This window comes from Collimonas antrihumi, assembly GCF_018304965.1.
In the GTDB taxonomy this organism is placed as follows: domain Bacteria; phylum Pseudomonadota; class Gammaproteobacteria; order Burkholderiales; family Burkholderiaceae_D; genus Collimonas; species Collimonas antrihumi.
The window spans coordinates 1-87,307 of sequence record NZ_JAGQED010000020.1 but is presented as its reverse complement, the minus strand read 5'-3'; the positions used below and the strand labels follow the sequence as shown (position 1 = coordinate 87,307).

The 87,307-nt window shown below is 56.5% G+C and carries 77 protein-coding genes and 1 pseudogene; 34 read left to right on the top strand and 44 right to left on the bottom strand.

Features of this window, described 5'->3' with window-relative positions; translation table 11 throughout:
* Nucleotides 1-65 precede the first annotated feature (65 nt).
* The 8 genes from KHU29_RS16140 to hemC all read right to left on the bottom strand — a co-directional run bounded on the left by KHU29_RS16140 (nucleotide 66) and on the right by hemC (nucleotide 7,703).
* Nucleotides 66-662 (bottom strand): hypothetical protein, encoded by a 597-nt coding sequence (locus tag KHU29_RS16140; RefSeq protein ID WP_211453784.1) that lies wholly within the window; start codon nucleotides 660-662, stop codon nucleotides 66-68.
* A gap of 74 nt (nucleotides 663-736) precedes the next feature.
* Nucleotides 737-1,093 carry an energy transducer TonB gene (locus KHU29_RS16135; protein ID WP_211453783.1) on the bottom strand — a complete coding sequence of 119 codons (357 nt, stop codon included), beginning with the start codon at nucleotides 1,091-1,093 and terminating at the stop codon, nucleotides 737-739.
* A 149-nt stretch (nucleotides 1,094-1,242) separates the two neighbouring features.
* Nucleotides 1,243-1,596, bottom strand: coding sequence for a hypothetical protein (locus KHU29_RS16130; RefSeq protein WP_211453782.1), 354 nt, complete (start codon nucleotides 1,594-1,596; stop codon nucleotides 1,243-1,245).
* A 272-nt stretch (nucleotides 1,597-1,868) separates the two neighbouring features.
* On the bottom strand, nucleotides 1,869-3,191 hold the full coding sequence (locus KHU29_RS16125; protein WP_211453781.1) for a hemolysin family protein: 1,323 nt from the start codon (nucleotides 3,189-3,191) through the stop codon (nucleotides 1,869-1,871).
* A gap of 270 nt (nucleotides 3,192-3,461) precedes the next feature.
* Nucleotides 3,462-4,658: a heme biosynthesis protein HemY gene (locus KHU29_RS16120; RefSeq protein WP_211453780.1), complete on the bottom strand. Its 1,197-nt coding sequence runs from the start codon at nucleotides 4,656-4,658 to the stop codon at nucleotides 3,462-3,464.
* 4 nt (nucleotides 4,659-4,662) lie between these two features.
* Nucleotides 4,663-5,871 (bottom strand): uroporphyrinogen-III C-methyltransferase, encoded by a 1,209-nt coding sequence (locus KHU29_RS16115; protein ID WP_211453779.1) that lies wholly within the window; start codon nucleotides 5,869-5,871, stop codon nucleotides 4,663-4,665.
* On the bottom strand, nucleotides 5,868-6,659 hold the full coding sequence (locus KHU29_RS16110) for a uroporphyrinogen-III synthase (RefSeq protein ID WP_211453778.1): 792 nt from the start codon (nucleotides 6,657-6,659) through the stop codon (nucleotides 5,868-5,870). Before KHU29_RS16110 ends, KHU29_RS16115 begins: the two co-directional genes overlap by 4 nt.
* Nucleotides 6,660-6,761: 102 nt before the next feature.
* The gene (gene hemC, locus KHU29_RS16105) at nucleotides 6,762-7,703 is read right to left on the bottom strand and encodes a hydroxymethylbilane synthase (protein ID WP_211453777.1); all 942 of its coding nucleotides are present in this window, start codon (nucleotides 7,701-7,703) and stop codon (nucleotides 6,762-6,764) included.
* A gap of 252 nt (nucleotides 7,704-7,955) precedes the next feature.
* On the opposite strand from hemC, the gene ppc reads away from it, so the two are divergent.
* Nucleotides 7,956-10,826, top strand: a complete 2,871-nt coding sequence (gene ppc / locus KHU29_RS16100; RefSeq protein WP_211453790.1) for a phosphoenolpyruvate carboxylase — start codon at nucleotides 7,956-7,958, stop codon at nucleotides 10,824-10,826.
* Between the two features lie 277 nt (nucleotides 10,827-11,103).
* On the opposite strand, the gene KHU29_RS16095 is transcribed toward ppc, so the two are convergent.
* A complete protein-coding gene (locus KHU29_RS16095) occupies nucleotides 11,104-11,583 on the bottom strand; it encodes a GNAT family N-acetyltransferase (protein WP_211453776.1) in 480 nt (159 codons plus the stop codon).
* Between the two features lie 243 nt (nucleotides 11,584-11,826).
* Between KHU29_RS16095 and KHU29_RS16090 the strand changes: the two genes are divergently transcribed.
* From KHU29_RS16090 to KHU29_RS16060, 7 genes are all read left to right on the top strand, one after another.
* Nucleotides 11,827-12,558 (top strand): GntR family transcriptional regulator, encoded by a 732-nt coding sequence (locus KHU29_RS16090; RefSeq protein WP_211453775.1) that lies wholly within the window; start codon nucleotides 11,827-11,829, stop codon nucleotides 12,556-12,558.
* A 1-nt stretch (nucleotide 12,559) separates the two neighbouring features.
* The gene (locus KHU29_RS16085; RefSeq protein WP_211453774.1) at nucleotides 12,560-13,339 is read left to right on the top strand and encodes a transporter substrate-binding domain-containing protein; all 780 of its coding nucleotides are present in this window, start codon (nucleotides 12,560-12,562) and stop codon (nucleotides 13,337-13,339) included.
* A 33-nt stretch (nucleotides 13,340-13,372) separates the two neighbouring features.
* A complete protein-coding gene (locus KHU29_RS16080; protein WP_211453773.1) occupies nucleotides 13,373-14,053 on the top strand; it encodes an amino acid ABC transporter permease in 681 nt (226 codons plus the stop codon).
* The gene (locus tag KHU29_RS16075) at nucleotides 14,050-14,706 is read left to right on the top strand and encodes an amino acid ABC transporter permease (protein WP_211453772.1); all 657 of its coding nucleotides are present in this window, start codon (nucleotides 14,050-14,052) and stop codon (nucleotides 14,704-14,706) included. Before KHU29_RS16080 ends, KHU29_RS16075 begins: the two co-directional genes overlap by 4 nt.
* Nucleotides 14,687-15,415: an amino acid ABC transporter ATP-binding protein gene (locus tag KHU29_RS16070; protein WP_211453771.1), complete on the top strand. Its 729-nt coding sequence runs from the start codon at nucleotides 14,687-14,689 to the stop codon at nucleotides 15,413-15,415. Before KHU29_RS16075 ends, KHU29_RS16070 begins: the two co-directional genes overlap by 20 nt.
* Before the next feature lie 125 nt (nucleotides 15,416-15,540).
* Nucleotides 15,541-16,596 (top strand): adenosine deaminase, encoded by a 1,056-nt coding sequence (locus KHU29_RS16065; protein WP_211453770.1) that lies wholly within the window; start codon nucleotides 15,541-15,543, stop codon nucleotides 16,594-16,596.
* Nucleotides 16,597-16,891: 295 nt separating this feature from the next.
* Nucleotides 16,892-17,221 carry a DUF1488 family protein gene (locus tag KHU29_RS16060; protein WP_211453769.1) on the top strand — a complete coding sequence of 110 codons (330 nt, stop codon included), beginning with the start codon at nucleotides 16,892-16,894 and terminating at the stop codon, nucleotides 17,219-17,221.
* A gap of 60 nt (nucleotides 17,222-17,281) precedes the next feature.
* On the opposite strand, the gene KHU29_RS16055 is transcribed toward KHU29_RS16060, so the two are convergent.
* Nucleotides 17,282-17,722 carry a multidrug/biocide efflux PACE transporter gene (locus tag KHU29_RS16055; RefSeq protein WP_211453768.1) on the bottom strand — a complete coding sequence of 147 codons (441 nt, stop codon included), beginning with the start codon at nucleotides 17,720-17,722 and terminating at the stop codon, nucleotides 17,282-17,284.
* Between the two features lie 148 nt (nucleotides 17,723-17,870).
* On the opposite strand from KHU29_RS16055, the gene KHU29_RS16050 reads away from it, so the two are divergent.
* Together KHU29_RS16050 and KHU29_RS16045 are read left to right on the top strand one after the other, a co-directional pair.
* Nucleotides 17,871-18,731: a LysR family transcriptional regulator gene (locus tag KHU29_RS16050; RefSeq protein ID WP_211453767.1), complete on the top strand. Its 861-nt coding sequence runs from the start codon at nucleotides 17,871-17,873 to the stop codon at nucleotides 18,729-18,731.
* A 9-nt stretch (nucleotides 18,732-18,740) separates the two neighbouring features.
* Nucleotides 18,741-19,001 carry a hypothetical protein gene (locus KHU29_RS16045; RefSeq protein ID WP_211453766.1) on the top strand — a complete coding sequence of 87 codons (261 nt, stop codon included), beginning with the start codon at nucleotides 18,741-18,743 and terminating at the stop codon, nucleotides 18,999-19,001.
* 888 nt (nucleotides 19,002-19,889) lie between these two features.
* Here KHU29_RS16045 and KHU29_RS16040 read toward each other — a convergent pair.
* Both KHU29_RS16040 and KHU29_RS16035 read right to left on the bottom strand, forming a co-directional pair.
* Nucleotides 19,890-20,930: an oxidoreductase gene (locus KHU29_RS16040; protein WP_211453765.1), complete on the bottom strand. Its 1,041-nt coding sequence runs from the start codon at nucleotides 20,928-20,930 to the stop codon at nucleotides 19,890-19,892.
* A 228-nt stretch (nucleotides 20,931-21,158) separates the two neighbouring features.
* Nucleotides 21,159-21,521: a hypothetical protein gene (locus KHU29_RS16035; protein ID WP_211453764.1), complete on the bottom strand. Its 363-nt coding sequence runs from the start codon at nucleotides 21,519-21,521 to the stop codon at nucleotides 21,159-21,161.
* A gap of 212 nt (nucleotides 21,522-21,733) precedes the next feature.
* Between KHU29_RS16035 and KHU29_RS16030 the strand changes: the two genes are divergently transcribed.
* A complete protein-coding gene (locus KHU29_RS16030; RefSeq protein ID WP_211453763.1) occupies nucleotides 21,734-21,955 on the top strand; it encodes a hypothetical protein in 222 nt (73 codons plus the stop codon).
* A 111-nt stretch (nucleotides 21,956-22,066) separates the two neighbouring features.
* Here the strand turns inward: KHU29_RS16030 and KHU29_RS16025 are convergent, their stop codons facing one another.
* A complete protein-coding gene (locus KHU29_RS16025; protein WP_211453762.1) occupies nucleotides 22,067-22,315 on the bottom strand; it encodes a hypothetical protein in 249 nt (82 codons plus the stop codon).
* Between the two features lie 54 nt (nucleotides 22,316-22,369).
* On the bottom strand, nucleotides 22,370-23,071 hold the full coding sequence (locus KHU29_RS16020) for a 4'-phosphopantetheinyl transferase family protein (protein WP_211453761.1): 702 nt from the start codon (nucleotides 23,069-23,071) through the stop codon (nucleotides 22,370-22,372).
* Nucleotides 23,072-23,197: 126 nt separating this feature from the next.
* On the opposite strand from KHU29_RS16020, the gene KHU29_RS16015 reads away from it, so the two are divergent.
* Nucleotides 23,198-23,359, top strand: a complete 162-nt coding sequence (locus tag KHU29_RS16015; protein ID WP_211453760.1) for a hypothetical protein — start codon at nucleotides 23,198-23,200, stop codon at nucleotides 23,357-23,359.
* A gap of 285 nt (nucleotides 23,360-23,644) precedes the next feature.
* Here the strand turns inward: KHU29_RS16015 and KHU29_RS16010 are convergent, their stop codons facing one another.
* A complete protein-coding gene (locus KHU29_RS16010) occupies nucleotides 23,645-24,391 on the bottom strand; it encodes an aldolase (protein WP_211453759.1) in 747 nt (248 codons plus the stop codon).
* 151 nt (nucleotides 24,392-24,542) lie between these two features.
* On the opposite strand from KHU29_RS16010, the gene KHU29_RS16005 reads away from it, so the two are divergent.
* From KHU29_RS16005 to KHU29_RS15965, 9 genes are all read left to right on the top strand, one after another.
* On the top strand, nucleotides 24,543-24,779 hold the full coding sequence (locus KHU29_RS16005) for a type II toxin-antitoxin system Phd/YefM family antitoxin (RefSeq protein ID WP_211453758.1): 237 nt from the start codon (nucleotides 24,543-24,545) through the stop codon (nucleotides 24,777-24,779).
* Nucleotides 24,776-25,171: a type II toxin-antitoxin system VapC family toxin gene (locus KHU29_RS16000; protein ID WP_211453757.1), complete on the top strand. Its 396-nt coding sequence runs from the start codon at nucleotides 24,776-24,778 to the stop codon at nucleotides 25,169-25,171. Before KHU29_RS16005 ends, KHU29_RS16000 begins: the two co-directional genes overlap by 4 nt.
* A gap of 134 nt (nucleotides 25,172-25,305) precedes the next feature.
* The gene (locus tag KHU29_RS15995; protein WP_211453756.1) at nucleotides 25,306-26,991 is read left to right on the top strand and encodes an MFS transporter; all 1,686 of its coding nucleotides are present in this window, start codon (nucleotides 25,306-25,308) and stop codon (nucleotides 26,989-26,991) included.
* A gap of 297 nt (nucleotides 26,992-27,288) precedes the next feature.
* The gene (gene purT / locus KHU29_RS15990) at nucleotides 27,289-28,500 is read left to right on the top strand and encodes a formate-dependent phosphoribosylglycinamide formyltransferase (protein ID WP_211453755.1); all 1,212 of its coding nucleotides are present in this window, start codon (nucleotides 27,289-27,291) and stop codon (nucleotides 28,498-28,500) included.
* A gap of 125 nt (nucleotides 28,501-28,625) precedes the next feature.
* Nucleotides 28,626-30,239, top strand: coding sequence for an L-aspartate oxidase (gene nadB, locus KHU29_RS15985; protein ID WP_211453754.1), 1,614 nt, complete (start codon nucleotides 28,626-28,628; stop codon nucleotides 30,237-30,239).
* 103 nt (nucleotides 30,240-30,342) lie between these two features.
* The gene (locus tag KHU29_RS15980) at nucleotides 30,343-31,575 is read left to right on the top strand and encodes an MFS transporter (RefSeq protein ID WP_211453753.1); all 1,233 of its coding nucleotides are present in this window, start codon (nucleotides 30,343-30,345) and stop codon (nucleotides 31,573-31,575) included.
* A 92-nt stretch (nucleotides 31,576-31,667) separates the two neighbouring features.
* Nucleotides 31,668-32,981 carry an MFS transporter gene (locus tag KHU29_RS15975; RefSeq protein ID WP_211453752.1) on the top strand — a complete coding sequence of 438 codons (1,314 nt, stop codon included), beginning with the start codon at nucleotides 31,668-31,670 and terminating at the stop codon, nucleotides 32,979-32,981.
* A gap of 53 nt (nucleotides 32,982-33,034) precedes the next feature.
* The gene (locus KHU29_RS15970; protein WP_211453751.1) at nucleotides 33,035-34,333 is read left to right on the top strand and encodes a M20/M25/M40 family metallo-hydrolase; all 1,299 of its coding nucleotides are present in this window, start codon (nucleotides 33,035-33,037) and stop codon (nucleotides 34,331-34,333) included.
* 206 nt (nucleotides 34,334-34,539) lie between these two features.
* Nucleotides 34,540-34,737 (top strand): hypothetical protein, encoded by a 198-nt coding sequence (locus KHU29_RS15965; RefSeq protein ID WP_211453750.1) that lies wholly within the window; start codon nucleotides 34,540-34,542, stop codon nucleotides 34,735-34,737.
* Nucleotides 34,738-34,801: 64 nt separating this feature from the next.
* On the opposite strand, the gene nadC is transcribed toward KHU29_RS15965, so the two are convergent.
* Both nadC and nadA read right to left on the bottom strand, forming a co-directional pair.
* Complete coding sequence (nadC, locus tag KHU29_RS15960) at nucleotides 34,802-35,680, bottom strand: carboxylating nicotinate-nucleotide diphosphorylase (RefSeq protein ID WP_092433096.1); 879 nt, start codon at nucleotides 35,678-35,680, stop codon at nucleotides 34,802-34,804.
* A complete protein-coding gene (gene nadA, locus KHU29_RS15955) occupies nucleotides 35,677-36,840 on the bottom strand; it encodes a quinolinate synthase NadA (RefSeq protein ID WP_211453749.1) in 1,164 nt (387 codons plus the stop codon). Before nadA ends, nadC begins: the two co-directional genes overlap by 4 nt.
* 289 nt (nucleotides 36,841-37,129) lie before the next feature.
* On the opposite strand from nadA, the gene KHU29_RS15950 reads away from it, so the two are divergent.
* Nucleotides 37,130-37,714 carry a hypothetical protein gene (locus KHU29_RS15950; protein ID WP_211453748.1) on the top strand — a complete coding sequence of 195 codons (585 nt, stop codon included), beginning with the start codon at nucleotides 37,130-37,132 and terminating at the stop codon, nucleotides 37,712-37,714.
* A gap of 124 nt (nucleotides 37,715-37,838) precedes the next feature.
* On the opposite strand, the gene KHU29_RS15945 is transcribed toward KHU29_RS15950, so the two are convergent.
* The 7 genes from KHU29_RS15945 to KHU29_RS15915 form a co-directional block, all read right to left on the bottom strand.
* Nucleotides 37,839-39,440, bottom strand: a complete 1,602-nt coding sequence (locus KHU29_RS15945; RefSeq protein WP_211453747.1) for an ABC-F family ATPase — start codon at nucleotides 39,438-39,440, stop codon at nucleotides 37,839-37,841.
* 318 nt (nucleotides 39,441-39,758) lie between these two features.
* On the bottom strand, nucleotides 39,759-40,790 hold the full coding sequence (dmpG, locus tag KHU29_RS15940; protein WP_211453746.1) for a 4-hydroxy-2-oxovalerate aldolase: 1,032 nt from the start codon (nucleotides 40,788-40,790) through the stop codon (nucleotides 39,759-39,761).
* A 45-nt stretch (nucleotides 40,791-40,835) separates the two neighbouring features.
* Nucleotides 40,836-41,711, bottom strand: coding sequence for an acetaldehyde dehydrogenase (acetylating) (locus KHU29_RS15935; RefSeq protein WP_211453745.1), 876 nt, complete (start codon nucleotides 41,709-41,711; stop codon nucleotides 40,836-40,838).
* A gap of 60 nt (nucleotides 41,712-41,771) precedes the next feature.
* Nucleotides 41,772-42,554, bottom strand: coding sequence for a 2-oxopent-4-enoate hydratase (dmpE, locus tag KHU29_RS15930; protein ID WP_211453744.1), 783 nt, complete (start codon nucleotides 42,552-42,554; stop codon nucleotides 41,772-41,774).
* A 128-nt stretch (nucleotides 42,555-42,682) separates the two neighbouring features.
* The gene (locus tag KHU29_RS15925; protein WP_211453743.1) at nucleotides 42,683-44,062 is read right to left on the bottom strand and encodes a DUF1329 domain-containing protein; all 1,380 of its coding nucleotides are present in this window, start codon (nucleotides 44,060-44,062) and stop codon (nucleotides 42,683-42,685) included.
* Between the two features lie 62 nt (nucleotides 44,063-44,124).
* The gene (locus tag KHU29_RS15920; RefSeq protein ID WP_246542131.1) at nucleotides 44,125-45,843 is read right to left on the bottom strand and encodes a DUF1302 domain-containing protein; all 1,719 of its coding nucleotides are present in this window, start codon (nucleotides 45,841-45,843) and stop codon (nucleotides 44,125-44,127) included.
* 210 nt (nucleotides 45,844-46,053) lie between these two features.
* Nucleotides 46,054-46,833 carry an SDR family oxidoreductase gene (locus tag KHU29_RS15915; protein ID WP_211453741.1) on the bottom strand — a complete coding sequence of 260 codons (780 nt, stop codon included), beginning with the start codon at nucleotides 46,831-46,833 and terminating at the stop codon, nucleotides 46,054-46,056.
* A 132-nt stretch (nucleotides 46,834-46,965) separates the two neighbouring features.
* On the opposite strand from KHU29_RS15915, the gene KHU29_RS15910 reads away from it, so the two are divergent.
* The 3 genes from KHU29_RS15910 (at nucleotide 46,966) to KHU29_RS15900 (ending at nucleotide 49,485) form a co-directional block, all read left to right on the top strand.
* The gene (locus tag KHU29_RS15910; protein ID WP_211453740.1) at nucleotides 46,966-47,823 is read left to right on the top strand and encodes an alpha/beta fold hydrolase; all 858 of its coding nucleotides are present in this window, start codon (nucleotides 46,966-46,968) and stop codon (nucleotides 47,821-47,823) included.
* A 66-nt stretch (nucleotides 47,824-47,889) separates the two neighbouring features.
* The gene (locus tag KHU29_RS15905) at nucleotides 47,890-49,029 is read left to right on the top strand and encodes an LLM class flavin-dependent oxidoreductase (RefSeq protein WP_211453739.1); all 1,140 of its coding nucleotides are present in this window, start codon (nucleotides 47,890-47,892) and stop codon (nucleotides 49,027-49,029) included.
* Nucleotides 49,030-49,065: 36 nt separating this feature from the next.
* Complete coding sequence (locus KHU29_RS15900) at nucleotides 49,066-49,485, top strand: nuclear transport factor 2 family protein (RefSeq protein ID WP_211453738.1); 420 nt, start codon at nucleotides 49,066-49,068, stop codon at nucleotides 49,483-49,485.
* A 92-nt stretch (nucleotides 49,486-49,577) separates the two neighbouring features.
* Here the strand turns inward: KHU29_RS15900 and KHU29_RS15895 are convergent, their stop codons facing one another.
* A complete protein-coding gene (locus tag KHU29_RS15895; RefSeq protein WP_246542129.1) occupies nucleotides 49,578-50,639 on the bottom strand; it encodes a helix-turn-helix transcriptional regulator in 1,062 nt (353 codons plus the stop codon).
* Between the two features lie 572 nt (nucleotides 50,640-51,211).
* On the opposite strand from KHU29_RS15895, the gene KHU29_RS15890 reads away from it, so the two are divergent.
* The 3 genes from KHU29_RS15890 (at nucleotide 51,212) to KHU29_RS15880 (ending at nucleotide 53,495) form a co-directional block, all read left to right on the top strand.
* Complete coding sequence (locus KHU29_RS15890; protein ID WP_211453737.1) at nucleotides 51,212-52,009, top strand: SDR family NAD(P)-dependent oxidoreductase; 798 nt, start codon at nucleotides 51,212-51,214, stop codon at nucleotides 52,007-52,009.
* A 55-nt stretch (nucleotides 52,010-52,064) separates the two neighbouring features.
* Nucleotides 52,065-53,006, top strand: a complete 942-nt coding sequence (locus KHU29_RS15885) for an alpha/beta hydrolase (RefSeq protein WP_211453736.1) — start codon at nucleotides 52,065-52,067, stop codon at nucleotides 53,004-53,006.
* Nucleotides 53,007-53,231: 225 nt separating this feature from the next.
* Nucleotides 53,232-53,495, top strand: a complete 264-nt coding sequence (locus KHU29_RS15880; protein WP_211453735.1) for a hypothetical protein — start codon at nucleotides 53,232-53,234, stop codon at nucleotides 53,493-53,495.
* Nucleotides 53,496-53,566: 71 nt separating this feature from the next.
* On the opposite strand, the gene KHU29_RS15875 is transcribed toward KHU29_RS15880, so the two are convergent.
* Nucleotides 53,567-54,433: an SDR family NAD(P)-dependent oxidoreductase gene (locus KHU29_RS15875; protein WP_211453734.1), complete on the bottom strand. Its 867-nt coding sequence runs from the start codon at nucleotides 54,431-54,433 to the stop codon at nucleotides 53,567-53,569.
* A 233-nt stretch (nucleotides 54,434-54,666) separates the two neighbouring features.
* Between KHU29_RS15875 and KHU29_RS15870 the strand changes: the two genes are divergently transcribed.
* Nucleotides 54,667-55,173 carry a nuclear transport factor 2 family protein gene (locus tag KHU29_RS15870; RefSeq protein ID WP_211453733.1) on the top strand — a complete coding sequence of 169 codons (507 nt, stop codon included), beginning with the start codon at nucleotides 54,667-54,669 and terminating at the stop codon, nucleotides 55,171-55,173.
* A 90-nt stretch (nucleotides 55,174-55,263) separates the two neighbouring features.
* On the opposite strand, the gene KHU29_RS15865 is transcribed toward KHU29_RS15870, so the two are convergent.
* The 11 genes and pseudogenes from KHU29_RS15865 to KHU29_RS15815 form a co-directional block, all read right to left on the bottom strand.
* Nucleotides 55,264-55,914 carry an SCO family protein gene (locus KHU29_RS15865; protein ID WP_211453732.1) on the bottom strand — a complete coding sequence of 217 codons (651 nt, stop codon included), beginning with the start codon at nucleotides 55,912-55,914 and terminating at the stop codon, nucleotides 55,264-55,266.
* Nucleotides 55,915-55,978: 64 nt separating this feature from the next.
* Nucleotides 55,979-57,784 carry a c-type cytochrome gene (locus KHU29_RS15860; protein ID WP_246542128.1) on the bottom strand — a complete coding sequence of 602 codons (1,806 nt, stop codon included), beginning with the start codon at nucleotides 57,782-57,784 and terminating at the stop codon, nucleotides 55,979-55,981.
* 2 nt (nucleotides 57,785-57,786) lie between these two features.
* Nucleotides 57,787-58,656: a LolA-like protein gene (locus KHU29_RS15855; RefSeq protein WP_246542127.1), complete on the bottom strand. Its 870-nt coding sequence runs from the start codon at nucleotides 58,654-58,656 to the stop codon at nucleotides 57,787-57,789.
* A 13-nt stretch (nucleotides 58,657-58,669) separates the two neighbouring features.
* Nucleotides 58,670-59,503, bottom strand: a complete 834-nt coding sequence (locus KHU29_RS15850; RefSeq protein ID WP_246542126.1) for a LolA-like protein — start codon at nucleotides 59,501-59,503, stop codon at nucleotides 58,670-58,672.
* 60 nt (nucleotides 59,504-59,563) lie between these two features.
* Nucleotides 59,564-60,070 carry a hypothetical protein gene (locus KHU29_RS15845; RefSeq protein ID WP_211453731.1) on the bottom strand — a complete coding sequence of 169 codons (507 nt, stop codon included), beginning with the start codon at nucleotides 60,068-60,070 and terminating at the stop codon, nucleotides 59,564-59,566.
* Between the two features lie 56 nt (nucleotides 60,071-60,126).
* Nucleotides 60,127-60,450, bottom strand: a complete 324-nt coding sequence (locus KHU29_RS15840) for a hypothetical protein (RefSeq protein WP_211453730.1) — start codon at nucleotides 60,448-60,450, stop codon at nucleotides 60,127-60,129.
* 129 nt (nucleotides 60,451-60,579) lie between these two features.
* A complete protein-coding gene (locus tag KHU29_RS15835; protein WP_211453729.1) occupies nucleotides 60,580-69,390 on the bottom strand; it encodes a choice-of-anchor D domain-containing protein in 8,811 nt (2,936 codons plus the stop codon).
* A 16-nt stretch (nucleotides 69,391-69,406) separates the two neighbouring features.
* Nucleotides 69,407-71,044: pseudogene (locus KHU29_RS15830) on the bottom strand (multicopper oxidase domain-containing protein).
* 10 nt (nucleotides 71,045-71,054) lie between these two features.
* Nucleotides 71,055-72,536 carry a multicopper oxidase domain-containing protein gene (locus KHU29_RS15825; protein WP_211453728.1) on the bottom strand — a complete coding sequence of 494 codons (1,482 nt, stop codon included), beginning with the start codon at nucleotides 72,534-72,536 and terminating at the stop codon, nucleotides 71,055-71,057.
* 111 nt (nucleotides 72,537-72,647) lie between these two features.
* Nucleotides 72,648-73,799: a sensor histidine kinase gene (locus KHU29_RS15820; RefSeq protein WP_211453727.1), complete on the bottom strand. Its 1,152-nt coding sequence runs from the start codon at nucleotides 73,797-73,799 to the stop codon at nucleotides 72,648-72,650.
* Between the two features lie 573 nt (nucleotides 73,800-74,372).
* On the bottom strand, nucleotides 74,373-74,999 hold the full coding sequence (locus tag KHU29_RS15815) for a lytic transglycosylase domain-containing protein (RefSeq protein WP_211453726.1): 627 nt from the start codon (nucleotides 74,997-74,999) through the stop codon (nucleotides 74,373-74,375).
* A 714-nt stretch (nucleotides 75,000-75,713) separates the two neighbouring features.
* Between KHU29_RS15815 and KHU29_RS15810 the strand changes: the two genes are divergently transcribed.
* Together KHU29_RS15810 and KHU29_RS15805 are read left to right on the top strand one after the other, a co-directional pair.
* A complete protein-coding gene (locus tag KHU29_RS15810; protein ID WP_211453725.1) occupies nucleotides 75,714-76,328 on the top strand; it encodes a hypothetical protein in 615 nt (204 codons plus the stop codon).
* Between the two features lie 652 nt (nucleotides 76,329-76,980).
* Nucleotides 76,981-77,676 carry a hypothetical protein gene (locus KHU29_RS15805; protein ID WP_211453724.1) on the top strand — a complete coding sequence of 232 codons (696 nt, stop codon included), beginning with the start codon at nucleotides 76,981-76,983 and terminating at the stop codon, nucleotides 77,674-77,676.
* Nucleotides 77,677-77,678: 2 nt separating this feature from the next.
* Here KHU29_RS15805 and KHU29_RS15800 read toward each other — a convergent pair whose 3' ends face one another.
* The gene (locus tag KHU29_RS15800) at nucleotides 77,679-78,116 is read right to left on the bottom strand and encodes a hypothetical protein (protein ID WP_211453723.1); all 438 of its coding nucleotides are present in this window, start codon (nucleotides 78,114-78,116) and stop codon (nucleotides 77,679-77,681) included.
* Between the two features lie 250 nt (nucleotides 78,117-78,366).
* Between KHU29_RS15800 and KHU29_RS15795 the strand changes: the two genes are divergently transcribed.
* From KHU29_RS15795 to KHU29_RS15785, 3 genes are all read left to right on the top strand, one after another.
* A complete protein-coding gene (locus KHU29_RS15795; RefSeq protein WP_211453722.1) occupies nucleotides 78,367-78,588 on the top strand; it encodes a hypothetical protein in 222 nt (73 codons plus the stop codon).
* Nucleotides 78,589-78,597: 9 nt separating this feature from the next.
* Complete coding sequence (locus tag KHU29_RS15790) at nucleotides 78,598-78,792, top strand: hypothetical protein (protein ID WP_211453721.1); 195 nt, start codon at nucleotides 78,598-78,600, stop codon at nucleotides 78,790-78,792.
* 196 nt (nucleotides 78,793-78,988) lie between these two features.
* Nucleotides 78,989-79,165, top strand: a complete 177-nt coding sequence (locus KHU29_RS15785; protein WP_211453720.1) for a hypothetical protein — start codon at nucleotides 78,989-78,991, stop codon at nucleotides 79,163-79,165.
* Nucleotides 79,166-79,304: 139 nt separating this feature from the next.
* Here the strand turns inward: KHU29_RS15785 and KHU29_RS15780 are convergent, their stop codons facing one another.
* From KHU29_RS15780 to KHU29_RS15755, 6 genes are all read right to left on the bottom strand, one after another.
* Entirely contained in the window at nucleotides 79,305-80,093 is a 789-nt protein-coding gene (locus KHU29_RS15780) for an IclR family transcriptional regulator (protein ID WP_211453719.1), read from the bottom strand.
* A 185-nt stretch (nucleotides 80,094-80,278) separates the two neighbouring features.
* Nucleotides 80,279-81,436, bottom strand: a complete 1,158-nt coding sequence (locus KHU29_RS15775; RefSeq protein ID WP_211453785.1) for a porin — start codon at nucleotides 81,434-81,436, stop codon at nucleotides 80,279-80,281.
* 67 nt (nucleotides 81,437-81,503) lie between these two features.
* A complete protein-coding gene (locus KHU29_RS15770; protein ID WP_211453718.1) occupies nucleotides 81,504-82,457 on the bottom strand; it encodes a DUF1177 domain-containing protein in 954 nt (317 codons plus the stop codon).
* 70 nt (nucleotides 82,458-82,527) lie between these two features.
* Entirely contained in the window at nucleotides 82,528-83,232 is a 705-nt protein-coding gene (pepE, locus tag KHU29_RS15765) for a dipeptidase PepE (protein ID WP_211453717.1), read from the bottom strand.
* 72 nt (nucleotides 83,233-83,304) lie between these two features.
* Nucleotides 83,305-84,486, bottom strand: a complete 1,182-nt coding sequence (locus tag KHU29_RS15760; protein WP_211453716.1) for an aminotransferase class V-fold PLP-dependent enzyme — start codon at nucleotides 84,484-84,486, stop codon at nucleotides 83,305-83,307.
* A gap of 72 nt (nucleotides 84,487-84,558) precedes the next feature.
* Nucleotides 84,559-86,145: an OPT/YSL family transporter gene (locus KHU29_RS15755; protein WP_211453715.1), complete on the bottom strand. Its 1,587-nt coding sequence runs from the start codon at nucleotides 86,143-86,145 to the stop codon at nucleotides 84,559-84,561.
* Between the last annotated feature and the right edge of the window lie 1,162 nt (nucleotides 86,146-87,307).

The following is an 87,307-nucleotide window of genomic DNA, read 5'->3' as shown; positions in this document are numbered from 1 at the left end:
GAAGATGCCACAGCGAACATGGAAGCTGGCAGCCAACCAATTCGCCATCATGTTCGGCGAACGCTTTACCAACGCAATTGACTAACTATGAAATTCTGATCCCGCACACAGAATTCCTGACAGGTCCGTACAAAGTCGTAATCTTTCTTAGCCAACAGAGCGGAGAGCGATACAACGCTACCCACTGGTAACACTACTGTTGCCATATCATCGAACTCAGCGTTAGGCAGGAAAATATAACTAAGCGAATCTGATGGCATCAAGTCGATCTTGGCAATCAGCTCGCCCTTATCGATATCCAGTGCTTTACCGGACTTCACATCTGGTAACTTGCGCACCGTCAAATCATAGCTGTCATGCTCGGACTGAATAAACTCAATAGTTGAATTCCGAGGATTCTTACTGTTGACATGTACCACCAACAGCCGTAAGTCATCTTTATACGGTAGCACCTTGGTGGTCATACTCAGGTTTACCATCCAGCCGTTATTGCCGCCTAGATTGAATTGATACCAACCCCAACAGCCAGCAGCGCCGATGGCAGCTATCGACGCAAGCTTAAGAACCAATTCAACAATTGGCGTTACACGGGTAACCAAACCTGCCTTGAGTGCATCTTGTTTTGACTCGACTGGCAAGCGTGGCTTACGTTGTGGATTCAATGATTACTCCTCCTACCTCGTGCCTTCAGAAAGGCTACGTCAAATCAGAGTGGCAGTGAAGCCAGCGAATACCGTTACTCGGTCTGCCAGATATATTTCACCTTAGTCCACGAATCCACAGCTACATCATTCTTTTTTGCTGCTGTAAATTCGCACTGACTGAATCCGTTGACGGTTGCTAAATCTAATACGGAATGACCGCTAGATACCTCGATTTTTGTGTCCATAATTTGCCCTTCTTTTGATACGTGTAAACTCACGACTACAGTTCCAGTTTCATTTAACGCCAGAGAGCTTTTCGGGTACTCGATTTTTCCGCATGTAGATGGAAGCAAAATAGCTTTCGTCGTTATAACGTTACTCGATGGTGCGCTATGGGCCGACGTGAACAAGCATCCAATGATCGGGATCGCAATTATTTTCAGGCGCATGAAATTTTCAGGCAAGAGTGAAAAATATCGAATAGGTTTCGCTTCGGCAACGATCTTATACTATCAGCAATATCGCACTTCCAAGCGTCGTCTCCCAATTTTTTCAATAATTGGCTCCGCACATTTGACTGCATTTACCGCGAGATGGCTCAATTAGACAGCATCTGCTCCCCGGACTTCATGTGCAAAGCGTTGAGGATATCAATATGACTCCCCGCCCGCTCGGACAACACTCCAGCAGCAGCTATCACCATCCGCGTCAAACACTCGGTATCGCCCACGTTGAGCATGGGCGGACAAGCATCATCGTCCTCCTCGCGCGCCAGATGGCTCGCATGAATCAGCGACAAGCAGGTTTTGATGCCTTGGCTCAGATCCAATGTAAGCGCCATGAATTGTGCCGATGCATCGAATCGCAGCCCATCGGCCAGCAATGAAAAAGATTGATGCTCTGATCGAGCGGCAGTTTGGGAAAATTGGTGGGACGTGTTGATGCAGGTCATGACGATCTCCAGAGTTGCGTGAAGCCGCATCCAGCTTTCAAACTGGGAGGGCGACAGATGGCAAGGTTGACAGACCGGTACAAAACGCAAAACCGGCAGCCCGAAGGCTCCTTACCACCGCCGCCCGTGGAGAACGTGATGGTACGCATAAAAAAACCGCATGTCGCGGTTTTTGCGCGTTTTGTGTAGCAGGCTGTCAAACCCGATCCCTTCTTTTTCAGGGATTGATCGACTATAAACAGTCATCGACGTGATCGCAATCAGCAATCCACCTATTCAGCATCAGCCGCACGCTGCGCCGGATACACCTTCACCAGCACAATCCGCGGCCCATTCATTTTCTTGACCACGATATCGAACCCGTCGAATTCGATTTTCTGCCCTTCATGCGGCAAATCGCCCAACTTGGCCATGATCAGGCCGCCAACCGAGTCGACATCTTCATCGCCGTCAATCACGACGTCGATGCCAAGTATCCGTTCCAGGCTGAAGATCGGCAAGCTGCCCTTGCCCAGCAAGGTACCGTCATCCAGGCGGCTCCATTCATTATCGTTACGCCGGAATTCATCGCGGATCTCACCCACCATCGCGCCCAGCAAATTATCGAGGGTGATAAAACCTTCCGGCTTAGTACCCTTTTTGCCGATGATGGCAAAATGCGGCGCGCCGGTGCGGAAGCGGCGGAACAACTCCAATGCCGCCATGCGCGGCGAGACATATTCCACCGGCCGCAGATAGGCACTCAGGCTGTCGATCGACTTGCCTTCCTGTTGCGCAATAAACAAATCCTTGAGATGGATCACGCCCAGTACATTGATGCCGCCCTGGTCAAAGTAGGGATAACGGCTAAAGCGGTGGCGGTAGATGGTTTGCAGGTTTTCCTGCAGGCTGCGCGCCTGGTGCAAGGCGGTGATCTCATTGATCGGGCGCATCAGGTCGGACACTTCGAGCTCGCTGAAATCGAGTGACTGCGCCAGCACTTTCCATTCTTCACGGTTGAATTTTTCACCGGCGTGGCTGCCGCGCAAAATCAACTTCAGCTCGTCTGCCGAATACTGCGCATCATGGCCGTGAACGCCGCCCAGCCCCGCCATACGCAAGATCCAGTTGGCACTGGCGTTGAGCACCCAGATAGCCGGATACATGGCCCAGTAGAAACCATACAAGGGCAAGGCGCACCACAGCCCGATCACTTCGGGATTGCGTATCGCGACGGTCTTGGGCGCGAGTTCGCCGATCACGATGTGCAGGAATGAAATAAGGAAGAAGGCGAAGAAGAACGAAATGCCGTGTATCAGTTCCGGTGAAGTGATGCCGATCCAGCCGAATACCGGCTGCAACAGGCTGGCAAATGCCGGTTCACCGATCCAGCCCAGCCCCAGCGAGGCGAGCGTAATACCGAGTTGGCACGCGGACAGATAAGCGTCCAGCTGGTGATGCACTGTCGCCAGAATGCGGCCGCGCAAGCCTTGCGTCTTGGCGATGGCGCGAATGCGGGTCTGGCGTAATTTGACTAAACCGAATTCGGCAGCAACAAAAAAACCGTTGAGTGCTACCAGAAATAATGCTGCGATAACCAATAACAGGTTGTTCAATGAATCTCTTTCATGGGTAATGACGGATGACAAGTATAGGCGACGATTGCGTTTTCAACAAAATCACGACGAATCCGCTTTCTTCCAGGGTTGCTAAAAACAACACTAGGCAAAAAAAGGTCTTCACGGATTATCGATAAACAACGGTAAAAACAGAAAGAAGGCAGGCAAAAAAAGGGGCAGAGTTTTACGCCATGAAATTGCGTAAATAACTCTGCCCCGCTTCAGGATAGTTTCAGGATTGCGTGCCGCCAGCGCGGATATAGTCGCCTACAGCATGGTCGCCAGCGCACATTGCCGATAATGTTCCGCTGCCAGTGCCTGCTGGTCGATCGCCTCATGCAATTGTCCCAGTTTCAGATGCGCTTCACGCACCGTGGCTGGCACTACCGAGTCCGACAATGCCTGTTCCAGGTGACGCTGGGCCTTGCCCCATAATTTTTGCTTGAAGCAGAAGGTGCCCAAGGTCAATGCCAGCTCGGCATCGTTCGGCGTCTTGATTGCCCAATGTTCGCAATGCTCGATTTGCGACAACAACGCAGGCGTAGCTTCTGCAGCTGCAGCATCGCGATAGACCGGCAGCAAACGCTGGTCCCACTCCATTGCCAGGGATTTTTCTACAATGGCGCGGGCTTCGGCATGCAAACCGCACTTGTTGAACGCGTTGGCGGCGCGCATGGCGATGAACGGCTTGACCCGGTCTTCGCTCGGCACCGTGGCCCACAAGCGGGTAATCGATTCGCCATCGTGGGCGTCGTCCGACAACAAACCGTCGTATGCCAGTTCGCGCAAGCGCGTCGACAAGGCTGGATGCAAGGCGTCGTGCTTGTCCAGGTTGCGTACCAGACGCAACACTTCCGGCCAGTTCTTGGCTTGCTGGTTGGCTTTCAGGGCCAACCGCAAGGCGTGGATATGGCGCGTGCCGCGGGCGTTCAGTTCATCGACGGTTTGCAGCGCCGCCTGCGACTTATGTTCATCTACCAGCAGATCCAGCGTGGTAATCAGGCGCGCCGTTTTCAGCGGTTCGTCCTCTTCGATGCTGGCCAGCCAGATATCGCGTCGCTCGGGTTGTCCCATGCGATGTGCGGCACGGGCGCCTAGCAAGGCCGCTACACCCAGGTTGTCGGGCAGCTCGGCGGCGCGCGTGGCGGCTTTTTCAGCCTGGCCGAAACGCCCTTCGAACAAAGCTTTGAGGGCATCGCGCAAAGCGTTATTGGCCGTGGTTTCACGCTTGTGGCGGCGATAGCCGATCACGCGTGCAGGCAACTTCTGGGTAACCCGGATCGCCCGGATCACCACGTACAGGATGATGAATAGAATCGCCAGCGCTACAACGAAAAAATTCAGTGACAGGTCAATCCGGTATGGCGGGAAAAACAGCACCACATTACCGGGGTTGTAACGCGCCACCACAGCCAGGCCGATGGCGACCGCAAACAGAGCAACAAGCCGGAGAAAGAATCGCATAGGACTATGGCTTGCCTTTGTAAGTACGGATCGCCGCTGGACTATCCAGCGCCGGCATGGTGATCGAGAGATTGCTGCTCTGGACTTGTTTCAGCAAAGTCTGCACAGTCTGGGTCTGCTTGGCGCGCGTGTCGAAATACTTGGTGATGGTTTCCTGGGCGGCAATCAGGTCGCTGCGGAATGCCGATTCGTTACGCGACAGCAGGCCGAGACGGGCGTTAAGCAAACGCAGCTTCAGATTCTCCCTGGCGTAGTAAGCCTGGGTTGGCGATAACAGCAAGGCCTCAGGCGTATCGACAGTACGGACCCGGATCAGCTGGCTGATTTCGGTCCATATCTCGCTGCTCCAGCTTTGCCATTTATCCTTCAAGCTGTTCTTCCAGTCAGTCACCACGGCATCGGCCGCAGCTTGCGATTTGGCGACATTGCCGGTATTGCCAGTACTGCTAACATCGGCGGCTTTTGGCTTGCTGCTGACGACAGCCTGGTTATTCGGTTTGCTGACGCCGACGATCGGCTTTTCATCGGACAACAGCGGCATGCTGTCGATCTGGCCGATGATGCTGTCAAGCCGCACGGCGATGCCGGTGACGTCCAGCGTCGGCAAAGCTTTCAGTTTTTCGATATCGCTGGCGATGGCGCGGCGCACGATGATGAATTGCGGCTTGTCGGAGCGCGACAAGTTCTTGTCGGCGTTCTGCAGCGCGATCAGCGCGCCCTGGACGTTGCCCGCCAGTTGCAATTGCTGGCTGGCGGTCGACAGCACGTCTTCCACCTGGGCCAGGGTCCAGTCGTCGCTATTGCGGGACAAATCCTTGTATAACTGCTCGAGCGCCAGTTGCTGGCTTTGCGCTTCGACCTGCTTGCTTTCCAGCACACTGACCTTGCCCTGCAATTCCTTGGACTCATCCTGCACCGACTTGACCAGTACCTTGGTCTCGGTATTGGTGCTGTCGCCGACTTGCAGGCGGCGCGCTATTTCCTGACGCAGCTTGTTGTTCTCGGTGTGCATCACCCACCATTGCGCTGCCAGCAGCACGGCCAGCAACAGCAATATGCCGTAGACCAGGCCAAGCCCCCGCTTTGAGCTCTTGCCCTTGTCGATAACATAAGGTTGCAGCACAGGTTGCGCGGCTGACGATGGCGATGTCGTCGCACTGACGGCAGGACCAGCAGGCTGGTTCGATTCTGGAGTGGGTATCGATTCGTTCATAGCGGGAATTGTAACGCGTCGAGTAGCCGTTCGTCGCCTGAGCCGGTGAGAGTCACATCGGTAAATCCAAGCGCATGTGCTGTTTCGGCAATGCGGGCATGTGGGACAAGGAGTTTCTGCTGTTGGATTTTTGCAACACCGGCGCTGTTTTCAAGCGCATGGACAAGGTCCATCAGGTGCCTGAGCGCTTCGGAACTGGTCAGTATCCAGTCGTTTTCGGTATCCAGCAGTTGTTGCAAGCGGACTTTCAAGGCGTCATCAAGGACAGGCGCCTGACGCCGGTAAGCCGCTACGGCCTGCACCTTGATACCGGCCGCGAGCAAACTGTCGGCAAAAAATTCGCGGCCGCTTTCGCCGCGCACCAGTAACACCTGGCGGCCGCGCAAGGCATTCAAGTCGAGCGCCAGCAACAATCCTTCGGAATCGGTCTTGGCCGGATCCGGCGGGCTGAAGATGGTGGCGTTGTGCGCCGTCAGGCCATGCCGCGCCAGCGCCGCGCGGCTGCCCTCGCCGACAATCCCGATGGGAACCTGCCGCGGCCAGCTGGCGATATGCCGGAACGCGGCGTCGATCGCGTTCGGGCTGACAAACACCACCAATGCGTAGGTATCGAGCTGGCTCAGGACGGCTTGCAAAAGCGCACTGTCGCTCAATGGCAGGATTTCCAGCAAAGGGAAAATCACCGGCTGCCGGCCGCGTGCCGCGATCTGCTGCGCCAGCGCCCCGGCTTGCGCCGCCGGCCTGGTGATGACAATCGGATGCGAGACTGAGAGTGGGCTAGGTTGCATGGCTGCCGTCTACCTGCCGGCATAAGGCAAAATCGGCAAAATCGCTTCGCTGTAGCCGCTTCAACCGCTGTAATCGCTGTAACAGTAACACTAGCGCTAGCACTAGGCGTCCTTGCAGAGCGCGAGAATGGCCGCTGCGTCTTGCGCTTCCAGCGCTGCCGCGATCTGCTCCCCTAGCACCTCAGGCGCATCGGCCGCGCCGCTGGCATCGGCAATCGCCACCCGCAGGCCGTCCGGTGTAGCGATCATCGCTCGCAAACGCATCTGGTCGCCGCTGATGGTGGCAAACGCCGCCAGCGGAATCTGGCAACTGCCGCCGAAGGCGCGCGACAAGGTGCGCTCTGCGGTCACCGCCAGCTCTGTCGGCAAATGATTCAAGGGTGCGAGTATTTCGTGCAGGTCGGCGCGGTCGGCGCGGATCTCGATCGCCATCGCGCCCTGCCCCGGCGCCGGCAAACTCTGCTCCGGCTCGATCAGGGCTTTGATGCGCGCGGCCAGGCCGAGCCGTTTTAGACCGGCCGCGGCCAGGATGATGGCAGCATATTCGCCGCGATCCAGCTTGCCCAGACGCGTATCGAGATTGCCGCGTAAAGGTTTGATCTGCAACAAAGGAAAGCGCGCCGCGATCAGGGCCTGGCGCCGCAGGCTGCTGGTGCCGACGATAGCGCCGGCAGGCAATTGCTCCAGGCTGGCGTAGTCGTTTGAAACGAAAGCGTCGCGCGGGTCTTCACGCTCCAGCACCGCGCTCAGCGCAAAACCGGGCGGCAGTTCCATCGGCATATCCTTGAGCGAATGGACCGCCAGATCTGCACGGCCTTCCTCCATTGCTACTTCCAATTCCTTGACGAACAAGCCCTTGCCGCCGACCTTGGATAAGGTCCGATCAAGAATTTGATCGCCGCGGGTGGTCATTCCGAGGATTTCTATATTACATTCTGGATATAATGCAGATAACCGCGCGCGCACGTGTTCCGCTTGCCACATGGCCAGCCGGCTTTCACGTGATGCAATCACCAACTTGCTAGGGGAGGATATTTTAGCCACAGGTTCTTTCAAATTTTAGCTTTGCAACGCAGATGCAGCAAACGCAGTCAGGATAGAGTTATCTAGTCGCTAACGAATTTTGTCAAAAACGCGTAATAAAACACGTATTTTTTGCGCCGGATTTTAGCATGCGCTCCCGACTGTCCCAGTTGTACTCTCTATATCAAATTATATATATTGCATAGAGAGCGCGTTTAACCAGTTACAAGCCCTTCGTTCCCACCCCAGAAAAGCTGATTGCACTCGTCCATTATGGCAAAACAATTGAATTCTGCTGTCCAGGCAAAAAAAACCGTTCCCAACAAAGATGCTCCACTCAAAGAAGATATTCGTCTGCTGGGCCGCTTGCTGGGCGATGTGCTGCGCGAACAAGAGGGCGATTCGGTATTTGAAGTAGTAGAAACCATCCGCCAGACCGCGGTGCGCTTCCGCCGCGAATCGGATCCGCAAGCCGGCGCCGATCTCGACAAGCTGTTGAAAAAACTCACGCGCGACCAGACCAATTCGGTGGTGCGCGCGTTTTCCTATTTTTCGCACCTGGCCAATATCGCCGAAGACCAGCATCACAATCGCCGTCGCCGCGCCCATCTGCTGGCCGGATCAGCCGCCCAGGCTGGCAGCGTTGCGCATGCGCTGAGCAAGTTGGATGACGCTGGCGTATCGGGCGCTACCGTGCGCAGTTTCTTGAAAGACGCCTTGATTTCGCCGGTCCTGACTGCCCATCCGACCGAAGTCCAACGCAAAAGTATCCTGGATGCAGAGCGTGAGATTGCCCGCCTGCTGGCCGAGCGCGATCGCCCGCTGACTGCCAAGGAATTGCGCGACAACACTGAGCTGCTGCGCGGCCGTATCGCCACTTTGTGGCAAACCCGCATGCTGCGGTATACCAAACTGACCGTCGCCGATGAAATCGAAAACGCGCTGTCTTACTATCGCATCACCTTCCTGCGCGAGCTGCCGGCGCTGTACGATGATATCGAAGGTGAAATCGCCACCCAGTTCCCGACCCGCGCCCGCCAGGGCAGCGCCGGCGCCAGCACCGAATTGGCGCCATTCGTACAGATGGGCAGCTGGATCGGCGGCGACCGCGACGGCAATCCCAACGTCAACGCCAGCACCATGCAGCGAGCGCTGACACGGCAATCGACCACGATTTTCGATTTTTACCTGGAAGAAGTCCACGCCTTGGGTGCGGAGTTGTCGGTGTCGACCTTGATGGTCAGCGTCAACCAGGAATTGCTGGCGCTGGCGGAAAGTTCGCCTGACACCTCGGACCATCGCTCTGACGAACCCTATCGCCGCGCCTTGATCGGGATTTACGCGCGGCTGGCATCGACCGCGCGCGAACTGGGCGCCACCAACATCCTGCGCCAGGAAGTCGGCGCCGCCGCCCACTATGCTACGCCGCAGGAATTTACCGGGGAACTGCAGATCGTCGAAGATTCATTGCGCGCCCATCACGGCGGCGCATTGATCAAACCACGCCTGGCGACGCTCAAGCGCGCCTCCGAGATTTTCGGTTTCCATCTGGCCTCGCTCGACATGCGCCAGAGTTCCGATGTCCATGAGCGGGTCTTGACCGAGCTGTTTGCCCAAGCCCAGGTCGAAGGCGCTTACGACAAGCTCAGCGAAGAACAGAAGATCGAGCTGCTGCTGGCCGAACTGGCTAAACCGCGCCTGTTGTACTCGCCGTATATCGACTACTCCGACGAAACAGTTTCGGAGTTGTCTATCCTGCGCGCCGCCGGCGAAATGCGCCAACGCTACGGTACGCGCTCGATCCGCAACTACATCATTTCACACACCGAGACCGTATCCGACCTGTTGGAAGTCTTGTTGCTGCAACAGGAAACCGGCCTGCTGCGCCCTGATACCGGCAAAGGCAAACCGACTGTATCCGGCGCACTGGATGTGATGGTGATCCCGCTGTTCGAAACCATTCCCGACCTGCGCCGTGCCGCCGCGATCATGGAGCAATTCATGGCGTTGCCGCCGGTAGCGCGCCTGATCGTCAGACAAGGCCAGTTGCAGGAAGTCATGCTGGGCTATTCCGATTCCAACAAAGATGGCGGTTTCCTGACTTCCAACTGGGAACTGTACAAGGCCGAGATCCAGCTGGTGCGCGTGTTCGATCGCGCCAGCGTCAAGCTGCGCCTGTTCCATGGCCGCGGCGGCACTGTCGGCCGTGGCGGCGGCCCGAGCTACCAGGCGATCCTGGCGCAACCGCCGGGCACCGTCAACGGCCAGATCCGCCTGACCGAGCAAGGCGAGATCATCGCCTCCAAGTTTTCCAATCCGGAGATCGGCCGCCGCAACCTGGAGCTGCTGGTAGCGGCAACGCTGGAAGCCAGCCTGATGCCGAATAATGCCGACAGCAAGCAGACCAAAAAACTAGGCGAATTCGAGCAATTGATGGATGGCTTGTCTGAGCGCGCTTACCAGTCGTATCGCAACCTGGTCTATGAAACCCCAGGCTTTACCGATTACTTCTTTGCAGCGACGCCGATTGCCGAAATCGCCGAACTGAACATCGGTTCGCGCCCTGCTTCACGCAAGGCGACCCGCCGCATCGAAGATTTACGCGCGATTCCATGGGGCTTTTCCTGGGGCCAGTGCCGCCTGCTGTTACCGGGCTGGTATGGTTTCGGCAGCGCGATCGAAAGCTGGCTGGAAGAAGGCAAGGACAGCAAGCTCAAAACCCAGAAACTGGCGACACTGCGCGCCATGTACAAGGAATGGCCGTTCTTCGCTACCCTGCTGTCGAACATGGACATGGTGCTGTCGAAGACCGACTTGGCGGTGGCTTCGCGCTACGCCGGGCTGGTCACCGACCGCAAGCTGCGCAACAGCATCTTCAAGCGCATCGTCGATGAACATGAGCGTACCAGCAGCATCTTGTCGGCAATCACCGGTTCCAAGGATCGCTTGTCCGGCAATCCTCTGCTGGCGCGTTCGATCAAGAACCGCTTCGCCTATCTCGATCCGCTGAATCACTTGCAGGTCGAACTGATCAAGCGCCACCGCAGCGTTACCGCGGCGGGCCGGACTACCGAGGAAAGGGTGAAGCGTGGCATCCATTTGAGCATCAATGGCATTGCTGCGGGCTTGCGTAATACTGGCTGATCTCGCACTTCAGTTGCGAACCGACGACGTAGTGATCTGGGGTCAGAGTCTAATGCCGTTAAGTTAAGCCCCGAACGGTATTCTTTAGATGGACCAATGCGGTCACTCCGTCATCCCCGCGAACGCGGGGATCCATGTTGCACAGTATGGTGATTAAAATGGATTCCCGCGTTCGCGGGAATGACGTGCCAAGCGCTATAACCGGTAACCTTAACTTAACGGCATTACACTCCGACCCCGGTTAGTTCGTGCTGCTCGTCGCGTAGGCCGTAATGCTTTACAGCTTCTTCTGCAACAACATCGCCTTGCCCATTGCCGGATTCAGTTCATAGCCGGCAAATCCGGTTGACTTATACAGCGCCTTGGCGCGCTGATTACCTTCCAGCACCTCCAGCGTAATCTTGCAGCAGCCCAGTCCGAGCGCTACCTGCTCAACCTGTGCGATCAATTTCTTCGAGATACCCTGCCCGCGAAATTTCTCTGCAACCGCCAGATCATGGATATTCAGCAGCGGCTGGCAGGCGAACGTCGAAAATCCTTCAATGCAAATCGCCACGCCTGCCGGCGCCTCGCCCACAAAAGCCAGCACCACGTGGATATCGTTTCTTTTGCTTAGCGCCGCGATCAAATTGCTTTTGACGAAATCGGCAAGCTGCTGCCCGCCGCCCATGGCATCCATCGCATAGCCATTCAAGAGCTCCACAATCGCACTGGCATGCCGCGCGTTGGACAAGTCGGCGTTCACTATCTGAGTCATGTTTCCGATCCTGGCTTAATATTGGTTGAAGCATCTCGGGCATCGATTTTATATCAGCCTCCCGTAAAGTTTCCCAAGTGTCAAAAAACCGCAGCCGCTCCCCTTTTTAGTGACTTTAGTGACAATTATCGGCAGCACTCGCCAATTTAGTGAACTGATAGACCAATCTTGTATATCAGATTGGTGCATCAGCCCTAAATATCACCTGATATCACCTGGCATACGACTTGCTGTTACCAGCGCATGACTGCCACCGCCAAATCGTCAACCCAGATCGCCGAACGGATTACCGAGGCAATGCTGGCGCGTAAACTCGCGCCCGGAACCCGCTTGGGCGAGCAGCAGCTGGCAGAATTGTTTGGCGTCAGCCGGACCCAGATCCGCGAGGCGCTAACCCGCCTGGTGACACGCGGCATTGTCACCGTCAGCGCCCGCCGCGGCTGGTATGTGATTGAACCGACGCCGGAGGATGCACGCGACGCCTTCGAGGCGCGCCGGGTGCTGGAACTGGGACTGCTGCGGCATGCGCGGCCGATCGGCGCTGATGCCATCCGCAAACTGCGCCAGCACGTCGAGCGTGAACAGGCCTCGCTGGAAGGCGAAGACGTCGCCACCCGCAGCTTCTTGCTGGGCGATTTCCATGTCTGCCTGTGTGAATCGTTCGGCAATACTTTGCTGGCCGACACCTTGCGCGATCTCACCACCCGCACCACCCTGACCGCCATGCAGTATCAATCGTCACACCATGCCCGGCAATCCTGCGCCGAACACGTCGGCATCGTCGCAGCGCTGGAAAGCGGCGATCTGGCGCAGGCGGAACAACTGATGCACACCCATTTATGCAATGTCGAAGCGGGCCTGGACCAATCGCTGCGCAGCGATCCGCTGTCACCGCTACGGCAAGCACTAGCACCACTCGCAGAGAATTTCGACAAGCAGTCATTCGCAATATCACCTCAGCTAAAGGAGTTTTAACATGAAATTTCCAAAGATTTTGCTCACCATGATGGCCGCCGCTGCCCTGTTCAACAGCGCCGCCCGGGCCGATGCGCTCGACGATATCGTCAAGAGCGGCGTACTGAAAGTCGCGGTGCCGCAAGATTTCCCGCCGTTCGGCTCGGTCACCAGCGATCTCAAACCACAAGGATTGGACATCGACGTCGCTACGTTGATTGCCAAGAAAATGGGCGTCAAGATCGAACTGGTCCCGGTCACCAGCGCCAATCGCGTACCTTACCTGCAAACCAAGAAAGTCGACCTGATCATCTCCAGCCTCGGCAAGAATCCGGAGCGCGAAAAAGTCATCGCCTTCAGCGACGCCTACGCACCTTTCTATAACGGCGTATTCGGCGGCGCCGATCAAAAGGTCAGCGGTGCAGCCGACCTGGCCGGCAAAACCGTGGGCGTGACCCGTGGCGCAGTGGAAGACCTGGAACTGTCCAAGATCGCTCCTGCCAGCGCCACCATCAAGCGCTACGAAGACAATAACGGCACCATCAGCGCGTTCTTGTCAGGCCAGGTGCAACTGGTTGCAACCGGCAACGTAGTGGCCGCCGCGATTATCGCCAAGAATCCGCCGAAGAAACCGGAAACAAAATTCCTGATCAAGAATTCGCCTTGCTCGATCGGCCTCAACAAGGACGAACCGAAATTGCTGGCCAAGGTCAATGAGATCCTGGCGCAAACCAAGAAGGATGGCGAATTGAATGCGGTGAGCGTGAAGTGGCTGGGCCTGCCTTTGCCGGCCAATCTGTAAGCGCAACTTGCCACCACTAGCCTTGGGCAAGACATGAGTTATCACTTCGATTTTCTGGCGCCGTTCGACTATCCAGCCATCCTCATCAAGGGCGTGCTGGTGACGATCGAACTGATCGCGATCGGCGGCGTGCTCGGGATAGCGGTCGGCATCTTTGGCGCCTGGGCCCGTACTCAGGGACCGCGCTGGTTGCGGCTCCTGGTCAGCGCCTACGTGGAATTGATCCGCAACACGCCGTTCCTGATCCAGCTGTTTTTCATTTTCTTCGGCTTGCCGGGGATTGGTTTGCAAATCAGCGAGATGGAGGCGGCAATACTGGCCATGGTGATCAACCTGGGCGCCTACAGCTGCGAAATCATCCGCGCCGGCGTCAGTGCCGTCGCCCGCGGACAGATCGAAGCCGGATTGAGCCTGGCGATGACCAGGATGCAGATATTCCGTCACATCATCCTGCCGCCGGCCTTGCAAAAAATCTGGCCGGCCCTGTCCAGCCAGGTAGTGATCGTGATGCTGGGTTCGGCCGTGTGCTCGCAAATTGCGGTGGAAGAGCTGGCGTATGCGGCCAACTTCATCCAGGGCCGCAACTTCCGTTCGTTTGAATCGTATCTGCTGTCGACCGCAGTCTATCTGCTGCTGGCGATCGGCTTGCGGCAATTGCTGCGATTGATTGGCGACCGGCTGTTTGGCCGGCCCGTAGGCAGGGAGGCTGCATGATTTCCTTTTCGACCTGGGACATCGTCCGCAACCTGTTGCTGGCAATGCGCTGGACCGTTTTGCTGTCGCTGGCCTCGTTTGCCTTGGGCGGGCTGCTGGGATTGATCATCTTGTTCTTGCGAAGCGCGAAGCAAGCCTGGTTGCGCCGTCTCACCAAAATGTATATCGAACTATTCCAAGGCACGCCCTTGCTGATGCAATTGTTCCTGGCTTTTTTCGGCCTGGCTTTGTTTGGCCTGGAAGTGCCGGCCTGGCTTGCCGCCGGCCTGGCGCTGACTTGCTGGAGCAGCGCCTACCTGGCCGAAATCTGGCGTGGTTGCGTTGACGCCATTCCGCGTGGCCAATGGGAGGCATCGTCGTGCCTGGCCATGAGCTACATGCAGCAAATGCGCCATGTGATTCTGCCGCAGGCCCTGCGTATCGCGATTCCGCCTACGGTTGGTTTTAGCGTGCAAATCGTCAAAGGTACAGCGGTGACCTCCATCATCGGCTTCGTTGAACTGTCGAAGGCCGGCACCATGATCACCAACGCTACGTTTCAGCCGTTCACCGTGTACGCATTGGTGGCGCTGATGTATTTTGCGTTGTGCTGGCCGCTGTCTAAATACAGTCAGTCTCTGGAAAGGAAACTCAATGCCGCTCATCGCCATTGATAATGTAAAGAAAAGCTTCGGCGACAACCAGGTGCTGAAAGGCATCCGGCTCGACGTCGAACCCGGTGAAGTGATTGCCATCATCGGCAAAAGCGGCTCCGGCAAGAGTACCCTGCTGCGCTGTATCAACGGCCTGGAAAGCATCGATGAAGGCAATATCAGCGTCGCCGGATCGCATCTGGGCAAGAGCGAGCTGGAATTGCGGGCGCTGCGCCTGAAGGTCGGCATGATCTTCCAGCAATTCAATCTGTTTCCGCACCTGACCGTGGGCCGCAACGTGATGCTGTCGCCGATGATCGTCAAAGGAACGTCGGAGAGCGAAGCGCGCAAATCTGCACAGGAAAATCTGGCGCGCGTCGGCCTGGCTGAAAAATTCGATGCTTATCCGGATCAGTTGTCTGGCGGCCAGCAACAGCGGGTGGCGATTGCACGTGCGCTGACGATGCAGCCGCAAGCCTTGCTGTGCGATGAGATTACCTCTGCACTTGATCCTGAACTGGTGAACGAAGTATTGGCGGTGGTGCGCGGGCTGGCGGAGGAAGGCATGACGCTGTTGATGGTCACGCACGAAATGCGCTTTGCGCGTGAAGTCTGCGATCGCGTCGTGTTCATGCATCAGGGAAAGGTGCATGAAATCGGCGCGCCGGAAGATATTTTCGCCAATCCGAAAACAGTCGAGCTGCAGCAGTTTCTGGGCGCCTCGAACTGAGTATCGAACTGAACATCGACTACACTTCATCGACAGCGAAATTGACAAACCGGGTAAGCTAATCCGCAATTCTGTAAAATTGCGGATTAGTTCCTGATTTGCACCTGTCAACCGTGGAAGTACACATGAATTCACTCAGCACTACCCCGCCACTCGCTGCCGATCTGATCTCCTTCATCGAAGGCTTGCCGAAAGCGGAACTGCACCTGCATATCGAAGGCACGCTGGAACCTGAACTGCTGTTCTCGCTGGCACAACGCAACAATGTCAAACTGCCATACGCCTCGGTGGAAGCGCTGCGCGCCGCATACGCCTTCACCGATCTGCAATCGTTTCTCGACCTGTACTATGCCGGCGCTGCTGTATTGCAGACCGAACAGGATTTCTACGACATGACGATGGCATACATCGTCCGCTCGCGCGCCGACAACGTGCGCCACTCGGAAATTTTCTTCGATCCGCAAACCCACACCGAACGCGGCATCAGCATCGAGGTGGTATTCGCAGGCATCGCCCGCGCCTTGCGTGAAGCGCGCGACAAGCACGGCTTCAGCAGCGCCATGATCATGTCGTTCCTGCGTCATTTATCGGAAGAAGACGCCTTCGCCACCCTGGAGGAAGCGCTGCCCTTGCGCGCGCAATATCGCGACCTGTGGATCGGCATCGGCCTGGATTCCGCTGAACGCGGCAACCCGCCGGAAAAATTCGCACGGGTCTTCGCGCGTTGCCGCGAACTCGGTTTCCACCTGGTTGCCCACGCCGGCGAAGAAGGGCCGCCGCAATACGTCGAGACGGCACTCGATGTGCTGCACGTGGAACGCATCGATCACGGCGTGCGCAGCGAAGAAGATCCGGCTCTGATGAAACGGCTGGCGCAGCAACGCATTCCGCTGACGGTATGTCCGTTGTCGAACCTCAAGTTATGCGTAGTCGATGACATGCGCAACCACAACCTGGCGCGCATGCTGCATGCCGGCCTGGCAGTTACCGTGAATTCTGACGACCCGGCCTATTTCGGCGGTTACATGAATGCCAATTTCCTGGCAGTGGCAGCAGCGCTGCGCTTGAGCCGCACCGAATTGGTGATGTTGGCGCGGAATGCTTTTGAGGCGACATTTTTACCGGCAGCGGCAAAGCAGCAACTGTTGCTGGAGCTGGATGGCTATTGCATGGCGCATTAGCCTGACGGCCTCATTTCAGCACTGCCAGCAAACCGCTGCACCACTCAGGTCCGGCGGCTTTTTTACATCCTAAAAAAAACAGGAAAAAAAAGCCCGCTAGACCTTTCGGTGCGGGCTTGAATCCAAACCTGGGAGGTGTTGGAGGAGACAGGTGTAACTATAGCGATGCGACGCCTGTTTGTATGCTTTAGAGTTCGCATACCTGATATTCGGCAGGCATATAACGAATCTGCGAAACTGGCCAAACTCCTTAAAAGCTGTATTGTCCTTGCCAGCCGGACAGTTTCCGTGCAACATGGATAAGCAGCCAGATAGCCTGCCTTATCGATCCCGTCTGACTCTGCGCAACCGTATTATCGTGGAGACCATGATGGACAACGTACTTGCTGCACCTCGCCTGACCAACGCCGGCATCCTGTTTTCGGTGACGGTCGAATTTCAACAGTATCAGTGCCTGGTGCCAGCAACCACACTCTCAGATCTGTCGCATTCGAAAGACCCTAAACTTGACTTGCTCGTCACTTATCGGGCATTCCAGACAAAAATCGAAGGCGTCGCACGGCGTTTGATCGGCGCCGGCATTATCGGCAAACCGCTGGTTATCGGCAGCGGTTATTTCCAATAATTTCCAGACCGGCCTGATTACATTATTCCATCGCATGCGGCCTGCGCATGCGATGGATTATCACGTGTTGGCAAACGCACGCTTCTTCAGCAGGGCTGCGCGCAGCTTGTCGTATGCCAAGTTGAAGACGAAGGTGTAAGGCAGGAAGAAAAGCAGCAAGCCGATGTCGAGAATCAATGCATCGAGCAAGCTCATGTTCAGCCACCATGCCACCAGAGGCACGACGATTGCGACCAGTCCGGCTTCAAATGCGGTGGCATGCACGACCCGCATGCCCATGGTCCTGACCAGGCGCCAATGGCGCTCGATGCGGTCGAACAGGCTGTTGAAAATCATGTTCCAGATCATCGCCACCAGCGAAATCATCAGCGTCAGCAAGCCCGCGTGCGCCATCGGCACCTTCAATACCCAGGCTAATACCGGTGCTGTCATTGAGACTGCCAGCACTTCAAAAATCAGTGCGTGAGTAGCACGCTCGGTCCAGGTTTTGTTCGTATTCATATTGCCTCCAGTTACTTCAAAATTGGTTGATGAAGTTGATGAGGCTATTTTCTTCGATTTTCCTGATACTATAAAAGTAATAACCATCGGACAAACCGATGGTTAAACAAATGCAGGCACAAACATAAATACATAGGAACCGGTACCCATGCGCCACTCCCTGGAAACGCTGTTCATGTTTGTCGAGGCAGCCACGCAAGGCTCGTTTTCTGCCGCCGCCCGAAAACTCGGCAAACAGCAATCCACCGTCAGCGAAGCGATTGCCAATCTGGAAATCGACCTCGGACTGACGCTGTTCGATCGCAGCACCCGCCGCCCGACGCTGACCGAACAAGGCCGGGCGATGCTGGTACAAGCGCAGCAAGTGATGGAGGCCGCTGACCGGCTCGAACGATCGGCGCACCGGCTGGCTGGCGGCCTGGAGCCGCAATTGACCCTGGTGCTGTCCGACACTTACCAGTCGGACCGTTTCGAGCATATCCTCACCAGTTTCGAACAGCGCTATCCCGAACTGGAGCTGGAATGCATGATTGCGGAGCACAACGACGTGGTCTCCCTGGTGCAGGAAGGCCGCGCCAATCTCGGGCTGGTGGCGGCGCAGCCGGACTACGCGCCGGATATCGGCTTTGAATCGGTCCCGGATCGTTCGGCAATCGGTCTGTACGTCGGCAAGCAGCATCCGCTGGCGCAGGCAAAACACATCTCCACCGAGATGCTGCATGGCGCGCGCGAGCTGCGCCTGAGTACCTATGCCGACGATTCGGTGCAACGCCGGCGTGGCAAATGCTGGACTGCATCCAGTTATCTGCTACTACTGGAAATGACAGAATTGGGCTTCGGCTGGGCTGAGTTGCCATACTGGATGGCGAAGCGTTTTGCCGCCAACAGCTTGCTCGAGTTGCAGGTGCGCGGCTGGCCGAAAAGCATACAGGTCGATGCGGTCTGGTCGCGACAGCGAGGATTGGGGCCGGCCGGCAGCTGGCTGCTGGATACCCTGATGGCGCGATGAGCAGGTGATTTGCGGTATACCGGCAGTGCACCGGTTGCACATCGGCTGCAACCGCGATATCTGGCGCGAATTTTGCTGTTGTCCGATATCACTCAAAAAAACAGACAAAAAATGTTAATCGTCCTCGCCTCCGTCACCTTTGCCGCTTTGCTTGCTTTTTTCCTGTTGCGTAAAGAGTTTAAAACCCGCGGTTTTCTGTCGACTTATAACCGCAATGCCCGCTCCGATGCCCGGTTGCAGCGCGGCCGAACGATCAAACCGCACCAGTAAAGCCACTACGGCAGATTACCGGCACAACTCGTAGGGTACGCACGCTTTAGTGCCCACGCGTTACCGTAATATCCGGAGTACTACCTGTCGTGGCACAGAAATAGGTCTGTGCATGGTGTGAGTTCACACGTGGGCACAACAGCGTGCCCACACCCTGCGCCCGGATTTACGCAGGCAAAAAAAAGCCCGCTGTACCTTGCGGCGCGGGCTGAATCCAAACCGTAGAGGTTGGAGGAGACGAATCAACTATAAGACGAAATATGCGGCACTGCAATATAGTAAAAATACGGTATCAAATGCAAAAAACCTGCGGCCGTGAGGCAAGCAGGTTTTTTTAATTCTTCAATACAGGAGAAGATTCCCGAAACCCAGTCCTATCTGGAAAGTGGCCCCGACGTGTAACGAATCTACTCTTGTATTGGCCCGAATCAAGCAAAATTCACGTTTTAAGACGTTGTGCGTGACAGGCGATTTTCGAATTATACACAGATTTTGTTGTTAATGCAAGAAAAGTGACAAAGACTGTAATGCCGTTAAGTTAAGCCACGAACGGTATTCTTTAGATGGACCAATGCGGTCACTCCGTCATCCCCGCGAACGCGGGGATCCATGTTGCACAGTATGGTGATTAAAATGGATTCCCGCGTTCGCGGGAATGACGTGCCAAGCGCTATAACCGGTAACCTTAACTTAACGGCATTAGACAAAGACTGCCTATTTTCCACAAACCAGGCAGGTAAAAAAAAGCCCGCTAGACCTTTCGGTGCGGGCTTGAATCCAAACCTTGTGAGGTGTTGGAGGAGACAGGTGCAACTATATAGACCCGCTCCCGGCACCGCCAATTTATTTAGCGCATATCAGTTATTCATAGTGATGATAGCGTTACCATTATGTTGCGGCATAGGGTAGCCGCCGGCCCTCTTCAGCGCTGCGGCGCGCCAGTTCGAGAATTTCCGCGACGCGGACGGCAGCATCGGCCGCAACCGGAAATGGCGCGCCATCCTGAATCGAGGCTGCCAGCGCACGATAAAACTCCTCGTAAGCACCATCCAGCGTAGCCAATTCACCGCGCAGGTCAAGCTCGTCTGCGACTTCCCTGATCAGGCCGGGCGGATTCTTGGCCCAGCCCGGCTGTCCGGGACGCACACCAGCCTTGAGCTGATCTTCCTGGCTGTCGAGCCCGGATTTCAGATAACTGCCGCGGCGGCCATGCACCACAAAGCGCGGCGCCTCCAATGCGCTCAGGGCGCTGGCATGCAATACCACCTGTTTATCCGGATAGCCCAGCTGCAAGTGGACATAGTCGTCGGCTTGAGCATGCTCGCGATAGGTGCCGATGGTCGCATTGACGCTTTGTGGAGCGCCGAATAATGTCAATGCCTGATCGATCAAGTGCGGCCCAAGGTCATACAGCAAACCGCCGCCGGTTAACGCATTCTCGCGCCAGCGCTGCCGCACCTGGGGCCGAAAACGGTCGAAATGCGATTCAAAATGCGTGATTTGGCCAAGACGGCCACTGGCGACCAGCGCTTGCAGGGTACGGAAATCGCCATCCCATCGACGATTATGAAACGGCGCCAGCAACAGCTTGCTATCCGCCGCCATACGCGCCAAGGTGCGCGCCCCGCCTGCGTTCAGCGTGACCGGCTTATCGACCACCACATGCTTGCCGGCGGCCAACACCCGACGGGCGAATTCAAAATGCGTGTCATTGGGTGTTGCGATCACGATGCATTCGATCGCCGAATCCGCCAGCAAGCCATCGATATCGGCAACGATGCGCGCCTGTGGCCACGCTTTGGCGGCAGCCTCGGCTTGACTGCTGGCAATTGCGCTTACCTCGGTACGCCCCGAGTATCCGATAAGCGGCGCATGAAAAGTGGCGCCGGCAAAACCGTAGCCTAACAGGCCTACTTTCAAGGTGGACATGGTTCTCCTTCTGCATTAATGAGATAGATGCGGGTAGATTCGGGTGGATTCAGGCAAAGCAAATGATGATTGAAAGTTACCCACAGAAATTGTGGACAGTCCTGTGGATAACCATCACTAATTTCAATCAAGTATTTGATTTATATAGTTTTTTACCGAACGCACAAGGTTAGTACTTCGGGTCGCACTTGCAGGCAGGGTAAATGCCAGCGTCAGCTCCAGCGCTACTCAGGCCGCCGAAGAGTCAATATCCGCCAGGGATTCACGCCCTTTTTCGGTAATGTCGTAACCGTCGCCGGCAGGCCTGGCGATGACATGTCCCTTTTTCCCCAGGAACATCGCAACGTCGGCCGCGAGCTTGGCGCCAGGATCGTTCGCCACGGCGCGCAAACCATCTATACAATTCCTGATGAACAAGGTCTGCTGACCTTTTTCGGTCAAGGACAGGCCACCGTTTTTTTCATACGCAATGTACTTCAGTCCGGCCAGGCGCTTGGTATTCCTTGCCACGCAAGCAGTCACCCTGCCGTGCGCACCCTTGCCGATCTGGCCCAGCGCGTCGTATTCATCTCTAGTCAAACTGTCGTTCATTACTGCTTCCTCTGTAAGTATTTGCCGTGCTGCGACCCTCATGGTACGCGCCGCAATGGATAGCAGCAAGGCACCGGACTTGCACCGCGATGTCCGCGCGTCGACTATCACCATCGATCATGGCCATTGATTACCGCCATTTACTACAACTACGAAATAAAATCTGGTATCGTAACCGCAGGTATTCCAACCTCATGCACAAGGAGACATTTATGGATTTAATAGAAAAATTCGACGCCAAAGGCAAAGAAACCGGGGACGCCTATCATGTTGAATGCTATGAAAACACGATTGAAAGAGCCACTGCAAATGGCGTAGTCAGTAGTCTGCCAGTATCGAAAACCTATCAGTTGGCGGATGGCCGTGCGCTGACTCCGTATTCGGAAGGGAAGTTTGTGATTGTTCAGACTGGCGAGAAAATCTACCGGATTTAATCAACGTTTCGACCACCGACATGCAAGCCTGCGACCCGTAAGGACGCAGGTTTTTTTATTCGAGGGAAGAGGATTTTATTGTTGCAGGATTGTATTGCTGCAGAACCGGCTCTACGCCCGGCCACCTTCGCGCAAGGTTCTGATCAACAGATCAGCCATGATGGTCCCGTCGAATTCCCTGAAACCACGCTGATAAACCAACGCCCCCACCGCAATCAGCCGATATAGCTCTTCGTCAGTGAGCTTGTATGACAATTTTGCAATTTCGTTGGCAAACATTTGCACGATATCGTCGTCGCTGGTGTGCGGTATCTGACGACTAGCCCTGCTCCACATCTCGATGATCTTCGCAGCCTTCATATAAGCCTCCAGGAGACTTTTTATTATAGATGCCGTGCCGCAAATTTCCAGTCATCAAAGCAGGCATAGCGTCGCGACATTATTGGAGAAACAACTATATCGGACGCAATACAGGCTGCCTTTCACGCATGATGGCGACAATGTTGTCACCAGCCTCAGCGTGATGCAGGATTGCTGTTTTTGCAGCTCGCACACCTCGGCATCGAGGAAATCGAAATAGCGTCCAACCAAAGGATAAAGCGCCTTGAACAAGCTTTCCTTGGCCGAGAAAACCAGGCTTAGCCAATGTGCAAGGGACAGGCCGGCAGCATTGCCGATGGCCAGCTCCGCCGCCGTCATCAAGTGTTCAACCAGCGGTTCTGCCGCTTCAATGGTGAGGATTCGTTCAATATCGATTCCCACTCCGCGCCATGCCTTGGTGGTGGTCACAACGGCAATCGCCAAACCGTCGCCATGGCTGATCGAACCCAGATACCCCGCCGGCCACAGCGGTACCCGATCCTGGCCGATGGCGAGCGTCGCCCGGCTTTCGCAGCCCAGCTGTTGCAGCGCTTCGCGGGCGCAAAACCTGCCTGCTGCGAACTCCACTTGCCGTTTTAACATCGCATTTGCCAGGCTCTCGGGTAACACGATGCCGCCGGCTTCCAGGCCAGCCAGTTGTGCGGCGTCGACCGAATAAAGCAAGCGGGCCTGGCGGAGAGACCCCGGTATTTCCGGCAAAATAATCCCGGTCATGTCATCTGCTGGAATTGGCATGTGCTTTCGGCTGAACAGTTTTGAATTTTGCTTTGCATGGATGGATGGATGGATGGATGGATGGATGGATGGATGGATGGATGGATGGATGGATGGATGGATGGCAAAACATTATAACGATCAGCGATGACACTGAAGTGGCCGGAACGGGAAATAAAAAACCCGCGCACCTACGGCAGCGGGTTGATTGGAGTACAACAGAATACAACGAAACTGGTGCCGGTGATCGAGGCTACCGGCCAACCTGCTGATGGCAAAACACCCTTCGAAAAGCCCCTGCCCGATTGAGTTGGTCTTTATGAGTGAGCACTAGATCAACATGTCGAATCTTACCGGGTTAACATGACAGCGGTATGACTTACGCATGAGAATCGTCGTGCCTGTCGTCATTCTTGTCGCCGGTTTTTGTCTATGGCGAACAGGCAAAAAAAGCCCGTGATACCTTGCGGTCACGGGCAGGGTCCAAACTCGGGGAGAGTTGTAGAAGACGGCTTATTGTAGCTTCCCCATGAGATCGGCACAGCTGTCAGTAATGACAGGGGGTAAAGTGTCGGCAGCTCTCATGGTGCGCATTCAATCCGGGTTCAATATCCGGCGCAAGGCTTCGAAAAAAAGCACCGACTGCAAGCGTTCACCCTGCAATTGTTGCGCAACGCGTTCTGCCAATTCCGCCCGCACCGGCCGTAAGGCACGGCCAGTAGAGCTAGCCAGGACTTGCGCGGTGCAAGCTCGCTCCAGATAATACAAATCGTCGTAAGCGTAGTCGATCCGCTCGCCGCAGACCACCACGCCATGATTGCCAAGAAAAACGATGTCGGCGCCTGACATTGCATTGGCGATACGCTCGCCTTCGGTGCCATCCAGCGCCAGTCCATTGTACTGGTCATCGACGGCGATCCTGCCGTGATAACGCATTGCATTCTGCGACAACGTCGTGTCCAGGCCGCGAGCCTCTGTCAGCGTCAGAGCCGTCGCATAAGGCATATGGGTGTGAAGCACGCAGTTTTTGCGGGCGATGCGATGAATCGCTGCATGAATGAACATTGCAGTGGGTTCAACTTCGTGCCGGCCAGCTAGTTTGCGGCCGGCCGCGTCAATCATCACGATATCGCCGGCTTGTATCTCGCTCCACATCAGGCCGCGAGGATTGAGGAGGAACAGATCGCTGCGATCCGGCAATGCCACGCTGAAATGATTGCAAACTCCCTCCCCTAGTCCGTGATGCGCTGCAGCACGCAGAGCCAACGCCAGATCGGCTCGCAATGCCGCCACAACAGGTGAATTGAAATATGCGTCGATGTCAGAGGAAATCGCGTTCATGAGAGCCTTTATTTAAAAAGATTTTTGACGATAGTATCGAGAAACACAAAACTTCGGTTCGCAGATTTCCCCTAAAAGGCTAAAAATGACTTGAATCTCTAGTCATATTGCACCATTATTCTGACTATAGACACATGACTATGGACATATCATGAATACCAATCAAGTATCAAAATCCGAATTCAAATCGCGGGCACTTGAATTTTTTCGCCAAATTGAGGCGTCAGGTGAAAGTCTCATCGTGACAGATCACGGTAAGCCTGCGCTGGAAGTGCGCCCTTACCGGAACACTACCCGCGAGCCGCTCGATGTATTACGCGGCTCTGTCGTGCGCTACGACAACCCGACTGATCCTATTGGAGAAAATGATTGGGAGGCAGCTCAGTGATCGTTCTGGACACACATACGTTGGTATGGTGGGTAACCGGCGATCCGACCCTCAGCAAAAGGGCAAAGGCCGTAATTGAGCAAGAACAAGCCGATGGCGAGATCATCTTATCCTCCATATCAGCCTGGGAAATCGCAATGTTGGTCCAGCGTGAGAAATTGCTTCTATCAATGGACGTGGACAGTTGGCTTGCAACAGTCGCACAGATCGATGCCGTGCGCTTTGTGCCGGTGGACGTGGAAGTAGCTACCAAATCGGTTGAACTTCCCGGCGAATTTCATAAAGATCCCGCAGACCGCATGATTGTAGCGACCGCACGAAAACTGGCGGCTCCATTGGTGACAAAGGACGAAAAAATTAGAGCCTATGCTCATGTTAAGACAATTTGGTAGGAAGGGAATAACTGCTGGCGTTATCGCCGGTATCTCATGTAAGTTTCTGGTAAGTTTCAAGCAAGTCCCGCGTAAGGTTTAGCCCGCACACTCCAAATCAGCTGCACCAAATATAAATAATCAAGGAGACCGGCATGGCCACATTACAACCTACCGCAGGTGGGCTTAAACCTGCTTCACGGGGCATTACACCGGAGGAGCGCAAAGTCATTTTTGCCTCATCCCTGGGCACCGTATTCGAATGGTACGACTTCTACCTGTACGGCTCGCTGGCGGCAATCATCGCCAAGCAGTTCTTCTCCGGCACAGATCCTAATACCGGCTTCATTTTCGCGTTGCTGGCATTTGCCGCGGGCTTCATTGTGCGTCCTTTCGGCGCGCTGGTGTTTGGCCGCCTGGGCGACATGATCGGCCGTAAATTCACCTTCCTGGTGACGATCCTGATCATGGGTGCATCGACCTTCATCGTCGGCATCTTGCCGAATTACGCCACTATCGGCATTGCCGCTCCTATCATCCTGATTACCTTGCGCATCCTGCAAGGCCTGGCACTAGGCGGCGAGTATGGCGGTGCGGCTACCTATGTCGCCGAACATGCGCCGGACGACAAACGCGGCGCGTTCACATCCTGGATTCAAACTACCGCAACGCTGGGCCTGTTCCTGTCGCTGCTGGTAATCCTGGGCGTACGTAGCGCCGTCGGCGAAGAAGCGTTTTCGGCCTGGGGCTGGCGCATTCCTTTCCTGGTCTCGGTTATCTTGCTGGCGGTCTCGGTCTGGATTCGCTTGTCGATGAATGAGTCGCCGGCTTTCGCCAAGATGAAGGCAGAAGGCAAGACTTCCAAAGCACCATTGACAGAGGCTTTCGGCAAATGGAAAAACCTGAAACTGGTGATCCTGGCGCTGATCGGCCTGACCGCCGGCCAAGCCGTGGTCTGGTACACAGGTCAGTTCTACGCCCTGTTCTTCCTGACCCAGTCGCTGAAAGTGGACCTGTCGACCGCCAACATCCTGATTGCGCTCTCTCTGTTGCTGGGCACGCCATTCTTCGTGATCTTCGGCACACTGTCCGACAAGATCGGCCGCAAGCCGATCATCATGGCTGGCTGCCTGATTGCAGCGCTGACCTACTTCCCGATCTTTGCGGGCCTGACCCACTACGCCAATCCGGCTCTGGAAGCAGCGCTGAAGAGTGCACCTGTGATCGTCACCGCCGATCCAGCCACTTGCCAGTTCCAGTTCAACCCTACCGGCACCAAGAAGTTCACATCGTCTTGCGATATCGCCAAAGCCAAGCTGTCGGCTGCTTCGGTGAACTACGAGAACGTTGCCGGCGCTCCTGGTTCGGTTGCCACCATCAAGATCGGCGAAAAGATCCTGACTTCGTATGACGCCAAAGGCTTGTCGAAAGAAGATGCTGCCGCCAAGGACAAGGCATTCTCGGCAGAACTGGCCGGCGACATCAAAGGCGCAGGCTATCCAAGCAAAGCCGACCCTGATCAGATGAACAAGCCGATGGTGCTGTTGCTGCTGTTCATCCTGGTGATCTACGTGACCATGGTTTACGGGCCGATCGCAGCGATGCTGGTGGAAATGTTCCCTACCCGCATCCGCTATACCTCGATGTCCATGCCTTACCATATCGGTAACGGCTGGTTCGGCGGTTTGCTGCCAACCACCGCCTTCGCACTGGTGGCGTTCAAGGGCGATATCTACTATGGCCTGTGGTATCCGATCATTATCGCGGCGGCCACTTTTGTCATCGGCATGCTGTTTGTCAAGGAAACCAAAGACTACGATATTTACCAAGCCGAGCGCTAATCAACGATATGGCATATCCTTACGGCTATGCCTGAGCAGCGTTAAAAGAGCCGCCAGATAATTCTGGCGGCTCTTTTCATTCTGCCAACTGTCCATGCGTCCCGATATTTGTTATTGTCGAACGTTGGCCAACGTTGATCAACAACGCCTGGCGTTACCTTATTTAGCCGGCCGAATTCAGAAAATGCACGCTCTCTTATTTACGAACCGCCATCCGAACTAACGTCACTTACTTCACCCATCAACGATTATTCAACGATTATTACGGCGCGTCATGCGTCGCAGCTCCTTTCCAATATGAAGACACCAATCAGAATCGGTACCCCGCTCTCCCCTTCCGCCACCAAAGTCATGTTGCTGGGCTCCGGCGAACTCGGCAAGGAAGTCATCATCTCGCTGCAACGCCTGGGCGTCGAAGTGATCGCCGTCGACCGCTACCCGAACGCCCCCGGCCATCAGGTCGCGCATCGCTCGCATGTCATCAACATGGCCGATGGCGCGGCGCTGGAAGCGCTGATTGCGCAAGAGAAGCCTGATCTGGTAGTGCCGGAAATCGAAGCGATTGCCACTGAAACGCTGGTTGCACTGGAGGCTGCAGGCAAGGTCACCGTGATCCCGACGGCACGCGCCGCCTGGCTGACCATGAACCGCGAAGGCATCCGCCGCCTGGCCGGCGAGACGCTGGGATTGGCAACCTCGCCGTACCGCTTCGCCAATAACCTGGATGAATTGAAAGCCGCTTGCTCGGCAATCGGTTTTCCGTGTGTGATCAAGCCGGTCATGTCGTCTTCTGGCAAAGGCCAGTCGAAACTCGACAGCGCCAGCGAAATAGAAGCTGCCTGGGCCTACGCCGCAGCCGGCGGCCGGGTCGATTCCGGACGCGTCATCGTTGAAGGTTTTATCGATTTCGATTATGAAATCACGCTGTTGACAGTCAGAGCGCTGCAACCGGATGGCAGCGTCGCCACCCATTTCTGTGAGCCGATCGGCCACCTGCAGGTGCATGGCGATTACGTCGAATCCTGGCAGCCGCATCCAATGCATCCGGAAGCGTTGCTCAAGGCGCGCGATATCGCCAGGAAAGTCACCGACAACCTCGGCGGCCTCGGCTTGTTCGGCGTCGAACTGTTCGTCAAGAACGAAATGGTCTGGTTCTCCGAAGTCAGCCCGCGCCCGCACGACACCGGCATGGTCACCATGGCCAGCCAGCAGCAAAATGAATTCGAGCTGCATGCCAAGGCCATCCTCGGCTTGCCGGTCAACGTCGCCCTGCGCAGCCCGGCTGCTTCGGCGGTCATCTACGGCCAGCACGACGCCAAGGGCATTGCCTTTGAAGGCGTGGCGGATGCGTTGCGGGTTCCAGGCGTGGATATTCGCCTGTTCGGTAAACCGGAGTCGTTCCAGCGTCGCCGCATGGGCGTCGCGCTGGCTACGGCCGACGACGTCGAGACCGCGCGCATACGCGCCAAGCAGGCTGCGGCAAAGGTCAAGCCGGTGATTGTCGGGTAATTCGCTAGCAACATCGCCGCACTTAGCAAAAGGCAGCAAAAGGTAGCAGACGGTAGCAGAGACGTCGCCCCGAATTTCGGTTTGGGGCGATCCAGATTAAAAGAACAAATAACCAAACATTCACCATGAAATTCGATGTCGCCATTATCGGTAGCGGGCTGGCAGGCCTGTCGGTCGCGTTGCACCTCGCAGAGACCAACAAAGTTGCAGTCATCTCCAAACGCGCGCTGCTCGACGGCGCTAGCAACTGGGCCCAGGGCGGCATCGCCGCTGTGCTGGATTCCGGCGACAGCCACGAGCAGCACATCAATGACACCCTGGTCGCAGGCGCCGGCTTATGCGACGAGAGCGCGACCCGCTTCATTGTCGAAAACGGCCGCGCCGCGATTGAATGGCTGATCGAACAAGGCGTGCCCTTCACGCCCGACTCCAGCGCGGAACTGGGCTTTCACCTGACCCGCGAAGGCGGCCACAGCCAGCGCCGCATCATCCATGCCGCCGACGCCACCGGCCATGCGGTGCAGGTCACGCTGGAACAAAAGGTGCGCGCCCATCCCAACATCACGCTGCTGGAAGATCACTACGCCATCGACCTGATTACGTCGAAGAAGGTAGCCACCGGCGACGCTGACAAAACCGCGCCGCGCTGCCTCGGCCTGTACGCCAAGAACGTCAAGACCGGCAAGGTGCTGACCCTGGCGGCCAACCACACGGTGCTGGCAACCGGCGGCGCCGGCAAGGTCTACCTGTACACCACCAATCCCGACAGTGCCACCGGCGACGGCATCGCCATGGCCTGGCGCGCCGGTTGCCGGGTAGCGAACATGGAATTCATCCAGTTCCATCCGACCTGCCTGTACCATCCTTATGCCAAGTCGTTCCTGATCACCGAAGCGATACGCGGTGAAGGCGGCGTACTCAAACTGCCGGATACCGAAGGCGCCGACGCCGGCCTGCGCTTCATGCCGGCGCACGACGAACGGGCCGAACTGGCGCCGCGCGACGTGGTGGCGCGGGCAATCGACTTCGAGATGAAAAAACGCGGCCTCGATCACGTCGACCTCGACATTACGCACAAGTCGCCAGAATTCCTGAAAGAGCATTTCCCGACCATCTACGCCCGTTGCATGGAACTCGGCATCGACATCACCAAGCAAGCGATTCCGGTGGTGCCTGCGGTCCATTTCACTTGCGGCGGCATCGTTACCGACCTCAACGGCCGCACCGACTTGCCTGGCTTGTACGCTGTCGGCGAAACCGCTTATACCGGCTTGCATGGCGCCAACCGCCTGGCCAGCAATTCACTGCTGGAATGCGTGGTGGTCGGCCGCGCCACCGCTAAATACATCGCACAGCAAGACAAGCCGAAAGTCATCCCGCTGCCGGCCTGGGACGAAAGCCGCGTGACCGACGCCGACGAGGAAGTCGTGATTTCTCACAACTGGGATGAATTGCGGCGCTTCATGTGGAATTACGTTGGCATCGTGCGCACCAATAAACGCTTGGAACGAGCGCAGCACCGGATCCGCTTGCTGAAGGAAGAGATCGACGAGTACTACGCCCACTTCCGCATCAGCCGCGATTTGCTGGAGTTGCGCAACCTGGTGCAGGTGGCGTCGCTGATCGTCGAAAGCGCACTGTCGCGCCATGAAAGCCGTGGCCTGCACTACAGCCAGGATTATCCAGAGACGCTGGCCAAGGCTTTGCCGAGCGTACTGACACCACCACAAAGACGTTAGATGCACTCATCCGGCGCGCACGCGAATTGCGCGCCAAGAAACGGAGTGTCTGCCGCCGGCACCGGCGCTACACTCCGTTTTTCAAAAAAACTGTAGAAATTTCATGATTTCAAAACTTTCCCCTGCCCTTCCCCGCTCCCTGGTAGCGCTCACATGGTCTAACCTGGCTGCACAATCGGCTGAGCAATTGAGCCTGGCGGCCGCACCGATCATGGCCGTACTGATGCTAGGCGCGGGGCCGGGCGAGATCGGCATGCTGGCGGCAGTGCAATCGTTGCCGTTTCTGCTGCTGTCGATCCCTTTCGGCTTGCTGGCCGACCGTACCTCGCGGCGCCGTCTGATGGTGGCCGCCGAGGCGCTACGCATGCTGGCCTTGCTTGGCGTTCTGGCCGCGATTCTCCTGAATCATCTGTCGATCGAATTGCTGGCGGTGCTCGGCTTCATCGGCGCCGTCGGCACGGTAGGTTTCAGTGTCGCCGCGCCTGCCTTGGTGCCGGCGCTGGTAGAGCGCGAGGACCTGGCGAAAGCCAACGGCCGGCTGGAACTTGCCCGCAGCGCCGCTTTTGCCGCCGGCCCGGCATTGGGTGGCGCGCTGACTTCATGGGCCGGCGCCTCGGCCGCATTCGTGTTGGCTGCCATGCTATCCGGATCGGCAGTGGTGTTGCTGCTGCAACTGCGTGAACCGCAGCGCACGCCGGCGCCAGCCCGCCATCCGTTGCTGGAGCTGCGCGACGGCGCACACCTGGTCTGGCGCGATGATTTGCTGCGGCCGATTCTGCTGACTGCCGTGGCCTGGAACATCTCCTGGTTTGTATTGCAGGCTGCCTATGTGCCTTACGCGGTGCGGAAGCTCGGGCTCAGTGCCGGCGAGGTCGGCATGACGCTTGGTGCATATGGCGTAGGCATGATGGTGGGCGCGCTGCTGACATCGCGTGTGGTGGCGCGGCTGCCTTTTGGCCGCGCGATCCAGCTAGGCCCGGTGATCTCGGTCCTGGCTGCGCTCACCATGGTTGCGACACTCGCGGTTCCGAGCGGCGTGTTGGCGGCCGTGGCTTTCTTTCTGTTCGGCGTCGGCCCGATTATCTGGGTTATCACCTCAACCACATTGCGCCAGACTGTCACTCCCGGCGCCATGCTGGGACGTGTATCGGCGATTTTTCTCACCGTGAACACAGGAGCGCGTCCAATTGGCGCCGCGCTTGGCGGCCTGGTCGGCGCGCGTTGGGGTGAATCGGCCTGCCTGGTGCTGGCGCTGGCGGGTTTCGTGGTCCAGGCATGGATCATATTCGACTCCGAGGTGCGTGTGCTGCAGCGCCTGCCGGCACCGCTCGCCTGAACGATATTGATGGACGACGGACGCATGAGGTAGTGTCGCAATCCGCTCATCTCGGCTATGCTTGGAGATCAAAACCATAACGAGGAGACACGATGAGTGCAGCGTCAGGGCAAATCACATCCATCCCAACCCCGGCACAAAACAGTGCCAGGAAAGTAATCTTCGCCAGCTTCATCGGCACTGCTATTGAATTCTACGATTTCTATGTCTACGCGACTGCGGCGGCGCTGGTCATCGGCCCGATATTCTTCCCGCACGATTCACCGACCGCCCAGGCGCTATCGGCATTTGTCACCTTTGGCATCGCGTTTATCGCGCGGCCGATCGGGGCTTTTCTGTTTGGTCATTTCGGCGACCGGATCGGGCGTAAATCGACATTGGTGATTTCATTGCTGGTGATGGGCATCTCCACCATGTTGATCGGCTTCTTGCCGGGTTACGACAGCATCGGCACACTGGCCCCTGTCCTGCTGTGCGTATTGCGCTTCGCCCAAGGCATCGGCCTTGGCGGCGAATGGGGTGGCGCGGCGCTACTCGCAACCGAATACGCACCTGCCGGAAAACGCGGCAGGTACGGCATGTTTCCACAACTCGGGCCCTCGGTCGGCTTTTTGATGGCGAACGGCCTGTTCCTGGCGTTGGCGTTGAGCCTGTCGGACGAACAGTTCAAGAGCTGGGGCTGGCGCGTGCCGTTTATTTTCAGCGCAGCGCTGGTTGTGCTGGGGCTGTATGTACGCATGAAGATCGCCGAAACGCCGGTGTTTGCCGCGGCGCTGGAAAAGCGCGAGCCCGTCAAAGTGCCGGCTATCACCTTGTTCAAACATCACTGGCGGCCTGTAATGCTGGGCGCGGTCGCGATGATCGTCTGCTACACGCTGTTCTATATTGCCACCGTGTTTTCACTGTCTTACGGCGTCGCCACCTTGCATATCCCGCGGCAGGAATTCCTGGCGCTGCTGTGCCTGGCAGTGGTGTTCATGGCGCTGGCGACACCGTTGTCGGCGGTGGCCAGCGACCGCTTCGGCCGCCGGCCGGTGCTGATCGTCGGCACCCTGGCGGCTATCGCAGCGGGCTTTACCATGCAACCGCTGTTTGGCAGCGGCAGTACGGTAGCGATTGCCTTGTTCCTGATCATTTTCCTGTTTTTGATGGGCGTCACATTTGCGCCGATGGGCGCATTGCTGCCTGAGCTGTTTCCGACCAGCGTGCGCTATACCGGCGCCGGCGTCGCCTATAACATCGGTGGCATCCTCGGCGCATCGGTAGCGCCCTACATCGCACAATTGCTGGCGCAGCGCGGCGGCCTGGCTTATGTCGGCGCTTATGTATCGGTTGCGGCGACGCTGAGCCTGATCGCAGTACTATGCATGCGCGAGACACGCCACGCCAATCTGCAACAGGTTTAGTAGCAGATCCGACAAGACACATCGTTCAAATCGTTTAACGGAGACAAAAATTGATGCAAGCATCCCTTTCCTTGAAAAAAAATCTGCTCAATAGCCTGATTTTTCCAGCGTTGACATTGAGTGCCGGCCTGGCGTTGGCGGCCCCGGTGGCGCCAGTGGCACCGGTATATGAGCTGGCGCAAAAGGAAAAACCGGCAATGATGGATACCATGCGCGATCTGGTGAATATCGAATCGGGCAGCAAGGACCTGGAAGGTCTGGCGAAGATCGCTAGCCTGATTCGCGATCGCCTGACGCAGCTGGGCGGCCAGGCTGAGCTGCTGGACGCCCCGGAAATTTATCGCATGGGCGACACGCCGGAAAAGATCGGGCAAATCGTCCATGCGGTGTTCAAGGGCACCGGCAAGCGCAAGATCATGCTGATCGCCCACATGGATACGGTGTACCTGCGCGGCATGCTGAAGGATCAGCAATACCGGGTCGACGGCGACAAAGCCTACGGCCTCGGCATTGCCGACGACAAGCAAGGCGTGGCCACCATCCTGCATACCATCGCCATCCTGAAAAAAATCGGCTTCAAGGATTACGACACGTTGACCGTGCTGATTAACGGTGACGAAGAAATCAGCTCGCCGGGTGGCCGCAGCTTGCATACCAAACTGGGCGCAGAACAAGATGCCGTGTTTTCCTACGAAGGCGGCGGCGCCAAGGGCGAATTGCGGCTGGCGACCAGTGGTATCGCAGCAGCATATCTGACGGTTGACGGAAAATCTTCACACGCCGGGGCCGCGCCAGAGAAAGGTGTCAACGCCTTGTATGAACTGTCACACCAGCTGTTGCAGCTGAACGCGTTGTCGCAACCGGAACGCGGCCTGAAATTGAACTGGACCGTGGCGCAAGCCGGCACCAACCGCAACGTGATTCCTGCCAGCGCCAGTGCGCAAGCCGATGCCCGCGCCTTGAAGATGAGCGACTTCGAGCAATTGCAAACCCAATTGCAGGAACGCGTCAAGAATCAACTGATCCCGGATGCCAAAGTCCATCTGAAATTTGAAATGCGGCGGCCGCCGCTGGAAACCAATGCTGCGTCGCGCGCAGTGTCGGCCCACGGCAAGGCGATATATCAGGAACTCGGTTTGCCGATGACGATAGTAGATGTGGCTAGTGGTGGGGGCACCGACGCAGCATTCGCTGCATTGAAATCGAAAGGTGCTGTGATCGAAGGAATGGGACTGACCGGTTATGGCGCGCATTCGAATGATGCTGAATACGTCCTGCTGAATACCATTGTTCCGCGCTTGTATTTATCGACGCGGCTGATCATGGATTTTGCTCAGGGTAAAGTCCAGTAAGGCATTGGATATAACCGCGGATAAAACCGCGGATACCCAGGGTCTGTTGCCGAAGAACCTTGCTGTGCAACAGCGTGACAGGTGTTGCGTGCCCAGGCGCAATAACGGCATACGACACCTGCAGCTGCATGCAGTAAATACCTAAATCGATGCACGTCAAGGGCAAGAAGCTTGATTCCGGTGCTGACCACGGCTACCATCGCAGCATGGAAACCAGAATCACAAAACTTGAAGAATTTGCAGCCGAGGCGCGTGACCGTATGACGCGAATCGAAACACGCCTGGACCATATGGCTACCAAAGAAGATGTGTCCAAACTTGAGTCCACTCTTCTAAGATGGTTTATCGTCACAGCCGTCTCCCTGACGGCCCTGGCGTTCACTGCAGCAAAACTTATTCACTGAGCGCATGCGCAATCATTGCCATTGCGCACACGTCTGAATACAACTAAATACAACCAAGTACAATTTACTCGATAATCCGCAGTGAATAATCGGTCGCCCGGATATCCTTGGTCAGGCTCCCGATAGAAATCCGGTCGACGCCGGTTTCAGCAATCGCCCGCACCGTCTCCATGTTGATGCCGCCGGAAGCTTCCAGCAACGCCCTGCCGGCGGTCAGGTTGACTGCATCACGCATCGCATCGAGGCTGAAGTTATCGAGCAGAATCGATTTCGCGCCTGCGCGCAATGCTTCATCCAGCTGCACCAGGCTTTCCACTTCAATCTGCACCGTCACACCGGCATCCAGCTTGTCGGCCGCCTGCATGGCTGCTGCAATGCCGCCAGCCGCTGCGATGTGATTTTCCTTGATCAGGATGCCGTCGTACAAGGCCAGCCGCTGGTTATGTCCGCCACCTACCCGTACCGCATATTTTTGCGCCAGCCGCAGACCGGGCAAGGTTTTGCGCGTATCGAGAATATGCGCCTTGGTGTCGGCAATGGCGTTGACGTAAATACGCGTCGCGCTGGCTACTCCAGACAGCAATTGCAGGAAATTCAAGGCGCCGCGCTCGGCGGTCAGTAGCGCCCGGGCCGGTGCGGTGATCAGGCAAACCTGGCTGTCGGCGCTCATCAGATCGCCTTCGGCGTAAGACCAGTCGATATGAATGCGCGCATCAAGCTGCCGCATCACGGCTTCGAACCATGGCGCGCCGCACAACACTGCCTGTTCGCGCACGATGACGCGCGCCTTGACCATTTGTTGCTCGGGGACCAGCTTGCCGGTCAGGTCGCCGCTGCCGACGTCTTCGGCAATCGCGGTGCGGATATTATTATCGAACGCCGTTTGCAGCGCGGCGTCAAACGGCGCGAAACGATTCTCTAAAGTGCTGGTGGAAGTACTCATGCGGGACCGATTCCTGAAAACAGTTTTTGTTCTTGCGCCAGATCGCCGGACGGGCGCACATTGGCTTTGCGTTGCGCCGCAAAGTCGAGCATGCGATCGATGCAGACCACTGCCTTGCGGCCGATTTCGGCATCGACATGGATTTCATTGCTCCCAGATTCCAGCACATCGGCCAGATTCTGCAAGCCATTCATCGCCATCCACGGGCAATGCGCGCAGCTCTTGCAGGTGGCGCTGTTGCCGGCGGTCGGAGCGTCGATAAAGCGTTTGCCCGGCGCTGCCATTCTCATCTTGTGCAAGATGCCGTTGTCGGTAGCGACGATGAATTCGTCGGCATCCAGGCGCTGGGCGGCGGCGATCAGCTGCGTGGTGGAGCCGACTACATCGGCTTGCGCCACCACCGCTTCCGGCGACTCCGGATGCACCAGGATCTTTGCGTTCGGGTGCTGCTGACGCAGCAATTCCAGCTCGACACCCTTGAACTCGTCATGCACCAGGCAGGAACCTTGCCACAACAGCATGTCGGCGCCGGTCTGTTTTTGTATATAACCGCCCAGATGCTTATCGGGCGCCCACAGGATTTTTTTGCCTTGGGCATGCAAATGGGCCACTATGTCGAGCCCGATGGAGGAAGTGACCATCCAGTCGGCACGCGCTTTGACGGCGGCACTGGTATTGGCGTACACCACCACGGTGCGATCAGGGTGGGCATCGCAAAACGCGGAAAACTCATCAGCAGGGCAACCCAGGTCGAGCGAACAGGTGGCGTCCAGGTCGGGCATCAGCACGCGCTTGTGCGGACTCAGGATTTTTGAGGTTTCCCCCATGAACTTGACGCCCGCGACCACCAATGTCTTGGCCGGATGATCGCGGCCGAAGCGCGCCATTTCCAGAGAATCGGAGACGCAGCCGCCGGTTTCCTCTGCCAGGTCCTGCAAATCGCCATCGACATAATAATGGGCGACCAGTACCGCCTGCTGTTCTTTCAGCAAGCGTTTTATACGCTCCTTGAGCGCGATTTTCTGGTCTGGCGTGGGGGTATCCGGGACGCGAGCCCAGGCATGGGCGGTGCAGCTAGTGCCTGAGCCAGAACCTAAGCTGTTGCCTAGATCCATTTGCGGCCGCTCGAATTCAACGGTTTTGATGGCGTGGGTTTGCATGGCGATGATGGGTAAATGCGTGGGTAAGTACGTAGGTAAATGCGTAGGTAAGTGCGGTAATAGCGCAATCATACGACAGAAGGCGCAACAGCATATTTTGCCGCAGTGTGTGCGGACTGGAATTCTACCGCTATCTGTTAGGGAGTGCCTTAACATTACCGTATTGCAAGCTGGAATGAACTCCCGTACTATGATTTCACAATTATCACAAAAGACTGTGACTGAAAATCTGCCGGATCAAATCCTCACGCATTTTTTCGGATGCAATAAAAGAGAGTATGGGGAGATCATGAGTATTTTCGACAAAACCGAGCGCGGCCGTACAGAAATAGCAACGCGCGGCCAAACCGTAGCGCCACGCCTGCGCACGCTGTTACTGCTGGTAGATGGCAAGACTGGCAACGATGAGTTGCTGAGGAAAGTAGCCGGCCTGGGGCTGGGACAGGAACATCTGGATGAATTACTGCAAGCCGGCCTGATCCAGGCCACCGCTGATGCCGGCAGTGCCAGTGCCAACACCGTGAACGCAGCCAGCGCCGTCAATAACACAGCCGCCGCTGCCGAAGCGCCGGTGTCGAAAAACATCCCGCCGCCCGTTGTCACGCCCGTATCCGATGAACAAGTGCTGCCACCAGGACAAACCCAGTTTGAAGCGATTTATCATTTTTACAACGACACCATCAAGAGCATGATCGGTTTGCGCGGATACGGCTTGCAGCTGAAAGTCGAACGCGCCGGCAGCGTCCAGGATTTTCGCGAATTGCGGCAGGTTTACCTGGAAGCGGTACTCAAAGCCAAGGGCGAGGAAATCGCCCGCAGCCTGCGTGGCCGGCTGGATCAATTGTTGTATCTCGGCGAACGGCAGCAGCCATAGAAAACACCGTACCGTAGGGTGGTTGAACTCGACAGTTCGGTGATAAAAAAAAGCGTGACAGATAAATTCTGCCACGCTTTTTTTGCAACACGGCGCAGCAGTTTCTGCGCCTGATTCCAGAGATTTACTCGATACCCTGGCTAGTCAGGTAATCCTCGTAAGAACCCTGGAAGTCGACTATTCCGTTTTCCTTGACTTCCAAAATCCGGGTCGCCAGCGATGACACGAACTCGCGGTCATGCGAAACGAAAATCAGGGTGCCGGCATATTTCTCCAGCGCGATATTGAGTGATTCGATCGACTCCATGTCCATATGGTTGGTCGGTTCGTCCAGCAGCAGCACGTTGTGGCGGCCCAGCATCAGCTTGCCGTACATCATGCGGCCCTTCTCGCCGCCGGACAATACCTTGACCGATTTCTTGACGTCGTCGCCGCTGAACAGCAAACGGCCCAGGCTGGAACGCACGGCCTGGTCATCATCGCCTTCCTGGGTCCACTGGCCCATCCAGTCGGTGAGTGTCTTGTCGGTGGCGAAATCTTCAGTCGGATCTTGCGGCATGTAGCCGACATTGGCATTTTCCGCCCATTTCACCAGGCCGCTGTCTGCTGCCAGGCCGGCGATGTCGGTGCCGCCGATGCTGCGCAACAGCGTGGTCTTACCGGCGCCGTTGGCGCCGATGATGGCGATTTTCTCGCCGGCTTCAACCATGATGCTGAAATTCTTGAAGATCGGCCGGTCGTAAGTCTTGCTGATGCCCTGCACTTCGACTGCCAGCCGATGCAGCTTCTTCTCGCCGTCGAAACGCACGAACGGATTGGCGCGGCTGGATGGCTTGACATCCTCGACCTTGATTTTTTCAATTTGCTTGGCGCGCGAGGTGGCCTGGCGCGCCTTCGATTTGTTGGCGGCAAAGCGGCGCACGAAATCCTGCAACTCGGCGACCTTGTCCTTGGCCTTGGCATTCATCGACAACTGCTGCGCGCGTGCCTGCGACGACGCCAGCATGTAGTCATCGTAATTGCCCGGATAAACCTTCAATGTGCCGTAGTCCATGTCGGCCATGTGGGTACATACCTGATTCAGGAAATGGCGATCATGGGAAATGATGATCATGGTCGAATTGCGCTGGTTCAGCACATCTTCCAGCCAGCGGATGGTGTTGATATCGAGGTTATTGGTCGGCTCGTCGAGCAGCAGGATATCCGGATTCGAAAACAGCGCCTGCGCCAGCAATACGCGCAGCTTCCAGCCCGGTGCGACATTGCTCATCGGCCCCTGATGCTGATCGATCGAAACACCCACGCCCAATAGCAGTTCGCCGGCGCGCGCTTCGGCGGTATAGCCGTCGTATTCGGCAAACCTGGCTTCCAGGTCGGCCGCCTTCATGTAGTCGTCGTCGGTGGCTTCGGGATTGGCATAGATCGCATCGCGCTCGGCCATCGCTGCCCACATTTCAGTGTGGCCCATCATCACCACGTCAAGTACCCGCATCTCTTCAAACGCAAACTGATCCTGACGCAATTTACCCAGGCGCTCGTGCTGATCGAGCATCACGTTGCCGGCCGAAGACTCCAGGTCGCCGCCCAGGATCTTCATGAACGTCGACTTGCCGCAGCCGTTCGCGCCGATCAAACCATAGCGGTTACCGTCGCCGAATTTGACTGAAATGTTTTCAAACAGCGGCTTGGGGCCGAACTGCATCGTGATATTTGCGGTGGAAAGCATCTTAAACTGGTTCTTTTCTTAATTGAATCATGGGGTTAGACAATGAGGCGGCATTATACAGTATCCGCAATTGTGCACTGCGGGCCACCCTAGTGCGGGCCACCCTAAAAACAACGACTTACCGTCCTGTTTCCCACGAATTCGGCACTGTAACTGACCAGGATGAGGCCATTTCCAACGTCAGTCAGCGGATAAAAACGAAAACCGGCGGATTGGTCCGCCGGTTTTGATGATAAAACTGAAATATTGCCAAATATTCCTATTTGACAATATTTATCCAGATGCCGATTAGTGCCGATTAATGCTGATTAATGCCGATTACTTAGCCACCTGCCGCTCACGCGCCATGGTCAATGCAGTGTCTTCGATCATGTCTTCCTGGCCACCAACCATCCGGCACCGCCCCAGCTCCACCAGAATGTCGCGTGCCGGGATGCCGTACTTGGCGCTGGCGCGTTTGGCAAACAGCAGGAACGAGGAATAAACGCCGGCATACCCCAGCGTCAAGGCATCGCGGTCGATCCGGATCGGATGATCCATGATAGGCACCACCAGATCTTCGGCAACGTCGGAAATCTTGAACACATCGACGCCAGTCTCAATTCCCATGCGTTCGCATACTGCAACGAACACTTCCATCGGCGTGTTGCCGGCCCCTGCTCCCAGGCCGGCGGCGGCGGCATCGATGCGGCGTGCGCCATACTCGACCGCCACCACTGAATTGGCAACGCCCATCGCCAGGTTGTGATGGCCGTGAAAGCCGATTTCAGTTTCCGGCTTGAGTTTTTCACGCAGCAGGCCGATGCAGGCGCGCACATGTTCCGGCAGCATGTAGCCGGCCGAATCGGTGGCGTAGATACAATTGGCGCCATACGATTCCATCAACCGCGCCTGCTCCAGCAACTTTGCCGGCTCCGTCATATGCGCCATCATCAGGAAGCCCACGGTATCCAAACCAAGTTTGCGCGATAACCCGATATGCTGTTCCGAGACATCGGCCTCGGTGCAATGGGTGGCGACGCGAATCGTGCCGACCCCGCATTCATGCGCCATGTGCAAATGGTCGACGGTGCCGATGCCCGGAATCAGCAACGCTGAAGCCTTGGCTTTCTTCAATAACGGAATCACGCCGCGCAGATATTCCTCGTCGCTATGCGCAGGAAAACCGTAATTGACCGAAGCGCCGCCCAGGCCATCGCCGTGAGTGACCTCGATCAACGGCACGCCGGCTTCATCCAGTCCGGCAGCAATGCTTTGCATCTGCTGCAGCGAGATCTGATGACGTTTCGGATGCATGCCGTCGCGCAGCGACATGTCATGCACCACAACTTTAGTTCCACGAAAATCCATAATCCATTCCTTCCTGTTCAAGATAGCCGGCTTATTGCATATTTTTTATTGCATCTTCTGTGCAAACAACTCGGCGGTATTGGTCGCTGCCGCGGTCATGATGTCGAGATTGCCGGCGTAGGTCGGCAGATAGTCGCCCAGACCCAGCACTTCAACATAGATCGAGACCCGATTACCTTCGAACACAGGGCCGTTCTTCAGCGTGTAGCCGGGTACGTATTGCTGTACTGCCTCTACCATCTTATGTACCGATGCTGTAATCGCGTCGCGATTCGGTTCATCCACCGTCAGGCAATGAATGGTGTCGCGCATGACGATAGGCGGTTCGGCTGGATTGATGACGATGATGGCCTTGCCCTTTTGCGCGCCGCCGACTTTCTCGATCGCCCCTGCCGTGGTGCGCGTGAATTCATCGATATTCTTGCGCGTGCCAGGACCGACCGAACGCGACGAAACGGTGGCGACAATCTCGCCGTAAGCCACCGGCTGCACCCGCGATACCGCATGCACCATAGGAATCGTGGCCTGGCCGCCGCAGGTCACCATGTTCAGATTGAAAATCCCTTCAGTGGATTCAGGCAGGTTGACGCTAGGGACGCAGTACGGTCCGATTGCGGCCGGCGTCAGATCCAGCATCAACACACCCAGCTCATTGAGCTTGCGCGAATTTTCGGCATGGACGTAGGCCGAAGTCGCATCGAACGCGATTCTGATATCGTCCTGTTTGACGTGGGGCAGCAAGCCGTCGACACCGCCGGCGGTGGTTTTCAAGCCCATTTCCCGGGCTCGCGCCAACCCTTCCGACGCCTCCTCGATACCCACCATCCAGACCGGTTCCAGATAGGGGCTGCGACGCAGCTTGTACAACAAATCGGTGCCGATATTACCGGAGCCGATCAAGGCGCATTTGATTTTCTTCATGGTTGTTTCATCCTCAGGTCTACAATCTTGCTGATCTACAGTCCCACTCTTTGCGGCCGGCTATATGAACGACACGCTGCAGCTGCCGATGCCGCCGATGCGCACGCTTAAGACATCGCCTGCCACCACCGGTATCAACGGCGCCAGCGAACCGGATAGAATCGGCTCCCCCGCCTTCATCGAAATGCCACGCGTCCCAAGTTCATTGGCTAACCAGGCCACCGCATTGGCTGGATGGCCAAGCGCAGCGGCGCCATTGCCGGTAGCGATTATTTCGCCGTTTTTTTCGATCGTCATTTCACACAGCGCCAGGTCCAGCGTCGCCGGATCGATGCGTTCCGTGCCAATCACAAACACGCCGCAGGAAGCGTTGTCGGCAACCGTATCTTGAATTCTTATTTTCCAGTCATGGATGCGCGAGTCGACGATTTCGAAACAGGCCGCCACGCTTTCCGTCGCTGCCAGCACCTGCGCCGGCGTAATCCCGGGGCCGCGCAAATCGTGTTTCAGGTAAAACACGATTTCCCCTTCGGCACGCGGCTGTATCAGCGTATCCATGGCGATCGCGCTGCCATCTTCGTAGTGCATGCCGGACAGCAGGATGCCAAAATCCGGCTGATGCACATCCAGCATTTGTTGCACCACCTTGCTGGTGACGCCGATTTTCTTGCCGATGACATACTCGCCCTGTTCGATGCGGCGCGCCACCATCCGTTGCTGGATACGGTAGGCGTCGTCTATCGTCAGCGTTGGTACGCGCGAGGTCAACGGCGCCAGCGTTTTTCGCATGCGCCAGGCGTCATACAAGCCATCGCCCAGGGCATCAAGTTCTGCATAATTCATGAGTGTTCACTACCATAGTCGTGTTGCAGCAGATGCACTGCAAAACGCCGGCCAGCGGCCGGCGTCGTGATGCGGCTACATCTGTCGGATTATCAAGCTCATACCCCGCAAACGGTCAGCCCGCAATCTCACAGGCCGGACTGTCTGGCCGCATCCGGGGTGTAATCGGATGCTTTCAATTCACCGGAGTTGATTTTGGCCGGTTTCGCCTGCTCGTTGGCCAGGCGGTCGGCCAGGTAGGCTCCCGACTGCAGATCGTGATACAGCGCTACCCGCACGTGATATCCCTGCAAGTCATAGGCATAGACCAGGTTCACCATCGCGACGCGCCAGAGTTCCCCGCGTGAATCGTAGTTGTCCGCCATGACCGAGTTCCAGCTATCCTCGTCGACATACATCACGCGCTTGGCATACTGGTGACGCACGCCCTGCTTGACGGTGCCTTCCAGCAGCCAGACACGATGCAACTCATAGCGCATCAGATCCGGATCGATATGGCCTTTGGTCAGCATCTCGGCATATTTCACCTTCGGATCGTCAAGCTTGTAGGCGTGGTACGGAATATAGATTTCCTTCTTGCCCAGGATTTTCCAGTCATAGCGTTCAGGTGAACCATTAAACAACCGGTCATCATCGACGGTACGGAATCCGCCGGCGCCATTCGGCATGTCGAAACCGTAGCTCGGCAACTGCCGTACACGCCGCGTGCCAGGGCTGTACTGCCACGACAGCCGTGGATGATTGGCGAAATCGGTGGTTTCATTACCGACGATGATGGTGCCCTTGTCGCGATCCGGCACCAGCGTAGTAACGTTGAAATAGTTCGACGGCCCACTGAATTCTTTGCGGTCCAGACTGAGGTTATTGATCGGCGCCAGGATCTTGTAGCTGACCCGGCCCCAGGCGATATTCCCTTCCGGATACACCACTGCCTGATCGTATGTCGCTATCTCATTGGTGGCGCGATATACCGTCTGGGTATTCCACAACAATTCGATACCCGATTTCGGAATCGGGAAAGCCGGTCCGCCAAATGCGCCTTTCAAGTTCAGGCCATCGTCGGCCAGTGTCGCCGATGCCGCGTTGTCCTTGACGTTGGCAAGCACCTTGTCGGGGTAGCGGAAGTCACGGTGACTCGGATAGACCGGCATGCGGAATGTCGCCGGATATTTCTTGAACATGGCCTTTTCGCCTTCGCTCAGACGGCTTGCATACTGCGCCATGTTTTGGGCGGTAATCGTAAACAGCGGCTTCTCGGTACCATATGGGTCAGGATAAACTTTGCCGGTACCTGAGAAATTCATCCCCGGCGGCGCACCCAGCCATTTACCCGAATACGGCGGGATCGTGCCATCTTTATTGCCTTCCTTTTCCGCGCCCATTGGTGTCAGCGTGGTACCCAGGGATTTGATTTCATCCGCGCTGAGCTTGGCCCAGGTGGGATTCGCCATGACCAGCGCGCCGGCAGATATCGCGGTCAGCGCGATTTTTTGCATAAACGTTTTCATTTAGTCCTCAATTCTTGAATTGCTTGGAACACAAATTACACAAACTCAGACATCAACCGACGTCAGAAGCTGTACTTGACGTTAAACGTCACATAGTCACGGTCCGCGAGCGGCCGCGTAGTGGCATTGGCGCCGCCCAGGTAGGCGTTATATGCCAGGGACACTTGCAGATTGCTCAGATACTTGAAGTTGGCGCCGACGCTCAGGCGGGTATCACCCTTCCCCGTCAGGCTGCCGAAGCTGCCTGCCACCGCTGGCGTGCCATTGACCACCTGCTGAAACGTCACCGGCACATCCAGATCCCAGCCGCTGAACACGTTGTTGTAGCTTGGTGTCCATGCCAACGTATAAGCCCAGGACGATTTGGTATTGGTCAGTTGGTCGAACTGAGCCCCTCCCATGGCAACCTTATCGACACTCAATACCTGATGCACCGCGACTTCAGCCGTCAACACCATAGAGTCTGCAATCGGCGTTTTCTCAAACAGCTTGATCGCCGACAGCTGGCCCTGCCACGATTTGGAGCGGCTTGCGGTTGGTCCCGCCGGTGCATTCACCAACACCGGCGCACCATCGCGATAACTGATTTCGCCGGCGACGTTGTAGCCACCTAGCTCAGTCGAAAAAGTAGCGCCCGCCAGTTTGATGTTGTCGAAATATTTGATCTGATAAGTGACCGGCAGGTTTTGAAACGCCGGCGGCAGCAAAGCTGAGGTAATCGGCGGGATGACGCCATTCCCCGGATACAGTGTGGCAATCCCGAAATTAGTGACGACGGTAGGATTCTTATCGTCGTAATGCAGGTAGTACAGGCCGTACTCGGTTTTTTCACTCAGGCGGAAACGCGTGCCGATACCCCATTGGCCGGTGTTTTTCGGCTTGATATCAGGTCCGCGTGTGGCAATCAACGCGTGTGGCAAGCCGGGCAATGCAGCGCCAGCGGGGAAAGCCAGCAACGGATTCGCCAAAGTATAGATGCGGTCGGCGCCAGGACCGATCATGTCTGCGGTACTGAAATAATCGCCTGCAGGCGACAGTTCGGTCGGCTTATATTGGTACTGGTAATAGCCCAGCAAACTTACCTTGTTATTGATCGCCCACTGGCCTGAAATCTGCCCGGTCGGCAGCAATATGTCCTTGACCTCCGCGCCCGGCACATTGGCCTTGGTGGCATCTGCCGGTGCTTGCGCGCCGGCGATATTCGGGAAGTACAGGGACTCGCCCCATTGCACCACTTGCTGCCCGGCCCGGACATTCAGCTTGGTGCCGGCCAGGTTGAAATCGCCGTAACCATAGGCGTCGAGCAAGCGTATGCGCTGCCCGTCGTAATCGCGTGCGCCGTCGGTGAACTGGTTGTTAGGTCCGGATTTATTGACAGTGCCTGGCGAATTATTTGCATTCAGGGTGTTGTACGCATTGTCGTAAAACATGCTGCCGCGCGCAAAGAAACCCAGATTGTCGTGCTTCAGATTCCCTTCCAGCAAAACGCTGATCCGATTGGTCGTCAGGCTGCCTTTCCTGAAATTGCGGTCGCCGTCGTCGCCGTTGATGGTGCTCGGCAAGCCGGATGCACCGATCGGGCCGTTGATGATGGCGTCCGACGGATTTTTGGTGCGAACGCCAACGCCATAGTTAATCGTCGCGGCGTAATCGAGAGTGGTGTTATCTCCCAGATCCACGGTACTGCCCGCAAATGCCGATTGCGCGCAAGCCATCAATAGTGCGGCTTCCGTGAAACGCCGCACTGTCTTCGGCTTTTGGGCCGCTCGAGTTCTCTTCATGTCCCTTGTCTCCATGGTTGTTATTGGATTGCACCTGGCGGCGTGAACTCCACTTTGTTCGACGCCACGTTGTTCGACACATGCACGCACGTTAGATTTTTTTTGCGTCGATTCAGTGTCTTTTTTTGAGGCGCTGCGTACATCGTTTAAATGGACTACATTTTTCACTTAGTCGTTTCGAACCATTTAAACCATTCTGAAAAACCACAATCAAGCGCTGCGCTGGACGTTGGCAGCTGCCAAAAACGCGGGGCGTTCGCCGCCGCCGTCAAGCACCAGGTTGGTGCCGCTGACGTAGGCCGCAGCGGGCGACGCGAGGTACAGGCAAGCCGCTGCGATATCCTCAGGCATTGCCAGCCGTCCCAGAGGAATGGTGGAACTGATGGCGGCCAGGCCGTCGGCATCGCCATAATGCTGGTGCGATTCTTCCGTCAGCACCAATCCCGGACTCAGCGCCACCACGCGCACCTTGGGCGCCCATTCGATGGCAAGCGAGCGCACCAGGCTTAACACACCTGCTTTAGCAGCGCCGTAGACCGCAGTGCCCGGCGACGGGCGTATGCCGCTGACACTGCCGATGAAAACAATCACGCCGCCATCCTGCTCTTGCATCAACGCGTTGGCGCGCTGTGCCAGATCCAGCGGCGCGGTCAGGTTCAGGCTGATGATCGCTTCATTGAAGCGCGGCGAGGCGTCTGCAGCCATCACATGCGGGCTGCCACCGGCGTTGTTGACCAACACATCGAGCCGTCCGAAGCGCTCCTTGATCGCGGCGAAGACTTCTTGCATTTGCGCGCCGTTGCGGACATCGGCGGCAAAGAACAACGCCTCCCTGCCGGCAACCTGCAGCGCTTGCAGCGGTGGCTGGCGCCCGCAAATCACCACCGTTGCGCCCTGCGCCATGAATGCTTCTGCAATACTCCGGCCGATGCCTCGGGTTCCCCCGGTAACCAGCACCACTTTGCCGGCATAGTCAACTGCGCTACTCATTCGAATCTCCCGCTTAAATCTGCATGGTAAGCAAATGCGGCAGCTAATACATAGTCTGAAAAGACGATGTAGCGATGTGTCATCGCAGCCATGATCCAATGACCCAATCAACATTGACCATCGGACCTCGACATGACACAAGCTTCCCCTATCCCAGTCGGCAAGCAGGTAGTGCTGGACAAGGACATGACAATCCACTATCACGATAGTGGCAACGACAGTGGCAACAACAGTGGCAATGGCGACAATATCGTTGTATTCCTGCATGGCAGCGGTCCTGGCGCCAGCGGATTCAGCAATTTCAAGCAGAACTATCCAGTCTTCGCGGAACAAGGCTATCGGGTCATCGTTCCTGATTTGCCTGGTTATGGCCTCTCCTCCAAGCCCGAGGATAACGAATACATACTGGATTACTTTGTCGGCGTCCTGCATCAGTTCCTGCAAATAACCGGCATCAACCGTTGCACCCTGGTCGGCAATTCCCTGGGCGGCGCGATTGCCTTGAAATATGCGCTCGACTATCCGCAGGAAGTCGCAAAACTGATATTGATGGCTCCCGGCGGAGTAGAAGAACGCGAGACGTATTTCCGCATGGAAGGCATCCAGAAAATGATGGCGCTGTTCACCGGCCGCCAGCTCAACGCCGTCACCATGCGCGAACTGATGTCCTTGCTGGTGTACGACACCACGCATATCACCGACACCCTGATCGCCGAACGGCTGCCGGTCTGCGACCTGCAGCCGACAACGGTGCTGTCGACGATGCGGGTGCCGAACATGATCGAGCGGCTGGGCGAGATTGCCTGTCCGGTGCTGGGTTTCTGGGGCACCGACGACAAATTCAATCCAGCTTCAGGCGCCATGAAAATCATGGAGCATTGCCGCGACGCGCGCATGTTGCTGATCAACCGCTGCGGCCACTGGGTGATGGTGGAACATCGGGAGACCTTCAATCGCCTGTGCCTGGAATTTTTAGCCTCCAAGATCTAACCTCCTGACGTCAATTCGCCGGTTTGCCATTCGGTAATCGCTGCCCTGGAAAAGAAAAGGAAAGAAATGAAATTCTCACTGATCTACGAAGCGCAGATGGTGGATATCTCGCGCCAGAATGAGGCAAAGGTTTTCCACGACACGATAGAGCAATGCCTGCTCGCAGAACAGCTTGGTTTCGATATTGTCTGGGCGGTCGAACACACTTCGCTCAGCCAGTATTCGCATATGTCTGCGCCGGAAACATTTCTCGCATTCCTGGCCGGCCGCACTACCCGTCTTGGCATCGGCCACGGCGTAGTTTGCCTGCCGCATCGCATGAATCATCCTATCAAGGTGGCCGAACGCATCGCCACGCTGGATATTTTGTCGCGCGGCCGTCTACATTTCGGCATGGGTAAAGGCGGCACGCAGCAGGAGGCTGGCGCTTTCGGCGAGAAACTGGAAAATCTCGGCCCGCAAATCGAGGAATCGATGAAGATCATCCCGCAGATGTGGCGCGACGGCGAGTTCTCCTACAAAAGCGCTACCACCGGCCTGGACATTCCCCCACGGCCTATTCATCCCAAGCCCTATCAGCAACCGCACCCGCCCATGTACATGGCTTGCACCCGCCATGAAACGCTGGTGGCGGCGGGTAAGCTCGGGCTGGGCGCGCTGGTATTGGGCTTCGGCGGACCGGACGATATCCGCAAAAAGGTAGCTACCTATCAGGAAGCCTTCGGCAGCCGCAAGGCCGCCGACCAGATCGGCGAATTCGCCACGCGCCACGTCGCAGCGCTCTGCCCCGCTACCGTTCTCGACGACGCCGAACGGGGTAAACGGATTGGCGTGCGCGGCCAGCGTTTCTTTGCCGAGTCGCTGGCACGCTGGTATCAAAACGGCCCTGAACCACAAGTCGACGACCTGGAAGCCGAGCAAACCATCGAGATCATGAACCAGTCGCGACAACAGGTCGAAGCCTATCTCGGCCAGGAAAAGATCTCTTACGGCACCGAGGCTACCGGTTTGTATAACGCTGAACACGCCTATGGCAGCGCTCAGCAATGCATCAACTATGTGCAACAATTGATTGACGCCGGCGCTGACGAAATCCTGTTCCTGGTGCAGATGGGAACCGTGCCCAGCGAAGTCCAGCTGGAAACCATTCGTCAGATCGGCACCCATGTCATCCCGCATTTCCGCGCTTTAGCGGCGGCGCAATAAATTTATCGACCAGAACAACTTTCGGAAGGAATTATCTTGATCAAGACCATGATGAAGCAACTGTTGAACGCCATACAATCAGATGTCACGCCGGAGCAGGTCAGCGGCGCGGTAAACGCCTATCTGGATAGCTGGCGCAATGGCGATAGCGAGGCGCGCGCCGCCTTGTTTTCCGACAATGCACGCGTCGAAGATCCGGTCGGGGTTCCTGCCATCGAAGGCAAGCCGGCGCTACTCGCCTTCTGGCAGCGCGCGGCCGCCTTCCCGACCAAATTTACACCGACGCTGGAAAGCATCGTAGTCTGCGGCAATGAGGCGATCGTGCACTTCTCCATGCATATCGAAGTCGTCGGCGCCGCCCAAGGAACCTTGCAGATAATCGAAAATTTCAAGCTCGACAAAACAGGAAAAATTGCCGGGTTACGTGCATTCTGGGATGAAAAATCCGTGTCCTGAAAATTTTTCCGTTCATGCAAAGAAAAAATGCCGCCGATAATTTCGGCGGCATTTTTATTTTCAGCAGCTGACGACTAGCCTTACGACTGGCCTTACGAATGCGTCTCGCGTATCCCCATGGTCGCCACACTATTCAACAGTATCCGCACCAGCTCGGTCTGGCGGGTAACGTCCGTTTTTGAAAAAATCGCCCGTAGATGCGCGCGTGCGGTATTGCGCCTGATGCCCAGTTCGATGGCGGCGTCTTCCAGCGACAATCCATTCGCCAGTTGCATCGCCAGGTTGGCCTCGGCCGGCGTAAAGTTGAACAGCTGGCGCACTATTTCGTGCGGCGCCTCGGCCTTGTGCTCGGGATCGCGGATATAGATAATCGCCGCCGGCCGGATTTTCCCTTCCGACCATTCGCTCGGCGCCACACTATGCACGACTACGCCAAGATTGCGCTTGCCGGAATTGCGCACCACCGAAATGGCATCGACTACCGTTGCCGTCTTCTGATTGCCATGGCGGCCTAGCGCCGCTTTGATCAGTTTCTGCAATTCACGGTTGTCCGCAGCGTGGGTGGCGTGCGGCATATTGCTGACGATCCGTATGCCGTCACCGGCTTGCAAGATGACGTCGGCCTGGCGATTGGTTTGCAGCACCCGCCCGTGCTGATCGAGCATCACGGTGCCAACCATCAATCGGTCCATGGCGCCGGCATACAGCTTGCGTTCGGATTCGACCAGATCCAGTTTCCCGTGCAGCGTTATGGCGCGCTTGAAGTGCGGCAACAGCATGCTGCATAGCGCCTTGTCGCGCGCCGAAAAATCCGGCACGTCGCGCGGCCGGCAAACCCGCAAGCGGCATTCACCGCCATCCTCCAGCACGATATCGGCGCCCATCAGCCGATGCACGTTGACCGGATAAAGAAACTCCTGGTAGAACGGCATCGCCACCCAACGTTCTTCGTCAACGATTTCGTTGATGGTCACCATTTTATCGGACGGCAATCCGACAAACGGATCCATCGCGTAAAAATGGCTGTTGTAGGAAATCAAGCCTTCCGTGGTGGTATCACCGACATTGATCATCAAGCCATGATCGCCGGCACGCGGCGAACGCAGGATCAAGGTGACGTAATTGGCGGCGAACTCTGTACGCATCCGCAGCATGCACTTTTGCCACGGGATAGATTCTAAAAGACCATCATAGACTGCACCAACCAACTCACTGTATGTCTCCAACGGAAAAATTGCTGTCGCATTTTTCATAGTTATAGTATCCGCATCAAACAACATCCAGACCATGTCTGGATCATTTGCAGCTCACGCTGAAATACCCGATCAAGAGGCGGTCAAGTCAAAAATACCGTGCGGAATCGATAGCAAAACCACCGGCTTTGCCAGGTACATGGTCGTCAAATCCGATCTTATTGTGCCAGATTTTGACATCGTCACGAAAGGGATATTGCGCTGACATGACGAATTGACATAAGGCCTCGCGCCGATAATTTTTGCTTGATATCCAGCATTCCACATCACCGCAACACGATGCATTTATTTGCTGTATCAATCCGTGTATCAATCCGCAAAATGTGACGAATTAGCAATACCTTGCATCCCTTTGCAACTGCAGGACAAAGTACGAGCCTTGGCGCGGATTGACATCGTCCTTACGGACGATGCAATGCATGACGGCTATGCGGATAGTGAGGGCATAACATTTCTCATACCGGAGATTCTTCATGCCCTCATCATCGCGTTGCGCCGTGATCACCGGCGCCGCCAGCGGGATCGGCCGCGCCATCAGCTATGCCTTGGCGAAACGAAACATCAATCTGGTGCTGGCGGATATTGACGAGGACGGCTTACGCCAAAGCGCCGCGCATATCGCCAAGGCAGCCCCTTCAGTCCGTATCTCGATACTCAAAACCGATCTATCCAGAGCAGAACAGATTACGGCATTGAGCGAGCACGCCTTCGCCGCTTTCGGCCAGGTCGACTGGCTCTACAACTGTGCCGGCACGCTGGTCAGCGGCCGCAGTTGGGAGCTGGACGAAGCGCAGTGGGCAAAGGTGCTGGACATCAATCTGTGGGCGGCGATCCGCACCGCTCGCGCCTTCGTGCCGCGCTTCATAGAACAAGGATCTGGTCACATTGTCAATATCGCATCCCTGGCCGGCTTGCTGGTCGGCCCCTGGCTTGCGCCTTACACCGTATCCAAGCACGGCATGGTGGCGTTGAGCGAAACCATGCAGCAGGAATTCAGCGCACTGAAGCTGCCCTTGAAAATCTCGATTGTCTGTCCGGGCCCGGTCAATACCGGCATCTGCCGCGATATCGTCCCGGCTCAGGACGATCCGCAAGTCGCCGGCAGCAACGATTTTTTGCGCAACATGATCAGCGCCGGCATGCATCCCGACGAACTGGCCGACATTGTCCTGGCTGGCGTCGACGCCGACAAGTTCTGGATTTATCCGCACGCGGCGATTCTCAAGCCCGCGCTCAGGCAGCGGATGGAAACCCTGCTGGCGGTTGAATAAGCCGCCGTTGCCCCCCTCTCCGCCCCCCCTCTTACCTTTTCTTTCCGGAGCATCAATGACCATTGATCCGCAAGCCCAGGCGATTCTGTCGATGTTCGCCGCCATCCCTCAACCAGACTTTGCGACATTGCAGGCGAGTGACTACCGGGCCATGATCGCCCAGCAAAAACTGCCCCCTTCCAATGAACTCGTAGCGCAGATTGCCGATCGCGTCATCACCGGCCCCGGCGGCCCGCTGGCGCTGCGTCTGTATCATCCAAAGCCGGGCGCAACGTTGCCGGCAATCCTGTTTTTCCACGGCGGCGGCTGGGTTGACGGCGATCTGGAATCGCATGACAACCTCTGCCGCCGCCTGGCCAATCTGAGTGGCTGCGCCGTAATCGCGGTGGATTACCGGCTGGCCCCGGATGCGCCCTTCCCGGCAGCGCTCGACGATGCGCGCGCCGCGTTGCAGTGGCTGCATGCACATGCCGGGGAATGCCAGATCGATCCGCATCGCTTGGCAGTCTGCGGCGACAGCGCAGGTGGCAACCTGGCCATAGCGTGCACCTTGATGGCCCGCGATCCGGCACAGAATCTACCGCGAATTTCACACCAATTGCTGTTTTATCCAGTCATCGACGCCGCCTGCGATACACCCTCGTTCGACAGCTACGCCAGCGGCTACCTGCTTACGCGCGACATGATGCAATGGTTCTGGCGCCAATACCTGAAGCATCCGGCGGATCGCCAGAACGGCCATGCGGTTCCGGCTCAAGCCGTCGATCTGGCCGGCCTGCCTTCCGCCACCATCATTACCGCACAATGCGATCCCCTTGCCGACGAAGGCGCGGCCTATGCCAAGCGCCTGCAGCATGCCGGGGTGCCGGTCGAGTTCAAATGCTGGGATGGCGTATTTCACGGTTTTGCCAGCATGACGGGCATGATGCAAGCCGCCGACGATGCGCTGGTGCTAGGCGCAAATGCGGTCAGCCGGGCGCTCGGCCATCAGGATTGACCTCAGCCAGGGCGACAAGCGGGCTGAATTAGCGATCAGCTGTCCGGTGTCGTTTTGGCAAGCAATAAATAATCAGGCGAATAGTCTATTTGGACGAGGTCAAGGCAACGGGATATGTGGAAGATGCAGTAAAGGCAGTACCAAAAGTAGCAGATAAAAGCACGGCAAAAAGCCGGCAAAGAACTAGTTTCCAGGAATCAATCTTGGCAGACATAGGAGACAATCATGAACTACCGCACCGCGCATCGGTCTGGAGCGAACAAGTTTCAGAGCCATGGCAGCATGGCTGGCAAAAATGCTTCCCACCCTCGCAGGACCGCCAGATTATTTCGTCTTATCGGCTGCACCTTGTTCGTTCTGGCCGGCCTCGGCGGACTGGCACTTGCCGTACAGCAATCTGCGACAGCGCTGGAACAGGCGCAGAATTCCGAACAATATCCAAGCTACCGCGGCAATGTCTGGGCCATGCTGCAGTTGCACGGGCGCTAGGCAGTCGCACAGGTAGAGTAGAGCAGCGCGGAGGCGCCCGCTGCGCCTCCTGCGGGCGCCTCCAAAACCGCTTACTCGACCAGCGCCGGATGGGCCTGTGTCGGCCCGCCCAACATTTCACGATACGACGGCGGCTGCTTGCCATCCAGATCGCGTATTCCGTATTCCAACGCCAACTCAGCCCCGACCAGCACTTGCCCGGATTTATCCATCATGCGCGGATCGCGATACAACGCATCCACCAGCATGCCGGTAAACTGCGGGCTCTCGGCATACGGCGCAAATGCCGCATATTTATCCGGTTCACGCTCCCATACACCGAGCGTCCGTTCAGTTCTGAGCGGCCCCATCCAGAGCGATACCGCGGCCACGTTATGCGCACGTAGATCAACCGCCATATCCTTGGCGAATTTATCGACACCGACCTTCTGCGCACCGTAAGCCGGGCCGTGCATATAACAACTGGCGCCGTAGGACGACGTAAAAGCGATCAACCCCTTGCCGCTGGCGATCAGCAAAGGCGCAGCGTAATAGCTCGCCACATAACCCGAGCGCAAACCGACATCCAGGATATCCACCAGGTCCAGCGACTTCTCCCAGAAACCGCCGCGCTGGATTAACTGATCATGAATAAACGCAGCATTATTAACCAGGATATCGAGCCGTCCCGACTCGCGCCCTACTCTCTCGAACAAGGCTGCAACCTGAGCATCGCTAGCGTGATCGCACACTACCGGGATTCCGATGCCGCCGGGTGCATCGATCTCCTTTGCGGTGGCATATATGGTACCTGGCAACGCAGCGTCACCTTCCTGCTGTGAACGGCCGGTAACGTACACGGTAGCCCCGGCAGCGCCGAGTGCCAGCGCGATGCCCTTGCCGGCCCCGCGCGAAGCGCCGGTGACAACGGCGACGATATTCGAATGTTGAGCGGTCATGCGGTCTCCTGTTTTGTCATGTTGGTTTGCACAATACGCATTGGCTAAGATTGGTCCAAGCAACAGCTACGCCGCACCATCATTTCATCGCAAGGCGCATACGCCATCGTCCGAAGAGACTAAAACCCGATTGCACCGAAGTCGTCGTCCATAGAGACGATGCAGGACATGGCGGTTCTTTCTATTCTTTGCAGACAGCCCCCGCTGCGACACCAAGACAAAAGGAAAACTGCATGGATCTGAACGCATTGGAAGCACGTTTAACCCGCATGGAAGACATCCAGGCCATATGCCAGCTCAAAGCCGATTATCTTCTTTGCTGCGACCGGAAAGATCCGGAAGGGATGCGCGCATGTTTTATGGAAGGTGAAGTAGTCATCGATTACGGCGTCGTTGGATGTTTCACGCATCGCGATCAACTGGTCGACGTATTCGTACGGCTTGGCTGTCATCCGCACATCGTCGAGATGCACCATGGCGTCAATCCGCAAATCGCGATATTGGAGCAAAACCTGGCACGCGCCAGCTGGGGCTTGCATTACCAGCAAATCGACACGATCAAGAAAACCGTGACGCAGTTGGGCGCATTTTACGAAGACGAATATCGGAAGATTGAAGGCGAATGGAAGATCAGTAAGACTCGGTGCAATGTGATGTCGACGATGGTGATTGATATTGCCGATGGCGCTGCCAGGATTTTGTTTGCTGGTGGGCCTCCGGCTCATCCGGTGAAAGGTTAAGGTTTGTACTTCGTGGTCCGTTAAAAGGGGTCAGACTCTGCCCCCTTTTAACTACTACTCGCGGCTAACCGAACCCATCCTTGCAGCAACTTATTTCGACGCCACCAACTCGTGGTAAGCACCCAGCAGCTCAGCCACAGTAGCAAAACCATCGATCCGCAACCACGGCTTCCCGGGCGCAGCACGTAGCAGAGTCACCGGATTATGGTTCATCTTGTCGCCCCGATAGACGTCAAAGGCACGCTGCGTCGCGATACTCGCCGCCACCGTCCCGGTGTAATGCTGCCACTCAGGCCCAGCCCCGTATTTTTTCGCATACTCCCGCAGCCGCGCAGGCGTATCCTGCTCAGGATCGATCGAGATCGATACCATATGCACTTTGTCGCGATCGCTACCGAGGTCGCTCTGCAATTGCGACAACGTCTGACTGATCATGGGGCAGATCGAGGTACAAGTGGTGTAGATAAAGGTCAAAATCACCGGCCGCCCGTCATTCAGCTCATTGATGAGCGACACCGCTTTGCCATCTTCCCGCACCAGCGACACCTGCGGCAACGTGTAATCCACCGTCGAGCGCATGATCTCCGACATCATGTGATGATGGTGGGCATGCGGATCTGGTGCGTCCACAGCCGCCATTACAGCCGACGCGCCAGTGGCGGCCGCAAGAGCAGCCGGCGCAATCATCCCGGCGGCCGTCAGCACCAAGGCGCCGGACAAGGATTTAATGACTGTTTTCATGATAATCGCTCCCAAAATTGGACTAACGAACTGCAATTTCATACGACTGCACCTCATCGCGCCGCTACGGCACGGTCCAGTCGCCGTCAGCGACCAGCCGCACGCCGTCAGGTTCGGCGAAATGGACGATATACCCTCCCTTGGAGGCAAAACGCTGACCCGACGCCAGTGTCAGGCGCGGATAGTAGCCGGTGAGGATCCTGCGTTCCAGCATGTCCTCGATACGCTCGACCAGATAGTCGCCGACAAACGTATCGACCATGTGGCTCAGCGTCTCTGCCAACAGGCCGCAGGCAAGGTAAGTGTCCGCCTGCACCTGCTCCGCCACCACCGGAATATGCCGGATCGCGAACCAGCCGAAAGCGTAGTCGACCCGGTAACGCCGGCGCTCCGGCAGATCGACCGGATAGGCCAGGCGTGTACTGCTGCGCCAGCCCGGCGGCAACGGCGCGTGCTCCAGCCCGCCCATCAGCCCCGACATGAACACCGCAGTCGAAGCTGCCGGCGCCGGTGCCCCGGCAAGCGCCGCGATATCAGCGGGGCGTAGCCACAAGACCAGCGCGTCCGTGCTTGCGGTCCCGTGCAATGCTTTGGCAACGCTCTCGCCGGGCGCCAGCACACGGCTTGATACCGCAATGCCACGATGCTGCAGCGCCATGGCGAGTTCCTTGGCTCCCGATTCTCCGCTGTCGCCGGCGCGATAGATCTGGCGCACACTCTTCGCCCGCTTGCCGTTGCCCGCGTCGAGAATTCTTTTCGCGATCAGTTCCGCTTCCAGCAAGACGCCCTTGGAGAGATACAAAGAGTAGAAGTCGCGGTCGCTACCGACCGGCGCTTCGACATTCGGAAAGAGACAAGGTACCGCCTCATGCTCGCAGAATGCATGGATCGGCGCCCAGGTCTTGCCGCCCAAACCCGACACCACCGCAAACACCGGCTCTGCGGCAAGATGTTGTTTCAGCTGCTCCTCCCAGGTTGCAGGCGGACCGCTCAGCTCCCAGACGTGCAGCTGCCAGCGCCGATTCACCATGAACATCATTCTGCGCGAACTGCGCAAGGGCGGCGTGGCGCCGAGCGGGAAGGCATTCTTGTCGGTAAAATATTGTTCCAGCACGTCTAGCATGCCACGCCGTTTCACCGGGTCCGCATCTGGCGTAATGATGGTGGCAAAGTGCAGCACCGTATCCGCGACCCCGCGCATCCGATGTTGATCGAGACGCTTCAGATAGGCGATCAGCGCTGCCATGTCGGCGTCGTTCAGCGCGAATTGCGGCATCAGGTAACTGAGCGGCTTGCCTTCCGAGTTGAGACCGGCGCGGATCGCTCTGGCGATGGTTTCATCGGTGTATGGCTCGCGATCTGCGCGGATACCGTCAACATAAGGCAGGTCGAGATCCTCCATGTTTTTTGCACGCGGATGGAACAGATAACGGCCGGTGATCGGCGGAATGGTATCGCGGCCGGCTTTGGCGCCAAGGCCGCTCGAGCGATGGCAATTGATGCAGGCCGCAGCCGCGCCCTGCAGGCGGACGCCGGCTTCGCGGGTAGCTTCAAGCGGCGCACCCGAACCCTGTATGCCCTGCCGGAAGATCGCTGCGCCGACGTCTGCGGGCGAGCCGCTGTTGACCGCGCTGTTGACCTCGCTGTTGATCTCATTTACGGGGACAACCGCAAGGGGCGCAGCCCACAGCGAGTTGACACCGGACAGCAGCGCAAAAAAAAGCGCAAGCACCAACACTCCAGGCAGCCGTGCTTGCGCAACAGCCACGTCATGGAGAAATATTCTTACTCCTGCCTTGCCTTCGCTGTCACGCAGCCACGGAGTCGGCCAGATGGACTCCGCCATCGTCCTCGGCAGGTGGGCAGCCATGGCTAGCGATCCGGCCGGCCTGATCCGCGGGCTGCCTGAAAATTATCGGCGCCTATCGACACCGTATTGTTGCGTCCCTGTGTACCGGGTTTGGCGAATCTCCAGTCTTCCATAGGCGGATTAAGTGCGATCTTTTCGATCACAAGCTTATTCCTGGGTTGGGTCGCGCCCACTCCGGTTTCAATAACAGCCGGAATCTGCAATCCTTCGACACTGCGATAGTTGCGGTAAAACACCGATATCGTCGCCGGCTGGCCCATGGCGCTACGGGTCTCACGGTCATACTTGACATCTAAAAAAGTCTCGGCATCGACCCACATGCGATGGCTCGCCCCGGACGGCAACCTGACGTTCAGCCGATAAGCCTTATGCCCCTCGATGTCATCGATCCCTTCCAGGCTGACGGCAATCCCTTTGGCCTGGTAGTCGATGAGTGGACCGTCGATGACCTGTTCCTCATGCGCAAATTTCTGCTCGTCGGGCGTGTAGGGCTGCAGATCCGGCTTGCCGTTGCGGTTCGGACGCAACTTCCAGCCATGGGTGCCGTCATAGACGCGCACCGATACCTGATTGAGCACCGTAATTTCAAAACGCGTCTTATTGGGACGTTTCAGCTCGAGCACAAATGGCAGAGTCGGCACAGCAACATTCCCACTCTCCACATGCCCGACCCAGATCATGGTCTGGATCTTGCGCCAGGCATCCGCCCCGCCCCTCGCAGCGGCGTTCTTCTCGACGATCTGCGCCGCGCTCAAACCTGGTTCGCTGCTTTGCGCCACCGCCGGCTCTTGCGCAAGGGCGAGCGCAAACAGACCCGCCGAAATGTAAGCGGAAAACGTCCACCGTGCTATCCGATTTGAAGGCGGGTTCATAGTCGACCATCCCTTATTGGCTGGATACCTTGGCTACGGTCAACTGCGGTTTCGCAAACATCGCGTCAGTCGTCGGTGGATTCACGGTCACATGCTGAATGTTTATCTTGTGGCTAGCCTTGGCGCCGGTGACGATCGTCTCCAGGACGTACGGCACGGTCAGCCCGTTTTCAGTCTTGTAATCGCGGTAGTAAATGGCGACGTTGTGCATCCTGCCATCCAGTTTGCGCGGTTCGCCATCGATTTTCAGTTCCAGGAAACTCTTGGCGTCGATCCACAAGTGCCGCTCGACGTGGTCTTTCAAGGTCAGCTTCAGTTTGTAGGCGCTATGTCCCTCCACCGCTTCCATGCCCTGCGACTCAACCGTAGTGCCCTTGGCGACGTAGTCAATCAACGCACCGTCCAGCTCGGTCCATGCGGCGGCCGACTTGGCTTCGGCAGGAGTGTAAGGCTCGACGTCATTGCGGCCCAGGAAGGGCCGAACCTTCCAGCCTTGCGTGCCGTCGTAGACCTGGACTGCGGTTTGCTCCTGGAAACGCAGCTCGAAGCGGCTCTTGTGCGGCCGCTTCATGGTCATCACGAACGGCAACGACGTCTCCTGCTTGCCGCCGACATCGATTTTCCCCGACATGCTCATGCTGTTGACCGCGCGCCAGGCTTGCAGGCCGCCGCGCGCCGCCACATTCCTTTCGACGATCTGCGCCGCGCTTAAGCGGCCCGCCGGGGCGGTATCGGTGGCTGCGGCTTTGGTGGCTGCGGCTTTGGTGGCTGCGGTTGCTGCAACTACCGTGGCGGGCGTGGCCGTCAGTGACGCCAGGCCAAAGGCCAGCATGAGAATCCGGTTCATGAGTGCATCCTCCTCAGCTTATCTAGCTTAGTTCAACCACCGCAGATCGCTCGCAGGTGATCATTCAACCAGCAGTCCATCGAAATGAAAGGAACCGATCATCACATTGACGCGATCCCCCGCTTTAATCAGATTACCCTTGTTGGAAAACACCATCCAGTACTCCTGGCCGACTTCCGGCGTACCGGTCTGCCGCAGCTGCCCGATTTTATCCATGACCGGAATTTGCAGCAAGGCATGACTCCTTTGCCCGAGCATGTATGGTGTCGCATTCTTTTCGCCCAGCGCTTTGGCTCTGGCGGGGTCGACAATCCGGTAACTGAAGCGAATCAGGTTGCCTGATGCGGTTCGCCGCACGGTCAGTTTGTCGACACCGCCATAAGCTTCATAGAAGGTCTTGGCGTGCTTCGGTATCTTTACCGGCTGATAGGGAGAGGATTTATTCGGCAATGAACGCGCAGCGCCCGGAGCAGCCGACGGAGTCTGCTGTCCCTGCGTAGATTGAGCCAAGGCCGCAGCGCTCCACAGGCTACACGCCAGCAGCGCCGCCATGGTCGCTAATTTCATTGTCTCTACGGACATGTTCATGTTTTTCCCTGTTGGCCACGCAGGCCATTCCTGCTCTAGTTATTTGCCGCGATGGCGCCGGCACATGCTGCAACCACGTCATCTTTCTTCGTTGCCACGAGTTGCGCGGTAATAGTTTCATAAGCCTGCTGATACACCTCGCTCTTGCGTATAGTCGCCAGGTCATCGGCAGACACGTCGGCAATCACGGGTTTCAACAGATCCTGGTACCTGGCGCTATCCGCCGGATTGATCTGGCCGCAATGGGCAACTATGGCATCCACCTGCGCCAGCGTTGATCCATCCAGCGGTGACTCGGCCGCGATCGCCAGCGAAAAGCTGGCTAACGCGCACAAAGAAGCGAGTAAATAGAGTTTCATGCTAATCCTTCCTCCCAACAGATTGCCGCCGACGATGGCCGAGAGTGTCGATCGTTCCCAAGTCACCAGCTGAAAATTCCCCGACTGCCCGCAGGAACCTCCCGCGAGCAGCATCACCTTTCACCAATTTCATCTAGCCGTTCCTGTCAAAGTCGATGTCTGCGTACCTGCCGGATCGGTTACAGATATCGTTGCATTCCTGACGCTGTTGACCGGGTCGCTCGTGCGCGGCAGGAATTGCACATTGACGATGCAAGTCGCACCCGGAGCCAGGCTTGTCACCCCCGAAAGTTGTCCGCCGGTGGCCGGGCCGCAGGTCGACGTCAATCTGACGACGGCGTAGTCAGCCGGGCTAGTGCCGCCCAGTATTCCTTGCCCGATCCCGGTGAGCGGCGCATTACCGGTGTTGGTCAAGGTAAAGGTCTGGGGCGGAGCATTTGCTGCCAGCACACCTCGCGTAGCAGACGGGCTCCACGTGGTCGGACTGAGCGTTGCGCTGACCACGCGAGCGACGCCGGTACCGGTGAGCGGCACTGGCGAACCAGAGACCGGGACGTTGGCGGCAATGGCTAGCGACCCGGTCGCGGCACCCGCTGCTGTCGGCGCGAACACCACGTTGATCGTGCAGGTGCCCCCTCCAGTCAAGGCCGTAGTGCAGGTACCGCCTGGTGTCGCCCGGGCAAAGGTGCCGGTGAAAGTCAGAGTAATGCCTGTCATGATGGCACCGCCGGTGTTGTGCAGCGTCAGAGTTTGCGCGGCGCTGGTAGTGCCGGCTACCGTACTGCCGAATGCCAACGAAGTCGGCGTCACGTTCGCGGTGGCAGTATTGACTGCCACAAACTCGACCGCGCCGATATCGAAGCCGCTACCTTGCGGCCTTGTGGTGCCAAAGAAGTCTTTGGCAGGCGCATTGGTCGACGTCCCGGTATTAATCGCCGGTGACCCCGCCGCAATGGCGTAGTTACCGAGCGGCAAACCGTAGCCTGCGCCACCCGACGCAATGGTTGCATTGGACAGAGAGAGCGGCCCGTAGAACATGTTGATCCACTGGTTGCCTTCATCCGGCGTTGCCGAAGGCATCAAGGTGAACAATGGGTTAGGCAAGACCGCATCGGAGATGCCCGGAGGTACAGCGAAGCCGTTGCCGCCACCTTCCGGCGGTACCCGCGAACCATTGCAATACTGGCTTATCACGGCTGGATTGCTGCCCAGGTTGTTTGCCCCCGGATAGTCTGCGGCGTCAGTCAGGATCGAGTACTGCGGACTGAGCGTCAATCCGGAGCTATGGTTGGCCGGCCCGGTGTCGCCGAAGGCGCCGATGTCCCAGTAGACCGCATGAGGATCGCAATAGCCCGTGTTGTGGCCAAGCTGGTTCAAGGTCGGGTTCAGTGTCACCAGGTTTTGCATGCCCTGTATCGCCGTATCGAGGCCGCCCACCGTGATATAGAACGCACGGTTCTGCCAGAACAGATTGTTAGTCATCACCGGGTTGGAGAACGTCGTGCAATTTGGCAGACCGGCAGGACAAGCCACGCTTGGCACGGTGAACGCCGTGATCAGGTTGGTGGTGTGATGCGCTGTTTCCATGCCTGCCGGTTCATATTGCGAGGTGGTGGTAGGACTGCAGGTTGTCTGGCTGCCGACTGTGGTGCAGTTCGGTGGCCCCACATTGGCCTGAGTTGCTGCGTCCGTATTGAACAGCACGCCGGCCGAAGCGGTGGTGTCATTGGAAACGATGGTGTTATTGACCAAGTTGACGCGCACGGCATCTTGCAACGAGACTCCGCCTCCGGCCCAGCCGGCAACGTTATTCGCAATGATGTTGTTGGTGACATTAACTTGATACCACGCATTCGCATTGTTTGGACTGCGTGCCACCTCGGTACCATTGATATTCTGCAGCCGCAAGCCGCCGCCTTTACCGCTTTCGGCGGTATTGCCGATGATCAGGTTGCTGTCAACCGTGATACCGGGGCCAACACCGTCGGACAGTTCAGGCGCGCAGTCCACGTCAACCACCGAGTTTTCGCAGAAAGTACCGTCCGGAGCGACACCTTGGACGATGATACCGCCGCCATAGGTCGGTAGCGTCGGGTTGTTGCTCTGGTTGAAGAGGATCCAGTTGTGCGAGATGTCGCCGTTATAGCTGAAGCCGAAATGCGCCATGCCGCCGCCGTCGCCGCTGCTCATGTTGCCGCACACCCAGTTGTAGTTGAAGTGGTAGTTGTCAGCCCCCGTACAGAAAGTGACGCCACCGGCCGACGACGGTGTGGTGGAGTTGATTTCATCGCCGTAGGAGGAGTTCAAGGTGACCGCGTTGTGATGCACGTTGACAGCGTTGTTGAAGCCGAATGGCAGTTGGGTCACTCCATCCGCAGCGATAGTTGCTTCCGGCACTTCCACCTGGCCAACGACAATACCGCCGGTGAGGGTGCCGGAATTGCCGAACACACGGTTGTTGGCGATTTCCATGTTGTGGTTCCAGCCATGCAGGAAGATGCCGCCGCCGCCTTGCGAACTGTTGTTGAAGCTGATGCCGTCGATGCGCGACGGGTTGCACAGGAAATTGCTAGGATAGGTTGTGCAATCCGCGGTGCTGGCCGTGAGCGGCGTGAAGATGCCGTTCGCGGTGAAGTTGGGGTCGGGTTGCAGGGTGCCGCCCACCAGCACGTCGCGTACGCCTTTTGCCAGCACCGTGATGCCCGCACCTTCATACGCTCCCATCAGCGTAGGTTCTATCAGGAGTTCACCCAGATTGCCATTAAAATTGGTGTCCCAGCCGATATTTGGTTCGAACGGGATCGGGTCCACCTGGCGCTGCATCGCCGCCGGACAAGTGTATTGGCCGGTCGGATCGTAGGGGTTAGTCGATGTGAGCAGGCCGCCGTTGAGCGCTACGCCAAACAGGCAGTCGACCTGACGCCGCCACGGATCCATCTTACCCGACGGATGGGTGTTGGCGTTGACCGTCACCGAGGCAGCGCCGACACCTTGCAGCCGGACCGGTTTCCACATGAGCAACATTTCGTTATAGTTGCCTGGGCCGACGATGATCATGTCGCCCGGGGTGGCGTTGTCTATCGCGCTCTGGATGGCGTTGCTCGCGGCATTCTCGCCATTGATGTATTTCGGCGTGTTACCACCGATGGTAACGGTAACCGTGTCGATCGATTTCTTGCCATTGCCGGCTGTGATCACCAGCTCGCCGCAGGTGGCCGGAAGCAGCGTGCCGCGTTGCTGAAGCGGGCAACTCGATTGCGCCGAGGTCAGCATAGGCGCCAGCACCTTGATCTGCGTATCGCTCCATGAGAGCACCGACGCATTGACGCCGCCAATCGTTACCGATCCGCTGCCCTGCGTAGCGCCGAAGCCATAGTGGCGCGTAATGAATTTCTGGTTGTACGGCGCCGTGGTGGCTGCCGGTCCGTTGTAGGCATGGTTCAGCACCGTCGCGTCTCCAGTGTTATTGATCGCGGTGACTGTCAGAACGCTACCCGCCACTTTGACCCAAGGGCCGGCGCCGCCGCTGACGGTATCGCCGGTCACCTTGGCGATGGCAGGAGTGGCGTCAGGATAGGCGCAGTCAGGCGGATTGTAGCCTTCGGCGAAGGCCGAGACCGGCACTACCGGCGTATCCATGTACTGGGTCTGTCCAGGCATGAACGGAATCTCGTAACAGAACTGGCTGTAGGCCGGGTTGTACAAAGGATCGGTGATGGTCTGGCCGGGGTGCGCCGGATCGGGGATCGGACCCGGGTCGTTCATGCAGGTGACCATCATGGTCGGAGCATAACCAGTCGGATTTGGCGGGTTGACTTGCCAGGTTGAATAAGTCAAGCCATTGAAGATGCCCCACTGGTCTGCATACACGCGGGAAATTTCGTTGCCGGCGAAATCCTTGATTGATACCGGTGCGTTGGGGACGGCGAACTTCTCGCCGAATTGCGGCGAATACGGATCGAATTCGGAAGAGAAATCGTCCAGCATGAAGCCGGTGTAATGCGCCGCGACGTGGGTTGAACTGAACACCCAGAATTTCGCCAGCACTGTCGTCTGGTTATCCAGCTGCACTTCCTTGCGGTCGCACAGGTGCCGCGAAGCACCCGCGAACGGCGCTACTTCCTGCGAGCCAGGGAACAAGCTGATATAGTCAGGCACGATGCGCAGTGCGCCGACGCAGGGCCAGAAAGCCTCGACACTGCCGGTGTCGCCTTCGTGCCGAGGGTAGGTGGTAGAACCCAGATCCTGGGTCGGATTCTGCGCATTGTTCTGGTTATAAGAAGCATTCACCGCGGCCTGGTCAGGCACGATGAAGACGTTGCCGATGCTGCCGAACTGCTGCGTTACCGGTGCAATGTAGTTGTCGCCGATGAGGATGTTCTTGTCTTCCTCTTTCACCAACTCGTAGCCAGGCGGTACGATTACTTCCACAACGTACTTGCCTGCTGGCAGCATGACGGTTCCATCGCCGCTCGGATTCGTCACGCAAATCGTGCAGTTGCTGGCGGTCGGCTTGCCGGTAGTCGGACTGGTGGCCGCCACGCTGGGGAATTTATACATGCCGTCGAAAGGCGCAGGCTGCAGCTGGTTGAAGGAGTGCATGCCGTCGTAGCATTTGAACTGGGCATGTGCAGGCAGCGCACGGTGCAGCGGATCGAGCCAATTGGTGCTGTCCTTCAGGGTAAAGAAGAAGGGGTCGGGGGTTTCCTGGCCCGGGCAGTTCATGTTGGGAACACCATCCGAGCGGAAACCTTGAGACCAATCGTCCCAGCTGCTGGTCTGGGTGGTGTCGACCAATGTCAGCGTGGCACTGCCGTCCGGAGCTGTGTTCTTTTGATACAGGTTGACGGTCACGTTCGGCACGTTCGGCGTCCACTTGGTATGGATCAGCAGCGACGGATCGTCGAATGGCCGGGTCGAGGCGTAAATCACCTCGCCCTTGATGCCACCATTCTCAGTCGCGGCGAACGGCGTCTTGCCAAACTCGATGAATGCGTTCTGGCCGATGAAACCTTGCCAACCCACCGTGACTGCCGATGGTGGACTGATGCTACCGGTGGAAGGATTGGCGGCACTGCTGCCCGGGCCGTTCTGGATTGAAAAGCCGGTGCAGTCTGCGTTGTCGCAATACACCGTGCCCGGCACTCGCTGTGCGACGGGGAGATGTGCCGTGGCCGATTCCACCGTGTTGGCAAAATTCGCGGCTATGCTCGACGCTCCTCCGCCAGGTGTACCGTCCGCAGGCCCGCCGGCATCATAGACCAGGTGCACGCCGGTCTGTTTGAAGCGCGTCGTGTCGGCTTCCACCACATACCAGTTGAACAATGGGAACACTTCATTGAACGGTGCATAGCCGTTGAGGTCGGTATTGTTGAAATAGGCAATGCTGCCATCGCGGAAGCGAACAATAGTCGGCACCAACGTCAGTCCGGGTTCGTTGGCTTGGGAGACGCCGTCGCCGTTGAGGTCGATGAAGGACCGGGTGTACAGATTGGTGTGCCATTGGAGCACAGGCAGATCGCCGACGTCTTTCACCTGATTTCCCGTCAGTAGCACCGCCGTCGAAAGGCCATCGACGATTTGGTCGTCCCATTGGTCGAATACGGTTATCCTGAAGGTACCATTGGGAAGGCCGCTGAAGCTGAACCTGCCGTCGGCGTCGCACTTGGTAAAGGCGATATCCTCACCGTCCGGATCGCCCATAGTCACATAGCATTGCGTGAAACCTAGGGAGGCGCGCGAGCCACTGCTGTACAGACTTTCGTTCGGCGGACGGCTGATGTGCAGACTGGTGATCCTTCCCTTGACCGAATTGGTGCACGAGACACCGCTACCGGAGGGGGCGGCATCACACAGCCCGGTGGCTTGCGCATTGGTGCGGCGGTCATTGATGATTTTCGGATTGGCGAAACCGATGACCACGTGGAAGCCGGCCGGTCCGAACTCTTGGAAATAGGCTGGTCCACCTACCTTGATGAAAGAATCATGGGCCTTTTGTCCATCCAGCGTGTTGGTCTGCAGCCATTCCTCCCCTCTGCCGATGCGGTCGGCTGCCGGCGTGGCGATCACACCGTATCTACCCGGCATCAGGTTGGCAATAATGGCCTGGCCGACCAGCGGCGAAGTCGTCACGCCATCCGACTCATATTTCGGACACGTCGGAATCATGCCTACCAGGCCGTCGGTCGATTTTGAAATCGGACAGGCATTGAGTCCGGTGGAAGGATCGATCATCCCCTGCAAGGAATTGGAGAGCGGCATGTTGAACATGTCGTAGCTCATCTGTCCGGTCGGGTCGCCGGTGCCGCCGGCGTCGTCCCAGAGCTTGATCTCGAAACCGCCCAATCCCGGCTCGCGGGCTGTGCCAAAGGCGTCCTGGCCGCCGCTGACGTCGAACTCACCATTGAGCGGGGCGTCATCCTCGAACACAAACACCGAGACCTTGGCGGTCGCCATTGGCGTCTGCGGCACGAGCACGTTGACCGCAGACATTGCAGGCGCGATCGGTGCGCCGCTCATGCTGTGGCCGCAGGTTCCGGTTCCGGGTGCAAAATCCGCCCCGCCCGGTCCCGACGGGCAGTCCAGAGCTATGCTGAAAGGTCGCTGCGGTCCGGTGGGGTTACTTGGATTAACCGGCTTGGGAGCGCCTGAGCCGCTAGTGAACGAGTTGCCGGCATCGCCTGGCAAAATCGAGATGTAATAATGCTTGGTCGGGTCCAGGGCAACCTGGCTGGGGTTGACTGCGACCTGCTGCACGGCAGTAGTCCGGCAAGTGCCGTTGCCGATGTCGCACACGGCCGGCATATGTGCATTGCTGACCGGGTCGAACACAGTTTGGCCCGCCTCGCAAGCGATTGTGCCGACGCAGCCGGAAGCCACCACCGGCATGTAGCTGACATGGAAGTTGGCGCCGAGGCTAGACACAGGCAGCGGCGGACAACTGGCCGGCCGGGTGGCTGAATTCGTCTGGCATGCCGGGTCGATCTGGACGGTGCGATCCTCTTCGATGATCCAGCGGTAGTCGTTGAGCTGGATCGGGGTCGACGTCTTCGCGCTCGGCGCATCAAGCACCTTGACGACCAGGCCGCTACCGCCCTTGAATGTCACAGAAACGGTGGCCGGAGCCGAACTGGTATTCTGCGAATTGATCGCAGTGTATTTGAATGACATCGTGGCGGTCGAGGCGCCAGTGGGGACAGTTGCCGGCACCGCATTGAAGGAACCGTCCGGGTTCAGAGTCACCGTACCGCCGACGACACTGGTGGCGGCCGAGGCATGCAACGGATGTCCACCAGGATCCTTATCGTTGCCCAGCACGCCCGGCGGGCTGATCTGCAGCCGCGACGCGATGTTGCTGGTGTAGCTGTCGTTGTTGGCGATAGGCGCACCACTCAGGCAGCCGGAAACTGCGGTGCAGGCGGCCAGGGTCACCTTGGCCGTAATCGCCGGATTGCCGTTCGCCATATACATAAAACTGTCGGAAGTAGTGCCGGCATTCGGTACATAGGTGAAGGTACCGTCAGGGTTCAAGGTGAGTACGCCACCGGCCGGTGGCGCCGCCACCTTTACGCCATACACCCGGATATCGTTGGCGATCACGCCTTTAGCTGGATCCGTGACAGCCAAAGCGCTGCCCGGCACCAGGTAATAGTTATCGGGATTGGCAATCGCATTCTGCGTGCCGGCCGCTACCGGCAGTGCGCCGCCATTGACGCTGACATAGGCCAGCATGCCGCCGTCGCGCTGATTGTTGGTGGACAGGCTCAGTTGCCGGTCGAACACGGGCAACGCCAGGGCTCCCGTGGCCGGTGCATTCATCAGCACGTCGTAGGTTTTGCCGGCAGCCATGAATACTTCGCTCTGGATCCGTCGGCTGCCGGGCAACAGGTTGCCGTCTTCAGCGATGAGCGAGAAGCCGGAAGCCGCAGGGTTCCCGGTTTGCGCGCCGACTACTGTCGGCACATGCATGCGCAGGCCGGCGTTCACGAAACGCAGCAAAACCTGGCCGGTAGCGGCTGGTGCAGTAATAGAAAACTGGGACTTGGTCTGGCTGGTTCGGTCAAAACTGACACCGTTGATCAGGTAGTAGCGTGGATCGTAATTCACTGCTGGCGGATAGCAGGTGTGGAAAGTCGCCGAGGCTGGATTTCCGCAGCCGCCGGGCTGGCCCGACCATACCGCTGTCTCGCTGAAACCGGCAGTTGCCACTGCCGCCGCCACGGCGGTGTTTTGTGCAGGATCAATTTCGCTCAGCAGCAACGGCACATCGGCATCGTAACTTACGCCCGGATACGCCAGGGCTTGAGTTGCGCCACTAGCCGGAGTCCTTACCACCAGCACGCCATACAGCCCCATCGGCCCCTGAATCGAAGGATGGGTTCCCGATTCGATCAGGTAGGTGCCGGGCTTGAGGTTATTCCAGGTCAGGGAGGTGGTCTGGCCGTGCACCACTTCGCTGGCAAACGACTGGACCCGGGCGGGTTGAGCCGGCGGCGTAAACTGCGATCCGGTCCCACTGCCTGCGATCGGCCAGGTCACGTTATGCGGCGCATGCGTGGGGCTTGGCGTCGTCGTTGCGGTATTTCCCAGTCCGCCTCCGAGCTGCCCGACAATCACCAGCGAAGTCGGCACGCTAGCCGGCAGACTATTGGTTAAATTGATAGTCAGGGCTCCTGGCGGCACGGTGATCACCACCGGCGACCAGCCCGCCCCGGCGCTCAGGTTGGCAGCGGCACAAGTGGCTGGCGCCACCGCGGCTGCGCTACAGCTGTAACCCCACATCGGCACCAGTTGTCCGTCCGGGAGCGAGGCATTGGCGGCTTGTGCCGTCAGATTGACGCTCTGCGCGAAGGCTCCACCGCTGGCCATGACTAGCATCGATGCCGCTAGTCCTCCCTTGACCAAGCCTAAGAACATGGCTTTGACCTGATTGGTTCTCATCGCGGTTCTCCTGCTTTTAATTAGCTTCGTTTATCGAGAAGGCTTGCGGGTCAACGAGCATCATCATCATCATCATGCCGCCCGGGAAAATATTGCTGGTAGTGATCTCACGCTCGTTGTGCGAGTGCCACATGAAGGCGAAGCCTGCTTCCGTGGTCGACGGATTCGCCAGCGTGCCGGACGGAGGAGTACTGCCTGTGGGGCCGACAGCGCGGCCGGTCGCATCCGGCCCAAGATACGGGCTGCCGCCATACCATTGACCGTTGGTCAGGATGTTCGAATCGGGCAGCGTCACCGGGCCGCCGCTGCCGACGGCGCCGAACGCATGGGCTTCCAACGGCTTGCCATGATCCTGGCACCACTCGTAATAGTTAGGCGCAAGCGGATCTGCCGTGTAGTAGCCGTTGGCGTCCGGGATGCAGACCACCGGCTTGCCGAGGTACGCCGGAAATGCCGTGTCGGTATACAGCGCGCCGGCGGTATGCCCGTAGACATCCCAATTCAACCCTCTGCCGGTCCAGTAAAAGATGCCGTCCATCGCCAGCCCCGGCGTAGTCGTTGTGGTGAACAGCAGTGGTCCGGCAAGCTTGGTCGGGTCGGTCTGGCTGAGGAGCAGATTGCCGTCGCGGGCCAGGACGCGGACATGATTACCGTGCTCGTGGAACGGATGCTGCCAGCGGCCGTTGCCGATCACCCGCAGCAACACCAGCTCACCGGGATGCATGTGCGGGTTACCGTTGTACGGCTGGTGTGGATATTGCACCGCGTAGTTCGGATCCATGTCGTCGGGCATGGAACGGCCATTGATCATGAAATAGGCTGGATGGTAAAGCTCCGTCTCGACCGTCATGCAGCCGGTGGGTTGCGTACACGCCACTGCGGCCTGCTGTTGCGCCTGGGAGTGGATGCGCGGATCCATCTCGGCGAACTGGAACAGGTACTCGCGGTCATAGCAGGTGGCGCTGTGATTGTAAGCCGCTGCAGCGTTGCGGTAATCGGGCTGGCCATCCGGCAGCGTCGACGCCACGGCGCGGCAGCCGGCCGGTACCACGGTCGGCAGCACAATGATCGCGCCGTAGAGTCCCATCTCGATCTGCAGGTCGCCCTGGGTGCCGCTGTAGTAACTATGAGTCCCGGCGGTACTGGCGATGAAACTGTAGGTAACCGAACCGCCGTGCGCGGCTTCCCGCGTCAACAGGCCAGGCACGCCGGTTGGCACGGCGGGACAACTGCCATCCGGGTTCAACACGGCTGTGCAAACGTTAAACCCGGGGAACAGGATCGAGGTATTGCCGGCCGCCGCCGGCAAGTTGTTGGTAAGCGTCACCGTCACCTTGTCCCCTTGGTGAACGATCAAGGTCGGCCCGGGCACTTGCATGGTCGAACAGGCCGCTCCCGCCATCCCTGCCGGCGAAAAGCCGGACGGCGCCGTACTGCAGCCGTAGCCCCAGGAATAGACATTCATGCCGTCGGGCTAGCTGATATAGTTATCCGCCGCATTCAGATTGAATGTCGTCCCCGTGATACCCGGGGCAGCGGCTTGCGCCTGCGGCAGACAGAGCAACGCGAACAGCGACAGCAGCAATGGCAGCAAAAATGACGTGGCGAGCCGCGCAAGCTTCGCGCTCCGATTGTTGTTGATTATATGGCTCACGGCTCTTCTCCTAGACGCAGGACTTGTTGGTCGGGTTCACGGAATTGCAGATGTGGACCTCGGTCATCAAGCCGCCAAAGTTTTCGGCATCGTTCGACAGGTGATCAAGATTCGGCGTGTAGAGATAGTAGACCGCACCCGCCGGATGATTGACGGTGTCGCTGGCGTCCAGGATGACGTCGATCGACTCGCCGCCGCCCACCGTGATCGAGTTGGTGTTGTAGGTCATGTCGTTACCTGACAAATCCCGCAGCAAGCGGGCGTTGATACCGATCACATGCATCGGGATGCCAAGCGACGCCAGTGTCTGGAACTCGGTAACGTCCAGGTCCGAGATCCTGAGCAAGGCCTTGCCGCCCACCGGGATGTTGATAATGGTTGGCAGCGGTTGCGAAAAATGCTGTGTGCCGTCCGACACTTCGGTGGACATCGGACCCGGGGTCACAGTGTCCGGATAGCTGCGTCCGTTCAACAGGAAGTGCTTGTCCTTCATGTCAGTAAACGCCTCTGGATTGAAAGTCATGCCGACGAAGTGGAAATTGGGATCGAAACCGTGGATCTGTACGGGATACTCGACGTCGTAGGCGGTCGAACCATCGCCGTCGTTGTAGGCGTACAGCGTTGGCGTACCGGCTTTGTTGTTGAGATGCGTGGTTGCATTAACCGGTGGCAGCGGCGACGAGCACAGGATGTCGTTACCGCACTTGGTCCGCAAATCGCTTTGCTGTGCCATCAGGCCCGCATACAGCGTGCCGCTGGAGACCCGATTCTGGCGCGGCCGGACGTAGATCTGGCCAACCATGCCCATCTGCAGATGTTCTGGCGGCGTGATGTGGCAATGAAAGAAATAGGTCCCTGCGTCCGGCGCCAGGTAGTAGTAAGTGAAACTGGCGCCGATATTGATGGCGACCGAAGCATCCGGCACGCCATCATAGAACGAGGAGGCATTCGGGTAACCGTGGAAATGCACCGTGTGTTTCTCGAACAGGTCGGGGCGCATGATCATGCCGACGTTGGTCAGGGTCAGGAAGAATTCGTCGTCCTCGTCGATCGCCATGGTCGGCGCCGGGATGTTACCGTTCATGACGCCGATATCCATGATCGGCCGTGGATCGACGTGGCCCGTGATTTGACCGGCGGGCACGGAATCCGGATCCGGGGAGAGGCCGACCGCGCCATTGGGATCAACGAGCGAGTTGAACACGGACACCGGTTCCGTTCCGGGCAGGCCGTTCTTGATGTCGGCAAGACCGGACAAGGGACCGAACGAGAACATATAGGTCTGATTGCCGTCACCCATAGTCGAGTAACCGTCGCCACCAGAAATTTGCTGGCACTTGATGGCCCCGCTGACCCCTGCCGTAACGACAGCAGGATGGAGCACGGTGCTGGTCGGGCATTGCACCCGGAACGACTGGGCGAATACCGGCGCTGCAAAAGTGACCAATAGCAGCATGTACAAGCTGCGGCTAAATAACTGTTTGCTGAACATATGACCTCCATCATGCTCCGTCAACGCTGTGCGCGCGGAGCGCCGTCATTTACTTCATCTGCCACCGTGGCCGCTGGTTACCGCTTCTTTGCCCATCCCAGCGCCATGACCTCATAAAGTCGACTGCATGCCGTTGGTCGTTCCACGCATCAATACCGCATGGAGCTGCCAGCGAACCTCTACCGTCGTGCCGCTGCCGGGAAAGGATTTGATCGAAAAAGAGCCACCGGTAGACTCCGCGCGTTCCCGCATGCTGCGTAGACCGATGCCCTGCTGACTAATGTGACCGCCCGCAAATTGCTTGGCGTCGAAGCCGACACCGTTATCGCGGATGCACAGGATAAGGTTGCCATGATCGTTCTGCATCGACACCGCGACCGTCGAGGCGCGCGCGTGCTTGGCGGCATTGTTCATCGCTTCCTGGATGATGCGAAATATTTCAGACTTGAGGTGTCCGGGAATTTCCGTCTCCGCAACGTTGAGATTGCGTTCCAGCTTTATGTTGTCGTACGCATCCTCGTATTTGCGGCAATGCCCTTCTACTGTCGGGATCAGACCCAAATCGTCAAGGGTGCTAGGCCGCAGCTCGCTGGACAGGCGCCTTACGTCATCCATCGCGTCACGCAGGCGCAGCACGGTCTCGTCGAGAATGTGTACTCCCTCTTGCACCTTGCCTTGCTTTAGCCTTCGCGATGCGTCTTCGACCATGAATTTGATCATCGCCAATACCTGCCCGATGCCGTCGTGCAGTTCCGACGAAACGCGTTTTAGCTCGACCTCGTGCGCAACAATCAAGCGATTGGCAAACTGTTGAAGCTCCAGCTCGGAGTGCTGTAGCGTGTGCGACGAAACCTGGCGCTTGGCTTTTTCGGTCAGCATCAACATCATCGAACTCGCCACGCCATCGACATGATCGATCGGAACCGGCACTACCAGCACAGCGCTCTTGCGACCGCTGCGACCATGTAAAACCAGATCGAATGGCTCAAAATTATTCGTCTTGGGACCTTGCAGGAGCAGATTGCTGAGAGCGCTGTCTCCCTCAACCACCAGGCGCATCAGCAAGGTGCCCAGTAGCTCCGGCACCTTAAAGCCGAGCATATCTGCGGCAGTATCGTTGATGCTGGAAATGGCGCCTTCGTTATCAATAACGATGGACGATATCCCAAACAGGTCCGTAAGCTCGCCGAATTGCGGCTCAGACAATTCAATCTCGGTGCGCATTTTTCGCATCACTCCAAGCACCTGCTGCAATTTCAACATAGCCGCTCCCCTTCCTGGCTCTTTTTATCCTGTCGTCCCGCCTGTTGATGACTGCGGAATTACCATCGAAGCCGCGGCGCAAGGAAGCGAGGATGGAATGTCGATTGGTGACTGTGACGAGGAAGGGCGGTTCGGATGTGGGCAAGCGACCGGGCATCGCCGGGAATTGCTGCGGCATCGCGGTTGCCGCAGCAATCCGGTGCAGCTATGCCGATCAGGGCGTCAGCCCGCCCAAAGCAAGGCGCGCGGCACAATGCAGCCACAGATAACCAAGACGCACTTATGTGACGGTAGGTCAGCATGCTACCTCTCCCTGTGGAATGCCTTGACGTTCGGACTTTTTATGGCATTCGCTCTCATTTACCACTTTGATCCATTTGGCGCCATCCGTCAGTGGATGAACACCCGCAGAATCTGGTAGGGTATGTCCGACTAAAATTTAGTTTAGTCGAACAATCATTACCTCGATATGAACTTGTAAAAAATATATCCGACGCTGCTATGCTCCGTATTTACAGCTACTGCTAAAACCGTGGCGAATGCGCCCAACCCTGCCTCTGGCTCGCGCCGCCCCTATTTGTAATGCGCCAGCACTTTTGGAACATATTTCTGCGTCTCGCTGTAATTGGGAATGTGATAGCCGGCTCGAATCACGGCTTGCTCGCCGGCGTTGTACCCGGCCAGCGCGAGCTCTACATCGCCTTGAAATAATTTAAGCAGCCACTGGACGTACTCGGCGCCGGCACGAACGTTTTCTCGTGGATTGAATGCGTCAGAGACGCCAAATCGGCGGGCGGTATCTGGCGTCAGCTGCATTAATCCGCGCGCGCCCTTTGCAGACAGAGCCCGCGGGTTATAGCCTGATTCGACCCTGATCATTGCATGCAGCAGATTAGGATCAAGGCCATGCAGACGGGCAGCTTCCTCCACCATTTCTTTGAAAGCCTTGGGAATTGCGGAAATCTTCTCGGCCGGTGCCATGACGGGATCAAATCCCGCTTTGTCTGCGCTTGAAGGCGCTATCAGCAGCGTCCTTGCTTCAGGGCTGCTGAAATTGGATAGGACGATGGTCCCCCCTGCACTCATGCCGCTATACACCTGGGCCCAGGCAAAGTCCGGCGCGACGAAAGTCACCGCTGCCGCGGCCCAGCACAACAGAAAAACAGATGATGGTATTTTATTTTTCATCTTTGCTCCCATAGCACAGATATAGGCCAAAACTCAGCGCAAAGAACTTGATGCAATCCCCTTATTCAGCATGGGTATTATTACCACTTTTATTGAAATAATTAATGAGAATCATTTCAATAAATTACATAATATTGCACCAAATTAAAATATCGGCCGTGATTCAATCACTCTTGACATCATTAATATTTTGAAAATATATTTAAACAAAACCAAATCATAAAATTGTCTATTGAAATAGAAATTTTATAATTCATAACCAACAATAATTAGTAATTAATTACTCGCATGAAATTGAAAATATTCAAATATTCCATAGTAATTACGTATTAAAACCTTCCGCAAAAAAAACTTCGCGTTATTCATCAAAATTAATTTGAACTAACTCCCTGTTTATTTTTCAAAAAATTTCGACACGTGCTTTCCCTCGTTTCGTGTCGGCAATTCCGCTCTTCAGTTTGTATATTCCTATACTCGGATTTTCAATGAATCCCCTGATAAACAGGTACTTGAGCGGGATATTTCACTATCTTGTAAAGGAGACCGAATGCCTCAATTCTTATTTGATGGAATTAACAACTATTCGCAATAATTTTAATTTTGCAATATTAATTACTCCGCCTTCCCGAGAAATTAGAAGGGTGCCACTTTATGATTTGTAAAAATTCGTAAAATAAAGAGGCAAATCTCGTTTTATTGTTTTCATGATTTAAATAAGGACTACCAATGGAATTATTCCGACTGAGTATCGTATATCTTCATCTCATCGCTTGCTGTGTAGCCATAGGCCTTGTTCTTACCAGCGACATTGCCATGGTTACGCAACTCATAAAAGGGAATACCGTAGAGAAACAAGAGGCAGCTCATCTGGACTCTCTTAAAAGGACGGTTTCCCTGGCACTCGTGGCGTTATGGGTAACCGGGATTGCAGTAGTTTGGCTTGACGTTTCCGTCAAAGGATTTGCCTACTATTTTTCCAATCCGAAAATGCAGGCCAAATTAACCATCGTGGCGTTGCTGACGCTGAATGGCTTCGTTCTCCACAGTGCGGTGATGCCGGCCATGGAAAAAGCGGGTTCGCTGCTGCAAATGCCATTCAACCAGCGCATGCTGGCAATTTTCGCGGGAGCTGTGTCGGCAGTATCCTGGTTTTACGCTGCCATGTTGGGCGTTGGTCGCCCGCTAGCCTGGAAATACTCGCTAGTGCAATTGCTGGCGGCCTATCCGGCATTGATTGTGAGTGGCTTTGCCGCGATGGTATCGATCACGGTTTGGAGCAAATACCGCAGCAACCTGGATTTCAGCCAGTTTATTGAAGCGCGCTCCAGAGAGATGAAGTAATTCACGTTCGTGCAGGACGCAAAGAAAATTTGCGCCCTGCGCATCCGTCCCGCCAGGCACGCGCGTGCCGCTGACGATCCGGGCACAACTTGAGCGAACAGATACTTAACCACAAAAGCAAAAAGCCCACCAGAAGGCGGGCTAGATACTTGTTTTTTTGGAGGCGGGGGTCGGAATCGAACCGGCGTAAACGGCTTTGCAGGCCCATTCAACCTTTTAAAATCAATAACTTATGCTACGACCACGATTTTGACCACGAAAACCAGCGTTTTACGTCGAATAGCAGGCCAGACTGTATCTCAAAGACCACAGAAAACAAATTGCAGTACAGTGTTTAGATTCAGCCAGAAGGTCGTGTGTGTATATCAACAATAATAACGTACCTTGGTGGTTCTGCATTGGTGGCTGTGACCTCCGTGCAAGAATTTTCATCAGAAAAAAGCTGCCAGCAGGGAAGTCACTCGTGCTCAAAATAATTGACAAGACCAATCTTGCCGGCGGCAGTTCGCCACCAATCCTGGGATCGTTATCGTTCTTGGATCCGGAGATTTCTGATTGGACATGCCTCCCTCACTATCTCTCGAATGATGCGGTCTGGCTGCGTTGGTCAGGTTTGCTGTCATAGTAGGATTCTTCCAAACCAGGTGGAGCTATGAGTAAAGCATTCCGAGAGACTGCGAGCGGTATCGCTATTGCTGTAGGCTTGCTGGTAGCCGGCTATTTCTTGGGGGCTTTCCTCAATCACCCGCCGACTAAAAACTCTGATTGGCCCGCATGGGTGCAGGCAATAGGTTCCATTGGAGCGATCTTTGTGGCCGTCGCTGTGTCCTACTATCAGTACACGACAACACGCCAACTTACTGCGACTAAGGAACAACAGGAAACTGAAGCCATGCTTCAAGGCCTGCGCGATGAGATCGACGTCATTCGAGAGGGTTTCCAGCTCAATGTCGGCGCCGAACTTGAAAAAAGTGCCGATGGTGAAATATTCAACCGTAGACGGTATCCCGCAGATCGGCCGTTTGTTGTATATGACGCATGCGCGGGTCAACTCGGAAAAATACCGGATGCGCAGCTGCGTAGAAATGTCATACGAACCTATACTCAAGCGCGAGGATTGTCGTTGTCCATCAGAACCAATACCCATCTTCTTGAAGAACTTATGTCGGCGAATATTCGCTGGAATTTTACAAAAACCGAGTTTGATAAAAGGGTGGTGGATGACCTTCGCACCAGCTTGATTGATTATGGCAGTAAGCTTCGACAAGGATATCAAGGCACTAGAGAGAGCATCGAAACGCTTAATAAGGCCGTTGACGAATTTCTGAATAAATCGCATGGACGATAACATCATGCCACCCCCACAATCTCATTCAGAGCATCCACCAACGCGATATTGAGTTCTGACATGGCGGCGTCACTGCCACCGTTGTCCGGATGGCAGTCAGATGCCAGTTTGCGAAAGCGGACAAGTAGTGTCTCGGCATCGACCGGCTCCCCGTGCGCGAATCCCATCACGTGGCGCCACGAGTCGCTCCCAGTTGTCCCCGGCAGGGCAGTAAAGCCGCTAAAGGCGCGTTCGAGGATCTGTGAGCCGCCATGCCGCTCAATGGCGCGCATAGCATCCAGCGTTGCCGCCACGGCCGCCAGGTTGTCCGCGACCTTGGTATAGATGTCGATCGGCATCACGCGGCGCTTGCCGTTCCATTCTTCCCAGTACACCGCTACGCCGGAATCATCCGGTTCGCGTTCACCCGAACGCGGCAGACCGTCCAGGCGCGTGCGCACGTTCGGAAAATAACGACATCGTTGCGCTGGATGCCCATATGTTCCAGCTCGGCCAGCACGCGACCTGTGGCTTCGGTAAACGTGACGTCCTGCAGACTGGTGTAGGATCGGCCGACCGATTGTTTCCGACCGCCGAATCTGCCATATTTCTGATCGGCTACCTCAGTGCGTGGCCAGCCTGTTGGTCATTGGAGTGGGTAGGCGGCGATCATGATAGGATTGCCAATTCATCACTAAAGGGGCTAACACCATGGAGCACGGAGACATTGCATATAAAGGCAAGGAAATTAAAGTTCAGTTTTTGCATCGGATCCCGCATGGTGGCATAGCGTGGTCCGTGACGATAGAAGGGGTGCTACGGCACAAACATCAAGAAATTGCAGCTAACAGCGAAGACCTGGCATATGCAGAAGCACTGCAGTTTGCCAAGGAGTTTATAGATCAGTCCGAGAAAAATAGAAGCGCACTCTAGGAGACAGCAATGTCCCAAAATTTCGAACACAATGGCGCTCACTATTCCGTGGATGTAACTGAGGCAAAGCGCGACGAATGGACTTGGTGGTATCGGCTTGCTGATGGACGCACTGGTAGCATTGGCGACCGGCCACTCAGAACTGAGGCGCTCGCTATTGATGAAGCCAAAAACGCGGCCGAATTTCGTATTGACGGAAAATAACATCACGCAATGTACTGCGTTTTGTCTTTCTTCGACAAACCCAACTTAACCCCTAATATTTGGATGTTAAGACGCTCACTCACGATTAATCTGGGTCGGAGTACGATCTTCGACAAACGCACATTTACCACCCATATTTGGTATTTTTTTGGGAAGAGCGTTACTAGGCTAACGAAGCCGTTTCCCGCAAAAAGCCATGCACATTGACACTCCAAGGCCAAGCAAACAGGAACACTTCGATTACCTGAGCTGCGATACCGTGGACGATGCAATCCGATCATTGGCGCGTGCGTATGCCATTGATGACCGAGAAGTTTATCAGGTCTATCTGCGCATTCCGGCGACGTTGACCATCAGCACCGGCGGTCGTTGACTGGTTCAACTATGATTCGCTGGCATTGACCATGTGTACCAGGGACCTGCGGTGCCCATATACTGTCAGTCGGTCAGGGACGGATGAAATTCGCCAGACAGCTATTCCCTTCTTCGAGGTGACGCCTGACAAATCGCTGCTAATAAACTTGCCGAATAGCGCGCTCGATCTGTTCCTTTTTGTCTTCCAGCTCGGAAAGGATCTCGCTCACTTTTTGATCCGATATCCGGAAGTCCGGTCCAGAAACACAGAGTGACCCAAAAATCTTTCCGTCACTGTCGAAGACAGGAACGGCGATGCCGAATACATGTTCAGCATACTCGCCAACTGAGTAATTCCACCCTTTAGCTTTGATGGCGGCTAGATCATTGCTTAACGCCTTCGCATCGGTAATGGTCCACTCGGTAAAGCGTTTTACCCCCTGAAGAACTATACGCCCCTGATCTTCTTCGCTCAGGAAAGCCATGATCACCTTGGCGAATGCGCCCGCATGCAAAGGGACACGCGTGCCAACGTTGATGGCGTGCTTGATGCTCTGTGGAGACTCTGCGATTTCCACGAAAACGGCTTCGAGTCCGTCAAGCACTGTAAGAAAAACCGTTTCGCCGGTTTGTGTTGCGATCTGACGCATCACCGGCGAAATCAACTCCGACAGATGCAATCCTTCGCGCACAATCTGTGCATATTCGAAGAACACCATCCCAAGAGCGTAGCGCCGGGAATTGCCGCGCTGCGTTAAAAATCCGTGTTGAACCATCGTGACCAGCATCCGCTGGACAACCGATGGACTCATACTGGAGGCCTTTGCTAGCTCACGCACGCCCCATGTACGATGCTCACTGTCAAAATAGCGAAGCAATGCCAAGGCGCTATCAAGCGTTTTAAGCGTTATCGCGTTATCAGATGCCACACCAGATTCTGTACCCATATTCGGAACGACGTGCCTATAAATGGAACATACTATCTGCTTACCTCCAACGATGTCAACGATACGCTTTGACTATGCCGCGCTAACCATCTTTTGGGATCGACCACTTGTTCCCCATATTCACTGAGTGACTGGAAGATGCTCAACGTGGTCGTGTCCCATATGCGCCTCTTTAATTGCAACTGTCAAAACCGATGGCGCACACCTAGCATGGCCGATGTCTGTGAATTATTGCCGTTCAGCTTCTGCCCGGTTCCCCCAACATAATTGAAGGTGCTGTTAGCGAACATGCCGGACCAATCCCCGGAGACGCGATCATAGGCGAGAGCCAGATACACGTCAGTACGTTTGCTAAACGCATAATCCGCAACAGCATAAGTGGTCCAGCGCGTACCTGAGAAATTCTGCGCGCTGGTTCGGTTTCCCATTGCCGCAGCGGTCAGCAAGACAGCAGGGGAAACTGCATACGTCGCACCTGCTGCCACAAAATCATCTTTCCGGCTAGATGCGAATACTGAATTGATGGCTGCGGCAGAACTACTGGTGACTGGCGTCGACATACTCGTAATTGAGGAAGTATCGATACCGCCATTAGTCGAGTCGAATCCCGCGTCGCGGTCGCTGTGAATATAATTGAGGAAGAGATTGGCATTGCCAAGCGACGATTTCAATCCCGTCATGTAGATACGGGCAGCTCGACTCTGCGAATCATGCGTTTGCTGAAGATCACCGATAGCGACAATCGGCCCCGCGTCATATTTCATCCCAACAGACATAGAGGACCGTTGGCTTCCATGACCGGCAACTTCCCCAAAAGCATATTCGGCAATCACGTTTAGCCGGCCGAAATTCCCTGTGTACGACAAGGCATTGTCGTAGCGCTGGCCGGTCAGATAGACAAACCATGAATTCGATGGTGCAGCGCCGACACCTAGCGGATCGACATAATAGGCCATCGTGTTCGCGGTTGTATACTGCCGTCCCAACGCCAGCTCGCCGTACTTGTTGCCTACTTTCACAAACGCTTGACGGCCAAACAATTGCTTTTGCTGATCAAGACCACCAGTGTCGACTACAAAGCCGTTTTCCAACACAAAACCCGCCTTCAGGTCACCGCCAAGTGCTTCCTCGCCTTTGAAGCCGAGGCGACTACCTGACAGAAAACCTTCACCGCCTTGCTGAAGTCCGACCACGCTATTGCCAGCCCGATTTGCGTTAGTTTGATACGTGACCGCGGAGTCGATCACACCATACAGTGTGACGCTGGATTGTTGTTGAGCCGAAGCGGCTAACGGCGCAAAGGACATGCCAATTGCGGTCAGCGCAAGCAATTTTCGTTTCATTTGATCCTCATTAAAGTAAGTTTTATCGGGAAATGCATTTCCGATTGTCATTCTGGTTTGCATGCACTCACGCCGGATTACCATTGGTTTGAAGAACCGTCATGGAACCGTACATCTTCTGCATCTGCGCGAACTCGGTGGCCGAATGAAATTCACACCGCCCCCACGTAAATTGCTTAGCCACTTCAACGCCGAACTTGGCGGCAGCCGCGATATCGAGTTCCTGACTGGCGCCGCTGTCGCTGCCGGCTACCACTGCTTGCGCGATCAGCGCCACACCGACTACCGGCGCAGTAGTTGCGACGCAGGGTTGCATGATGCTGTTGAAATGATAGAGGCCGTTATCGTACGGGGTGATGTCTTGCATCGTGATCGGGAAGGTCACTGCAGGCTGGCCTGAAGCCGCTTCCATCAGTGATACCAAATCATTACTGACACGTAAGATGTAACCTTCTTTGATGGTCGGCGAGATCGCATAGCCACGCTGTTTGACGATGCGATTGCCGCGGCTAGTATCGAACGACAGGATCGCATCCATCGCGGGATCGACCTGATAATGGTTCATCAGCTCTGAAGAAACCGGCATCCCCATGAAATCGACCGGCTTACGTGGTGTGATCGATGCGTCAAGCGACAGATGCGTGGTCACCAGCACATCGCCTTCGATAGCGTCGCCCTTTGCCGTCATCTGGGCTAACTTCAGTGCACAGACAAGCGCGGTCAACACACCGTCGGCGTCAGATACCAGGCCGATCCGGTTGGGTCGCGCACCGATCGCGCCGCAACGACCGATGATACCGATGGTCGGCGCAGTGCCGCCGGCGGTAGCGCCGTTGCGACCCGGGATGAGGATCCGGATGAAATCAGTCGTCCCGTTCGCATCGCCCTCATTGGTTACCGTGGTCACGGTGACCTTTACACCTTGCGCGACGAACCGGGCAAACATTTCCTTGATTGCATTGCCGTCGACGGTCGCGCTATCAAGGAGTTCGTATATATCCAGTGTTTGTTTCATTGTCATTTGATTTCTCTTACTTTCAGCTCACAACTCAATTTAGTGTGGCAGTCATCGTTAATCGCTCTGGCGATCCTTACCTGGCCATCAAAAAGGAAATATCGCCAGCGTTGATTTCCCGCGGCTCGGCACCCTCTTTGAACAGAATCGCCGGCTTGGGGCCGCATAACGTCGCCTGCTGGCCGTTAATCTCCAGCCAGTCACCTTCAGGCAGGCCGAGTACCGGCATATCCGGATTGATCCGCGTAAATTCTGCGATACGCTGCGAGCGCGTTTCACCTTGATGGCCTGCGGGCAGTTCGTTGTTGTAATGCGCGTTGATCTGAAACGGCACCAGATTCAGTGCATCAAAACCTTTTGGATCGATGATCGGCATGTCGTTGGTGGTGCGTATCGTCGGACAAGCCAGGTTGGAGCCGGCGCTCCAGCCGATGTATGGCGTATCGGCAGCGACCTTGGCCTGGATCGCTTCGAGCAACCCGTTCTGACGCACAAGTTGCAGCAGACGCCAGGTATTGCCGCCGCCGCCCAGGATCAGGTCGGCACCCTGTATGGCAGCTATCGGATCATCGGACTGGTGCACACCGTCGACATGGATGCCAACTGGCGCCAATGCCTGCCGGACGTTGTTCAAGTAGTCGTCCCAGCTAATTGTCACGCCCGCGTAGGGAATAAAGACTGCGCGTTTGCGCTGTTCGCTGATTTTTTCAAATGCGCCTAGCGCGTGCTGCAAATAGGTACCGTCAGGGTTGCGCGAATTCGAAAGTAGTAATAGTTTCATGGTCGTAGTTTCCGGTGAAAATGGTGTGGCAAGATGTAAGTAAGAAGCACTAACGATGCATTTATCTGTGACTCAGAGCAGTTCTCTAATCAACGCGATGGCACTGTCAATTTCCGCTTCGGTATTGAAGTAATGGGGCGAGATGCGTGCCATTTTGTTGATCTGGTGACGGTTCATGATCGGCGTTGCCATGAAATGTCCGGCTTCGATGATGACGCCGTGGGCATCCAGATGCTGAACAATCTTGTCGGCATCAACACCGTCTATATTGAACGGGATAATCAGCATGCGATCCTGAATTGACTCAGGGCCGTAAATTTGCGCGCCAGGAATGCTCAGCAATCGCTCGATCGTGTAAGCAGTCAGTTGCGCCACACGACGGGCAATGTTGTCGACACCAATCTGATTGGCATAGTCGATCGCTGCACCCAGACCGATGACTGACGGCACAATCGGGCAGCCTGCCTCAAAACGTTTGCCTGTTAGCGGCAACGCAAACGTATTTTGCTCCGGATCGAAGCTGCTGTTCCACCACCCTACCAGTGCCGGAGTAAGCGTCGGAATCAGTGCGGCGCGGACATACAGGACGCCCGTCCCTTCCGGCCCACGCAGTGCCTTGCGACCGCATGCCACCAGGAAATCGCAACGCAGTTCACGTACATCGATCGGGATCAGGCCCAAGCTTTGTGCGGCGTTGATCAAGGTCATGATGCCGCGTTCCTGCGCCAGCTTGCACACGGCGGCGATCGGCTGCACGGCGCCGGTCGCATTCGGCAAATGGGTGATCGAGATCAGCCGGGTACGGGGAGTAATCAGGGCTGCCAATGCCTCCAGGTCGAGCAAGCCTTGCGCGTTGGAGACCACCGTGCGGACCAGGATCCGACCCGCTTGCTGCAGTAACAGCCACGGCGTGAGGTTGCTCAGCATTTCGAAATCAGTGATGATGACTTCGTCGCCCTCCTGCCAGTCGATGCCTTGCGCAACCAGACTGATGCCTTCCGATCCATTCTTGTTGAATGCAATTTCCTCTGTCGTCGCACCGATGAAAGCGGCGGTAGAAGCGCGGATCGTTTCCAGTTTTGCGTAGGTTTCGCGTCGAAACGATGGCAGATAGGGGCCAACCGTGGCGGTACGTTCCAGATAGCCGGTCACGGCTTTTAACACTTGGCGCGGCATCACTGAAGCGGCAGCGTTGTCAAGGTAGACAATGCCGGAATCAAGGCAAAGATCTTCCCTGATGGTATCGAGGTTCATGCTACGTTACTCCAGATAAGGTTGTGCAAGCACAATCACCACAAACTGAATGCGGTGACTGTGATGGCCGAATTACTTGCTAATGAAGTTGCCGCTAAAGATCGGCTTGAAGAAGCTGAAGAGCGCATCGCCGGCAATGAATCCGGCAGCCATGGTGCTGCAGGCAGTCTGGCCGGCTTCCTTGTATTTGCGGACGATGAAGAAACGCACCAGCAATCCGGCCAACACCGCCCAGCCAGCGGCGGGGGCATTAATCAACAAGCCGGTTGCCATCAGTACGCCAAGTTGGCGCTTTGTCCCGCCGATCCATTGAAGCAGAGCGCCTGGAATAGCCCAAATCAGGAGATTCATGGCGATATCTTTCGAGACCCCTGCTGCAATCGTCGCTGCATACACCTTGTCGACCGGTGGGAACAGATTGCGCGCGAAAAAATTGTCATGGACAAGCCAGACGCATGTGGCCGAAACGGCGAAGCCAATCATCCCGGCAATCAGTTGTTGACGTCGTCCTTCCAGTTCCAACTCGCGATCCTTACCCTCGCCGCGCAGAATGTAGCCGGTCTTCAGGTCATAACCCATGTCGGCAAAGGCCGGTCCGGTTGACGCACTCAATCCAACCAAAATGGCCAGGGCTGTGGGCGGAAAGCCCACCAGGATACCGACGACCAGGGTGATGAGCGCAACAGCAAAAGCAGGAAACCAGCCGGAGTGCATCGCCGCGATACCAACAATCAATTCGTGGATGTAGGCTGCAAATGCTGCAAACAGCAGAAATCCCAAAAGCATCGGCAGTGTCATGTGAGTGGTGAGTCCGGCGAGCAAGGCGGCTATGAGCGCCACCAACAGATACGCGACAAACCCCTGGCCCAACACATTGACGAATCTGCGATCGGAGACAGTAAACGACTCTTCTGCGGCCGCATTCTTGCTCCTGCTTTTCAGTACCAATACTGTTACCTGCACCAAGGCCACTATTCCCGCGCCGATCATGAAACCATGCGGGATAAACAGCTTATTGATATCCACCCCGAGCAAAGGCGTAGCGTAGCCACGGGATAAGAGGCCGACTCCAAACATCGTCAGCGCCCACATGTTGCCAATGAAAGCCACGCCTAGCGCCGACATCGGTATCCCAGCCATGGATCCCAGTACGCCGCCCAACACACCCAAGCCAAGCATCATTGCTTTTTTGCCGCCCTGGTCGCCGGCAATGATCGATTCTGCTGTCGCGACGCCGGCTGGCCAGGTTCCGCTGGCTGGAAAGACCTTCGAATCAAACATTCGATAAAGCATCAGGCCATCCACGAACATCGCTAGCGTCGCGCCGATCAGCATCGGCATGATCAATTCCGGACGCCCCATCGCAAATGGAACGCCGATCGGGATGAACAAGCTGTTCGCAGCACCGAAAGTGGCGGAGGAAATGGCCGTTTGAACGAGATTCTGGCGATGCACCGACCGAAACCGCTTGAGTAGCGAGACGGGAATACGAGAAATGACGATGGCGATCAATGCACCAATGATCGAGGTGTTGGCAGAGATTCCCAGCGTAACAATCAACTGGATCCCGACAACCGAGCCAATGATGGATACAACGATAAGAACCACGAGCATCAAAGGCTCGAGCACGCGCGGGTGCGCTTGCGTGACTGAAGACATCGGTGCGACCGGCGTCTGACGAACTGAAGACATGACTTCTCCTAATTATTTGATAATCCCGGTCTCTGTGTACCGATATGAGGAACAACGTTCCTGAATAAGGGACATCTTATACTCACCTCCGAATTTGTCAACGAGAATTTTTATGGCCAAGAAAATATGATCTTTTAGGCAATTAGCAATCATGTATTCGCATACCGCGCCAAAACGGTTGCGCGATAAACGAGGATGTTGGAGATAAGCGACGGATGTCTATCAGGCGCAAAACACGGAGATCGTCCGTGTGCCTGGTGGCTTGGATGCGACACGAAACGTAAAGCAAAGTTGGGTCGCGGGCTTGTTGTGGGACGTCTAGTTGTTAATGGGGTAAATCGCTATGGCGACATCATCAAAAAAAAAAGATGACTTTGCTGACGAAACGACCGGATTATCTTCACTGACGCAATCTGCGAGCTGGTCTGGTAGCAGGATGCTCTGCGTGCGATCCGTTCCTTGGACAGTAAGCGTCTTCCCAGTAACGTCTGTACGACGTGATCCGATGTCCGCATGATTGAATTGGGTGCGAAATGAATTGTGCCCACAAATTCATGTACTGCACCACTTTCGTTGGTCTGTCCTGTCATTGTTGCTCCCCGCGTTGGTATCAGTGGATACTGGTTGCACAGCGACGACGCTACGAAGCAGACGGAATTCTCGGACGCTTACTATGACTCAGGTTAGAATCAGAGCACCGTCTCGAGTCGGTGACATTTCGCCCATTACACTGTAGGAGAACGGCACGGCGAAGATGTCGATGACGGGCCACAAAGCCATCAAAAATTGAATCCGGGAGAGCGAAGGTGTTTAGTGTGTCGGGATGCCGACGTCGCGAATCATCGAAGACTTCAGTAAGAGCCGGGCTGTTCCGATAAGAAGCGAACGTCCGAGAGACATCAGTCCCGCAGCGGACCATATGTTGGAAAATTATTGCAGGCAGGCCACCAAGGACGGTCCTGCCTGGATCCCGTCCCGGTATTACATGAGGCCGGGGGGAAAGGACCTGTCAGGAATTCTGTGTGCGGGATCAGAATTTCATAGTTAGTCAATTGCGTTGGTAAAGCGTTCGCCGAACATGATGGCGAATTGGTTGGCTGCCAGCTTCCATGTTCGCTGTGGCATCTTC

Excerpts from the sequence above, each read along its gene's own strand:
- KHU29_RS16135 (WP_211453783.1), bottom strand. The coding sequence starts at position 1,093 with ATGCGCCTGAAAATAATTGCGATCCCGATCATTGGATGCTTGTTCACG.
- KHU29_RS16130 (WP_211453782.1), bottom strand. The coding sequence starts at position 1,596 with ATGACCTGCATCAACACGTCCCACCAATTTTCCCAAACTGCCGCTCGA.
- KHU29_RS16120 (WP_211453780.1), bottom strand. The coding sequence starts at position 4,658 with ATGCGATTCTTTCTCCGGCTTGTTGCTCTGTTTGCGGTCGCCATCGGC.
- KHU29_RS16115 (WP_211453779.1), bottom strand. The coding sequence starts at position 5,871 with ATGAACGAATCGATACCCACTCCAGAATCGAACCAGCCTGCTGGTCCT.
- KHU29_RS16110 (WP_211453778.1), bottom strand. The coding sequence starts at position 6,659 with ATGCAACCTAGCCCACTCTCAGTCTCGCATCCGATTGTCATCACCAGG.
- ppc (WP_211453790.1), top strand. The coding sequence starts at position 7,956 with ATGGCAAAACAATTGAATTCTGCTGTCCAGGCAAAAAAAACCGTTCCC.
- KHU29_RS16095 (WP_211453776.1), bottom strand. The coding sequence starts at position 11,583 with ATGACTCAGATAGTGAACGCCGACTTGTCCAACGCGCGGCATGCCAGT.
- KHU29_RS16090 (WP_211453775.1), top strand. The coding sequence starts at position 11,827 with ATGACTGCCACCGCCAAATCGTCAACCCAGATCGCCGAACGGATTACC.
- KHU29_RS16085 (WP_211453774.1), top strand. The coding sequence starts at position 12,560 with ATGAAATTTCCAAAGATTTTGCTCACCATGATGGCCGCCGCTGCCCTG.
- KHU29_RS16080 (WP_211453773.1), top strand. The coding sequence starts at position 13,373 with ATGAGTTATCACTTCGATTTTCTGGCGCCGTTCGACTATCCAGCCATC.
- KHU29_RS16075 (WP_211453772.1), top strand. The coding sequence starts at position 14,050 with ATGATTTCCTTTTCGACCTGGGACATCGTCCGCAACCTGTTGCTGGCA.
- KHU29_RS16070 (WP_211453771.1), top strand. The coding sequence starts at position 14,687 with ATGCCGCTCATCGCCATTGATAATGTAAAGAAAAGCTTCGGCGACAAC.
- KHU29_RS16065 (WP_211453770.1), top strand. The coding sequence starts at position 15,541 with ATGAATTCACTCAGCACTACCCCGCCACTCGCTGCCGATCTGATCTCC.
- KHU29_RS16060 (WP_211453769.1), top strand. The coding sequence starts at position 16,892 with ATGGATAAGCAGCCAGATAGCCTGCCTTATCGATCCCGTCTGACTCTG.
- KHU29_RS16055 (WP_211453768.1), bottom strand. The coding sequence starts at position 17,722 with ATGAATACGAACAAAACCTGGACCGAGCGTGCTACTCACGCACTGATT.
- KHU29_RS16050 (WP_211453767.1), top strand. The coding sequence starts at position 17,871 with ATGCGCCACTCCCTGGAAACGCTGTTCATGTTTGTCGAGGCAGCCACG.
- KHU29_RS16040 (WP_211453765.1), bottom strand. The coding sequence starts at position 20,930 with ATGTCCACCTTGAAAGTAGGCCTGTTAGGCTACGGTTTTGCCGGCGCC.
- KHU29_RS16035 (WP_211453764.1), bottom strand. The coding sequence starts at position 21,521 with ATGAACGACAGTTTGACTAGAGATGAATACGACGCGCTGGGCCAGATC.
- KHU29_RS16030 (WP_211453763.1), top strand. The coding sequence starts at position 21,734 with ATGGATTTAATAGAAAAATTCGACGCCAAAGGCAAAGAAACCGGGGAC.
- KHU29_RS16025 (WP_211453762.1), bottom strand. The coding sequence starts at position 22,315 with ATGAAGGCTGCGAAGATCATCGAGATGTGGAGCAGGGCTAGTCGTCAG.
- KHU29_RS16020 (WP_211453761.1), bottom strand. The coding sequence starts at position 23,071 with ATGCCAATTCCAGCAGATGACATGACCGGGATTATTTTGCCGGAAATA.
- KHU29_RS16015 (WP_211453760.1), top strand. The coding sequence starts at position 23,198 with ATGACACTGAAGTGGCCGGAACGGGAAATAAAAAACCCGCGCACCTAC.
- KHU29_RS16010 (WP_211453759.1), bottom strand. The coding sequence starts at position 24,391 with ATGAACGCGATTTCCTCTGACATCGACGCATATTTCAATTCACCTGTT.
- KHU29_RS16005 (WP_211453758.1), top strand. The coding sequence starts at position 24,543 with ATGAATACCAATCAAGTATCAAAATCCGAATTCAAATCGCGGGCACTT.
- KHU29_RS15995 (WP_211453756.1), top strand. The coding sequence starts at position 25,306 with ATGGCCACATTACAACCTACCGCAGGTGGGCTTAAACCTGCTTCACGG.
- purT (WP_211453755.1), top strand. The coding sequence starts at position 27,289 with ATGAAGACACCAATCAGAATCGGTACCCCGCTCTCCCCTTCCGCCACC.
- nadB (WP_211453754.1), top strand. The coding sequence starts at position 28,626 with ATGAAATTCGATGTCGCCATTATCGGTAGCGGGCTGGCAGGCCTGTCG.
- KHU29_RS15980 (WP_211453753.1), top strand. The coding sequence starts at position 30,343 with ATGATTTCAAAACTTTCCCCTGCCCTTCCCCGCTCCCTGGTAGCGCTC.
- KHU29_RS15975 (WP_211453752.1), top strand. The coding sequence starts at position 31,668 with ATGAGTGCAGCGTCAGGGCAAATCACATCCATCCCAACCCCGGCACAA.
- KHU29_RS15970 (WP_211453751.1), top strand. The coding sequence starts at position 33,035 with ATGCAAGCATCCCTTTCCTTGAAAAAAAATCTGCTCAATAGCCTGATT.
- KHU29_RS15965 (WP_211453750.1), top strand. The coding sequence starts at position 34,540 with ATGGAAACCAGAATCACAAAACTTGAAGAATTTGCAGCCGAGGCGCGT.
- nadC (WP_092433096.1), bottom strand. The coding sequence starts at position 35,680 with ATGAGTACTTCCACCAGCACTTTAGAGAATCGTTTCGCGCCGTTTGAC.
- nadA (WP_211453749.1), bottom strand. The coding sequence starts at position 36,840 with ATGCAAACCCACGCCATCAAAACCGTTGAATTCGAGCGGCCGCAAATG.
- KHU29_RS15950 (WP_211453748.1), top strand. The coding sequence starts at position 37,130 with ATGAGTATTTTCGACAAAACCGAGCGCGGCCGTACAGAAATAGCAACG.
- KHU29_RS15945 (WP_211453747.1), bottom strand. The coding sequence starts at position 39,440 with ATGCTTTCCACCGCAAATATCACGATGCAGTTCGGCCCCAAGCCGCTG.
- dmpG (WP_211453746.1), bottom strand. The coding sequence starts at position 40,790 with ATGGATTTTCGTGGAACTAAAGTTGTGGTGCATGACATGTCGCTGCGC.
- KHU29_RS15935 (WP_211453745.1), bottom strand. The coding sequence starts at position 41,711 with ATGAAGAAAATCAAATGCGCCTTGATCGGCTCCGGTAATATCGGCACC.
- dmpE (WP_211453744.1), bottom strand. The coding sequence starts at position 42,554 with ATGAATTATGCAGAACTTGATGCCCTGGGCGATGGCTTGTATGACGCC.
- KHU29_RS15925 (WP_211453743.1), bottom strand. The coding sequence starts at position 44,062 with ATGAAAACGTTTATGCAAAAAATCGCGCTGACCGCGATATCTGCCGGC.
- KHU29_RS15920 (WP_246542131.1), bottom strand. The coding sequence starts at position 45,843 with ATGAAGAGAACTCGAGCGGCCCAAAAGCCGAAGACAGTGCGGCGTTTC.
- KHU29_RS15915 (WP_211453741.1), bottom strand. The coding sequence starts at position 46,833 with ATGAGTAGCGCAGTTGACTATGCCGGCAAAGTGGTGCTGGTTACCGGG.
- KHU29_RS15910 (WP_211453740.1), top strand. The coding sequence starts at position 46,966 with ATGACACAAGCTTCCCCTATCCCAGTCGGCAAGCAGGTAGTGCTGGAC.
- KHU29_RS15905 (WP_211453739.1), top strand. The coding sequence starts at position 47,890 with ATGAAATTCTCACTGATCTACGAAGCGCAGATGGTGGATATCTCGCGC.
- KHU29_RS15895 (WP_246542129.1), bottom strand. The coding sequence starts at position 50,639 with ATGCTGCGGATGCGTACAGAGTTCGCCGCCAATTACGTCACCTTGATC.
- KHU29_RS15890 (WP_211453737.1), top strand. The coding sequence starts at position 51,212 with ATGCCCTCATCATCGCGTTGCGCCGTGATCACCGGCGCCGCCAGCGGG.
- KHU29_RS15885 (WP_211453736.1), top strand. The coding sequence starts at position 52,065 with ATGACCATTGATCCGCAAGCCCAGGCGATTCTGTCGATGTTCGCCGCC.
- KHU29_RS15880 (WP_211453735.1), top strand. The coding sequence starts at position 53,232 with ATGAACTACCGCACCGCGCATCGGTCTGGAGCGAACAAGTTTCAGAGC.
- KHU29_RS15875 (WP_211453734.1), bottom strand. The coding sequence starts at position 54,433 with ATGACCGCTCAACATTCGAATATCGTCGCCGTTGTCACCGGCGCTTCG.
- KHU29_RS15870 (WP_211453733.1), top strand. The coding sequence starts at position 54,667 with ATGGATCTGAACGCATTGGAAGCACGTTTAACCCGCATGGAAGACATC.
- KHU29_RS15865 (WP_211453732.1), bottom strand. The coding sequence starts at position 55,914 with ATGAAAACAGTCATTAAATCCTTGTCCGGCGCCTTGGTGCTGACGGCC.
- KHU29_RS15860 (WP_246542128.1), bottom strand. The coding sequence starts at position 57,784 with ATGGCTGCCCACCTGCCGAGGACGATGGCGGAGTCCATCTGGCCGACT.
- KHU29_RS15855 (WP_246542127.1), bottom strand. The coding sequence starts at position 58,656 with ATGAACCCGCCTTCAAATCGGATAGCACGGTGGACGTTTTCCGCTTAC.
- KHU29_RS15850 (WP_246542126.1), bottom strand. The coding sequence starts at position 59,503 with ATGAACCGGATTCTCATGCTGGCCTTTGGCCTGGCGTCACTGACGGCC.
- KHU29_RS15845 (WP_211453731.1), bottom strand. The coding sequence starts at position 60,070 with ATGAAATTAGCGACCATGGCGGCGCTGCTGGCGTGTAGCCTGTGGAGC.
- KHU29_RS15840 (WP_211453730.1), bottom strand. The coding sequence starts at position 60,450 with ATGAAACTCTATTTACTCGCTTCTTTGTGCGCGTTAGCCAGCTTTTCG.
- KHU29_RS15835 (WP_211453729.1), bottom strand. The coding sequence starts at position 69,390 with ATGAGAACCAATCAGGTCAAAGCCATGTTCTTAGGCTTGGTCAAGGGA.
- KHU29_RS15825 (WP_211453728.1), bottom strand. The coding sequence starts at position 72,536 with ATGTTCAGCAAACAGTTATTTAGCCGCAGCTTGTACATGCTGCTATTG.
- KHU29_RS15820 (WP_211453727.1), bottom strand. The coding sequence starts at position 73,799 with ATGTTGAAATTGCAGCAGGTGCTTGGAGTGATGCGAAAAATGCGCACC.
- KHU29_RS15815 (WP_211453726.1), bottom strand. The coding sequence starts at position 74,999 with ATGGGAGCAAAGATGAAAAATAAAATACCATCATCTGTTTTTCTGTTG.
- KHU29_RS15810 (WP_211453725.1), top strand. The coding sequence starts at position 75,714 with ATGGAATTATTCCGACTGAGTATCGTATATCTTCATCTCATCGCTTGC.
- KHU29_RS15805 (WP_211453724.1), top strand. The coding sequence starts at position 76,981 with ATGAGTAAAGCATTCCGAGAGACTGCGAGCGGTATCGCTATTGCTGTA.
- KHU29_RS15795 (WP_211453722.1), top strand. The coding sequence starts at position 78,367 with ATGGAGCACGGAGACATTGCATATAAAGGCAAGGAAATTAAAGTTCAG.
- KHU29_RS15790 (WP_211453721.1), top strand. The coding sequence starts at position 78,598 with ATGTCCCAAAATTTCGAACACAATGGCGCTCACTATTCCGTGGATGTA.
- KHU29_RS15785 (WP_211453720.1), top strand. The coding sequence starts at position 78,989 with ATGCACATTGACACTCCAAGGCCAAGCAAACAGGAACACTTCGATTAC.
- KHU29_RS15780 (WP_211453719.1), bottom strand. The coding sequence starts at position 80,093 with ATGGGTACAGAATCTGGTGTGGCATCTGATAACGCGATAACGCTTAAA.
- KHU29_RS15775 (WP_211453785.1), bottom strand. The coding sequence starts at position 81,436 with ATGAAACGAAAATTGCTTGCGCTGACCGCAATTGGCATGTCCTTTGCG.
- KHU29_RS15770 (WP_211453718.1), bottom strand. The coding sequence starts at position 82,457 with ATGACAATGAAACAAACACTGGATATATACGAACTCCTTGATAGCGCG.
- pepE (WP_211453717.1), bottom strand. The coding sequence starts at position 83,232 with ATGAAACTATTACTACTTTCGAATTCGCGCAACCCTGACGGTACCTAT.
- KHU29_RS15760 (WP_211453716.1), bottom strand. The coding sequence starts at position 84,486 with ATGAACCTCGATACCATCAGGGAAGATCTTTGCCTTGATTCCGGCATT.
- KHU29_RS15755 (WP_211453715.1), bottom strand. The coding sequence starts at position 86,145 with ATGTCTTCAGTCACGCAAGCGCACCCGCGCGTGCTCGAGCCTTTGATG.